This window comes from Paraburkholderia sp. CNPSo 3281 (assembly GCF_024206515.1).
Classification (GTDB): domain Bacteria; phylum Pseudomonadota; class Gammaproteobacteria; order Burkholderiales; family Burkholderiaceae; genus Paraburkholderia; species Paraburkholderia nodosa.
This window is the reverse complement of sequence record NZ_JAMBPS010000004.1, coordinates 1-112820: the sequence shown is the minus strand read 5'-3', so window position 1 is coordinate 112820 and position 112820 is coordinate 1. Positions and strand designations below refer to the sequence as shown.

General features: G+C 65.3%; 104 protein-coding genes and 8 pseudogenes (1 of these 112 running past the window's edge). 69 read left to right on the top strand and 43 right to left on the bottom strand.

Annotation, left to right across the window (positions count from 1 at the left end; translation table 11 throughout):
* The 11 genes and pseudogenes from M3I56_RS06420 to M3I56_RS06370 form a co-directional block, all read left to right on the top strand.
* Positions 1 to 83: pseudogene (locus tag M3I56_RS06420) on the top strand (5-oxoproline transporter, DUF979 family subunit) (its annotated part extends 253 nt beyond the left edge of the window); the annotation flags it as partial.
* Positions 84 to 93: 10 nt separating this feature from the next.
* Entirely contained in the window at positions 94 to 1116 is a 1023-nt protein-coding gene (locus tag M3I56_RS06415; RefSeq protein WP_254353045.1) for a DUF2891 domain-containing protein, read from the top strand.
* Positions 1117 to 1287: 171 nt separating this feature from the next.
* Positions 1288 to 1728 carry a CBS domain-containing protein gene (locus M3I56_RS06410; RefSeq protein WP_254353044.1) on the top strand — a complete coding sequence of 147 codons (441 nt, stop codon included), beginning with the start codon at positions 1288 to 1290 and terminating at the stop codon, positions 1726 to 1728.
* A gap of 240 nt (positions 1729 to 1968) precedes the next feature.
* On the top strand, positions 1969 to 3534 hold the full coding sequence (locus M3I56_RS06405) for a methyl-accepting chemotaxis protein (protein ID WP_254353043.1): 1566 nt from the start codon (positions 1969 to 1971) through the stop codon (positions 3532 to 3534).
* Between the two features lie 66 nt (positions 3535 to 3600).
* On the top strand, positions 3601 to 3999 hold the full coding sequence (locus M3I56_RS06400) for a VOC family protein (RefSeq protein ID WP_254353042.1): 399 nt from the start codon (positions 3601 to 3603) through the stop codon (positions 3997 to 3999).
* Positions 4000 to 4035: 36 nt separating this feature from the next.
* The gene (locus tag M3I56_RS06395) at positions 4036 to 4290 is read left to right on the top strand and encodes a hypothetical protein (RefSeq protein WP_254353041.1); all 255 of its coding nucleotides are present in this window, start codon (positions 4036 to 4038) and stop codon (positions 4288 to 4290) included.
* 56 nt (positions 4291 to 4346) lie between these two features.
* Entirely contained in the window at positions 4347 to 4793 is a 447-nt protein-coding gene (locus M3I56_RS06390) for a lipocalin-like domain-containing protein (RefSeq protein WP_254353040.1), read from the top strand.
* 244 nt (positions 4794 to 5037) lie between these two features.
* Positions 5038 to 6303, top strand: a complete 1266-nt coding sequence (locus M3I56_RS06385; protein ID WP_254353232.1) for an ABC transporter substrate-binding protein — start codon at positions 5038 to 5040, stop codon at positions 6301 to 6303.
* A 118-nt stretch (positions 6304 to 6421) separates the two neighbouring features.
* The gene (locus M3I56_RS06380; protein WP_028204494.1) at positions 6422 to 7297 is read left to right on the top strand and encodes a branched-chain amino acid ABC transporter permease; all 876 of its coding nucleotides are present in this window, start codon (positions 6422 to 6424) and stop codon (positions 7295 to 7297) included.
* Between the two features lie 23 nt (positions 7298 to 7320).
* Entirely contained in the window at positions 7321 to 8247 is a 927-nt protein-coding gene (locus tag M3I56_RS06375) for a branched-chain amino acid ABC transporter permease (protein ID WP_254353039.1), read from the top strand.
* Complete coding sequence (locus M3I56_RS06370) at positions 8244 to 9764, top strand: ATP-binding cassette domain-containing protein (RefSeq protein WP_254353038.1); 1521 nt, start codon at positions 8244 to 8246, stop codon at positions 9762 to 9764. Before M3I56_RS06375 ends, M3I56_RS06370 begins: the two co-directional genes overlap by 4 nt.
* Before the next feature lie 18 nt (positions 9765 to 9782).
* Here the strand turns inward: M3I56_RS06370 and M3I56_RS06365 are convergent, their stop codons facing one another.
* Together M3I56_RS06365 and M3I56_RS06360 are read right to left on the bottom strand one after the other, a co-directional pair.
* Positions 9783 to 11525, bottom strand: coding sequence for a Na/Pi cotransporter family protein (locus M3I56_RS06365; protein ID WP_254353037.1), 1743 nt, complete (start codon positions 11523 to 11525; stop codon positions 9783 to 9785).
* 39 nt (positions 11526 to 11564) lie between these two features.
* Entirely contained in the window at positions 11565 to 14339 is a 2775-nt protein-coding gene (locus M3I56_RS06360; protein WP_254353036.1) for an HAD-IC family P-type ATPase, read from the bottom strand.
* Positions 14340 to 14491: 152 nt separating this feature from the next.
* On the opposite strand from M3I56_RS06360, the pseudogene M3I56_RS06355 reads away from it, so the two are divergent.
* Both M3I56_RS06355 and M3I56_RS06345 read left to right on the top strand, forming a co-directional pair.
* Positions 14492 to 14617: pseudogene (locus M3I56_RS06355) on the top strand (LysR family transcriptional regulator); the annotation flags it as partial.
* Positions 14618 to 14639: 22 nt separating this feature from the next.
* A pseudogene (locus tag M3I56_RS06345) lies at positions 14640 to 15088 on the top strand (amidohydrolase family protein); the annotation flags it as partial.
* A gap of 108 nt (positions 15089 to 15196) precedes the next feature.
* Here M3I56_RS06345 and M3I56_RS06340 read toward each other — a convergent pair.
* The 4 genes from M3I56_RS06340 to M3I56_RS06325 form a co-directional block, all read right to left on the bottom strand.
* Entirely contained in the window at positions 15197 to 15763 is a 567-nt protein-coding gene (locus M3I56_RS06340; protein WP_254353035.1) for an XRE family transcriptional regulator, read from the bottom strand.
* Positions 15764 to 16039: 276 nt separating this feature from the next.
* Positions 16040 to 16432 (bottom strand): tautomerase family protein, encoded by a 393-nt coding sequence (locus tag M3I56_RS06335; protein ID WP_254353034.1) that lies wholly within the window; start codon positions 16430 to 16432, stop codon positions 16040 to 16042.
* Positions 16433 to 16518: 86 nt separating this feature from the next.
* The gene (locus M3I56_RS06330; protein WP_254353033.1) at positions 16519 to 16755 is read right to left on the bottom strand and encodes a hexameric tyrosine-coordinated heme protein; all 237 of its coding nucleotides are present in this window, start codon (positions 16753 to 16755) and stop codon (positions 16519 to 16521) included.
* 69 nt (positions 16756 to 16824) lie between these two features.
* Complete coding sequence (locus M3I56_RS06325; RefSeq protein ID WP_254353032.1) at positions 16825 to 17151, bottom strand: hypothetical protein; 327 nt, start codon at positions 17149 to 17151, stop codon at positions 16825 to 16827.
* 462 nt (positions 17152 to 17613) lie between these two features.
* Here M3I56_RS06325 and M3I56_RS06320 point away from each other — a divergent pair, with 462 nt between their 5' ends.
* The 12 genes and pseudogenes from M3I56_RS06320 to M3I56_RS06265 all read left to right on the top strand — a co-directional run bounded on the left by M3I56_RS06320 (position 17614) and on the right by M3I56_RS06265 (position 31821).
* Entirely contained in the window at positions 17614 to 18987 is a 1374-nt protein-coding gene (locus M3I56_RS06320) for an LLM class flavin-dependent oxidoreductase (protein ID WP_254353031.1), read from the top strand.
* A 64-nt stretch (positions 18988 to 19051) separates the two neighbouring features.
* The gene (locus tag M3I56_RS06315; protein WP_254353030.1) at positions 19052 to 19558 is read left to right on the top strand and encodes a flavin reductase; all 507 of its coding nucleotides are present in this window, start codon (positions 19052 to 19054) and stop codon (positions 19556 to 19558) included.
* A 2-nt stretch (positions 19559 to 19560) separates the two neighbouring features.
* Positions 19561 to 20841 carry an MFS transporter gene (locus M3I56_RS06310; RefSeq protein WP_254353029.1) on the top strand — a complete coding sequence of 427 codons (1281 nt, stop codon included), beginning with the start codon at positions 19561 to 19563 and terminating at the stop codon, positions 20839 to 20841.
* Positions 20842 to 21029: 188 nt separating this feature from the next.
* Positions 21030 to 21746, top strand: a pseudogene (locus tag M3I56_RS06305) (GNAT family N-acetyltransferase); the annotation flags it as partial.
* Between the two features lie 315 nt (positions 21747 to 22061).
* Positions 22062 to 23075 carry a deoxyribose-phosphate aldolase gene (deoC, locus tag M3I56_RS06300; protein ID WP_254353027.1) on the top strand — a complete coding sequence of 338 codons (1014 nt, stop codon included), beginning with the start codon at positions 22062 to 22064 and terminating at the stop codon, positions 23073 to 23075.
* A gap of 13 nt (positions 23076 to 23088) precedes the next feature.
* On the top strand, positions 23089 to 25470 hold the full coding sequence (locus tag M3I56_RS06295) for an aldehyde dehydrogenase family protein (protein WP_254353026.1): 2382 nt from the start codon (positions 23089 to 23091) through the stop codon (positions 25468 to 25470).
* 89 nt (positions 25471 to 25559) lie between these two features.
* A complete protein-coding gene (locus M3I56_RS06290) occupies positions 25560 to 26039 on the top strand; it encodes an RbsD/FucU family protein (protein WP_028204477.1) in 480 nt (159 codons plus the stop codon).
* Positions 26036 to 26977 carry a ribokinase gene (rbsK, locus tag M3I56_RS06285; protein WP_254353025.1) on the top strand — a complete coding sequence of 314 codons (942 nt, stop codon included), beginning with the start codon at positions 26036 to 26038 and terminating at the stop codon, positions 26975 to 26977. Before M3I56_RS06290 ends, rbsK begins: the two co-directional genes overlap by 4 nt.
* A 39-nt stretch (positions 26978 to 27016) precedes the next feature.
* A complete protein-coding gene (locus tag M3I56_RS06280; protein ID WP_254332832.1) occupies positions 27017 to 28054 on the top strand; it encodes an ABC transporter permease in 1038 nt (345 codons plus the stop codon).
* A gap of 95 nt (positions 28055 to 28149) precedes the next feature.
* Positions 28150 to 29154 (top strand): autoinducer 2 ABC transporter substrate-binding protein, encoded by a 1005-nt coding sequence (locus M3I56_RS06275; RefSeq protein WP_254353024.1) that lies wholly within the window; start codon positions 28150 to 28152, stop codon positions 29152 to 29154.
* Between the two features lie 73 nt (positions 29155 to 29227).
* Complete coding sequence (locus tag M3I56_RS06270; RefSeq protein WP_254353022.1) at positions 29228 to 30748, top strand: sugar ABC transporter ATP-binding protein; 1521 nt, start codon at positions 29228 to 29230, stop codon at positions 30746 to 30748.
* A 35-nt stretch (positions 30749 to 30783) separates the two neighbouring features.
* Entirely contained in the window at positions 30784 to 31821 is a 1038-nt protein-coding gene (locus M3I56_RS06265) for an ABC transporter permease (protein WP_375541684.1), read from the top strand.
* A 46-nt stretch (positions 31822 to 31867) separates the two neighbouring features.
* On the opposite strand, the gene M3I56_RS06260 is transcribed toward M3I56_RS06265, so the two are convergent.
* Positions 31868 to 32596 (bottom strand): DeoR/GlpR family DNA-binding transcription regulator, encoded by a 729-nt coding sequence (locus M3I56_RS06260; RefSeq protein ID WP_254353020.1) that lies wholly within the window; start codon positions 32594 to 32596, stop codon positions 31868 to 31870.
* A 251-nt stretch (positions 32597 to 32847) separates the two neighbouring features.
* On the opposite strand from M3I56_RS06260, the gene aldA reads away from it, so the two are divergent.
* The 4 genes from aldA to M3I56_RS06240 all read left to right on the top strand — a co-directional run bounded on the left by aldA (position 32848) and on the right by M3I56_RS06240 (position 38779).
* On the top strand, positions 32848 to 34269 hold the full coding sequence (gene aldA / locus M3I56_RS06255; RefSeq protein WP_254353019.1) for an aldehyde dehydrogenase: 1422 nt from the start codon (positions 32848 to 32850) through the stop codon (positions 34267 to 34269).
* Between the two features lie 295 nt (positions 34270 to 34564).
* Positions 34565 to 35854 carry a nitrate/nitrite transporter gene (locus tag M3I56_RS06250; RefSeq protein WP_254353231.1) on the top strand — a complete coding sequence of 430 codons (1290 nt, stop codon included), beginning with the start codon at positions 34565 to 34567 and terminating at the stop codon, positions 35852 to 35854.
* A gap of 13 nt (positions 35855 to 35867) precedes the next feature.
* The gene (locus tag M3I56_RS06245) at positions 35868 to 37085 is read left to right on the top strand and encodes a mandelate racemase/muconate lactonizing enzyme family protein (RefSeq protein ID WP_254353018.1); all 1218 of its coding nucleotides are present in this window, start codon (positions 35868 to 35870) and stop codon (positions 37083 to 37085) included.
* Between the two features lie 17 nt (positions 37086 to 37102).
* Positions 37103 to 38779, top strand: a complete 1677-nt coding sequence (locus M3I56_RS06240) for a GMC family oxidoreductase (protein ID WP_254353017.1) — start codon at positions 37103 to 37105, stop codon at positions 38777 to 38779.
* On the opposite strand, the gene M3I56_RS06235 is transcribed toward M3I56_RS06240, so the two are convergent.
* The 5 genes from M3I56_RS06235 to M3I56_RS06215 all read right to left on the bottom strand — a co-directional run bounded on the left by M3I56_RS06235 (position 38752) and on the right by M3I56_RS06215 (position 43883).
* The gene (locus M3I56_RS06235; protein ID WP_254353230.1) at positions 38752 to 39630 is read right to left on the bottom strand and encodes a LysR substrate-binding domain-containing protein; all 879 of its coding nucleotides are present in this window, start codon (positions 39628 to 39630) and stop codon (positions 38752 to 38754) included. The genes M3I56_RS06240 and M3I56_RS06235 overlap by 28 nt on opposite strands.
* 89 nt (positions 39631 to 39719) lie before the next feature.
* On the bottom strand, positions 39720 to 40895 hold the full coding sequence (locus M3I56_RS06230; protein WP_254353016.1) for an MFS transporter: 1176 nt from the start codon (positions 40893 to 40895) through the stop codon (positions 39720 to 39722).
* 10 nt (positions 40896 to 40905) lie between these two features.
* Positions 40906 to 41730, bottom strand: coding sequence for a glycine betaine/L-proline ABC transporter ATP-binding protein (locus M3I56_RS06225; RefSeq protein WP_254353015.1), 825 nt, complete (start codon positions 41728 to 41730; stop codon positions 40906 to 40908).
* Between the two features lie 89 nt (positions 41731 to 41819).
* Complete coding sequence (locus M3I56_RS06220; RefSeq protein ID WP_254353014.1) at positions 41820 to 42785, bottom strand: proline/glycine betaine ABC transporter permease; 966 nt, start codon at positions 42783 to 42785, stop codon at positions 41820 to 41822.
* A gap of 60 nt (positions 42786 to 42845) precedes the next feature.
* Positions 42846 to 43883: an ABC transporter substrate-binding protein gene (locus M3I56_RS06215; protein ID WP_254353013.1), complete on the bottom strand. Its 1038-nt coding sequence runs from the start codon at positions 43881 to 43883 to the stop codon at positions 42846 to 42848.
* A gap of 283 nt (positions 43884 to 44166) precedes the next feature.
* Here M3I56_RS06215 and fae point away from each other — a divergent pair, with 283 nt between their 5' ends.
* The 3 genes from fae to M3I56_RS06200 are packed head-to-tail and all read left to right on the top strand — an operon-like array spanning position 44167 to position 47199.
* Positions 44167 to 44688, top strand: a complete 522-nt coding sequence (fae, locus tag M3I56_RS06210) for a formaldehyde-activating enzyme (RefSeq protein WP_254353012.1) — start codon at positions 44167 to 44169, stop codon at positions 44686 to 44688.
* A 28-nt stretch (positions 44689 to 44716) separates the two neighbouring features.
* A complete protein-coding gene (locus M3I56_RS06205) occupies positions 44717 to 45736 on the top strand; it encodes an aldo/keto reductase (RefSeq protein ID WP_254353011.1) in 1020 nt (339 codons plus the stop codon).
* Positions 45733 to 47199: an NAD-dependent succinate-semialdehyde dehydrogenase gene (locus M3I56_RS06200; RefSeq protein ID WP_254353010.1), complete on the top strand. Its 1467-nt coding sequence runs from the start codon at positions 45733 to 45735 to the stop codon at positions 47197 to 47199. Before M3I56_RS06205 ends, M3I56_RS06200 begins: the two co-directional genes overlap by 4 nt.
* A 105-nt stretch (positions 47200 to 47304) precedes the next feature.
* On the opposite strand, the gene M3I56_RS06195 is transcribed toward M3I56_RS06200, so the two are convergent.
* From M3I56_RS06195 to M3I56_RS06185, 3 genes are all read right to left on the bottom strand, one after another.
* Positions 47305 to 47730: a GFA family protein gene (locus M3I56_RS06195; RefSeq protein ID WP_254353009.1), complete on the bottom strand. Its 426-nt coding sequence runs from the start codon at positions 47728 to 47730 to the stop codon at positions 47305 to 47307.
* Positions 47731 to 47780: 50 nt separating this feature from the next.
* On the bottom strand, positions 47781 to 48674 hold the full coding sequence (locus M3I56_RS06190) for an alpha/beta fold hydrolase (protein WP_254353008.1): 894 nt from the start codon (positions 48672 to 48674) through the stop codon (positions 47781 to 47783).
* 90 nt (positions 48675 to 48764) lie between these two features.
* Positions 48765 to 49610 carry a DMT family transporter gene (locus M3I56_RS06185; protein WP_254353007.1) on the bottom strand — a complete coding sequence of 282 codons (846 nt, stop codon included), beginning with the start codon at positions 49608 to 49610 and terminating at the stop codon, positions 48765 to 48767.
* 108 nt (positions 49611 to 49718) lie between these two features.
* Between M3I56_RS06185 and gcvA the strand changes: the two genes are divergently transcribed.
* Both gcvA and M3I56_RS06175 read left to right on the top strand, forming a co-directional pair.
* Positions 49719 to 50609, top strand: coding sequence for a transcriptional regulator GcvA (gene gcvA, locus M3I56_RS06180; RefSeq protein ID WP_254353006.1), 891 nt, complete (start codon positions 49719 to 49721; stop codon positions 50607 to 50609).
* 471 nt (positions 50610 to 51080) lie between these two features.
* Entirely contained in the window at positions 51081 to 51455 is a 375-nt protein-coding gene (locus M3I56_RS06175; RefSeq protein ID WP_254314854.1) for a BON domain-containing protein, read from the top strand.
* Positions 51456 to 51575: 120 nt separating this feature from the next.
* Here M3I56_RS06175 and M3I56_RS06170 read toward each other — a convergent pair whose 3' ends face one another.
* The 4 genes from M3I56_RS06170 to M3I56_RS06155 are packed head-to-tail and all read right to left on the bottom strand — an operon-like array spanning position 51576 to position 53572.
* Positions 51576 to 52292 (bottom strand): MIP/aquaporin family protein, encoded by a 717-nt coding sequence (locus M3I56_RS06170; RefSeq protein WP_254353005.1) that lies wholly within the window; start codon positions 52290 to 52292, stop codon positions 51576 to 51578.
* The gene (locus tag M3I56_RS06165; RefSeq protein ID WP_254353004.1) at positions 52289 to 52783 is read right to left on the bottom strand and encodes an arsenate reductase ArsC; all 495 of its coding nucleotides are present in this window, start codon (positions 52781 to 52783) and stop codon (positions 52289 to 52291) included. The genes M3I56_RS06170 and M3I56_RS06165 overlap by 4 nt, the downstream gene beginning before the upstream one ends.
* 28 nt (positions 52784 to 52811) lie before the next feature.
* The gene (locus M3I56_RS06160; RefSeq protein ID WP_254353003.1) at positions 52812 to 53240 is read right to left on the bottom strand and encodes an ArsI/CadI family heavy metal resistance metalloenzyme; all 429 of its coding nucleotides are present in this window, start codon (positions 53238 to 53240) and stop codon (positions 52812 to 52814) included.
* Entirely contained in the window at positions 53237 to 53572 is a 336-nt protein-coding gene (locus tag M3I56_RS06155) for a helix-turn-helix transcriptional regulator (RefSeq protein WP_254353229.1), read from the bottom strand. Before M3I56_RS06155 ends, M3I56_RS06160 begins: the two co-directional genes overlap by 4 nt.
* 584 nt (positions 53573 to 54156) lie before the next feature.
* On the opposite strand from M3I56_RS06155, the gene M3I56_RS06150 reads away from it, so the two are divergent.
* From M3I56_RS06150 to M3I56_RS06135, 4 genes are all read left to right on the top strand, one after another.
* Positions 54157 to 54447: a hypothetical protein gene (locus M3I56_RS06150; protein ID WP_254353002.1), complete on the top strand. Its 291-nt coding sequence runs from the start codon at positions 54157 to 54159 to the stop codon at positions 54445 to 54447.
* Positions 54448 to 54614: 167 nt separating this feature from the next.
* Positions 54615 to 55724 carry a GGDEF domain-containing protein gene (locus tag M3I56_RS06145; RefSeq protein ID WP_254353001.1) on the top strand — a complete coding sequence of 370 codons (1110 nt, stop codon included), beginning with the start codon at positions 54615 to 54617 and terminating at the stop codon, positions 55722 to 55724.
* Between the two features lie 157 nt (positions 55725 to 55881).
* Positions 55882 to 57714 carry an SLC13 family permease gene (locus tag M3I56_RS06140; protein ID WP_254353000.1) on the top strand — a complete coding sequence of 611 codons (1833 nt, stop codon included), beginning with the start codon at positions 55882 to 55884 and terminating at the stop codon, positions 57712 to 57714.
* Between the two features lie 104 nt (positions 57715 to 57818).
* Complete coding sequence (locus M3I56_RS06135) at positions 57819 to 59231, top strand: alpha/beta hydrolase (RefSeq protein ID WP_254352999.1); 1413 nt, start codon at positions 57819 to 57821, stop codon at positions 59229 to 59231.
* Positions 59232 to 59270: 39 nt separating this feature from the next.
* Here M3I56_RS06135 and M3I56_RS06130 read toward each other — a convergent pair whose 3' ends face one another.
* Positions 59271 to 60356 carry a S1C family serine protease gene (locus tag M3I56_RS06130; RefSeq protein WP_254352998.1) on the bottom strand — a complete coding sequence of 362 codons (1086 nt, stop codon included), beginning with the start codon at positions 60354 to 60356 and terminating at the stop codon, positions 59271 to 59273.
* Between the two features lie 310 nt (positions 60357 to 60666).
* On the opposite strand from M3I56_RS06130, the gene M3I56_RS06125 reads away from it, so the two are divergent.
* From M3I56_RS06125 to M3I56_RS06115, 3 genes are all read left to right on the top strand, one after another.
* Positions 60667 to 61716, top strand: a complete 1050-nt coding sequence (locus M3I56_RS06125) for an AI-2E family transporter (protein WP_254352997.1) — start codon at positions 60667 to 60669, stop codon at positions 61714 to 61716.
* Positions 61717 to 61744: 28 nt separating this feature from the next.
* Complete coding sequence (locus tag M3I56_RS06120; RefSeq protein WP_254352996.1) at positions 61745 to 63214, top strand: amidohydrolase family protein; 1470 nt, start codon at positions 61745 to 61747, stop codon at positions 63212 to 63214.
* A 556-nt stretch (positions 63215 to 63770) separates the two neighbouring features.
* Complete coding sequence (locus tag M3I56_RS06115; protein WP_254352995.1) at positions 63771 to 64868, top strand: hypothetical protein; 1098 nt, start codon at positions 63771 to 63773, stop codon at positions 64866 to 64868.
* 50 nt (positions 64869 to 64918) lie between these two features.
* Here M3I56_RS06115 and M3I56_RS06110 read toward each other — a convergent pair whose 3' ends face one another.
* The 4 genes from M3I56_RS06110 to M3I56_RS06095 all read right to left on the bottom strand — a co-directional run bounded on the left by M3I56_RS06110 (position 64919) and on the right by M3I56_RS06095 (position 69393).
* Positions 64919 to 65839, bottom strand: a complete 921-nt coding sequence (locus M3I56_RS06110; RefSeq protein WP_254352994.1) for a LysR substrate-binding domain-containing protein — start codon at positions 65837 to 65839, stop codon at positions 64919 to 64921.
* Positions 65840 to 65921: 82 nt separating this feature from the next.
* Entirely contained in the window at positions 65922 to 67058 is a 1137-nt protein-coding gene (locus M3I56_RS06105; RefSeq protein ID WP_254352993.1) for a porin, read from the bottom strand.
* Between the two features lie 81 nt (positions 67059 to 67139).
* Positions 67140 to 68180, bottom strand: a complete 1041-nt coding sequence (locus M3I56_RS06100) for an ABC transporter substrate-binding protein (RefSeq protein ID WP_254352992.1) — start codon at positions 68178 to 68180, stop codon at positions 67140 to 67142.
* Positions 68181 to 68262: 82 nt separating this feature from the next.
* Positions 68263 to 69393 (bottom strand): mandelate racemase/muconate lactonizing enzyme family protein, encoded by a 1131-nt coding sequence (locus tag M3I56_RS06095; protein ID WP_254352991.1) that lies wholly within the window; start codon positions 69391 to 69393, stop codon positions 68263 to 68265.
* Positions 69394 to 69644: 251 nt separating this feature from the next.
* On the opposite strand from M3I56_RS06095, the gene M3I56_RS06090 reads away from it, so the two are divergent.
* Positions 69645 to 71093 (top strand): PLP-dependent aminotransferase family protein, encoded by a 1449-nt coding sequence (locus M3I56_RS06090; protein ID WP_254352990.1) that lies wholly within the window; start codon positions 69645 to 69647, stop codon positions 71091 to 71093.
* 12 nt (positions 71094 to 71105) lie between these two features.
* Here the strand turns inward: M3I56_RS06090 and M3I56_RS06085 are convergent, their stop codons facing one another.
* On the bottom strand, positions 71106 to 72032 hold the full coding sequence (locus tag M3I56_RS06085) for a carbon-nitrogen hydrolase family protein (RefSeq protein WP_254352989.1): 927 nt from the start codon (positions 72030 to 72032) through the stop codon (positions 71106 to 71108).
* An 82-nt stretch (positions 72033 to 72114) separates the two neighbouring features.
* Here M3I56_RS06085 and M3I56_RS06080 point away from each other — a divergent pair, with 82 nt between their 5' ends.
* Together M3I56_RS06080 and M3I56_RS06075 are read left to right on the top strand one after the other, a co-directional pair.
* On the top strand, positions 72115 to 73026 hold the full coding sequence (locus M3I56_RS06080) for a LysR family transcriptional regulator (RefSeq protein ID WP_254352988.1): 912 nt from the start codon (positions 72115 to 72117) through the stop codon (positions 73024 to 73026).
* A gap of 117 nt (positions 73027 to 73143) precedes the next feature.
* Complete coding sequence (locus tag M3I56_RS06075; RefSeq protein ID WP_254352987.1) at positions 73144 to 74253, top strand: aromatic ring-hydroxylating dioxygenase subunit alpha; 1110 nt, start codon at positions 73144 to 73146, stop codon at positions 74251 to 74253.
* A gap of 23 nt (positions 74254 to 74276) precedes the next feature.
* Here M3I56_RS06075 and M3I56_RS06070 read toward each other — a convergent pair whose 3' ends face one another.
* The 6 genes from M3I56_RS06070 to M3I56_RS06045 form a co-directional block, all read right to left on the bottom strand.
* On the bottom strand, positions 74277 to 74696 hold the full coding sequence (locus M3I56_RS06070) for a DUF1801 domain-containing protein (RefSeq protein ID WP_254352986.1): 420 nt from the start codon (positions 74694 to 74696) through the stop codon (positions 74277 to 74279).
* Positions 74697 to 74761: 65 nt separating this feature from the next.
* Positions 74762 to 75502 carry an LrgB family protein gene (locus M3I56_RS06065; RefSeq protein WP_254352985.1) on the bottom strand — a complete coding sequence of 247 codons (741 nt, stop codon included), beginning with the start codon at positions 75500 to 75502 and terminating at the stop codon, positions 74762 to 74764.
* 54 nt (positions 75503 to 75556) lie between these two features.
* Entirely contained in the window at positions 75557 to 75985 is a 429-nt protein-coding gene (locus M3I56_RS06060) for a CidA/LrgA family protein (protein ID WP_254352984.1), read from the bottom strand.
* A 113-nt stretch (positions 75986 to 76098) separates the two neighbouring features.
* Positions 76099 to 77481: a CHASE2 domain-containing protein gene (locus tag M3I56_RS06055; protein ID WP_254352983.1), complete on the bottom strand. Its 1383-nt coding sequence runs from the start codon at positions 77479 to 77481 to the stop codon at positions 76099 to 76101.
* A gap of 120 nt (positions 77482 to 77601) precedes the next feature.
* Positions 77602 to 78198 (bottom strand): OmpA family protein, encoded by a 597-nt coding sequence (locus M3I56_RS06050; RefSeq protein ID WP_254352982.1) that lies wholly within the window; start codon positions 78196 to 78198, stop codon positions 77602 to 77604.
* Positions 78195 to 78635: a FecR domain-containing protein gene (locus M3I56_RS06045; RefSeq protein ID WP_254352981.1), complete on the bottom strand. Its 441-nt coding sequence runs from the start codon at positions 78633 to 78635 to the stop codon at positions 78195 to 78197. Before M3I56_RS06045 ends, M3I56_RS06050 begins: the two co-directional genes overlap by 4 nt.
* Positions 78636 to 78885: 250 nt before the next feature.
* Between M3I56_RS06045 and M3I56_RS06040 the strand changes: the two genes are divergently transcribed.
* On the top strand, positions 78886 to 80106 hold the full coding sequence (locus tag M3I56_RS06040) for an MFS transporter (protein WP_254352980.1): 1221 nt from the start codon (positions 78886 to 78888) through the stop codon (positions 80104 to 80106).
* Between the two features lie 324 nt (positions 80107 to 80430).
* On the opposite strand, the pseudogene M3I56_RS06035 reads toward M3I56_RS06040, so the two are convergent.
* Positions 80431 to 81512: pseudogene (locus tag M3I56_RS06035) on the bottom strand (tartrate dehydrogenase).
* 110 nt (positions 81513 to 81622) lie between these two features.
* Here M3I56_RS06035 and M3I56_RS06030 point away from each other — a divergent pair.
* Positions 81623 to 82561 carry a LysR family transcriptional regulator gene (locus M3I56_RS06030; protein ID WP_254353228.1) on the top strand — a complete coding sequence of 313 codons (939 nt, stop codon included), beginning with the start codon at positions 81623 to 81625 and terminating at the stop codon, positions 82559 to 82561.
* A gap of 7 nt (positions 82562 to 82568) precedes the next feature.
* Here the strand turns inward: M3I56_RS06030 and M3I56_RS06025 are convergent, their stop codons facing one another.
* A complete protein-coding gene (locus M3I56_RS06025) occupies positions 82569 to 84056 on the bottom strand; it encodes a PLP-dependent aminotransferase family protein (RefSeq protein WP_254352979.1) in 1488 nt (495 codons plus the stop codon).
* A gap of 122 nt (positions 84057 to 84178) precedes the next feature.
* Between M3I56_RS06025 and M3I56_RS06020 the strand changes: the two genes are divergently transcribed.
* The 6 genes from M3I56_RS06020 (at position 84179) to M3I56_RS05995 (ending at position 90343) form a co-directional block, all read left to right on the top strand.
* Complete coding sequence (locus M3I56_RS06020) at positions 84179 to 84817, top strand: FMN-binding negative transcriptional regulator (RefSeq protein ID WP_254352978.1); 639 nt, start codon at positions 84179 to 84181, stop codon at positions 84815 to 84817.
* A 30-nt stretch (positions 84818 to 84847) separates the two neighbouring features.
* A complete protein-coding gene (locus M3I56_RS06015) occupies positions 84848 to 85201 on the top strand; it encodes a cupin domain-containing protein (protein WP_254352977.1) in 354 nt (117 codons plus the stop codon).
* 163 nt (positions 85202 to 85364) lie between these two features.
* Positions 85365 to 86285 carry an SMP-30/gluconolactonase/LRE family protein gene (locus tag M3I56_RS06010; RefSeq protein ID WP_254352976.1) on the top strand — a complete coding sequence of 307 codons (921 nt, stop codon included), beginning with the start codon at positions 85365 to 85367 and terminating at the stop codon, positions 86283 to 86285.
* Positions 86282 to 87829, top strand: a complete 1548-nt coding sequence (locus M3I56_RS06005; protein ID WP_028204425.1) for a UxaA family hydrolase — start codon at positions 86282 to 86284, stop codon at positions 87827 to 87829. The genes M3I56_RS06010 and M3I56_RS06005 overlap by 4 nt, the downstream gene beginning before the upstream one ends.
* A gap of 71 nt (positions 87830 to 87900) precedes the next feature.
* On the top strand, positions 87901 to 89175 hold the full coding sequence (locus M3I56_RS06000) for an MFS transporter (RefSeq protein ID WP_254352975.1): 1275 nt from the start codon (positions 87901 to 87903) through the stop codon (positions 89173 to 89175).
* 49 nt (positions 89176 to 89224) lie between these two features.
* On the top strand, positions 89225 to 90343 hold the full coding sequence (locus M3I56_RS05995) for a malate/lactate/ureidoglycolate dehydrogenase (protein WP_254352974.1): 1119 nt from the start codon (positions 89225 to 89227) through the stop codon (positions 90341 to 90343).
* A 23-nt stretch (positions 90344 to 90366) separates the two neighbouring features.
* Here M3I56_RS05995 and M3I56_RS05990 read toward each other — a convergent pair whose 3' ends face one another.
* Positions 90367 to 90780, bottom strand: coding sequence for a hypothetical protein (locus M3I56_RS05990; protein WP_254352973.1), 414 nt, complete (start codon positions 90778 to 90780; stop codon positions 90367 to 90369).
* 143 nt (positions 90781 to 90923) lie between these two features.
* Between M3I56_RS05990 and M3I56_RS05985 the strand changes: the two are divergent.
* Positions 90924 to 91112, top strand: a pseudogene (locus M3I56_RS05985) (cysteine desulfurase); the annotation flags it as partial.
* A gap of 283 nt (positions 91113 to 91395) precedes the next feature.
* Here the strand turns inward: M3I56_RS05985 and M3I56_RS05980 are convergent.
* Both M3I56_RS05980 and M3I56_RS05975 read right to left on the bottom strand, forming a co-directional pair.
* On the bottom strand, positions 91396 to 91863 hold the full coding sequence (locus M3I56_RS05980) for a CBS domain-containing protein (protein ID WP_254352972.1): 468 nt from the start codon (positions 91861 to 91863) through the stop codon (positions 91396 to 91398).
* A gap of 277 nt (positions 91864 to 92140) precedes the next feature.
* Positions 92141 to 93037, bottom strand: coding sequence for a LysR family transcriptional regulator (locus M3I56_RS05975; RefSeq protein ID WP_254352971.1), 897 nt, complete (start codon positions 93035 to 93037; stop codon positions 92141 to 92143).
* 101 nt (positions 93038 to 93138) lie between these two features.
* Here M3I56_RS05975 and M3I56_RS05970 point away from each other — a divergent pair, with 101 nt between their 5' ends.
* Positions 93139 to 94740, top strand: a complete 1602-nt coding sequence (locus M3I56_RS05970; RefSeq protein ID WP_254352970.1) for an MFS transporter — start codon at positions 93139 to 93141, stop codon at positions 94738 to 94740.
* Positions 94741 to 94744: 4 nt separating this feature from the next.
* On the opposite strand, the gene M3I56_RS05965 is transcribed toward M3I56_RS05970, so the two are convergent.
* Positions 94745 to 95149, bottom strand: coding sequence for a DUF934 domain-containing protein (locus tag M3I56_RS05965; protein ID WP_254352969.1), 405 nt, complete (start codon positions 95147 to 95149; stop codon positions 94745 to 94747).
* Positions 95146 to 96936 carry a nitrite/sulfite reductase gene (locus M3I56_RS05960; RefSeq protein ID WP_254352968.1) on the bottom strand — a complete coding sequence of 597 codons (1791 nt, stop codon included), beginning with the start codon at positions 96934 to 96936 and terminating at the stop codon, positions 95146 to 95148. Before M3I56_RS05960 ends, M3I56_RS05965 begins: the two co-directional genes overlap by 4 nt.
* Before the next feature lie 352 nt (positions 96937 to 97288).
* Here M3I56_RS05960 and M3I56_RS05955 point away from each other — a divergent pair, with 352 nt between their 5' ends.
* From M3I56_RS05955 to M3I56_RS05940, 4 genes are all read left to right on the top strand, one after another.
* Positions 97289 to 98215: a LysR family transcriptional regulator gene (locus tag M3I56_RS05955; protein WP_254352967.1), complete on the top strand. Its 927-nt coding sequence runs from the start codon at positions 97289 to 97291 to the stop codon at positions 98213 to 98215.
* 133 nt (positions 98216 to 98348) lie between these two features.
* Positions 98349 to 99557, top strand: a complete 1209-nt coding sequence (locus tag M3I56_RS05950) for a YbfB/YjiJ family MFS transporter (protein WP_254352966.1) — start codon at positions 98349 to 98351, stop codon at positions 99555 to 99557.
* Entirely contained in the window at positions 99554 to 100834 is a 1281-nt protein-coding gene (locus M3I56_RS05945; RefSeq protein ID WP_254352965.1) for an MFS transporter, read from the top strand. Before M3I56_RS05950 ends, M3I56_RS05945 begins: the two co-directional genes overlap by 4 nt.
* A 29-nt stretch (positions 100835 to 100863) precedes the next feature.
* Complete coding sequence (locus tag M3I56_RS05940; RefSeq protein ID WP_254352964.1) at positions 100864 to 101964, top strand: nitronate monooxygenase family protein; 1101 nt, start codon at positions 100864 to 100866, stop codon at positions 101962 to 101964.
* An 87-nt stretch (positions 101965 to 102051) separates the two neighbouring features.
* Here M3I56_RS05940 and M3I56_RS05935 read toward each other — a convergent pair.
* Positions 102052 to 102156, bottom strand: a pseudogene (locus M3I56_RS05935) (RidA family protein); the annotation flags it as partial.
* 165 nt (positions 102157 to 102321) lie between these two features.
* Between M3I56_RS05935 and M3I56_RS05930 the strand changes: the two are divergent.
* Positions 102322 to 103278 (top strand): LysR family transcriptional regulator, encoded by a 957-nt coding sequence (locus M3I56_RS05930; protein ID WP_254352963.1) that lies wholly within the window; start codon positions 102322 to 102324, stop codon positions 103276 to 103278.
* A 132-nt stretch (positions 103279 to 103410) separates the two neighbouring features.
* The gene (locus tag M3I56_RS05925) at positions 103411 to 104550 is read left to right on the top strand and encodes a hypothetical protein (RefSeq protein ID WP_254352962.1); all 1140 of its coding nucleotides are present in this window, start codon (positions 103411 to 103413) and stop codon (positions 104548 to 104550) included.
* 90 nt (positions 104551 to 104640) lie between these two features.
* Here M3I56_RS05925 and M3I56_RS05920 read toward each other — a convergent pair whose 3' ends face one another.
* Positions 104641 to 105000, bottom strand: coding sequence for a hypothetical protein (locus M3I56_RS05920; protein WP_254332926.1), 360 nt, complete (start codon positions 104998 to 105000; stop codon positions 104641 to 104643).
* 194 nt (positions 105001 to 105194) lie between these two features.
* Between M3I56_RS05920 and M3I56_RS05915 the strand changes: the two genes are divergently transcribed.
* From M3I56_RS05915 to M3I56_RS05905, 3 genes are all read left to right on the top strand, one after another.
* Complete coding sequence (locus M3I56_RS05915; protein WP_254352961.1) at positions 105195 to 106265, top strand: MBL fold metallo-hydrolase; 1071 nt, start codon at positions 105195 to 105197, stop codon at positions 106263 to 106265.
* Positions 106266 to 106287: 22 nt separating this feature from the next.
* The gene (locus M3I56_RS05910; protein WP_254352960.1) at positions 106288 to 106551 is read left to right on the top strand and encodes a hypothetical protein; all 264 of its coding nucleotides are present in this window, start codon (positions 106288 to 106290) and stop codon (positions 106549 to 106551) included.
* Positions 106552 to 106663: 112 nt separating this feature from the next.
* Complete coding sequence (locus tag M3I56_RS05905) at positions 106664 to 107512, top strand: AraC family transcriptional regulator (protein WP_254352959.1); 849 nt, start codon at positions 106664 to 106666, stop codon at positions 107510 to 107512.
* Positions 107513 to 107528: 16 nt separating this feature from the next.
* Here the strand turns inward: M3I56_RS05905 and M3I56_RS05900 are convergent, their stop codons facing one another.
* The gene (locus M3I56_RS05900) at positions 107529 to 107708 is read right to left on the bottom strand and encodes a hypothetical protein (RefSeq protein ID WP_254352958.1); all 180 of its coding nucleotides are present in this window, start codon (positions 107706 to 107708) and stop codon (positions 107529 to 107531) included.
* A 26-nt stretch (positions 107709 to 107734) separates the two neighbouring features.
* Positions 107735 to 108487, bottom strand: a complete 753-nt coding sequence (locus M3I56_RS05895) for a hypothetical protein (protein ID WP_254352957.1) — start codon at positions 108485 to 108487, stop codon at positions 107735 to 107737.
* Positions 108488 to 108649: 162 nt separating this feature from the next.
* On the opposite strand from M3I56_RS05895, the gene M3I56_RS05890 reads away from it, so the two are divergent.
* From M3I56_RS05890 to M3I56_RS05880, 4 genes are all read left to right on the top strand, one after another.
* Positions 108650 to 108931 (top strand): hypothetical protein, encoded by a 282-nt coding sequence (locus M3I56_RS05890; protein ID WP_254352956.1) that lies wholly within the window; start codon positions 108650 to 108652, stop codon positions 108929 to 108931.
* 79 nt (positions 108932 to 109010) lie between these two features.
* Positions 109011 to 110594 (top strand): methyl-accepting chemotaxis protein, encoded by a 1584-nt coding sequence (locus M3I56_RS05885; protein WP_254352955.1) that lies wholly within the window; start codon positions 109011 to 109013, stop codon positions 110592 to 110594.
* Between the two features lie 188 nt (positions 110595 to 110782).
* Positions 110783 to 110911: a hypothetical protein gene (locus M3I56_RS40995; protein ID WP_266232436.1), complete on the top strand. Its 129-nt coding sequence runs from the start codon at positions 110783 to 110785 to the stop codon at positions 110909 to 110911.
* A 77-nt stretch (positions 110912 to 110988) separates the two neighbouring features.
* Entirely contained in the window at positions 110989 to 112086 is a 1098-nt protein-coding gene (locus tag M3I56_RS05880) for a glycosyltransferase family 9 protein (protein WP_254352954.1), read from the top strand.
* Positions 112087 to 112221: 135 nt separating this feature from the next.
* Here M3I56_RS05880 and M3I56_RS40990 read toward each other — a convergent pair whose 3' ends face one another.
* The gene (locus M3I56_RS40990) at positions 112222 to 112353 is read right to left on the bottom strand and encodes a hypothetical protein (protein ID WP_302056677.1); all 132 of its coding nucleotides are present in this window, start codon (positions 112351 to 112353) and stop codon (positions 112222 to 112224) included.
* 33 nt (positions 112354 to 112386) lie between these two features.
* Here M3I56_RS40990 and M3I56_RS05875 point away from each other — a divergent pair.
* Positions 112387 to 112569, top strand: a pseudogene (locus M3I56_RS05875) (ABC transporter substrate-binding protein); the annotation flags it as partial.
* Positions 112570 to 112652: 83 nt separating this feature from the next.
* A partial coding sequence (locus tag M3I56_RS05870; RefSeq protein ID WP_254353227.1) for a helix-turn-helix domain-containing protein occupies positions 112653 to 112820 on the top strand: 168 nt, incomplete at its 3' end.

Below are 112820 nucleotides of genomic sequence, written 5' to 3'. Positions count from 1 at the left end.
TGATCAAGGCGCAATGGCCGACCGCCGTGCTGCTGCTCGTCGTCAACACGCTGCTGATGTACGCCTTCGTTTTCCGGTTCTGATGAGCTCACGATGACCACACACCTCACCGCTGCCCATGCCTCGAAGTTCGCCTCGCTCGCGCTTGCCCACCTCACGCGCGAGTACCCGAACAAGCTGACTCACTCCCTCGACGGCCCGCAGGACGTGCAGGGCCCGCGCGCGCTGCACCCGGTCTTTTATGGCAGCTACGACTGGCATTCGTGCGTGCACGGTTACTGGCTCGTGCTGCATCTGCTGGAGCGCTTTCCCGACTTGCCCGAGGGGCCGCAGATCGTCGCCGTGGTCGACGAGCACTTCACGCCCAAGAAGATGGCCGGTGAGATGGCCTACCTCACGCTCGCGCACAACCGCGGTTTCGAGCGCCCTTATGGCTGGGCGTGGCTGCTCGCGCTCGCGGCGCAGGTCGAGGCGCTGGTTGCGTCGATGAAACTGCCGCAGGCCGCGCGCTGGCAGGCGGCGCTGGCGCCGCTCACCGACTGGTTCGTCGAGCGCTTCGAGGAATTCCTGCCGAAGGCGACCTATCCGTTGCGTGTGGGCACTCACTTCAATACGGCGTTCGCGCTCACGCTCGCGTACGACTTCGCGAAAGCCACCTCGCGTCCGGCGCTGGCGACGCTGATCGAAGACACCGCCACGCGCTGGCACGCGAACGACGCGAGCTGCCAGGCGTGGGAGCCGGGCGGTGACGAATTCCTCTCGCCCGCGTTGAGCGTGGCCTTGCTGATGAGCCGCGTCCTGCGCGCGCAGGATTTCGAGCCGTGGTTCACGCGCTTTTTGCCCAACCTCGCGGTGCAAGAGCCGGTCACGCTCTTTACGCCGGCCACCGTCACCGACCGCAGCGACGGCAAGATCGCCCACCTCGACGGGCTCAACCTGAGCCGCGCGTGGTGTCAGCGCTCACTTGCACGCGCATTGCCCGAGGGCGACGCACGCGCGGCCGTCCTCAACGAGGCCGCGCAATTGCATCTGGCCAACGCGCTCGATCACGTGGCCGGGGACTATATGGGCGAGCACTGGCTCGCCACCTTTGCGACACTCGCGCTCGAAGCATGACAAAAGCATGAAACAGGTGGGGCGCGCCGTGTGCGCGTGCTCCACGCCGCTTTCCAGACTGAAGATTTACGCGCCCGCGGTCGATATAACGGGCTGAAGCCCCGAGCCGCCGCCGGAATCTGCTGCGCATCGGCCGGCTCGGGACGTCGAACCCATTCAGGTCTGGAAGGTATGCAAGTAGAGAAATTCATGACGAGCCGTGTCGTCACCATCGGTTTCGACGACACGCTCGCGACCGTGCGCGAGATCTTCGCCGAGGCGAGCTTTCACCATCTGCTCGTGGTCGAAGAGGGCAAGCTGCAAGGCGTCGTCTCCGATCGCGACCTGCTGCGCGCGATCAGCCCGTTCATCGACAGCGTGGTCGAATCCGCGCGCGACCTCGGCACGCTCAACAAGCGCGTGCACCAGATCATGAGCCGCAAGCCGCTCACGCTGCGGCCCGAGTCGAGCCTCTCCGACGCCGTGGCCCTCTTTCTCTCCAACAAGATTTCGTGCATCCCCATCGTGGATGCCGAATTTCGCCCCGTGGGCATCGTGAGCTGGCGCGACGTGCTGCGCTATCTCGTGCCGATGGACGAGGGCGAGGCGGGTGCAGCGCAAGCCAGCGCGTGATGCGGATTGACTCGCACACATCCCACATATTGGTCTGTATGACGAAGTGTGGCTAACGGTCGTACTTCTTTGCTGCGAACCATAAAGTTCGCAACCTCTCCTGCCGTTGTTATGTACTGGGCGCTTAAACAGCCTGGACGCCTGGGCTGCACTGGGTAAGCGCACCGGAACATTCGATAAAAAACGACTGGGACACGCGCGGCCTCCAGAGCCGCGCGCCCCACGTGAGAGAGACCAGGAATGCTTCACAAGCTGTCGATACGCGCAAGCCTGACCCTGATGATCGCCTTCTTCGGCATCGTCCTGATCGTCGGCGCCGCCACAGGACTCCTGTCGATGCGAGCGGGCAACGAGTCGCTGCGCACCATGTACACCGTCAATACGCCCGCAGTCGCCGACCTCGAAGGCAGCGCCGGCCAGTTGCTGCGTCTGCGCCTCGCGCTCGCCACCAACGCATCGCTTTCCGATCTCGGCGACCACGATGCCGCGGACGCGGTGCTCAAGCGCTACGACCAGTACCTGAAGAACTCGAACGAGCGTCTGGACCACTATCTGTCGATTGCGAGCGGAGAAGGTGAGGCGCAGGATCTCATCGCCGACATGCAGGCCAGGCGCAACAGCTTCCTGCACGATGGCGTCGAGCCGGCGCTGGCGGCGCTCAAGGCCGGCGACAAGACCGCGTTCCAGGAACTGCAGGGCCACAAGCTGCCGTCGCTCTACAGCAGCTACGAGAAGGCGATGCTCGTGCTCGAGAAGCGCCAGATCGACCTCGGCGCGCAGCGCTACCAGGAAGCGCAGGACCGCTTCAATGCGGTGAGCATCGCGGTGGGCGTAGGCATGGTGCTCTCACTGCTGTTCGCGTGGATTGGCCGCGCGGCGCTCATGCGCGCGATCGTGCATCCCGTGGACGCGGCCATCGCGCAGTTCCAGCGCATCGCCGCCGGCGACCTGAGCGGCAGGGTGCAGACGACGAGCAACAACGAAATGGGCCGCCTGCAGGCCGCGCTGCGGCAAATGCAGGATGCACTCATCAAGACCGTCAGCAGCGTGCGCGAAGGCGCGCTGTCGATCGACAAGGGCGTGAGCGAAATTGCCGCGGGCAATACGGATCTTTCGCAGCGCACCGAGGAGCAGGCTGCCTCGCTCGAGGAAACGGCAGCGAGCATCGAAGAGCTGACCTCCACCGTCAAGCAGACCGCCGAAAACGCACGCCAGGCCAGCACGCTCGCCCAGGGTGCATCCGGCCTCGCCGCGCAGGGCGGCGCGCTCTCGCGCGAAGTGGTCGGCACGATGCAGGACATCGTGGGCGACTCGCGGCGCGTGGGCGAGATCGTCGGCGTGATCGAGGCCATTGCGTTCCAGACCAACATTCTCGCGCTCAACGCGGCCGTGGAAGCGGCGCGTGCGGGCGAGGAAGGGCGCGGCTTCGCGGTGGTGGCGAGCGAAGTGCGCTCGCTCGCGCAGCGCAGCGCCGCGGCAGCCAAGGAGATCAAGGAACTGATCGAGTCGTCGACCTCGCGCGTGGAGACCGGCGCGGGCCTCGTCGAGCGCTCGGGCTCGACGATGAGCGAAATCGTCGAAGCGATCGCGCGCGTCAGTGCGATCATGAACGAGATCGCATCGGCTGCTGCGGAGCAGAGCACGGGCATCGATCAGGTCAACGTCGCCGTTGGACAGATGGACCTCGTGACCCAGCAGAATGCGGCACTCGTCGAGCAGGCAACGGCCGCGGCTTCGTCGCTCGAAAACGAAGCGCACCGGCTCAACGCCGCGGTTTCGGTGTTCCGCACCGGTCGCGCGGAGTAACGCGCACGCTGCATGGTGTGTTCGCCGGTTATAGTCGTGCATTCACGACTGCGGACTTCCAGCACCATGCAGCTTCTCGATCACGTTTCGATCGGCGTGCCCGATCTCGACGCAGCGCGCCCCTTCTACGATGCGATCATGAATGCGTTGGGTGCGCTCAAGGTCTACGACCGCCCCAACGCGCTCGGCTACGGCGAGCGTTGCGACGCAGCCGAAACGCAGTCGTCGTATCTTTCCATCTATCTGGATGCCAGCGCCATCGAGCCGAACAAGCGGCACTGGTGCTTCAAGGCCGCTACACGCTCGCAGGTCGATGCGTTCCATGCAGCGGGTGTCGCGGCGGGCGGCCGCCCGGATGGCGATCCGGGCTTGCGGCCGCACTATCACGCCGACTATTACGCCGCCTTTCTCATCGACCCGGCCGGCAACCGGGTCGAGGCCGTGTGCCATACGGCATCGGCCTGAGTTTGCGCATCACGTCAGGCGTGGGAGATTGGCGAAATGACAGGCACTGGCAAATACTGGTTTCGAGCCAAACGTTATGGCTGGGGGTGGGGTCTTCCGCTCACCTGGCAGGGTTGGTTGGTGCTGGCCGTGTATGTCCTGTCGATCTGTCTGGTCGCCGTTTGCTTTGAACCGCATGGGCATCCGTTCGCATTTACGGGGCTCGTGATACTCGTCACGCTCGCGCTTTCGGTGGTCTGCTGGCTCAAGGGCGAGCCGCCTCGCTGGCGCTGGGGCAAGGAGCGCGAGTAAGCGTCTCGTTTCCAGGGGCGTAGTGTGCTGCTTAAGTTGTCCTGAAGGGGAAAGCCATGGCACGAGCAAAGCAAACCGGCAGCGCCGCGCTGCTTGGCACATGGAAGCTGCAATCGTTCACCACCGAAGATCTGGCCACCGCAGAAAAGACCGATTTGTTCGGCGCTCATCCTTGCGGCTATCTCCACTACGGCGCCGACAAGCGGATGTATGCGATTCTGCTCGAGGAGAACCGCACCGCACCAGCCGATCTCGTGCCAACCGACGCCGAGCGCATCGCGCTTTTCAATGGCTCGTGCGCATACGCGGGGACGTGGAGCATCGAGGGCGACCTGGTGAGCCACCACGTCGACGCATCGTGGAACGAATCATGGACGGGGACGATTCAGTTGCGCCGTTTCAGAATCGACGGCAAATCCCTGCACATGACGACGCTGCCCGCCCGCAACCCGGTGACGGGTAAGGAATGCATTTCCGCACTGGTGTGGGTGAAGGTCGAATAGACGGCACCGTTCAGCGATCGCGAACGTGCGCGAGGTGCTGCGCGTTGTGTCCGCAGCCGCGCGGGGAACCGCATTTTCTTGCCGCTTTGCACCATGAAATCAGCACGTGATCAGTATGTTACCTGTCATCGTTTGTACCGATTGAGCGCGCAAAGGCTGGTGATACCGTTGTGGGCACATTCTTCAAAGCCGCAATGTAGCGGGCAGATGTTCCTCAGCGATCCTGGCGAATCGGAGATGCATGATGTCCAGTAACGGCGTGTGGCGAAACCTTCATCGCGTAGCGGCGACGGGTATGGTGGCAGCAGGGCTGGGCCTCGCGGCCGGCGCGCATGCCGCGGGGGACCCGATCAAGATCGGCGTGATCAGCGAGGAGTCCGCGGTGGCGGGCGCCTCGATCAGCAAGGCGGCTCAACTCGCCGCGGACGAGATCAACGCGAGCGGCGGCGTGGATGGCCGGCCCATCCAGATCATCGCGTATGACGACCACTCGTCGGCCTCGGACGGCGTGCGCGCGTTCCAGCGCGCCGCGACCCAGGACAAGGTGGTCGCCGTGATCGGCAGCTATATCAGCAAAGTGGCGCTCGCCATGGAACCCTGGTCGGCGCGCCTGAAAATGCCCTTTATTACGCCGGGCGCTGCGAGCAACGATATTTCGAAGCACGTTCACGACGACTACGACCACTACAAGTACACGTTCCATGGCTGGATGACGTCGGCGTTCATCGCGCAGTCGATCTGCGATTTTTCACACGATATTCTCGTCGGCCAGTTCAAGATGAAGTCGACGGTCGTGATGAGCGAGGACGCGGCATGGACCAAGCCGCTCGACGAGCGCTTCATGGAATGCCTGCCCAAGGCCGGTCTCAAGGTGCTGGATCATATCCGCTTCAATCCGGATACTTCGGACTTCACACCAATTTTCAACCAGATCGAGGCGAAGCACCCCGATACGATCACCACGGGCATCAGCCACGTGGGCGTGCAGCCGACGGTGCAATGGCACGATCAGCAGGTGCCGATCCCGATGTCGGGACAAAGCTCACAGGCCACGACCACGAGCTTCTGGAAGGACACGAACGGCGCGACGGAGGGCGTGATCACGGCTTCCGCCGCGGCGCCGGGCGTGGCGATCACGCCGAAGACGGTGCCCTTCGCGGATGCGTACCAGAAGAAGTTCGGCGTATCGCCTGCGTATTGCGGCTTCTCGACCTATGACCTCGTGTACATCCTCGCGGATGCGATCAAGCGCAACAAGGGCTCGACCGATCCGGACCAGATGGTCGCCGCGCTCGAGAAGACGGATTACGTAGGCACGATCGGGCGCTGGCAGTTCTACGGCAAGGACGACCAGTTCACACACGCGCTGAAGTACGGCCCGGGCTACATCACCGGCATCAACCTGCAGTGGCAGGGCGGCAAGCAGATCGCGATCTGGCCCAAGTCCGTTGCGAACGGCAAGGTCAAGTTCCCGACCTTCATCAAGCTCCAGCAGGCTAGCGCGAACTAGGGCCCGTTCACGCTAATAACAGGCCCTGGTCGTAGTGCGTCGCGCCGTGCGGCCCTTCGTTTGACGATGGGCCGCACGGCGCATGTTGCGACAGACCAACCCACATGAAAGGCCGGACATGCTGCTCCTGCAGATCCTCATCGACGGCTTTGCCATCAGCTCGCTCTACGCGCTCGGCGCCATCGGCTTCACGCTGATTTTCGGCGTCTCCGGCATATTGAATCTCGCGCACGGCGGCGTGATGCTCGTCGCGGCGCTGATGGGCTGGATGCTCGCGGGCGAAGCGGGCCTCGGCACCTACCTCGGCACGCTGCTAGGCGTGGTCGCCGGTCTCGTCACGGCTTATGTCACCTATCTGATGGTGGTGCGGCCTATCCAGCGTTCCGCCGCGATTCCGGCCGAAGAGAAGGAAATCTTCGTGCTCACCGGCACCTTGCTGTGGGGCATCATGATCCAGCAGGGCATGGCCTGGCTGTTCACCGACAACCCCGTGACGATGCGCCCGCTCATCAGCGGCGTGGCGATGATCGGCAGCGTGCGCGTGCCGTTCAACGAGATCATGATCGCCGTGGTTTGCTGGGCAGTGATCGGCCTCCTGTGGCTGTTCGTGAATCGCACGCGCGCGGGCAAGGCGCTGCTCGCGGCCTCGATGAATCCGCGCGGCCTCACGCTGCTCGGCTTCGAACTCTCACGCATCTATCTACTCGCGTGGACCATCTACGGCGTGCTGGCGGGCATTGCAGGCGTGCTGCTGGCGTCGTTCCTCGGCGTGAGTACGAACAATGCCGGTCAACTCACGGCGAGCGCGTTCTCCATCGTCGTGCTGGGCGGCCTCGGCAGCGTTTCCGGGTCGTTGATGGCCGCGTATGTGGTCGGCTATCTGGAGACCGTCACCGCGTATCTCGTCGCGCCGACGCTGCGGCCGCTTCCGGCGTTGCTGCTGCTGGTGCTCGTCGTGTATGTGCGGCCCCAGGGCTTCCTGGGCCGTCGCTAACCGAGCGAAGGGAGCACATCGACATGTCCGGTCTTCTTCGTTCGCGTGGGGTATGGGTGGCCGTGTTGCTCGCCGTCGCGGCGGCCACCCTGCCCTGGTGGATGTCGGGCTATATCCTCGGCGTGCTCACGGTCGCGTATTACTTCGGCGTGTTCGCGATGTCGTGGGATCTGCTGTTCGGCTTCGCCGGCGAGGTGAATTTCGGCCCGACGTTCCTGATTGGCCTCGGCGCCTATTCGGCGGCGATCATCGACGCCCATTGGGGTTTGCCGATACCTGTTTGCGTGATTGCGGGCGGCCTCGTCGCGCTGGTGGGCGGCCTGCTGCTCGCGGTGCCCGCGCTGCGGCTGCGCGGCCCGTACTTCGGCCTCGTCACGCTCGTGGCGGTGCTGCTGCTGCAGAACGCCATCGTGATTTTCGCGGGCGTGACGGGCGGCGAGATCGGCATGATGGTGCCCGACGTGATGTCCGTCGACGCCAACCACAACTACTGGATCGCGCTGGCGTTTCTGGTGGTGTGCGCGATCCTGCTGTTCGGCCTCTCGCGCTCGGCAATCGGCCTCATCTTGCAGGCCAGCGGCCAGGACGCCACCGGTGCGCAGGCATTGGGCTTCAACGTCACGCGGCACAAGCTCGTGGCCTTTTGCATCAGCGCCGTGTTTTCGGGCGTGGCGGGCGCGATGCTCGTGTTCTATCAAGGCACGGCTTCTGTGAGCACGGTGGTGGACTTGAGCGTAGGGGTGCAAATCATCATCGCGGCCGTGCTCGGCGGACGCCGCACGATACTCGGCGCCGTGCTCGGATCGATCTTCCTGATCGTGGCCGGCGAGTTCCTGCGCCCGCTCGGCCAGCTCAATACGTTCGTCGTCGCGGCCGTGGCGCTCGCGGCGCTGCTGTTCTTTCCGGACGGCCTGCTCGGCAACTTGCTGCGTACGAAGGAACGCCAATGAACGAAACGCCGCTGCTCTCGGTGCGCGGGCTGACCAAGCGCTTTGGTGGTCTCGTCGCGGTGAAGGACATTGGTTTCGACATCTGGCCCGGCGAGATCCTGGGCCTGATCGGACCCAACGGGTCCGGCAAGTCGACCGTGATGAAGCTGATCATGGGCATCGAGCGGCCCAACGCGGGCTCGGTCAAGGTGAACGGCGTGGAGATGGCCGGCTGGGCGCCGCACCGCATTGCGCGCGCGGGCGTGGGCATCGTGTTCCAGCATTCGCGCCCGCTGCATCGGCAAACGGTGCTGGAGCACATCAAGCTCGCGCTGCTGCCGGACTCGCTCGTCAAGCTCGCGGCAGAGCCGCATGTGCATCAGCGCGCGCAGGAAATTGCCGCGCGCGTGGGTCTGGCCGGCGTCATGCACCGGCATCCGGCTACGCTGCCGTTCGCGGACCTGCGCCGCATGGAAATGGCGAAGGCGATTGCGCGCGACCCGCAGGTCGTGCTCATCGATGAACCCTTCGCAGGACTCACGGTTGCCGAATCGGAGGCATTCTCCGAGCTGATTCGCGGTTTTCGCGCGGAGGGCCGCGCGGTGCTGCTGGTCGATCACAACGTCAAGAGCCTTTCAGCGCTCGCCGACCGGGTGCTCGCCATGTACCTTGGCGAGCACGTTGCCGAAGGCACGGCTGAAGAAGTGATGCAAAACGAAACGGTCCGCCGCGTGTATCTGGGCGGCAAGCTGGAGCTGCGTCAGCGCTCGAGCTTTGCGGGCGAGGCGAAGCGCGACATCCTCGAGGTCTCCGACCTGCGCGTGCTGTACGGCAAGGCATGCGCGCTCGACGGCGTGAGCCTCCACGTTTGCGAGGGCGAGTTCGTTTCGGTGGTCGGCCTCAACGGCGCGGGCAAGACGACGCTGTTCAACGCTCTTTCCGGCCTGCTGCCGTACAAGGGGACGATCCGCTTCGACGGGCGCGACCTGAAGGGTATGAGCGGGGCGGCCGTGTCGCGCGCGGGCCTCGTGCAATGCCCGGAAACGCGCGAACTGTTCGGCGACATGACGGTGCGCGAGAATCTCGAACTCGGCGGCTATCATCTATCGGACGAGGTGCGCAAGAAGCAGCTCACGTGGCTCTTCGACCTCTTTCCCATCCTCAAGTCGCGCCAGCGCCAAACCGCGCGCACGCTCTCGGGCGGCGAGCAGCAAATGCTGGCCATTGCGCGGGCGCTCATGCCCCAGCCCAGGCTGCTGATACTCGACGAGCCGACGCTCGGGCTCGCACCCGTGATCCTCGAACAGCTTTCGAAGGCGCTGGATGCGCTGCAGCAGTCCACGCCCATTACCGTGCTGCTGGGCGAGCAGAACGTTCGCTTCGCCCTGCCGCACGCGGATCGCGTTTATGTGCTGGAACATGCGCGCATCGTCTGGGAGGGGAGCGCTTCGCGTTTCGAGGCGGAGATGGGGCGCGGCTTTCTCGAAGCGGTGCCCACCAGCGCTCCTCACGCGCTGACCTCGGGCGCTACGCGTTGAAGGCCACGCACCGCGTCTTCACGCCTGGGTTTCAGCCGCGGTCTCAGCCACAGCCTCTGCGCTTTGCGGTTCCAGCATTTTCACGTCGTGCAGCCACCGCGTGGCCTTGGCGATCGCGCGGGAGAGCCGCGCCACCTCGTTCAACTGCTCTATCACGTCGTTGCCGAAGCGGAAAAGGAACGCCGCGCCCTCGCTGCGCAACTGCAGCGCGGACATGATGTGCTGGCGCGCCGAGTCGGACTGGCCTTCGATTTCCGGCTTGGCGTTGACGATGCTCGTCACGACGTCGGCCTCCGGGTGCGCGATCATCTGCACGGCAAGCGTGAAACGCTCGAGGACGGACCTGGCGAATTGCACCAGCTCGGGGTTGCTCGCCAACACGGTCACGTCCGCGCTTTGCGCGGCGCGCCTCTGGCTCAGCGCGAGCATGCTCGTGGTGGCCACTTCGCGGATGGCGTCGAGGCAGGTCGCAATCCGCGCGAGATCCACCAGTTGCCGCCCTTCGTCGTCGCTTTGCACGGCGTCGGAGAGCTTGCCGATATAGGTGAGTATGGCGGTGCTGAGCGAGTCCGCCGCCTTGTCCTCGATCGTCACCGAGGAAAGCGCCTGCGTGGAGCTTTCGACAAGGAGCCTGGCGCTATGCTCGACGAGAATCTGCACGAGCTTGCCGAGCGAAGCCAGTTCCAGTTGCACGCGGGCGATCGCGAGCGCCGGCATTTCGACCAGCGTTTCATCGAGGTAGCGCGGCACGCCGGGGTCCTGCCACCCTTCGCGCCGCGCCGGGGCCAGGCGTTCGGCGAGCTTCGCAATCGGCCCGGTGAACCAGATCAGCACGAGGGTACTGAACACGCTGAACACCGTGTGTGCATTGGCGGCCTGGCGCGGCGTTTCCGCCGCGAGGCGCGCAGCGCCGGTCAGCTCGGGCGCGGAAGGCGAGATCGTGCGCACGAAATCGGCGAACTGGGGAATCACAAAGGCGAAGAACAGCACCCCGAGCACGTTGAAGATCAGGTGGACGATACCGACTTGCGCCGCCTCCGCCGATTTGCCGATCGACGCGAGCAGCGCCGTGCCACAGGTGCCCACATTGGCGCCGAGTATCAGCGCAATGCCCGATTCGAGCGGAATCAGCCCCTGGCTGCCTAGCGCGATCACGATCGCGAGCGTGGCCGCCGAGCTTTGCACGATGGCCGTGAACACCGCGCCGATCACGATGCCGATGAGCGGATTGCGCATGTTCTGCATCGCGTCGATGAACGGCTGGTAATCGCGCAGCGGACGGGTCGCGTTGCCCATCATCTCGATGCCGAGAAACAGCAGGCCGAGGCCGAGCAGCGCGCCGCCCAGCTCGCGCAGCGTTTCGCGCTTCGCGAAGCCATAGAGCAGGAAGCCGCCGCCGAGCATGAACGGCGTGAGCGCGGAGATATTGAACGCGATGATCTGCGCGGTGAGCGTCGAGCCGATATTGGCGCCCATGATCATCGGGATGGACTGCATCAGCGTCATGAGCCGCGCGGAAACGAAGCCCACCAGCAGCACCGTGGTGATGGTCGACGAATTCAGCAGCGCAGTGATGCCCGCGCCCGCCAGCACGCCGCGAAACCGGTTGGCGGTGAGCGAACCCAGCAGCGATTGCAGGCGCGCGCCGGCAATCGTTTTGAGCGCCCCCGTCATCAGATCCAGCCCGAACAGGAACAGGGCGAGCCCGCCCACCAGCAATCCGGTCACCTCGACCAGGTTCAGGTTCGCACCAGGCAGCATGGCATTGGGCCCTCGCTCTCTAGACGGGACGAAACGATTCTACGCGTCATGGTACTGCCTCGTGGCCGCGCCGCGCTGTTGCGGGCTCACGGATTTTTTCAGCGCGGGTATCGAGCGAATGACGAGCTTTTCCAGCTCCACCACGAGGAAGAAGAGGATCGCGCCCGCCACGAGCCAGAGCCAGGCCGAGAGCGGCAGGGACTCGGTATCGAATACGGCGTGAAAGGGCAGCGTATAGGTGAACAGGATCTGCAGCACGACGACAGCGCCGATCCCGTACCAGAGATACGGGTTGCCCATGTGCGCGCGCACCGATAGCGCCGAATTGATCAGCGAGCGGCTGTTGAGCAGATAGAAGACCTGTCCCAGCGTGATGGCGTTGACCGCGGCCGTGCGCGCCATCGAGTTGGGCACACCCTGCGACTTCATCCAGAAGAATGCCGCGAGCGTATAGAGCACGAGCGTGGCGCCGACAAAGAGAATGCGCCACACGCCGAATGGTGTGACGATAGGACGGTCGATCGAGCGCGGCGGGCGCTGCATCACGTCGTCCTCGTGAGGCTCGAACGAAATGACGAGGCCGAGTGCGACGGACGTCACCATGTTCACCCACAGCACCTGCGGCGCGGTGATCGGCAGCACGAAGCCGAACAGGATCGCGATGGCAATCACGGCGCCCTGGGCGATATTGGTGGGCAGCATGAAGAGCATGGCCTTTTCGATGTTGTTGTAGACCGTGCGCCCCTCCTTCACCGCCGCCGAGATCGAGGCGAAATTGTCGTCGGCGAGGATCATGCCCGCGGCTTCCTTCGTGACTTCCGTGCCCTTGATGCCCATCGCCACGCCGATGTCGGCCTTCTTGAGCGCCGGCGCATCGTTCACGCCGTCGCCCGTCATGGCGACCACCTGCCGGTTGGCCTGGATCGCCTTCACGAGCCGCAGCTTGTGCTCGGGGCTCGCGCGCGCGAACACATCCACGTCGCGCACGCATTCCTGCAGGGCGGCGTCGTTCATCGCCTCGATCTCGGTGCCGGCCACGGCCGTCCTGCCGTCGCCGATGCCGAGCATGCCCGCGATCGCGGCGGCCGTGACCTTGTGGTCGCCCGTGATCATCGTCACGCGGATGCCGCCGCCGTGGCATTCGCGCACCGCATCGATCGCCTCCTTGCGCGGCGGGTCCATGAGGCCCACTAGACCGAGCAGCACGAGTGTCTTCGGCAGGTCCTGCGGGCCGAGGTTGCCCACTTCGAGGCCGGGGTCGGGCAGCCAGGCCAGCGCCAGCACGCGTTCGCCCTGCGAGGCGAGCCGCTCGCCTTCGCGCGCAAAGCGCTCGCGGTCGAGCGGCGCGGGGCCGCTCGCCGTTTGCTGGCGGTCGCAATTTTCGATGATCACTTCCGGCGCGCCCTTCACGAGCAGCATCTCGCCTTGCGCCGATCGGTTCAGCGTGGCCATGAACTTGTGTTCGGACTCGAAGGGAATGCCGTCGATGCGTGGCGCGGCCGCGGCTTCCGCGCCGCGGTCCATGCCGAGCTTGCCGGCGAACGGGTAGAGCGCGCCCTCGGTCGGGTCGCCTTCCACTTTCCATTTGCCGTCTTCTTCGAAGAGGCCGGCGTCGTTGCAGAGGATGGATACGCGGCCCATGAGCGTGAGCACTTCCGGCGGGGCGGCGCCGAGCGCCTTGCCGCCCGCGCGGACGTCGCCTACGGGGGCGTAGCCGTCGCCGGTCACTTCATAGGGCGCATCCGCCGTCACGACCGAGGTGACCATCATCTCCATGAGCGTGAGCGTGCCGGTCTTGTCCGAGCAGATGCGCGAGACGGAACCCAGCGTCTCGACCGCGGGCAGGCGGCGGATGATGGCGTTGCGCTTCGCCATGCGCTGCACGCCAATGGCGAGCGTGATGGTGATGAGCGCCGGCAGGCCTTCCGGGATCACCGAGACCGCGATGCCCACCACGGCCTGGAACAGCTGGATGAAGGTCATGTGGCCGAGCCAGTGGCCCCATGCGAAGAGCAGCACGCTGAGGATGCCGATGGCGATGGTGATGACGTATCCAAACTTCTTGATCTGGCGTAGCAGCGGCGTTTCCAGCGAGCTGACCTCGGCGAGCATCTGGTTGATGCGGCCAAGCTCCGTCTGGCTGCCCGTCGCCACGACGATGCCGGTTGCGCGGCCCGAGAGAACCATCGTGCCGGAAAAAGCCATATTCTCGCGGTCGCCCACGGTAGCTTGCGCCGGCACCGCGCCGGTGTTCTTCTCCGCAGGCACGGATTCGCCCGTGAGCGCCGCCTCTTCCGTGCGCAGGTTCCGCGCCTCCACGAGGCGGATGTCCGCGGGGATCTTGTCGCCCGATTCCAGCAGCACGATGTCGCCGGGCACGACCTCGTCGGCGGGGACGAGGCGTACCTCGCCGGCGCGCAGCACGCGCGCTTGCGCGGAGAGCATGTTGCGAATCGAGTCGAGCGCTTTCTCGGCGCGCCCTTCCTGCAGGAAGCCCAGCAGCGAGTTGAGGATGACCACCGCGAAGATGATCGAGGCGTCGAGCCACAGGCTCAGCATCAGCTTGATGAAGCCCGCCGCGAGCAGCACGTAGATGAGCACGTTGTTGAACTGGGCAAGGAACCGCACGAAGGGGCCGCTTTTCTTGCCCTGGGGCAGTACGTTCGCCCCATGGGTGGCGAGGCGCTGCGCGGCGTCCGCCACATCGAGCCCTTGCGACGGATTCACGTTGAGCTGGCGCTCGATCTCGGCAGCGGGCATGGCGTGCCACTGCACTGCGCCCCCACCTGTTGCCGCATTCTCGGCAGAACTCATCTTCGCCCCCTTGGTTGCGCAGAGATTCAACGCAATAGTAAGTTTTTTTCGCAACAGGCACGCGCAACCTGGTGCGCGCGCAGTTTTGTTGGGGGCCGCCGCCGCGGGATGTATGGCAACATCTTCCCGCCACGACCCGCCCGAGTCATTCCATGCGCATCACGCCGCTGCCGCCGCTGCCCTGCCTCGTCGCGTTCGAAGCCGCCGTGCGTCACGCCAGCTTCACGCGTGCGGCTGCCGAACTGCACCTCACGCAAAGCGCGATCAGCCGCCAGATCCCGTTTGCTCGCCCGGCTATCTCGCGGGACGCGCGCTCGCGCCTGCCGATCTGGCGGGCGAAACGCTGCTGCTCCTCGAAGACGGCCAGCGCCAGTGGATGGCGTAGACGCGGTGCGCCTTGCGGTGCGCGAAGAGATCCAGAAGGGCGCCACGCAGATCAAGATCATGGCGTCGGGCGGTGTGGCCTCGGCCACGGACCCCATCAACAATACGCAGTACTCCGAAGATGAAATTCGCGCCATCGTGGCGGAGGTGGCTTCCGTGCAGCAGAAGGGGCGCGAATCGCTGGAGGTCTATGCTAAGGCCGGCGTGCAGATGGGGTTCGGGTCCGACCTGCTCGGCGAGATGCACGCGTTTCAGACCGGCGAATTCCGCATTCGCGCGGAAGTGCCGTTGTGGCCGGTAACGGCGAGCGGATCGAATATGTGCTGCAGCGAGGGAAGATTGTGAAGGCGCGGGTGAAGGGCTGATCGTTCCAGCTTTGATCGACGGTCTCTCATGGTGTGGCGGCGGCCCTATGCCGTCACCGCCTGAGGACTTCAGAATATAAGCAAATGCTCACCTTCGGCTACTCGCATTCAGCGACGCACGAGCGCCACGACGTAGACGCACGGGCCCTTGCCCGGATTGAAAAACGCGCAGTCGGCAGGCGGCCCGAGCTGCAGGCAGTCGCCGGCTTCGAGCGTGTGAACCTGCTCGCCTTCCTCGAATACCAGTGTGCCGCTGCGCACCCAGATCTGCTGATGCTGGAACGTGAACGCCGACGCCGGATACGCAACGCGAATCCCGCCCGGCAACGCGATCTCCACCAGGTCGAGCATGCCGCCGTTGCGCGGCGAGACGGCCCGGCGCGTGTAGCCGGTTTCGGGGTCTTGCCAGATCTGCTGATCGGCGGCGCGGCTCAAACGCTCGCCGGTTTGCTCGGCGAGCGCGAGCAGCATGGAGAGCTGCAGGCCGAAGGCGCCCGAGAGCCGGCCGAGCACGGTAGCGGTGGGGCTCGCTTCGCCGCGTTCGATCTTGCTGATCATCGCCCTGGAAACGCCCGAGCGCGCGGCCATGTCCGCGAGCGACCAGCCGCGCGATTCGCGCTCGATGCGCACGCGCGTGGAAATGGCGGAGGTGGGGTCGGTGAGCGCGCGATTCATGCCTGGAAGATTGGCGGGCTGGGCAGGGGTGAGTCGATTATACGGGCCTGCTTGTGGCGTATCGCTTTGGCGCGGAGATTTTGAACGGCTTCTCGCTGCTGCGAGACCTGGCTTCGCCAGCGGGCAGCGCAGGGCGGATGACACGGGCTATCCACGCTGGCCCGTGTCATGCGGCGCGACTGTTGCCGCAGTTTTGCGCGGCCCCGGCTTCCGGCGGTGGCCAGTGCTTACGACGAACGACCCGCCACGACCCAGGGTCGCACCGACGTCACGACGTTATGTCAGTTCCCGGGTGATGAACTGCGCGCGCCCGCGGCCAAAGGACCAGTCCGCATCGTCGTTCTCGACGATCGACACGATGACGTCGTCCGGCGAAATGCCGCATTGGGTTTGCAGCTTTTCGACGAGCAGGCGATAGAACTCGACCTTTTGCGGCTCGGTGCGCTTGCGGCTTACCGCCGTCAGTAAGATGACGTCTTTCGATCGCGTGTACCCGAGTCCAGTGTCGTCCACCACCAGCTCGCCATGACGATGCTGCGAGACGCTCTGGTAGCGATCGGTCGCGGGTACATCGAAGGCCTGCACCATGGCCTCATGGGCGGCGTCGAGGAGCGCACGCACCTGTTCGTCGGTGCGGCCCTCGATGATGTCGAATTTGAGCATTGGCATGTGAACTTCTCCTCGAGTGGGACAGCGTCAGGGTGGCACTCGGCCAGGCGGTCAGACCTGAGTGCCGGGATTCGAGTTGAAACTGGTTATTCGCGCCAGTAGTGATTGGCTGCGGCAATCGTGGCGAACTCAGCCGCCACGATGTGCCCGACCTGAAGCAGCATGCTCGCGTCGTTCGCATACACGTCACGCAGTTTTTCCCGGATAGCCTCATCCGGCTGGGTTGTCTTGATGACTAGCCGCGCCATCTTGATGGCGAGTTGCCGCCCTTCTTCCGGTGTCGCGGTGATGAGCGTATTGCCGGGAACCAGTGTGATATTCATCTTGACGGACCTATCTATTCAGGATCGCGAAATGAATCGTAGTTGAGTAGTACGCTTCGACATTCGCAATTATTGCTGGCGGCGTGCGAACGAAACCGGGTAGGCGGCGGAACGCGCATTGATCATCGGATCTTCCACTTCAATGCCGGGCGGCAAAGCGTTGGGAAGGAACAGCAGACTACGTTGGGCCGCCTCATTGTCCGCCGCCGCTTTCGTGATCGAGATCGTGCCCAGTTCCACGGTGCGATGCGCGCTCGACCACGCTACAGACGGATCGTCGAGCTTGTCGCCGGATTGAGCGATCTGCAGAACGAGACGGAACCGCGCGGGCGCACGCGATACGCGCCGGCGGATTTCCGACTGCAGGTAGAACCCCGAAGTAGGGCAGTGACCCATAGCTGCGCGGGAACGGCTTGTGGGCGGTGAGGAGTGCCTTTGCCACCGCATGGCTTCCCAGATAGGCGTCGAGCGGAGTCGGCTTCGGTGTGTTCGGGCCACTCGAGCGCTCGCAGCGTATTTTTCCGAGGCAACTGGCCGCCCGGTCAGCGAGCACTGCTTACGCGAAGGCCGGCTCATCTGCCAATATCGCATCGTCAGGAAATAACGGGACCACGCTGCCCGCGCTGCACGGATCGGAACCCGGCACGCGCCAACTGCGGTGCTTCGTTTCGGCAAACATACGCCAGCCGGTCGTCCGGGACAAATGACGATCCGTGATGGGTGGCATCACATTCAGTGAACCCCGCAAGAGACGTTTGCCTGAGCCCTTCGCGGCAATACCGGATCAATCCCAGGTTTCATTAGTATCCGTTCGTCTACTATAGTAGATGGCATCGAGCGCACCGAAAAGGAGCCGCCATGCCGCGTGAAATCCGTCTGAACGCTTTCGACATGAACTGCGTGGGCCACATTCAGCAAGGCTTGTGGACGCATCCGCGCGACCAGTCGAACCGCTATACGGAACTCCAGTACTGGACCGACTACGCGAAGAAGCTCGAACGGGGCCTCTTCGACGGCATTTTTTTCGCGGATGTCGTCGGCGTGTATGACGTCTACGGCGGCAATGCCGACGCCGCGCTGCGCGGCGCAGTGCAGGTGCCCGTGAACGACCCCGCGCTCGTCATTCCCGCCATGGCCGCGGTGACGCAGCATCTGGGCTTCGGCGTGACGGCCAATCTCACGTATGAGCAGCCGTTTCTGTTCGCGCGGCGCATGTCCACGCTCGACCATCTCACGGGCGGGCGCATCGGCTGGAACATCGTGACGGGCTATCTCGACAGCGCGGCCCGCGCCATCGGCATGGACAGCCAGAACGCTCACGACGACCGCTACGATCTGGCCGACGAATACATGGCGCTCGTGTACAAGCTCTGGGAAGGGAGCTGGGACGACGACGCAGTTATCAACGACCGCGCCGGCGGCATCTACGCCGACCCCGCGCGCGTGCGGAGGATTCATCATCGCGGGCCGCAATACAAGGTCGATGCGATGCATCTGTGCGCGCCGTCGCCGCAGCGCACGCCGGTGCTGTACCAGGCGGGGTCGTCCGCGCGTGGCAGGCGTTTTGCCGCGACGCACGCCGAGTGCGTGTTCATCAATGGTCAGAAGATGGAAGGCGTGAAGGAGATCGTCGGGGACATTCGGGCGCAGGCCGTGCAGCTCGGGCGCGCGGCCGACGACGTGAAAGTCTTTCTGGGCGCAACGCTGATCGTCGGACGCACGGATAGCGAAGCGCGCGAGAAGTTCGACGAGTACCGGCGCTACGCGAGTTCGGAAGCGGCGCTCGCGCACGCGGCGGCGTCGCTGGGCATCGACTTCGCGCGTTACGACCTCGACGAGCCCATCGAGACGGGCAAGAGCCAGGCGATCGTGTCCAACGTCGAAGCCATGACGCGCAGCGCCGGGCCGCAATGGACGCGCCGCAAGCTGCTCGAGCAGATGGTGCTTGGCAGCCGCCAGGCGCCGTGGGTGGGGTCGGCTGAGCGCATCGCGCAAACGTTGATCGAGTGGAGCGAAACGGCGGGCGTGGATGGCTTCAATCTCTCGCGCACGGTGGTGCCGGAATGCTTCGACGACGTGGTCGAACTGCTGGTGCCCGAGCTGCAAACACGTGGCGCGTATAAAAGCGCGTATCGTGAGGGCACCCTGCGCGAAAAGCTCTCCGGCGGCGCGCGCCTGCCGGCCTCGCACGCGGCAGCGCAGTATCGCGGCGCGCGCGTGAACGAGGCATGAGCGAGGCATGAAAATCGGGCACTGAATTCCCGCTACGAGGAGACCGCGGCAAGCGGGCAAGAATATGGTAGACAAATCCCTCTTTCGCGACGCCATGTCCGGTCTTGGCGCCGCCGTGAACATCGTCACCACCGATGGCGACGCCGGGCGCGCCGGCTGCACGGCGTCCGCCGTGTGCGGCGTGACGGACGAGCCGCCCACGCTGCTCGTCTGCATCAATCGCACGAGCCGCAACAACGCGATCCTGCGCGCGAACGGGCGGCTCTGCGTGAACGTGCTGGCGGCCGACCAGCGCGAGGTGGCCACGCGCTTCGCCACGAAAGACATGGACATGGCCGAACGTTTCGCGCTCGCCGAGTGGTATCGGCTCGAAACGGGCGCGCCCGCGCTGCGCGGCGCGGTAAGTTCGTTCGATTGCCATATCGCGCGCACGACCGAAGTCGGCACGCATACGGTGTTCTTCTGTGAGATCAAGGCGGCGCGCATGGTGGGCGGCCGTGACGGCCTGATCTGGTTCGGCCGCGCGTTTCATCGTGTGCTCGCGCAGGCGCATGCGGCCGCGGCGGCCTGAGCGTGGCGGGCACGCCTTCCCGAGGCGCTGCCGGTTCTCGTTCTTCTGACGAAACGGGGCCGCCAGGGCGTGGCGCAGCGCAACGCGGCAAGGCCGCATCGCTCGCGTTGCTGCTCCTCGCGCAGGTGGCGGCGATGGGCGTCTGGTTTTCGTCGAGCACCGTGGTGGCCCTCATCAAGCAGGCGCACGCCATTGCCGCCTTCGACGAAGCCTTGCTCACGAGCGCCGTGCAGTGCGGCTTCGTGGCCGGCACCATCACGTCCGCGTTGCTTTCGCTGCCCGACCGCTACGATCTGCGCCGGCTGCTCGCGGGTTCCGCGCTCGTGGCGGCCGTGGCCACAGCCTCGCTCGCGTGCCTGCCGCCGGTTGGCGGCGCGGTCGTCGCGCTGCGGTTCATCACCGGCATGTGCATGGCGGGCGTGTATCCGGTCGGCATGCGGCTCGCGGCCACCTGGGCGCAAGGCGATCTCGGTCTGCTCGTCGGCCTGCTCGTGGGCGCGCTCACGCTCGGCTCGGCAAGCCCGCATCTGCTGGCGGCCACGGGCGGGCTCGGCTGGCGCACGATCTATGGCGTCGCCGCGGCATGCGCGGCGTGCGCCGCGTTGCTGATCGGCTTTGCGGGCATCGGGCCGAATATCCGGCGCGCCACGCGCATCGACTTTGCGAAGGTCACGCAGGCGTGGCGGCGGCCCGCCTTGCGGCTCGCCAATCTCGGCTATCTGGGCCACATGTGGGAGCTTTACGCGATGTGGGCGTGGCTCGCGCTGTTCCTGCAGCAGACGTTCGTCGCGCGCGGCATGGCCAACGCCCGCACGCGCGCGGAATGGATGACTTTCAGCGTGATCGCGATCGGCGCGGCGGGCGCGTGGCTCGGCGGCGTGCTGGCGGACCGCATGGGGCGCACGGCCGTCACGGTCGGCGCGATGGCGACGAGCGCAACGTGTGCCGCGCTGATGGGCTGGCTGGCTCACGCGCCGCTCGTCGTGATGGGTGCTGTCGCGCTCGTGTGGGGCGTCTCGGTGATCGCCGATTCCGCGCAGTTTTCAGCGAGCGTGGCCGAACTGGCCGACCCGGATTCGGTCGGCACGCTGCTGACCGCGCAGACCTGCGCGGGGTTTCTGCTCACGCTCGTGAGCATTCATCTCGTGCCGTACGCGGTGGCGTGGGTGGGTTGGCGGGGCGGCTTCGGCATGCTGGCCGTGGGGCCGGCGCTCGGCTGTGTCGCGATGCTGCGGTTGCGGCGGCATCCCGATGCGGTGCGGCTTGCGGGCGGGCGTCGGTGATCCGCAGGGCCCAGGCGCGCGGGAATCGAAAAGCAGAGGAAAACTGAACAATCGGCGTGCGCGATGCGATGCGGCGCGCTGCGTGGTTCCACGCGCCCCGCCGTTCGTGGACCTTTCCACAGAACCACGACATGCGGTAACTTAACGCGGATATTGGCTACGTCCCGCGCAAGAGGAGCTTGTCACGCATGTCAGCAAGACTGAACGAATTCCAGCAGCCCATTGGCGACCCGGTCACCGGCTGGCAGCCGCGCGAGCGGCCTGCGCGCGTGACGATCGAGGGCCAGTTCTGCCGCATCGAGCCGATCGACCTCGACCGCCACGCTGCCGATCTCTTCGAAGCCTACGCCACGGCGGCCGACGGTCGCGACTGGACCTACCTGTTCGCCGAGCCGTTCACCGACTTTGCCGCGTTTCGCGAGTCCCTCGCGAAAGCCGCGGCATCGAGCGACCCGTTCCATTACGCCGTGATCGACCGCGCGAGCGGGAAGGCCGTGGGCACGTTCGCGCTCATGCGCATCGAGCCGGTGCACGGCGTGATCGAAGTGGGCAGCGTGACGTTTTCGCCGCGGCTGAAGCAAACGCCGCTTTCCACCGAGGCGCAGTACCTGCTGATGCGCTACGTGTTCGACGACCTCGGCTACCGGCGCTACGAATGGAAATGCGACAGCCTCAACGCGCCTTCGCGCAAGACGGCGCTGCGTCTGGGCTTCCAGTTCGAGGGCATTTTCCGCCAGGCGATTGTGTACAAGGGCCGCAACCGCGACACCGCGTGGTTCGCGATCATCGACCGGGACTGGCCGCTCGTGAAAGCCGCGTTCGAGCAGTGGCTCTCGAAAGAGAACTTCGACGCGCAAGGCCAGCAGCGCGCGTCGCTTGTCGGCTTGAGAGAAGCGGCAGCGTCCTGAATGTCCGCGGCGATCCTTTACTGCCACACGCGCGCGGACAACTCCGCGCGCAAGCGCTACGACGAATTCGCGCAAGCCGACGATTTCGTACGGTATCGGTTGCAGTTCTAAACCGCTGTCTGGGTGTGGCGCGCGGGTGCGCGCAAACGGGAGCCTCGGGCGGAAGCTGAATGCGCGGGCCAGCGTTCCCACGTCCCCAGCCCAATAGATAGGATTGTAACGAGCATTGTCACGATCATTTCATCGGTATAGGATGAGTGCGAATAAACCACCACGGTTTGATGTGCATTGCACAAATTCACCTCCCAGCCTATGTCAGAAGCCTCAACGAACTCGCTCGTCGTGCTGCGCGGCGCGCCCGCCCAGCATGCTGCGCATGTTGCGCGCAACGCCGGCGTGGCGTTCGACGCGGCGTGGCTCGACGCCTTACGCGTCAACCAGTCCGCCGTCGAGCGGCGCACAGCCACGCTCGGCACGCGCCGCGCGGTCAAGAAGGACGCGCAGGCCGCGTGGCTCCTGAAGGCCATCACCTGCATCGATCTCACCACGCTCAACGGCGACGACACCGAAGGCCGCGTGCGGCGCCTGTGCACGAAGGCGCGCCACCCCGTGCGCGCCGACCTGCTCGCGGCGCTCGGCTTCGCGCCCGAGGCCATCACGACGGGCGCGGTGTGCGTGTACCACCGCTTTGTCGCGGCCGCCGTGGACGCGCTGGCGGGCAGCGGTATTCCCGTCGCGGCCGTCTCCACCGGCTTCCCGGCTGGCCTCAATCCGCACGCGCTCAAGCTCAAGGAAATCGAGGCCTCCGTTAAGGATGGCGCCGAGGAAATCGACATCGTCGTCACGCGTGAGCACGTACTCACCGGCAACTGGCGCGCGCTCTACGACGAAGTGCGCGAGTTTCGCGCGGCCTGCGGCGAGGCGCATCTGAAGGCGATTCTCGCCACGGGCGACATCCGCGTGCTGTCGAACATCGCCAGGGCGTCGATGGTCTGCATGATGGCGGGCGCGGACTTCATCAAGACGTCCACGGGCAAGGAAGGGACCAACGCCACGCTCGACGTTTCGCTCGTGATGGTGCGCATGATCCGGGAATACCGGGAACGCACTGGCGCGCAAGTGGGCTTCAAGCCCGCGGGCGGCGTATCGAACGCCAAAACCGCGCTCGCGTACCAGATCCTCATGAAGGAAGAGCTGGGTCGGCCCTGGCTCGAGCCCGAGCTGTTCCGCTTCGGCGCTTCGAGCCTGCTCGCCGACATCGAGCGCCAGCTCGAACACCACGTGGGCGGCCGCTATTCCGCCTTCCACCGCCACCCCGCAGCCTGAACAGACCATACCGATGAGCGTAGCCGAGTATTTCCGAACGATGGATTACGGTCCCGCCCCCGAGGACGATCAGCCCGTGCGCGCGTGGCTCGCGCAGCACGAGGCCACGTTTGGCCATTTCATTGACGGCGCGTGGCGCGCAAGCGCCGATGGCGCGCGCTTCGAAGTGCGTGCGCCCGCCACGGGCGAGGCGCTCGCCGCCGTGTCGCAAGGCGCTGCGGCGGATGTGGCGGCGGCGGTCGCGGCGGCGCGCTCGGCGCAACCCGAGTGGTACGCCATGGGCGGCGCGGCGCGCGCGCGGCATCTCTACGCGCTCTCGCGCATGGTGCAGCGCCACAGCCGCCTCTTCGCCGTGCTCGAAGCGCTCGACAACGGCAAGCCGATTCGCGAGGCGCGCGATATCGACGTGCCGCTGGTGGCGCGCCATTTCCTCCATCACGCAGGCTGGGCGCAGCTTCAGGAGAGCGAGCTGGAAGGCTGGTCGCCGCTTGGCGTGATCGGCCAGATCGTGCCGTGGAATTTCCCGTTGCTGATGCTCGCGTGGAAAGTGGCGCCCGCCATCGCACTCGGTAACTGCGTGGTGCTCAAGCCCGCCGAATACACGCCGCTCACCGCGCTGCTGTTCGCCGAACTGGCGCATCGCGCCGGCCTGCCCAAGGGCGTGCTCAACGTGGTGACGGGCGACGGCAGCACGGGCGCGGCGCTCGTCGAGCATCCCGGCGTCGACAAGATCGCCTTCACCGGCTCGACCGAAGTGGGCCGCCTCATCCGCACCGCCACGGCCGGCACGGGCAAGTCGCTCACGCTCGAACTGGGCGGCAAGTCGCCGTTCATCGTGTTCGACGACGCCGACCTCGACGGCGCCGTGGAAGGCGTCGTGGACGCCATCTGGTTCAACCAGGGCCAGGTATGCTGCGCCGGTTCCCGGCTGCTGGTGCAAGAGGGCATCGAAGCGCGCTTTCTCGAGAAGCTCAGGCGCCGCATGGCGACGCTGCGCGTCGGGCCCTCGCTCGACAAGGGCATCGACATTGGCGCGATCGTCGATCCCGTGCAGCTCGAACGCATCGAGTCGCTCGTAGAAGCCGGGCGGCGCGAAGGCTGCAACGTGTGGCAGCCGCGCGAAGTCGAGCTGCCAGCGGGTGGCTGCTTCTATCCGCCGACGCTCGTTACGGGCATTGGCCCCGCCTCGACGCTCGCGCAGGAAGAAGTCTTCGGGCCAGTGCTCGTGGCCATGAGCTTTCGCACGCCGGAAGAGGCCGTAGCGCTCGCCAACAATTCGCGCTATGGCCTCGCCGCGAGCGTGTGGAGCGAAACCATCGGGCGCGCGCTCGACATCGCGCCGCGCCTGCAATGCGGCGTGGTCTGGATCAACGCGACGAACCTCTTCGACGCGAGCGTGGGCTTTGGCGGCTACCGCGAATCGGGCTTCGGCCGCGAGGGCGGTCGCGAAGGCGTGTTCGAATATCTGAAGCCGGCCGCATGGAGCAAGCTGCCGATGCGCGCGCAACGCGAGGCGCGCCCGCCCGCACCAGACTTTGCGCACGCGGGCACCGGTCTCGATCGCACTGCGAAGCTTTTTATCGGCGGCAAACAGGTGCGGCCCGATAGCGGCTATTCGCACGCCGTCTACGCGCCGAACGGCGAATGGGTGGGCGAAGTGGGCGAGGGCAGCCGCAAGGACGTGCGCGATGCCGTCGCCGCCGCGCGCGGCGCGAGCAAGTGGACGCAGATGAGCACGCACGCTCGCGCCCAGGTGCTGTACTACCTCGCGGAAAACTTGAGCGCGCGCGCCGAAGAATTCGCGCGGCAGCTCACGCGCCGCGCGGGGCACGACGCGCGCGCGGCCGAGCGTGAAGTGGAGATGGCGATCGACCGGCTTTTCAGCTATGCGGCGTGGGCCGACAAGTTCGATGGCGCGGTGCATACACCGCCGTTGCGCGGTGTCGCGCTCGCCATGCACGAGGCGCTGGGCGTGGTCGGCATCGCTTGCCCCGACGAAGCGCCGCTGCTCGGCTTCGTTTCGCTGATCGCACCGGCGCTCGCGATGGGCAATCGCGTCGTGGCGCTGGCGAGCGAGGCGTGCCCGCTGGCGGCAACGGACTTCTATCAGGTCGTGGAAACGTCGGACGTGCCTGCGGGCGCGCTCAACATTCTGACCGGCGAGCGCGCCGCGCTGCTGCCGGCCCTCGCGAAGCACGACGACGTGGACGCGCTCTGGTGCTTCGGCACGGCGGCCGATTCGTCCCTCGTAGAGCGCGAGTCGGTTGGCAATCTGAAGCGGACCTTCGTCGATCATGGCCGCGAGGTTGACTGGTTCGACCGGACGAGCGCAGGATTGCCGTTCCTGCGCCACGCCGTGCAGGTGAAGAACATCTGGATACCGTACGGCGACTGAGCGCTTCGAACAAGAAAGCGCCAGCCCCCAGCTTTGCATGGGGCCGCACTAAGCGCTAAAGCGCCAAGTGCGGCCGACAGGAGACAAACATGCTGAAGAATCTTGACCCGCTTCTGAACGCCGATGTCCTGCAAGCGCTGCGCGCGATGGGTCACGGCGACGAACTCGTCGTGTGCGACGCCAACTTCCCCGCCGACTCCGTTGCGCGCGCAACGGTGCTCGGCAAGCTTCTGCGCATCGACGGCGCAGACGCGCCCCGCGCCGTGCGTGCGATCCTCTCCGTGCTGCCGCTCGACACCTTCGTCGAAGCCCCGGCCATGCGCATGGAAGTGGTGGGCGAACCCAACACGATTCCCACCGTGCAGCACGAGGCGCAGGCCGAGGTCGACGCCGCGGAAGGCCGCGCCGTACCGTTCGCGCCCATCGAACGTCATGCGTTCTACGCGCGCGCCCGCAAAGCTTACTGTGTGATCGCCACGGGCGAAACGCGCGGCTACGGCTGCTTCGTGTTCACCAAAGGCGTGCTGCTCGCACCCGACGCACCGCGTGCGAAGGAGCACGGCCAATGAGCGGACGCGTCGTCATCCTCGGCATCTATGTGACCGATCTCGCGTTCCGTGCGAGCCGCATGCCGATGATCGGCGAGACCCTCGCCGGATCGGCATTCGCGATGGGGCCGGGCGGCAAGGGCTCGAATCAGGCCGTGGCCGCCGCCCGCGCGGGCGCGCAAGTGGTGTTCTGCACGCGCGTGGGCAACGACGCGTTTGGCGACATCGCGCGTGCGACGTGGGCCGCCGAAGGCATCACGGCGCGCACCCAGGCGGTGGATGGCCTCGCCACGGGCGCGGCGCACATCTTCGTGGACGACACGACCGGCATGAACGCGATCATCGTCGCGGCGGGTGCAGCGGGCACGATGGAGCCCGGCGACGCCGAAGCGATCGAAGCCGATATTGCGGCCTCCCAGGTATTCGTCACGCAGCTGGAACAGCCGCTCGCGGCAGCGCGGCGCGGCCTCGAACTCGCGCGGCGGCATGGCGTGAAGACGGTGTTCAATCCGGCGCCCGCCATGGCGCTGCCCGACGACATCTTCCCGCTTTGCGACTACCTCACGCCCAATGAGACCGAGGCGCAGGCGCTCACGGGCATCGAGATTCGCAACGCCGACGACGCGCGCCGCGCGGCCGACGTGCTGCTCGCCAAGGGCGCGGGCGCCGTCATCGTGACGCTGGGCGAAGCCGGCGCGCTGCTCCATACGCGCGATGCTTCGGTCCTGCTTCCCGCCTTCAACTGCGGCCCGGTGGTGGAAACGGCGGGCGCGGGCGACGGCTTCACGGGCGGCTTCGCGGCAGCGCTCGCGCGCGGCGACGACGCGCTCACGGCCACGCGCTTTGGCTGCGCGCTGGCGGGCATCTCCGTCACGCGTCCCGGCACCGCGCCTTCCATGCCGCGCAGAGAAGAAGTCGACGCCATGCTCGCACGCACGGCGGACGCCGGTGCGCATTGAACGTTGCCAGGTGAAAACACACCGCAAAGGATGAGGTCCATGAAGTCTGCACTCTTTGCCAAATGGTTCGGTGACCGCCAGTTGAACTTCCTGCTGGCCGTGAACCTGCTGGTCGTGCTGGTCGCGGTCTGGGTGTCGCGCGGGCAGTTCGTCGGCATCGACAACCTGCAGTCGATGGGCGCGCAACTGCCCGAAGTCGCGCTGCTCGCGCTCGGCATCATGCTCTCCATGCTGTCGGGTAACGGCGGCATCGACCTTTCCGGCGTGGGGCTCGCGAATCTTTCGGGCATGATCGCCGCGCTGGTGGTGCCGCACCTCGTGAGCGGCGACGACTCACCCGTGCTCTATACGGCGCTCTTCTGCGTGATCGTAGTGTGCATGGGACTCCTTGGCGGCCTGCTGAACGGCGTGGTGATTGCGCGCCTCGGACTCACGCCTATTCTCTGCACGCTCGGTACACAACTGCTTTTCACGGGCTTCGCGGTGGCGCTGAGCAACGGCGCCTCCGTGCACGTGGATTACGTCGAACCGCTCGCCGATATCAGCAACGGCACGTTCTTCCAGGTGCCGATCTCGTTCCTGCTATTCGTGGCCGTGGTCGTGCTGCTGGGCTGGCTGCTCAGGCGCACGCCGTTCGGGCTGCGCCTCTACCTCATGGGCACGAACCAGCGTGCGGCATTCTATGCCGGCATTCCGCGCGCGCGCATGCTGATCATGACCTACGCGATGTGCGGCGTACTCGCCTCGCTCGCGGGGCTCGTGAGCGTTTCGCACACGCTCAGCGCGAAATGGGACTACGGCAATTCCTATCTGCTGATCGCCATTCTCATTGCGGTGATGGGCGGGGTGAATCCGGCGGGCGGCTATGGACGCATCATCTGCGTGTTCTTTGCCGCGACGGTGCTGCAATTCCTTTCGAGCCTCTTCAATCTGATGGGCGTTTCGCAGTTTTTCGGCGATTGCGCCTGGGGCTTCCTGTTGTTGCTTTCGCTCGCGTTCGCGGGCGGCGAGCGGGTACGCGCGATTTTCGGTCTCGGCGCCTGGGCGTCTGCTGGCAAAGGGCGGACCTCGGGCTGACTGGCTCAACCGTGTAGCAGGCGGGCCTCGTGCCTCGGAGGTCCGCCGCCATCCATTTCGGGGCGACATACGACATAAAAACGGAGACAAGGAACATGAAGATCAAGCGACTCAGCGTGGCAATTACAGCGTGTGCACTTGCCGCTGGCATGGCGGCCGTTGCGTATGCGGCGGAAAACCCGACCATCGTCACGGTGGTAAAGGTGACCGGCATTAGCTGGTTCAATCGGATGGACGACGGCATCAAGGAATTCGGCAAGGACAATCCGAACGTTTCGGTCTACCAGACGGGGCCAGGCCGCGCGGACGCCGCGCAGCAACTGAAGATCATCGACGACCTGATCGCAAAGAAAGTGAGCGCGATTGCCGTCGTGCCGTATGACCCGCCCACGCTCGAACCGGCGCTCAAGAAGGCGATGGACCGCGGTATCAAGGTCGTCACGCACGAAGCCGACAACGAAAAGAACACGATGGTCGACGTCGAGGCGTTCGACAACTCCGCCTACGGCGCCGCGCTCAACGACCGCCTGGCCTCATGCATGCACAACGAAGGCAAGTGGGCGACGATGGTCGGCTCGCTCGGCAGCCGTTCGCAGGTGCAGTGGGCCGACGGCGGCATCGACAACGCGAAGAAGAAGTTCTCGAAGATGCAGCTCGTCGAGACCAACCTCGAAACCAACAACGACGGCGAGCACGCCTATGAAGTGGCCAAGGAAGTGCTGCGCAAGCATCCGGACATCAAGGGCTTCCAGGGCTCGTCGTCGCTCGACGTGATCGGCATTGGCCGCGCCGTCGAGGAAGCGGGCCTGCAGGGCAAGATCTGCGTGTACGGCACCGGCTTGCCGACCGAGGCCGGCAAGTACCTCGAAAGCGGTGCGATCAACGGCATTGCGTTCTGGGATCCGAAGCTGGCGGGCATGGCGATGAACAAGATCGCGATGATGCTGATCGACGGCAAGACGGTGGAGAACGGCGCGAACCTCGGCCTGCCGGGCTACGAGAAGGTCACGGTGTCGAAGGGTCCGGGCAAGGGCATCATCGTGCGCGGCCAGGGTTGGGTGAGCGTCGACAAGTCGAACTACAAGCAATACAACTTCTGATCGGGAGAAGGTGGCGCGCGCAACGGTCTTGTGGCCCGGCGCGCGCTTCGTCGCAACGTCACGAAGAGACGATATGGCTTCAGAACCGTTATTGCAGGTGCTCGGCGTGCACAAACGCTTCACGGGCGTGCACGCCTTGCGCGGCGTGACGCTCGCGTTCGAGCGCGGGCAGATCTATCACCTGCTCGGCGAGAACGGGTGCGGCAAGAGCACGCTCATCAAGATCATCTCCGGGGCGCAGCCGCCCGACGAAGGCGAACTGGTGGTCGACGGCGCGCGCCACGCGCGGCTAACGCCGCTCGAATCGCTCGCGGCGGGCGTCGAGACTGTGTATCAGGATCTTTCGCTGCTGCCCAACATGAGCGTGGTGGAAAACGTGGGGCTCACGACCGAACTCGCGGAGCATGCGGGTCGTCTCGCGCGCACGTTCGACCGCCGCGAACTTGCCCGCACGGCCGAGCGCGCCTTGAAGGCCGTGGGCCTGCCTGGCGACGCCGACTTCCAGGCGACGCTCATCGAGCAACTGCCGCTCGCCACGCGCCAGCTCGTGGCGATCGCGCGCGCCATTGCGAGCGAGGCGAAGTTCGTCATCATGGACGAGCCCACGACCTCGCTCACGCAAAAGGAAGTGACCAACCTCATCGCCGTGCTCGGCCAGTTGCGCGCGCAGGACGTGACCGTGCTGTTCGTGAGCCACAAGCTCGACGAGTGCTATGCGATCGGCGGCGAAGTGATCGTGCTGCGCGATGGCCAGAAAGTGACGCAAGGCCCGATCACGAACTACACCAAGGCGCGGTTGAGCGAACTGATGACGGGCCGCGAGCTTTCCACCGAACGCTACCGCAACGTCGCGGCTGAAGCCGACGTGCTGCTCGACGTTCGCGGCCTGGGCCGCGCGGGCCTCTTCAGTGACGTGTCGTTCACGCTGCATCGCGGCGAGATTCTCGGCGTGACGGGCCTGCTCGATTCGGGCCGCAACGAACTCGCGCGTGCGCTTGCGGGCGTCGCGCCCGCCGATGCGGGCGAGATCGTGCTCGAAGGCCGCGCGATCAAGCTTTCGACGCCCGGTGACGCGAGGCGCGCGCGCATTGGCTACGTGCCGGAAGACCGCCTGAATGAAGGCCTTTTCCTCGACAAGCCGATTCGCGACAACGTGATCACGGCGATGATCGCGAGCCTGCGCGACCGCTTCGGCCAGATCGACCGCACGCGCGCACGCGCGTTGGCCGAAAACACCGTGAAGGAACTGCAGATCGCCACGCCCGATGTGGAGAAGGCCGTGCAGTCGCTGTCGGGCGGCAACCAGCAGCGCGTGTTGATTGGCCGCTGGCTCGCCATCGACCCGCACGTGCTGATCCTGCACGGGCCGACCGTGGGCGTGGACGTCGGCTCGAAGGACATCATCTATCGCATCATGCAGCGGCTCTCGCAGCGCGGCATCGGCATTCTGCTCGTGAGCGATGACCTGCCTGAGCTGCTGCAGAACTGCGACCGCGTACTGATGATGCGTAAAGGCCGCCTCGCCGAAGAGCACCACGCCGATGGCCTGACCGAGGCCGAGCTGTACCGCGCGCTGCTTGCAGAGGCAGCCTGAATTCCGCGTAACGTTTTGCCGGATACCGCATGAGCATGAATCAGACAATGAGCACGTCGTCCAACACCGTCGAAGTCGCGCGTCAGAGCGTGCCGCTCAACTGGCGCGCGAAGCTCGCCCGCAATCCCGAGTGGTTCACGGCCACGCTGATCGTCATTACCTGCGTGATCGTCGCTTCTATCAACCCGCGCTTTTTCCAGTGGGCCACGCTGTTCGACCTGCTGCACTCGGCAACGATCACGTCGCTGTTCGCGCTCGGCACGCTCGTCGTGCTGGCATCGGGCGGCATCGACGTCTCGTTCACGGCGATTGGCGCGCTCACGATGTACTCGATCACGAAAGCCGTGTTCGCGTGGTGGCCCGATGCGCCGTTCGCGCTCATTCTGCTCACGGGCGCGTTGGGCGGCATCGTGCTCGGCGTGATCAACGGCATGCTCGTGCACCGGCTGCAGGCGCCTTCGCTGATCGTGACGATCGGCACGCAGTACCTCTATCGCGGGCTGCTGCTCACCTTCGTGGGCACGACGTTCTTCATGAACATCCCGCACAGCATGGACCACTTTGGCCGCATTCCGCTCATTGCCTACAAGACCGCCGACGGGCTCAACGCGGTGCTGCCCGTTTCCGCGATCGCACTCGTGGCAGGCGCGATTCTTACGTGGTGGCTGCTCAATCGGACGATGATGGGGCGCGGCGTCTACGCCATGGGCGGCAGCACGGCAATTGCGGAGCGGCTTGGCTTCAACCTGCGCGCGATCCGCTTGTTCGTGTTCGGCTATACGGGGTTTCTCGCCGGCGTGGCGGGTATTTTGCACGTGGCGAACAACCGGCTTGCCAATCCGTTCGACCTGGTGGGCTCGGAACTCGACGTGATCGCGGCGGTGATTCTCGGCGGGGCGCGCATTACGGGCGGCAGCGGCACGGTCGTGGGTACGCTGCTTGGCGTGGCGCTCGTCACGCTCATCAACAACGTGCTGATTCTCGTGGGCGTGCCAAGCACGTGGCAGAAGGTGATTGTCGGCGCGTTCATCCTGGTGGCCGGTACGCTGTTCGCGCTGCGCCGGCGCGGCTGAGTCGGCAGACTAGTGGAGCGACCGGCGCTGCGCGGCCGGTCAGCGCCTATGCGCTGCGCGCGCGCAGCGTCTGGCCTTTTTCGGTGATGACGGAATTGAAGTCGTCCACCTGCGAAAAGCGCCACGCCTTCACGATGCCGTACTTGCTGGCGTCCACAACGAGATGACTTTCCACGGCGCTAGCCATGGCGGCCTGCTTGAGCGCCACTTCGTGGAAGTTCCAGCACGTTACGCCGCGCGCGGCGTCCACGCCGCCTGCTGAAATAAACGCCTTGTTGATGCCCATGCGGCGCAGCGTTTCAAGGCTTTCTTCGCCGGCAAACGAATCCGACGACGGCACATACACGCCCCCCAGCAAGATCATGCGCACATTGGGCATGCGCCGCAGAATCTCGGCCACGTTGAGCGAATAGCACACCGCCGTGATCTGCATCTGCGAAGGGATGAGGCGCGCGAGTGCGGCGAGCGTCGTGCCGCAGTCGATGAACACGGTGTCGTTCTGCGCGATGAGTCGCGCCGCGTGCGCGGACGCTTGCGCCTTGGCCTGCGCGAAGTGGTCCTTTTCGTGCTCGAGCGAGTAGCCGGCGGTATTGGGCACGTCCTGCGCGCTCACGATATAGCCGCCCAGATACGTGAAACGCTCGGGATTCGCGGCGATATCGCGCCGCACGGTCATTTCGGAGACACCAAGCACGCTGGCTGCATCGCGCAGATGCATGACGTTGTGTTTTGCGAGCGCGTCGGCAAGGGCGCGCAGCCGGTCGGTTTTGGCCATGGAGTGGGTGCTGCGCCGGAGTGAGCCGCCTTCCGGCGAACGTTAGATTTGTTTCGTCTGCGTGAGCGAATTATAACAAGCATGGCGCGCGATCGCCACGCGCTTTAGCTGCTGCCGCTCCCGCGCTTCACTCGACGAGCATGCGTTTTTCGCATGCTCCGCTCGACAATTAATCGTTTGTGGCGTCCCGATGCCGCACGGATACTGCCCTTTCTCATGAAGCGGCGGCAACGCCAAACCGGCAGCAATCCATGCGATCAGACCTCAATTTCATCAATGGGCAGTTCGTCGGCGCCGAAGGGCCGCAGATTGCTGTCCATAGCCCCGCAACCGGCGACGCGGTCGGCCATGTGAGCGCCGCGAGCGCCGCCGACGCGGTTCGCGCGGTCGTGGCCGCCAAGGCCGCGCAGCGCGCCTGGCGCAAGTTGCCCGCCGCCGAACGCGGTGCAATCCTGAACCGTTTCGCGGACGCGATCGTGGCGCGCGCGCCGAAGATCGGCGCGGCGCTTGCCGCCGAGTCGGGCAAGAGCGTCGCGGACGCGACCGCCGAGGCGCAGTACGCCGCCGAAATCCTGCGCTACCACGCGCAGTGGGCGCGCCGCATTGAAGGCGAGGTGATTCCGAGCGATAGCGCGAACGAAAACCTCATTCTGATGCGCGAGCCGATCGGCGTGGCCGCGTGCCTGATTCCTTTCAACTTCCCGGTGTACACGTTGCTGCGCAAGGTCGCGCCGGCGCTCATCACGGGTAACGCGGTGGTCGTGCGGCCGAGTAACAACACGCCGTGCTCGGCGTTCGAAGTGGCGCGCGCAGCGCAGGAAGCGGAACTGCCGGCGGGCATTTTCAACGTGCTGGCCATGGACCACGACACCGCCGCCGTGCTCTGCACGCACGCGGACGTCGGCATGATTACCCTCACGGGCAGCGTGAGCGCAGGCCGCAGGGTGCTCGACTACTGCAAGGAAAATATCGCCAGGCCGTCGCTGGAACTGGGCGGCAAGACGCCCGCGATCATCGAAGACGACGCCGATCTCGAAGCAGCCGCAACGGCCATCGTGCGCTCGAAAACCACGCATTGCGGCCAGCTTTGCACGGCGATCGAACGTGTGTATGTGCATGCTTCGGTGCATGACCGCTTCGTCGCGCTGCTGCGCGAAAAGATGAGCGCCGTGCGCTTCGGCGACCGCGCCGAAGACGCCATCCGCATGGGGCCGCTCGTGAGCGCAAGCGCACGCGCAGCGATCCACGCGATGGTCGAGCGCGCGGTGGCCGCAGGCGCGAAGCTCGAAACGGGCGGTTACGTGCCCGAAGGCAAGGGTCATTTCTATCCGCCTACGTTGTTGACGCATTGCCGCCAGGACATGGAGATCGTGCAGGAGGAGATCTTCGGCCCGGTGCTGCCGGTGCTTGCGTACGAGACGCTCGACGACGCGCTGCGCATGGCCAACGATCACCAGTTCGGCCTTTCGTCGGTGCTCTTTACGGAGCGCTACCGCACGACCCTGCGCGTCGCGAACGAGATCGAAGCCGGCGAACTGTACGTGAACCGCACGCCTGCGGACCCGTATCAGGGCTATCACGCCGGCTGGAAGCGCTCGGGCCTCGGCGGCGACGACGGCAAGCACGGCATGCTCGAATTCACGCAAACACGCCTGGTCGTGATGCCGTTCTGATCGTTCGAGCTACGGATTAATCGCAGAAACGGCGCCCCTCGACCGGGCGCCGGAGATAAAGAAAAAACGCCTCGCGCGGGCAACCGCCCGCGCGCCGGCGTCAGCTTTGCATGGGACCAGAGTAAGTGCTTTGCACTAACTCTGGTCGACAGCTTTGCATGGGACCAGAGTAAGTGCTTTGCATGGGACCGGAGTAAGGGCTAAAGCCCAAACTCCGGTCGACAGCTAAAGCGCTAACTCTGGTCGACAGGAGACAATCTTGCAGAAGTCCATCGGAAAGCCCAATGCGCAGGCGATGCGGCGCGCCGAAACCGCATCGCTCACGCCCGCCGCACCGGGCTCGATGCAGCGCTACGTGCAGTTGCTGCTGCTCGTCCTTGCCGCGGGCGGTATCTATCCGCTGCTGTATCTGCGTCAGGTCTACCAGACCACGATGCTCGATGTGCTGCATATCGACAACGCCCAGCTCGGCTATCTCTACTCGGTGCTCGGCATCGTGTTCTTCGTGTGCTATCTGCCGAGCGGCTGGCTCGCCGACCGCGTCGCGCCGCGCCTGTTGATCTGCTTCTCGCTCATCGGCACCGGGGCGCTGGGCCTCTGGTACTCCACTGCGCCTTCGTTCCATGCGCTGCTCGCGATCTTCTGCCTTTGGGGCGTCACGACCGGCCTCACGTTCTGGGCCTCGGTGCTCAAACGCGTGCGCATGATCGCGGCGGCGAACGAACAAGGCCGTTTCTTCGGGTTGCTCGACGGCGGACGCGGACTCGTCGAGGCGCTGCTCGCCACCGCCGCGCTCGCGCTATTCGCCGCCGCGACCGGCTCGGGACGCGGTGAAGCGACGGGCCTGCGTCACGTGATCTATATGTATTCGTTCACGTGTATCGCACTCGGCGCGTTGATGAGCTTCTTCAAGGATCCCGCGCCCGCGCAGGCCGAAAGCAAGCCGGTCGAGGCGAATGCAAACGGTTCGCTGTGGCGCGATCTCTCGACGCTCGCCGCGATTCCCCAGCTCTGGCTCATGGCGGGCGTGGTGTTCTGCGGCTATCAGATCTTCTGGGCAACTTACAGTTTCTCCGCGTATCTCCAGCAGGGCGAGATGCATATGAGCGTCGTGGCGGCCGGCATGGTCACCACCGCGAAGCTCTGGATGCGTCCCATCGGCGGCATTGGCGGCGGCTTTCTCGGCGACCGCCTTTCGAACCTGCGCGTGCTCATCTGGGCGCTGTTCCTGGCCGTCGCGGGCCTGATCGGTCTGATCCTGCTGCCGGCGCTGCGCAACATGGCGCTGCTCGGCGCGGTGGTGCTGTTCATCGGCCTCATGACCTACGCGATTCGCGGCCTCTACTGGACGCTACTCGATTACTGCGCGATTCCCATGCGCATCACGGGCCTCGCCATCGGTCTCGTTTCGTTGATCGGCTACTCGTCGGACATCTTCCTGCCGCTCGTGAACGGCTATATCACCGAGCACTACGCCGGCATGCTCGGCTACCAGATCTATTTCGCCTATGTCGCCGCCATTGGCACGCTCGGCGGTATCGCCGCGCTCGTGCTCAAGCGCATGACCCACTCCAAACCTGCCTGATACAGCCTGAACCATGAAAGTCGTTGCAATTGAAACGAACGTCGTTGCGGTGCCTCCTCCGCACCTCGGCGGCATGTACTGGATCTTCGTTACGCTGAAAACGGATTGCGGCATCGAAGGCGTGGGCGAAATCTACGCCGCGACGTTCCATCCCGACGTGATGGTGAGCGCGATCGAAGACGTCTTCACGCGCTATCTGCTGGACCACGACCCGCATCGTGTAGAGCGCCTGTTCCGCGAGGCATACTCGAGCGGCTTCACGCAGCGCCCGGACCTCACGATGATGGGCATCGTGAGCGGCCTCGAAATGGCATGCTGGGACATCATCGGCAAGGCGGCGGACAAGCCCGTGTACGAACTGCTCGGGGGCATGGTGAACGAGCGGCTTCGTTCGTATACCTACCTGTACCCGAAGAACGCGAAGGGCGAATACGATTACGACGACCCCGATCTCGCCGCCGAATGCGCAGCCGAGAACGTGAAGCGCGGTTTCACCGCGGTCAAGTTCGACCCGGCGGGTCCGTACACGGCCTGGTCGGGGCATCAGCTCTCGCTCGAAGTGCTCGACCGCTGCGAAACGTTCTGCCGCAAGGTGCGCGAAGCGGTGGGAAGCAAGGCCGATCTGCTGTTCGGCACGCATGGCCAGATGGTGCCTTCTTCGGCCATCCGGCTCGCGAAGCGGCTCGAGAAATACGACCCGCTGTGGTTCGAGGAGCCGGTGCCGCCGGGCCAGGAAGAGGCCATCGCCAATGTCGCGAAGCACACGTCGATTCCGATCGCCACGGGCGAGCGCCTCACCACCAAATACGAATTCCACAAGCTGCTGCAGGCGGGCGGGGCGTCGATCCTGCAACTGAACGTGGCGCGCGTGGGCGGCCTGCTCGAAGCGAAGAAGATCGCGACGCTCGCCGAGGTGCATTACGCGCAGATCGCGCCGCATCTCTACAACGGGCCCATTGGCGCGGCGGCGAGCATCCAGCTCGCGGCCTGCACGCCGAACTTCCTGATTCAGGAAAGCATCGGCACGTGGGATGGTTTCCACGCGCAAGTGCTCAAGCAGCCGATTCAGTGGGAAGACGGCTACATCATTCCCTCGAAGGCGCCGGGCCTGGGCGTCGAACTCGATATGGACGTCGTGCGCGCGCACTCGCCTTATACGGGCAAGCGTCTGCATTTGCAGATGGCGAGCCAGCCCGCCGACGTGCGCGATACCTCGCCCGCACGCGGCTGATCTGCCGGAGCACTTAGATGAACTACGACTACATCATCGTCGGCGCCGGTTCGGCGGGCTGCATTCTCGCGGAACGGCTCTCCGCTTCCGGGCGACATTCGGTGCTGCTGCTCGAAGCGGGCGGACCCGACGATTCGTTCTGGTTCAAGATCCCGATCGGCTTCGCCAAGCTGTACTACAACAAGCAGTACAACTGGATGTATTACAGCGAGCCGGAGCCGGAGCTTGCCGGCCGGCAGATCTACGCGCCGCGCGGCAAGGTGCAGGGCGGCTCGGGCGCGATCAACGCCATGATCTACGTGCGCGGCGCCGCGTGCGACTACGACGACTGGGCCGCGGCGGGCAATGCGGGCTGGTCGTACCAGGAAGTGCTGCCGTACTTCCGCAAGCTGGAATCGCATCCGCTCGGCGACACGCCCTGGCACGGCGCGAACGGCCCCGTGCGCATCACGCCGATGAAGGAAGGCGCGCATCCGGTGTGCCGCACCTTTGTCGAAGGCTGCACGCAGCTCGGTTACGAGCGCAACGAGGACTTCAACGGCGCGCGGCTCGAAGGCGTGGGCATCTACGATGTGAACACGCGCGACGGCAAGCGCGATTCGAGCAGCGTGGCCTACCTGCATCGCGCCGGGCAGCGCGCGAACCTGAAGATCGAGCATCATGCGCGCGCCACGCGTGTGCTGTTCGACGAGGCTCAAAAACGCGCCATCGGCGTGGAGATCGTGCAGCAAGGCGTAAAGCGCACGTTCCAGGCGAACCGCGAGGTCATCGTCGCGGCCGGCGCGGTCGATTCGCCCAAGCTGTTGCAGCTATCGGGCGTGGGCCCGCGCGCGCTGCTCGCGAAGCACGGCATCGACGTTGTGCACGAGCTGCCTGCGGTGGGGCAGAACCTGCAGGACCATCTGTGCGTGAGCTTCTACTATCGTTCGCGCGTGAAGACGCTCAACGATTCATTCGGCAGTTGGACTGGCAAGCTGAAGTTCGGGCTGCAATACGTGTTTCAGCGCAAGGGCCCGTTCTCGATGAGCGTGAACCAGTCGGGCGGCTTCTTCCGCACGAGCCAGGACGAGGCGCACCCGAACATGCAGGTGTACTTCAATCCGCTTTCGTACCGGATTCCCAAATCGGATCGGGCGCAGCTCACGCCGGAGCCGTACTCGGGCTTTCTCGTCTGCTTCAATCCTTGCCGGCCCACGAGCCGCGGCTCCGTGGAGATCGCTTCGGCGAATGTGGAAGACGCGCCGAAGATTCGCGGCAACTATCTCTCGACGCAGAAGGACCGCGACGAGGCGATCGCGGGCAGCCGCCTCGTGCGCAAGTTGATGACGGCGCGCGCATTGCAGGGCATCACCGAAGCCGAGGTGACGCCCGCCGGCGAAGTGACCGACGACGCGAGCATGCTCAAGTTCTTTCGCGAGCAAAGCGGTTCGATCTATCACCTGTGCGGCACCTGCGCGATGGGCCCGGACCCGCGCACGGCGGTGGTGGACGCGCGCTTGCGCGTGCATGGCATCGAAGGCTTGCGCGTGGTGGATGCGTCAATCTTTCCCAACATCACATCGGGCAACACCAACGCGCCGACGATGATGGTCGCGGAAAAGGGCGCGGACCTGATTCTGGAAGACGCCGATCAGGCCATCGCCGCGCAGGCCATTGCGCAGGGCCGTCAACGCATGGCCGCAATTTCGTCCTGAAGCCATTGCCGGAAAAGCTGGAGCGGCTTCGAAGCCTTCTGTTCGGGCCGCACCACGAACCAGTATGACTGGCGGCCGTCCACGTGGATGTCACGCACGGGCGCGAGCAGGCCCCGGGCCAGCTCGTGTTCGATCATGTGGCGGTCGGCCATCGTGACGCCGAGCCCTTCGATGGCCGCGCGGATCGCGTGATCGAGCAGGTCGAATTCGTAGCCGCCCGACGTGTCCACGTCCTCGATGCGCGCCGCGTCGAGCCAGTGCCGCCAGGTGAGATAGCGCTGGTTGTCGCCCGCGAGCACGTGCAGCAAGGTGTGCTGCGCGAGGTCGATGGGCCCTTGCGCGAGCAGCGCGGGCGCGCACACCGCGATATGCGATTCATGCATCAGCAGCGAGCTGTCGAGGCCTTCCCATTCACCGTCGCCAAAGCGGATCGCGCAGTCCAGCGCCGTCGAATCGGCGAGACTGTCCTGCAGATGCGTGGTGAGGCTCAGTTCTAGCTCGGGATGGCGCGCCTGCAGACGCGTGAGGCGCGGCACGAGCCAGCGGCTCGCGAAGGTGGGCGGGGCGTTTACGCGCAGGCGGTTGAGGTCGCTCTTCTGCTGGATCGTGCGCACCGTCACTTCGATGCGGTCGAACGACTGCTGGAGCGTGCGCAGCAGCGCGCGCCCGGCTTCGGTCAGTTCGAGCCGATGGTGATGGCGCTCGAGCAGCGCCTCGCCAAGCTGTTCTTCGAGCTGGCGCACCTGGCGGCTCACCGCGCTCTGCGTCACGTTCAGCTGCTCGGCGGCGCGGGTGAAGCTGCCGCTCGTGCCTGCCGCCTCGAACGCCTTCAGGGCGTTCAGCGCCGGCATCTTTCGCTTCAAGGTCGTCTCCTCGCTCCAGGCGCCGCCCGAAACGACGCCTCCTGCAAACGACGCAGTATACCGGCCCGCGCCGCCATTCAGACGCCCCGCGCGCGCGACAGCGCGGTGAGCGCGAGCGTGACGACGAGCGCGAACACGTAGAGCCCGCCCGCCCCCAACAGACGCATGAACAGCGAAGCGACGGTGGGACCGGCCGCGCCGCCAAGCGAAAAGACGAGCAGCAGCGTTGCGCTCGTCTGCACGCGCCGCGCCTGATCGACACGGTCGTTCACGTCGGAGACGATCACGCCATAGAGCGTGAACGTGAGCGCGACGTAGAGAAAGAGGATCGTATCGACGAGAGCCGGTGCGCGCAGGATGGCGAGCGCCGCGGCCGCGCACGCGGAGATGAGCGAGATCACGCCGAGCGTGGCGCGCCGCCCGAGGCGGTCGGAGAGCCGCCCCACGGGCCATTGCGAAAGCAGTGCGCCGATCAGCACGACACCCATGGCGCGCGAAATACTGCTGGCGGGATAACCGATGCGCGCGAGATACACCGGCGTGAGCGCATAGAACGCGCTGGAAAGCAGCCCCGCGCCGATGCAGGCCGGCACGCTGCGCGGCGCGACGCGGTGCAGTTCGCGCAGGCCGTCGAGCAGCAGCGTGGGGCGCTTCGGCGTGGCGAGCGCGGAGGGTGCGGCCTTGGCGGCGGCCGCCGCAGCGAGGGTGGCATCGGCGGATTGCCAGTCACCAATCAGCGCCACGGGTATGAGCGCAGTCACGAACAACCCGTTCACGAGCGCATGCTCGAAAATGCCGCCGGGTGCGCCCACGCCCAGCAGGAATTGCCCGGCGCTCACGCCGAGATAGGTGAGCACGAGATAGAACGCGAACGCGCGCCCGCGCCGCTCGTTGGGCACGGCGCCGTTCACGCCGCTTTCGATCGAGGTGAACACGCCGACCATACTGAAGCCGGTGATGAGCCGCAGCACGGCCCAAATGTCAGGGGAATCGAAGGAGAGATAGCCGAGCGCCGCGAGTGCGGCGAGCGCGCCAAAGCCGATGAAGGCGCGCTGCGGCCCGATGCGCCCGACGAGCGGGCCGAGCCCCAGCGCGCCCACGATGAAGCCGACGTAATAGCACGATTGCACGAGGCCGACGTCGAGCGCGGTGCGCTCGCCGTGCAGCATGCGCAGCGAGATCAGCGTCGTGAGGAGGCTGTTCCCGCAAACGAGGATCGTATAGCCGCCCAGCAGGCCGATGAGCGCCCGCATGTACGGCGGCTTAGTGAGTCGTTCCGGCGCGGCGCTCGACGAAGCGCCGCACGTAGTCGTCGGCGGGGCGGTGCAGGATGTCGTCGGGCGTCCCGCACTGGATGAGGCGGCCGTCGCGCAGAATCGCGATCTGGTTGCCGATGCGCAGCGCCTCGTCGAGGTCGTGTGTGATGAACACGATGGTCTTTTTGAGCGTGGCCTGGAGTTCGAGCAGCTGGTCCTGCATTTCGGTGCGGATGAGCGGGTCGAGCGCGGAGAAGGCTTCGTCCATCAGCAGCACGTCGGTGTTCGCGGCGAGCGCGCGGGCGAGGCCCACGCGCTGGCGCATGCCGCCCGAAAGCTCGTCGGGATAGTGGTCCGCATAACCCGCGAGGCCCACCTTGCCGAGCCATTCGCGCGCGCTCGCCTGCGCCGCGGCTTTCTTTTCGCCGCGCGTGGCGAGGGCATACGCGGCATTGGTGAGCACCGTCTGGTGAGGCAGGAGTCCGAAGCTCTGGAACACCATGCTCACGCCGTAGCGCCGCAAATCGCGCAGGCCGCTGCCGGAGAGCTTGAGCACGTCCTTGCCGTCGATGAGGATCTCGCCCACGGTCGGCTCGATGAGCCGGTTGAAATGGCGCACCAGAGTGGACTTGCCCGAGCCCGAAAGGCCCATGATCACGAAGATCTGGCCCGAGCCGATCGACAGGCTCACGTCGTTGAGCCCTACGTTGCAGCGCGTCTTCTCGAGGACCTCGGCCTTGCCCGCGCCGCCGCGCAGCAGGTCGAGCGCGCGCTGACTGCTTTCGCGCGTGCCGAAGATCTTGTAGACGTTCTTGACTTCGATGCCGCTCATGATCGTTACCTCATTCCATGCTCATTGCGTATGCTGGATGCGCCGGCCGGGTTTCCGCCATTGTGCCGGCGCTTTTGCCTTCGCGTTCGTTACTTGGCCGGCTGGCTCGTCAGGTCGCTGCTGCTGGTCGAGTCGGCACTTTTGCTTTCCTGTTCGCGAACGCGGCGAAACGGAATGCGCGAGGGCTGCTTCGATTTGCGCGCGAGGCCGCGTGTGCGCCGGCCCTGCCCGTAACCCTGGCTGATGCGGTCGATCACGATCGCGAGAATCACGATGGCGACGCCCGCTTGCGTGCCCTTGCCCACGTCGAGCGTCTGAATGCCCGCGAGCACATCTTCGCCAAGACCGCGTGAGCCGATCATCGAGGCGATCACGACCATGGAAAGCGCCATCATCGTGGTCTGGTTGATACCGGCCATGATGCTCGGCCGTGCGAGCGGCAACTGCACGCCAAACAGCAATTGCATGCGCGTGGTGCCGAACGCGCGCGCAGCTTCGACGATTTCTGCATCCACGTGGCGGATGCCGAGATCGGTCAGACGAATGAGCGGCGGCAGCGCGTAGACGACCGTGGCGAGAATGGCGGGCACCTTGCCGAGGCCGAACAGCATGAGCACCGGAATCAGGTACACGAAGCTGGGCAGCGTCTGCATCACGTCGAGCACCGGCAGCAGCACGCGGCGCAGCCCGCTGCTCGAAGCGGCGAGGATGCCGAGCGGTACCCCGAGCACGACCGAGATGAGCGTGGCGACGACCATCAGCGCGAAGGTCTGCATGAGCTTGTCCCACAGCCCGAAGCAGCCGATCAGCCAGAGCAGCACGACGAACAGCAGCGCCACGCCGATGCGCCGCGAGGCATGCCAGCCGAGCAGGCCCACGGCGGCGAGCACGACGATGGGCGGCGTGGCGCGCAGCAGGCCTTCGAGCGGCACGAGCAGGTCGCGCAGCATGAGCACGCTGAAGTTGTGGAACGCGTCGCCGTAGCGCTGCACAAACGCGGCGACCTGGTCGTTGACCCAGTCGGCGATCGAGAGGTGAAGAAAGGGGGATCCCATGGTGAGCCTCATTCTGCGTGTGTCGTGTGATGCGTACCGTCGTACGGGCAGTGTCGTGGCTTACGTGCGCAGGCCGGCCTGCACGCGCGCCGCGACTTCCGGCGTGACCCATTGCTTCCAGATTTCCGGATGCTGCTCGAAGAACGTGCGCGCGACCGTGGAGGCGTCGAGCTTCTTGTCGTGCATCTGCTGGACCAGTTGTTCGTCGAGCGCGAGCGGCAAGCTCACCTTGCCGAAGAACGCGACGGCGTCCGGCTCGGCGTCGTAGAACGGCGTGGAGACCGCGACCTTCAGATGCGAGACCTTGAAGGCAGACGCGCACGGCGTGCCCTTCGGATCGGCGATGGTGTCCCAGCAGGCGTCGGAATACGGCGCGCCCTCCAGTTGCACGAAGTGGTACTTCGCCATCAGGCCGGCGGGCTGCCAGTAGTAGAAGAGAATGGGCTTGCCGCGCTCGTAGGCCGAGGCGATCGCCGCGTCGAGCGCGCCGCCGGTGCCGGGGCGGAAGTTCGTGTAGTCGTCGCCGAGCTTGTAGGCCGTGAGCAGGCGGTTGTTGAAGCGTTCGCAGTCCCAGCCTGCGGGGCAGTTGTAGAAGCGGCCCTTGCCGGGTTCTTCGTCGTCCGTGAAGAGGGATTTGTACTGCGGCAGTTGCGCGACGGAGCGCAGTTGCGGCGCCATGGGCTTGATGCCGCGCTTTGCGTCGCCGTTGATCACATAGTCGGGGACGTACCAGCCTTCCTTGTCGCCGCCGGGAATCAATTCGCCCACGAGCTTCACGCTGCCGTCCTTCAAGCCGCGCGCGACGATGGGGCTGCGGCCCGTCCAGTGCTCGGCCCACACCTGCAGGTCGTCTTTCGTGAGCGCCGTTTCGGTGGCGGCCGTGGCGCCCGGCACGACTTCGGTCTTGCAGCCGTAACCCTTCTCCAGCACCGTGCGCACCATCTCGGTCATCAGCGCGCCGCTTTCCCAGGTGATCTGCGCGAGCTTCACGGTTTTGCCCGCCTGGCACCAGCCGGGGGCTGCAAAGCTGCTCGTGGCCGCGCAGGTCAGCGCGAGGGCGGCGGCAATACGCACGCCTGCCAGCGTGATACGTCTCATGTCGTCTCCAGTGATTGGAATTGTATGCGCGGGCCAGCGTGGGGCCGCGCTTTTCGAATCAATCCGACCAGAGTCTAGCCGTGGCATTTCGGGTTGCGAAGCAACGAATAGTCATCGATGCATTACCTGATCTCATGCCACTTTCGTCACGCGAATCATGCAGGCGAGAGCGATGACTGCGCGTCATGCCCCCATGAGATTTCATAGCTTTTGGGTGCCCGCGGCGTGTGCTGGAATGCGTCTGGCCAAATTCGAACCCATGACACAGGAGACGGAGTCAAACATGAAAGACCTGCAAGTCTATATCGGCGAAGGTTTCGCTGGACCAGGCGTAAACGCTGCCCACATCAACATCATGATCGGCCCGCGCAATGGCCCCGTGGGGCAGGCGTTTACGAACAGCTTGTCGTCGCCTTCGCAAGGCCACGTACCGTTCATGGTGGTGGCCCAGCCCAACGTGCCGGTCAAGCCCGCCACGCTCTACGTGAACAAGGCCGACATTCGCGGCGACCTGCACGGCAACGCCACGTGGGGCGCGTCGCAGGCGGCCATCGCGAAGGCGGTGACGGAAGCGATGCTCGACGGCACGCTGCCGCCGCAGGCCGAGAACGAATGGTGCATCGTCACGGCGAACTGGGTGAACTGGTCGTGCGACGACCTCGACGCCGTGTACGAGAACAATTACGCGGCCTGCAAGACGGCCATCCGCGCCGCGATGAACGGCCTGCCCAGGCTCGACGACCTTGCGAAGATCAAGGATCAGATCAGCAATCCGTTCTACACGCCGAAGGCCAGGGCGGCTTGAGCCGCACCAATCGTTACAGGTGACTACGATGCAATACGTGCAACTTGGCCGCTCCGGCCTGAAGGTGTCGCGCCTGTGCCTCGGCACGATGAACATGGGCACGCCCGAGTGGAAGCCCTGGATCTACAACGAAGAGCAGAGCGAGCCCATCGTGCGCCGCGCGCTCGAAGCGGGCGTCAACTTCATCGACCTCGCGGACTTCTACTCGACGGGCGTGGGCGAGGAAGTGGTGGGGCGCATCGTGCGGCGGCTCGCGAAGCGCGACGAACTCGTGCTCACGACCAAGGTCGGTTATCCGATCGGCAATGGCGCGAACAACCAGGGCCACTCGCGCAAGCACATCATGGAAAGCATCGATGGCTCGCTGCGCCGGCTGCAGACCGACTACGTCGATATCTACATGCTGCACTATTTCGATGTGAACACACCGGTCGAAGAAACCATGGACGCGCTCAACGACATCGTGCGCGCGGGCAAGGCGCGCTATATCGGCGTTTCGACGATGTTCACGTGGCAGTTCGCCAGGATTCTGCAGGCGTGCGAGCGTTATAACTTCGCACGACCGATCAATATGCAGCTGCAGCTGAACTGCGCGTATCGCGAGGAAGAGCGCGAGATGGTTCCGTTCTGCCAGGATCAGGGCGTGGGTGTATCGGTGTTCAGTCCACTCGCGCGCGGCCTCCTTTCCGGCGACGCGAAGTCGGTGCGCAACCAGACCGACTTCTTCACCGTGCAGATGTACGACGATGAAGCCTCGCGCGATATCGCGCGTTCGGTGGCCGAAGTCGCGGCGGCGCGCGGCGTGTCGTGCGCGCAGATCGCGCAGGCCTGGGTGCTCGGGCGCGCGGGCATCTCGTCGATGCTCGTGGGCGCGGACACCGTCGCGCAGTTCGAAAGCGCGCTCGCGGCGCTCGACACGCAACTCAGCGCCGACGAGCTTTACGAACTCGAGCGCAACTACACACCGTGCGACGTGATCAACGATTACGTGAGCGCGCGCATTCCGCGCGTGCCGCGCGCGGCGCGACGCATGGAGATCGCAGCATGACGAGCCTGACCATTGACGGACTCAAGGAAGCGCGCCTGTGGCGCACATCGAGCTTTATCGACGGCGAATGGGTGGCGAGCGAAGCGACCTACCCGATCATCGATCCGGCCACTGGCGCGCCGCTCGCGCAAGTGGCCCGCGCCGGTGCGCGCGAAGCGCTGCAGGCCGTGGCGGCGGCCTCGCACGCGTTCCCTGCGTGGCGCGACGCCACGGCGGCGGAGCGCAGCGCGAAGGTGCGCCGCTGGGGCGAGCTGATGCACGCGCATCGCGAGGACCTCGCGCGCATCATGACGGCCGAGCAGGGCAAGCCGTATGCGGAATCGCTGGGCGAAGTGGCGTACGCGGCGAGCTTTCTCACGTGGTTCGCCGAGGAAGCGCGACGCGCGTATGGCGACGTGATTCCCGCGCCGAAGAAGGGCGCGCGCATTGTCGTGACGAAGGAGCCCGTGGGCGTGGTCGGCGCGATCACGCCGTGGAATTTCCCGCTCGCCATGGTCACGCGCAAGGCCGGCCCGGCGCTCGCGGCGGGTTGCACGATGGTGCTCAAGCCTTCGGAAGAGACGCCGCTTTCGGCGTTCGCGCTCGCCGAACTGGCGCTCGAGGCGGGCATTCCGCGCGGCGTGTTCAATGTCGTTTCGGGCGACGCCCCGGCGATTGGCGACACGCTCATGGCCTCGAAGGCCGTGCGCAAGATCTCGTTCACGGGTTCGACGCGCGTGGGCAAACTGCTCATGCGCGCGGCCGCCGATACGGTGAAGAAGGTGTCGCTCGAACTGGGCGGCAACGCGCCCTTCATCGTGTTCGACGACGCCGATCTCGATGCCGCCGTGGAAGGCGCGATGGCCTCGAAATTCCGCAACACGGGGCAGACCTGTGTGTGCGTGAACCGCTTCTACGTGCAGGCCGGCGTACACGACGCCTTTGTCGAGAAACTCGTGAAGGCCGTGCGCGCGTTGCGCGTGTCGGGCGGCATGGAGCCGGGCGCCACGCAAGGGCCGCTCATCAACGGCGCGGCGTTGCGCAAAGTCGAGGCGCATGTGAGCGATGCGCTCGAGAAGGGCGGCGCCATTGTGTGCGGCGGCCACGCGCATGCGCTGGGCGGCACGTTTTACGAGCCCACGGTCATCACGGGCGCGCACGGCGGCATGATGCTCGCGCACGAGGAGACGTTCGGCCCCGTTGCCGCGGTGTTCCGCTTCGAGACCGAGGAAGAAGCGATCCAGGCGGCGAACGATACCGACTTCGGCCTGTCCGCCTATTTCTACGCACGCGACATTGGCCGCGTATGGCGCGTGGCGGGCGCGCTGGAAAGCGGCATGGTCGGCATCAACGAGGGCATTATCTCGACGGAAGTCGCGCCTTTCGGCGGCGTGAAGGAGTCGGGGCTCGGGCGCGAAGGGTCGAAGTACGGGCTCGACGAGTACCTCGAAACGAAGTACCTGATGATGGGCGGGCTCGGCTGATTTTCCGCGCGGTGACCACGCTTGCCAGCTTTTGGCGAAGGCCGCCGCGCGAGAGCGCGGCGGTTTTTTTGAGCCTTCACTTGAACGAGCGAGTGGCCTCAGGCCTTAGTCAGCCGCCATGAAGCGCAGGGTGCCCGCCAGGCGCGCTGGGCCGCCGGTGTCGTTCGGATGATTGACTCCATCCACGACAGGGACCTCGGCGAAATCGAATGGGCTGACGCCGTCGAGGCAAGCCACGTTGACGCCATACAGGTTCGGGTTGGAACGCCGTTGAAGATGGGTGGCGATTCCGCAGCGAGAACAGAAGAAGTGCTGCGCCGCTCCAGTGTTGAAGCGATAGCTCGTTAGCACCGCCTCGCCCTGCAGGAACTCGATCCCGCCCATTTCGGCCGCGGCAATGACCGCGCCTCGCATGCGGCAGTAAGAACAGTTGCAGCGGCGGATCGAGTTGAGGCCGTCGCTCAGCGTCGCGACGAAACGCACCGCGCCGCAATGGCACTGGCCTGCCCGTTGGTTCGTATCGCCCACCATGTCGTTGGTTTCTCCTCTGCGGCTAAAGCGTGTTGCGCAATCATGCGGCGTCAACCGGCCCACGTGTTGATGTCGAGTACCGCTTTGGCGAACACTTCTGGCGCCTCCTGTGGAAGGTTATGGCCTGCATTCGGCACGATGCGGTTCTCATGGCGTCCGCTGAAGCGCTTCGAACGGGTCTCTCTTGCCCCGGGCGGCTGGACGCCGTCGGCGTCTCCATCGAGCGTGATCGTGGGCACGGTGATCGGCGGTGTGGCGGCGAGGCGTCGCTCGATGTCGTCGAAGCGGGGGTCGCCTTCGACCAGTCCGAAACGGTGACGGTAAGAATGGACCACCACGTCGACGAAATCGGGATTGTCGAACGACGCTGCCGAGCACGCGTAGATGTCGTCGTCGAAGCGCCAGGTCGGCGACCAGAGCGACCACAGGAGACGGCAGAACGCGCGCCGTTTTTCGGTCAATCCGGCCCGGCCGCGCTCGCCATGCAGGTAGTACTGGTACCACATGCGATGTTCCTTTTCGGGGTCGGCGGGCTGTGCGGCAGCGGCGATATCCTGGATGTTGTAGCCGTTGACGGAAACCAGCCCCCGCGCTCTCGACGGGTAGAGCGCCGCCACGATGCATGCCGCCCGGCCACCCCAGTCGTATCCGCCGAGGATGGCGCGGTCGATCCGCAGGGCATCGAGCAGCGCGAGCAGGTCCGCGCCAAGCGCCGCCTGCTGGCCCGAGCGCAGTGTCGCGGGCGAAAGAAAGCGCGTTGGGCCGTATCCCCGCAGGTAGGGGACGATGACGCGGGCGCCCTGGGATACCAGGCGTGGCGTCACCTCGTCGTATGCGCGGATATCATAGGGAAAGCCATGTAGCAGGACGACCGGCCATCCGTTCGCATCGCCCTGTTCGTCATAGGCGATGTCGAGCAGTTCGGTTTCGATATGGTCAAGCATGGGGCGCTCCTTCGCGTTCAGTTGCGTGCTCGGTTGCGTGCTCAGTTGCGTTATGACGCACGGGTAGCAAACGACGTGAGTGAAATCATCTCAGAGCCCGAGACAAACCGCACCGGCCGCGACGACCACGCAGGCGAGCCAGCGCGTTCCACTCACCGCTTCCCGTAAGAACATCCGCCCGATCAGCACCGCGAACACCACGCTGGTCTCGCGCAACGCCGATATTGCGCCCATCGCGCCCGACTGCAGCGCCCAGATCACGATGCCATACGCCCCGATCGACACGAGGCCGCCGGCCAGCGACGAGGCGATCGACAGCGGCTCGGCGCGCACCGGCGTCCATAGCGCCGCGGGCCGCCCGCGCCTCGCGACGAACAGCACGGGCATCGCCCAATAGGACAGGAACATCCATGCGGTGTAGCTGAGCGGCTGGCCGTCGGACAAGCGCACGCCGATGCCGTCGATCACGGTGTAGAGCGCGATCGTTGCACCGGTCGTCAGCGCGGCCAGCGCACCTGCGCGCGACACGTGACGCCCCTGCAGCGCGATCGCGATGATGCCGCCCGAAATCATCACGATCCCGAGACCGTGCAACGGACCGATCGCTTCATGCGCGAACAGCGCCGCGCCGAGCGTGACGAGCAGCGGCGACGAGCCTCGTGCGATCGGGTACGCCAGCGCGAGGTCGTTGCGGCGGTACGACCGCACGAGACTCACGTTGTAGAAGACATGCACGAGCCCCGACGCGACGATGTAGGGCCACGAAGCGCGGACCGGCCAGGGCATGGACAGGACGACCAGCGTCGCGACCACGCCGATGGCGATGCTCATCCACGCCATGGAGAAAAACCGGTCGCGGTTGCCGTGGAGCATCGCGTTCCAGCTCGCGTGGAGCAGCGCGGCGAACAGCACGATACCGCCGGTATAACTGAGCATGAGGGTACGGGCAGCGTTGCGTGAATGGTCTAACAAGAAGGATATCTATCTTGTGACGGGGCAACAAACCAGATAAATTGGGCGTTCGCATTAGTTAAGCTCTCTCGAATGAAACCGGTATTGCCCCCACTCAATGCCCTGCGAGCCTTCGAGGCTGCGGGCCGGCTCGGCAGCTTCAAGGACGCCGCCGCGGAACTGCACGTGACGCCAGGTGCAGTGAGCCAGCACGTGCGCTTGCTGGAGGAGTGGCTTGGCGCGTCGCTCTTCGAGCGGCACAACCGCCGCGTGGAGCTGAGGCCGGCGGCGAAAAGCTATCTGGCAGAAGTCGGCCCGTTGTTCGAACAGATCTCGCAGGCAACCGCGAGATACGGCGTGCCGCAAACGGTCTCCCGAACCCTCTGCGTGAATGCGCCCGCGACATTCACGCTGCGCTGGCTGGTGCCGAGGCTGGCGACGTTCCGCGCCGGGCATCCCGACATCGGCGTCAAGGTGGAGACGTCGAACGAGCCGCTGGAGAGTCTGAAGGACGACTATGACCTCGTTATCCGGGGTGGCCCGGACACCTTTTACGGCTATTCGATGCGGCCGTTCTTGTCCGAGGAGCGGCTTCCGGTCTGTAGTCCTACGCTTTTACAGCGCATGCCGCTTCGCTCGCCAGCCGACTTGCGAGAACACACGTTGCTGCACACCTCGAGTCTTCCGCGGCTCTGGCCCGACTGGCTGGCGAGCGCGCAGATTCCCGACCTGAGGCCGGCAGCCGCTTTGACCTTCGACCACTTCTTTCTGACCTTGCAGGCTGCCATCGACGGAATCGGCATCGCGATGGGACCCACCGCGCTGGTCGCCGACGATCTCGCCGCTGGCCGGCTCGTTGCACCGTTCGCAGGTCCACGTCTGCCGTCGCGCAGCTATTGCACCTACGTGGCGGATGAGAAGTCCGGCGATGAATGGGTCGCGTTGTTGCGTTCATGGCTCGAGCGCGAGGGCGCGGGTTCATGAACGCAGCTGAGCCGCGCGATGCAAGAGGAAGCCGGCTGTCGCGCTGATCCCACGGCAGAATCGGCGTCGCAATAATGCGACGCCTGGCAGATTTTTTCCGCGTATGCGCGACTGGATTTGCGCTCTATTTCTCTCCCAACCGCGAAAAAGCGCGTCGAAGCCACTCGATCGTTGACGGACCCAGTTGGCGGCGCGGGCGATGTGACCATGAGTCCATGGTCATGAACGGTCCTCCTACTTCATGATGGCATCGATATCAAGCTAATGATTCAGCCGCATTTTCCCCGCCCTGTACCGCACCTTTCATTCTTATAATTTGCCGCGCGCTCGCGCGAATGGATGCGATGTCGCCGAAAAATGCGGCATCGCGTCGAGCGCCGTTGCTGGCGCGCGAATGCTTAGTCGTGGATGGTGTAGTGCACTGGCCCGTTCGTGGGCCCACAACAAGACTGTGACAACAGGAGAAATTCCATGAAGGCTATTCAGGTATTCAAGCTGGCCGCGGCGACGGCTCTCGTGGCCGCGTCTTTGCACGCCTATGCGCAGGGCGACGCGGCTAGCGGTGCGACTGCCGCAGCCGAGCAACAGGCAGCCCCGTCGAAGGCGCAATCGAAGCAGGCCAAGGCCGCTAATCGCGCGCTCAGCCGTAAGGTCCGCACCGCTCTCGCCAAGGACAAGAAGATCGATGTTGCCAGGATCACCGTGCGCGCGCGTGACGGCGCCATCGTCCTGCAGGGCTCGGTGCCGGAGCAGTCGCAGATCGAACACGCCACCGAAGTCGCCACGGGCGTGCAAGGCGTAACGTCGGTCAAGAATGCGCTGACGCTGCGTCCGAACGAGTCCTGATCATCCTCCCACTACGGCCTTGCGCCCAGCCGGGCGCATGCGCGAAAGCCCGGAGACAGGTCTCCGGGATCATCTTGAATGCGTCATCTCGCGAAGCGCCGGCTGAGCAGCATGCGCGCACTAGCGAACGTCGCCGTGTTCGCCAGACGACTCGACCAGGTTCGGGTGGCCAACGCGTTGCTTGCGCGGTTCGAAGGCCATATGCAGGGCGAGGCCTGTCGCTGCGCCTATCAGTTGGGCAATGACGAAGGCGGGTACGCTGGATGGCGCAATGCCCGCAAAAGTGTCGCTGAACATGCGTCCGAACGCTGCGGCCGGGTTCGCAAACGATGTCGATGACGTGAACCAGTATGCGGCGCCAATGTACGCCGCCACCATGATCGAGGCGCGTTCGCCCGGCGCGCGCAGGATCACGAAGAGCAAACCGGCAGTCGCCACGGCCTCGGCAATCCATTGTCCGGTGCCTGTGCGCACCTTGCTCGAAAGCTCGACGATGGGCAGATCGAACATGGCGTGCGCGAGCCATGCACCCAGCAGCGCACCGACGAGTTGTGCGGCGATGTACGGCAGCAATTCCTGAGCATGCAGTTCGCCGCGCAGCACCATGACGGCGCTGACGGCGGGATTGAAATGCGCACCGCTCAAGGGCCCAAACACCTCGATCAGCACATACAGTCCGCCCACGGTTGCCAGCGTGTTGGCGAGCAGCGCGATCGCCACATTGCCGCCGGCAAGCCGCTGCGCCATGATGCCGGAGCCAATGACGACTGCGAGCAGCAAGGCCGTGCCGATCAACTCGGCCAGGACCTTGCGCCCAAGACCCGTGACCGCGGTCATGATTCGGAGATCGCGGTGAGTGCCTGCTGAAGCTCCTCGTCGCTCATCGAGTCGAGCGGCAGCGCAAGGAGTTGCAGCATGCGATAACCGATCGCCTGACGGGTGAGTTCGAACGCCACGCGCTTGCCTTCATCGCCACCGGGCGCAACAGAAGGATCCGGGTAGCCCCAGTGGACCTTGACAGGACTGCCCGGCCAATACGGACACGCTTCGGCGGCGGCGCTGTCGCAGACGGTGATGACAATGCGCATGACAGGCGCATGGCTGGCGGCAAATTCATCCCAGCTTTTGCTGCGGTAGCCGCTCACGTCGATACCCGCGCGCGTGAGCGACTCGACGGCGAAGGGGTTCAGGCGTGCGCCCGGCGCGCTGCCCGCGCTGAACGCCCGCACGTCCTTGCCGGCCTTCGAAGCGAGGTGATTCAACATGGCTTCGCCCAGCACGCTGCGAGCGGAGTTGTGCGTGCACAGGATCAATACATTGGTCGTCATGGCTTTTCCGCCGGATCGTGCGCGGCGCTCAGCAGCACGCGGAAACGTCGGGGGCCGGTGCGCTCGTCGGCGTATTGCGCGACTCGCCGAACACCGGAATTTCATTGAGCGTGTGATACGACTCCCATGCAATGCCCTGCGGATCGACGCTCCAGTATTTGTTCGACTTCGCGTAGCAGCATGCGGTCTCCATCTGCGTGTCCACTGGTAATGCTGCGCTTTCCAGCCGCGCATGCATTTCGGCCAGCTCCGCTTCGTTCTCGACCTGCACGCCCAGGTGATCCAGGCCGGGTGCGGCGCCGCGTTGCGAGATCGCGAAATTGACGCGCGGGTCCTCGAGCATCCACTTCGCGTAGTCGCTTTTCGCGACGGTCGGTTCGGCGGCAAACAACGCCGAGTAGAAACGGATGCTCGATGCGAGATCGGCAACGGCGACGTGAATGTGAAAGCGCTTCATGACTGCTTCTCCGTGGAGGGTGAACACATTGATATCGGCGAACAGGGATTGCCGCCACAACAGTTCTCGGTGAGGTAGGCCAGCAGGCCGCTCATGGTCGCGAAGTTCGCGCAGTAGAAAACGAACCGGCCTTCCTGACGGCTCGTGACGAGTTGCGCGTGAGACAGCTCCTTCAGATGGAAGGAGAGCGACGACGGGGGCACGTCGAGCAGGGTGGCAATCTGGCCAGCGGGCATGCCTTCGGGGCCTGCCTGAACGAGGGCGCGAAAGATCGCGAGCCTGGACTCGTGCGCGAGCGCCGCCAGGGCGGCGATGGTCTGGTTCGTTTCCATGCTTCGATAATAGTCGAAATATGGAAGGATAGGCAAGGGGATCGCGTGCTGGACGTGAAAATTTTCGGCAGCCGCGCCGCGCCAAGCCCCTTGCTGGGTCAACGCGGAGGTGAACCCACCTCGATGCGCATGCAACGAAAATAGGCGTATGGCGATTATGTATGCCGCGATGAAGGCGATCGATTTTCCGAAATAGGGACGCGAAACGTAGTCTCGCGAAATGCGGTGTAAATCGTTGAGCTGGATTTCAATCAGGGCGCCAAAATAAGCTTTTCGCAAATGCCAGGTCAAATCGCCGAACCGCGTATCGAACCGCGCAGCGCCCGGATTCGAGGCCGAGAAATCCATTACGCCATTACGGGTAATTGCCAAAAAACGAAATAAATCGTTGCGCACAATGCGCTTAATTATTCGCGATCACTTTCCTAAACTTGTTATCAACTGGCAGGGGTTTGCTTTATTTGCACCACTGCGAACAGTTACGCGATTTTGATCGCCGCGAGCCGCGCATAACGACCACCCAATGAGAAATATCGCGGGTGGTTTATGCCGGAATTCCAGTCCAATCAAAGGAGGAGCGAATCATGAACAAGTCAATCAGCACATTGATCGCGGCCGTCGCCGCACTCATGCTGTCTGGCGGTGCGTATGCACAGAGCAACAATACGCTGGCAACCCCGGGCGTTGCGTCGCCCGCCGCTGCCAATAACAATGCAACGAGCGGCTACGGCACGCCAGCCGCCACCAGCTCGGACAGCGGCATGAGCGCCGCGTCGCCGAACTCGAGCGCGAACAATAGCGCAACGTCGGTCACCCCCGCGTATGGTGGCAACAACACGCTGGCGACCCCGAGTACGGCGTCTCCGGCCAAATAACAGCAGGCTGTTTCCGTAAGCAAGACCGCTGCCCTCACGGACCGCGGTCTTTTCTTTTGCCCTGACCCCGCTGGAACAGGCCGCCGGTGCGCGGGTGTCGCCGTTCGACGCTCAAGTCTGTCCCCAAGCTGCCGTAATAGCAGGCTTCGGAATATTCTCGATGCATCGTGACACATCCCGGGACTCAGCCTTCACTGGATCTTGCTGCGCTAATCGAAACCGTCCAGCGGAACGAGCGCGCATCGAAGTCGTTCCAGGACGTGGAACTGCGCCTGATCGGCGCGCACGACTGGTGCGCCTTTCTCGAAGGGATATTCGTCTATCTGCCCGAGGTGTTCCGGCTGGCTTCCGCCGGCCTCTGGCTCGACGTGCGCACGCCGCTGCTGCGCGACCTGCTCGAATCCGACTGCGGGCGCGCCGACCTCGAAGCGAACCTGCGATCCGGGCTCCAGGGCGGCCTCGCGCTGGCGCGCCTGTGCGCGGGAAACCAGCCGTGGCTTGGCCGTGTGAGCGAACTGAGCGATCTCGAGCCCGCGGTGAGCGAGACCTTCTTCGACGCGCGGACCGCTATCGGCAGCGCGATCGTGTTGCCGCTCCTGAACCGCACCCAGCTGCTCGGCTATCTGTGCCTCGCGAGCGATGACGCCACGCGCTTCGACGCCAGCATGGGCACCGATCTGCTCGCGCGCTTCAGCCGCGTTGCGGCGGCGAGTCTCGATAACGTCGCTCACCGCGAGCATCTGCGCAAGACCGGCGTGACCGACCCGCTCACGGGCCTGTCGAACCGCCGCTATTTCGACGAGCGCCTGCATCACGAGATCCGGCGCGCGAGTTCGCACGCGGCGCCCATGTCGTGCCTCTTCATCGACATCGATCATTTCAAGCAGATCAACGACACACACGGCCACGCAACCGGCGACCTCGCGCTGGGCGCCATCGGCACCTGCCTGAAACAGCAGGTGCGCGTGGGGGACACGGTGTCGCGCTACGGCGGCGAAGAGTTCGTCGCGCTGCTGATGTGCGAGCTGCCCGACGCGCTGGCCGTTGCGGAGCGCATCCGGATTGCGGTCGAGGCGCTCGAGGTGCTCGACGACGAGGGCAAGCGCATTGCGCTCAGCGTGTCGATCGGCGTGGCGGCGTATCGGCTGAACAGCGAGACGAACACCGGCGCCGCGAGTCCCGAAGCGCTGGCGCGTTCGCTGCTCGACCAGGCCGATCAGGCCATGTACCGGGCCAAGCACCAGGGGCGCAACCGCGTTTCACTGCTGGAGGCGTGAGGGCATCGACGTTCACAAACGTTGCAGTCAAACGGCGTGCCGCGGGCATGACGCGTGAGTTTGACCCAAGGCCGCGCTGAAACGTAAGTTTGCAAAATCCGGCACTATTTGCGGTAGCAGTGGTTTCCCAGGCCCGTTGAGCAGGCAAAGCGAAATCGTGTCTACCGACCTCTTGATGACCGTTGCCTGTCTGGCCTGCGCGATCGCAATGTTCCTGATCGGCCGCCCCCGCTCGGACGCGGTGGCGCTCATCATGATCGTCGCGCTGTCGCTCTCGGGCATCGTCACGGTCAACGAGGCGCTGGCCGGCTTCTCGGACCCGAACATCGTTCTCATCGCGGCCCTCTTCGTGCTCGGCGACGGACTCGCGCGCACGGGCATCGCCCAGCACGTGGGCGACTACCTGATCGAGCGCGGCGGCTCCAACGAGCGCCGCCTCGTCGTGCTGATCATGGCCATCGTCGGCGTCATGGGCTCGGTCATGAGCTCGACGGCCGTCGTCGCGATCTTCATTCCCATCGTCATTCGCATCGCACGCCAGTCGGCTGTGTCGCGCGCACGCATGCTCATGCCGGTCAGCATGGCCGCGCTCACGAGCGGCATGCTCACGCTCGTCGCCACGACGCCGAATCTCGTCATTAACAGCGCGCTCGTCTATCGCGGCTACCGGCCCTTCAGTTTCTTCGCCATCACGCCGCTGGGCGTGCCGATTCTCGCCGCGAGCATCGGCTGGATGCTGTTCGCCAGGCGCTTTCTGAACGGCTCGGGTGGCGCGGAGGCGACCACGCGTCCGTCGCTGAACGACTGGGTCGCGCGCTATTCGCTCGAAGGGCGCGCCTTTCGCCTGGAGGTCGGCGCGGATTCGCCGCTCGTGGGGCAGACGCTCGGTCACACCGGGCTCGACGACGACCCCGTGGCGCACGTCGTCGCGATCGAGCGGCGCGCGCGCATGGGCGCGACGGTGCTGCCCGCGACCGCGGACAGCAGCATCGCGCCCGGCGACGTGCTGCTGCTCGACGTGGAGTCCACACGTTTCGACGTGCAGGCGTTTTGCGCACGCTATGCGCTCGCGATGCGCCGCATGTCGGGCGCGTACTTCACCGACCAGACCCACGACGTGGGCATGGCCGAAGTCATCGTGCCGCCGGACTCGTCGCTCGTGGGCAACGTCGCGCGCAGTTCCGCGGCGCTGCGCCGGCACGGCGTGACGGTCGTGGGCCTGCGCCGCGCCGACGCCGCGCTCGAGCAGGATCTGCAGGCCACGCAGCTCAAAGTGGGCGACACGCTGCTGGTGGTGGGGCCGTGGATCGACATCTTCTCGATGCAGTCGGTGGAGCGCGACATCGTGTGTCTCGCCATGCCGGTCGAAAGCGACGCCTACGTGCCAGTGCCGCACAAGGCGCCGCACGCCCTCGCCATCATGGCGCTCGTCATCGCAATGATGCTCACACCGCGCGTGCCGAACGTGCTCGCGGGCCTGATCGGGTGTCTGCTCATGGGCGCGTTCGGTTGCGTGAGCCTCGACAGCGCTTATCGCGCGATTCACTGGCGCAGCCTCGTGCTGATCGTGGGCATGCTGCCGTTTTCCATCGCGCTGCAGCGCACGGGCGGCATCGACATTGCCGCCGACGCCGTGCTGCAAGTGGCCGGCAACTGGGGGGCGCATGGTTTGCTGGGCGCCGTTTTCCTGCTGACGCTCGTGATCGGCACCGTGATTTCCGGCACGGCGACGGCGGTGCTGATGGCGCCCGTGGTACTCGCGATGGCGGCGCACCTGCATGCGTTGCCGTATCCATTCGCGATGACGACGGCGGTTGCCGCGTCGGCGGCCTATATGTCGCCGATCTCGACGCCCGTGAATGCGCTCGTCAGCACGGCCGGCGGCTATCGGTTCCGGGAATTTTTCATGGTGGGCTCGCCGGCTGCCCTTGGGGCGCTCGTGATCACCGTAATGCTGGTACCGCTCATCTGGCCGGTTTTCCCGCGTTAGCGCGAGGAAAGACCGGCCACCCGTTCGCGAGGTATTGACCGGACATGGCGAATTTCTTGACGAGAGCGTGGGTCCTTCGCTGGATCAAGCGGATTTCCCTTTTCGTGCTGATCGCATTCGTGTGCATTGCCGGCGTGCGGTTCTACGACGCGCAGCGCAAGGCGCCGTTGAGCCTGTGGCACACCTATGTGCCGGAAGACATGCACGCGCACGAAATCGATCAGGCGACGTGGGAGGAATACGTCGCGAACGAGAACCGCCTGTTCGACTCAGTGAAGAAAAACGTGACCGACAAGCTGCCGGCAGACGAACGCATTCCCGCCAATCGCTATTTCTCGGGCAGCCCGATTTATCCCGGACACTTTCGGACCGACTGGAACCGCTCGTACACGCTCATGCCCGAGGGCGCGCCGCGCGGCGTGGCCGTGATGCTGCATGGGTTGACCGATTCTCCCTATAGCCTGAGGCACATCGCGCAGCGCTATCAGCAGGATGGCTTCGCCGTGGTGGCGGTGCGCTTGCCGGGGCACGGCACCGTGCCCTCGGGGCTGACCGAAGTGACGGCGGAAGACTGGGAGGCGGCCACGCGCCTCGCCGTGCGCGAAGCGCGGCGCCTCGTGCCGGCGCCTGCGCCGCTGCATATCGTGGGTTTTTCGAACGGCGGCGCGCTCGCACTTCAATATTCGCTCGAGGCGCTGGACGACCCGAGCCTGCCGAAAGCGGACCGCCTGATCCTGCTTTCGCCGATGATCGGCATTACGCGCTTCGCGCGCTTTGCGGGGCTCGCGGCGCTGCCTGCGATCCTGCCGGCGTTTGCGAAAGCCGCGTGGCTCGACATCGTGCCGGAATTCAATCCGTTCAAGTACAACTCGTTTCCGGTGAACGGCGCACGCCAGTCGTGGCGGGTCACGCGCAAGATCCAGCAGGAAGTGGCGGACGCGGCGCGCAACGGCAAACTGGCGGCGCTGCCGCCCACGCTCACGTTCCAGTCCGTGCTCGACTTCACGGTGAGCACGAGCGCGATCGTCAGTTCGCTGTATGCGCAACTGCCTGCCAACGGCAGCGAGCTCGTGCTGTTCGACATCAACCGCACGGCGCAATGGAGCCCGTTGCTGCGCGCTTCGATGCGTGACGCGCTGCGCCGTCTCTCGCCCGTGCCGCCGCTGCGTTACCGCCTGACGGTGCTCACCAACGCCTCCGCCACCTCGCCGCACGTGGTCGAAGAGAGTACGGCGCCGAACGAGACAACGGCCAAAGTCGAACCCACAGGGCTCGACTATCCGCTCGATGTCTATTCGCTTTCACACGTGGCCTTGCCGTTTCCGGTGACCGATTCGCTGTACGGCCGCAACCCCGATCCCAACGACGACCTGGGCATCCATCTGGGCGCCCAGTCCGTACGCGGCGAAACCGGGGCGCTGATCGTGGGGGCGGGGCTCCTCACGCGGCTCTCGTGGAACCCCTTCTACGACTACATCGTCGAGCGTATCGACTACCTGGCGAGCCATGGGCCGTGAGCGCGATGAGCGCGCGCGAGGCCCTGACCCGGCCAGGCGTTATGCGCGCGGCGCGAGCTCGACCTGCGCGGTCATTTGCTCGCCGTCGCGGGCCACGACGATCGACACGTTGCTGCGTGCCCGCGCGATCATGCTTTGCAGCTGCTCGACGTTGTCCACCTCGATGCCGTTGACCGCGATGATCACGTCGCCCGCGCTGATGCCAGCCGCCTTTGCCGGACCGCCCGCTTTCACGACGAGCACGCCGCCGTCCACGCCGATTTGCTGCGCTTCGTCGCCGGAGAGCGCGCGCACGGCCACGCCGAGACGCGGGTGCGCATTGCGGGCCAGCGTGGTGCCATTGCCGTGGCCGCCGCCCTGCACGATCTGATCCTTCATGTGCATGGCTTCGTCGATCGGAATCGCGAACGAGAGGCCCTGGAAGCCGCCCGTGCGCGAATAGATCATCGAATTGATGCCGATGACTTCGCCGTTCAGGTTAAAGAGCGGCCCGCCCGAATTCCCCGGGTTGACGGGCACGTCGGTCTGGATGAGGTGCGTCGGGCTATCTTCCGAGAGCTGGCGCGACTTCGCGCTGATGATGCCCGAGGTCACGGTGTTGTCGAGACCATAGGGCGAGCCGATCGCGACGACCCAGTCGCCCACCTTGCTGTTCGCCGGATTGCCGATCTTCACCGTGGGGAAACCCGTACCGGCGATTTTCAGCACGGCCACGTCGCCCGCCTTGTCGGTGCCGATCACGCGCGCGGGGAACTTGCGGCCGTCGGTGAGTTTGACCGTCACGTCGTCCGCGCCTTCGACGACGTGATTGTTCGTGAGGATGTAGCCATCCTGGCTCACGATGAAGCCCGATCCCAGGGCGCCCGAGTGGCCGTCTTCGGAGTCCGGGTTTTCCTTGACGACCTCGACATGGACCACAGCCGGGCCGTACTGCGCGACGATCGCCGAGAAGTTCGGCGCCGTGCCCTTGACGTCGTCTGTCTTCGGCACGGGTGCCGACAACGTCGTTTTCGTGATGCCGCTTTCGTCCGCGCTGGCGTGCTCGTGGCTGACGACCCAGGCGCCGGCAAGCGCCACCGCTACACCGGCGATCAGGCCCCGGCGCCGATATTTGATGGTACTCATTGCTATGGTCTTCGAAGAGGTTGGTGAAGGTGCGCGTAAGGTACTTTTTGCTGCTTAAACGTGACTTAAACGCAGGCGAGATCTTTTGACCGCTCGAAGAGTCGATGTGCGCACAACGAAAATCTGGGGCGCGGTTGTTCGGATTCCTCGCCAGCCAGCGCGCACGTCTTCGTCAAAGCGGCTAGTCTTGCGAAGTGGCACCGATCGCGCCCCGAAGACGTTTTATTGAGGGCCGGATAAACGCGGCGGGACGTTGATGGCTTGCAAACGTCTCACCACCGCAACGTGGTTCGTCATCCAAAGCAAATCCATGAAACAGGATCTCGTCACGTTCACCTGTGTGGTCGTCATCGCTGTCATCACGGGATGGGTGCTGTATATCGGGCGCCCGGTGCTGGTGCCGATCGCATTCGCGATCATTACGTCGTATGTGATCTACGGGCTCGCCGAAATCCTGCGCCGCGTGCCCCACGTGGGCAAGCGCATTCGCGCGGGCGTGCGCTACTGGAGCGCTGCCGCGCTCATACTCGTGGCCGCGTGGCTCGCGACCGAATTGCTGCTAACCGACACTGACCGCATGCTCGCCATGGCGCCGAAGTACGAGGCCACGCTGCTCGCACTGCTCTCGAAAATCACCGCGCTGTTTCATCTGGAAACCGAGGCTTCGTGGACGGCCTTCCGCCGCGAACTGCTCGCGACCGTCAACGTACAGTCGCTGCTCACCTCGCTCCTCGGCTCGCTCTCTTCGCTCATGGCCACGACGCTCGTCGTGCTGCTGTACACAGCGTTCTTCATGGTCGAGATGGGGCGGTTCCGCCGCAAGCTCTCTGCGGTCATGCGCGGCAAGGCCGACATGGAACCTGTGATCGACGCCATCAATGCGAAGATCGGCACGTATCTGGCGTTGAAAGCGCTGCTCGGCGTGGTGCTCGGCATTCTCAGCTGGATCTGCATGCATCTGGTCGGGCTGGAGTTCGCGCCGCTCCTCGCCGTGCTCATCGTGCTGCTCAACTTCGTGCCGTATGCGGGGTCGCTCATTTCCGTGGCGCTTCCCGCCTTGCTCGCCGCGCTGCAATTCGGCCAGTGGAACGAGCCGGTCACGTTGCTCATTGCGCTTTCGGCGATCAACTTCGTGATGGGCAACGTACTCGACCCATGGCTGATGGCGGGGTCGCTGAACCTGAGCCCCGCGGTCATCCTCATGAGCCTCGCCACATGGACAGCGATCTGGGGCATACCCGGCGCTTTTCTCGCCGTGCCGGGAACCGTGGCGCTCACGATCATCTTCTCTGCGTTCAGTTCCACACGGCCGCTGGCGCTGCTGTTGACGAAGGACGATGTAGTCAGGCATGCGGAATAAATGCGCGACTTACTTGCACAGGTGATCTATGGCTTCCAGAATCAACCGCCGCGGCAACGCAATCGGCCCAGTCTCCGCGTGCCTGGGCGACAAGGCGCTTGCGGAGTTCGCCAGTCGCCGCATCAGCGCCGATCTAGCCCGGCGCGGCTTCATGATCGGCATGGGCGCATCCCTGTTGAGCGCGGTGCTGCCCGAGTTCAGCAGTGCGCAGCAGCCCGGCGCGGCCGCTCCCGCCCAGCCCACGACGTTCACGAACTTCCGCCTGTTCGACGGCAAGTCCGCGGCGCTGCAGGACGGCATGTACCTCGTCGTCGACGGTAGCCGCATCTCGCAGCTGCGTCGGGGCTCGCCTGACGCGCAGAACGCGTCGGGCGGGCGCGTGATCGACTGCGGCGGCAAGGTGATGATGCCTGGCCTCATCGACATGCACTGGCATTCGCTTCTCGCTGCGGTCCCGATCGCGACCATCCTCCAGTCCGACCTGAGTTTCGTCTACCTGGCCGCGGGCGCGGAGGCCCAGCGCACGCTCTTGCGCGGATTCACGACCATTCGCGACGTGGGCGGTCCCGCTTTCGCCCTGAAGCAGGCCATCGACGCCGGCATGCTGAGCGGCCCGCGCATTTACCCCTGCGGCGCGATGATCACCACGACGGGCGGCCACGGGGACTTTCGTCTGCTGACCGACGTGCCGCGCACGAGCAGCCAGATCAGCGAGATCGAACGAACCGGCGCCGCCGCCATTGCCGACTCGGCCGACGAAGTGCGCCTGCGTGTGCGCGAGCAGTTCATGCTCGGCGCCACGCAGATCAAGATCGTGGGTTGCGGCGGCGTCTCCACGCCGCGCAGTCCGATCGACATGCTCACGTTCACCGAGCCGCAAATAAAAGCCGCGGTGGAAACGGCGTCCGACTGGGGCACTTATGTGGCCGTGCACGCCTACACGCCGGAATCGGTGAAGCGCTCGGTTGCTGCCGGCGCGCAATGCGTCGAGCACGGGCACCTCATCGACGACCGGACTGCCGAAGCTCTCGCGAAGAACGGCACATGGTTGAGCACGCAACCGTTTACCAGTGAAGAGGATGTTGCGCCGTTGGCGCCGTCGAGCCGCGAGAAGTTTCTCGAGGTGACAGCCGGGACCGACAACATGTACAAGCTCGCGCGCAAGCATGGGCTCAAGGTGGCGTTCGGCACGGACCTGATCTTTTCGCAGGTGCTGGCCACGCGCCAAGGCACGATGCTCGGGCACATGACGCGCTGGTACTCGAATGCCGAGGCGTTGCGCATGGCCACTGCCACGAACGGGCAGTTGCTCGCGCTGGCGGGCGAGCGCAATCCGTATCCGCACAAGCTTGGCGTGCTGGAAGAGGGCGCGTACGCGGACCTGCTGATTGTGGCGGGCGACCCGCTCCAGGACATGACGCTGCTGGCCAACCCGGATCAGAACCTGAGCCTGATCATGAAGGATGGCCGTGTTTACAAGGACGCGTTGAAGGCGTGACGCTGCGGGGCGCGGTGTCACCAAAGCCCTTAAAAAATAAAGGCGTCGCGGTCGCGATTTGGCACGCAAATCGAGGGCCAAATAGCCCGCGCAGGCGTTCCGAACGCTGCGCTCATGGCGTATCAGCCACAGTCAGCCACACGATTTCTGTATCAAGATGTCACGGCGCGGGGACGCATCAACCGGGCCCATTTGCCTGCGCGGCGCAGCCATCATGGCACGCCCGGAGAACCCCCAGCGGGGGTCGAAATCCCGCCTGTCCCTATCCGCCATCTGGCCGATTATGCCGGTTGAACTTCGCGGCGAAGTAGCCCATATTCAAAACGACTATTTGTTACAACCGTCCAACGATCCGCGAAATACAGTAGGGATTACAGCGAATACTTCGAATCCGAGCCACCTGGTTGCCACCGCTGCGACGCGCACCAGCCGCCGGTAGCAAACCCGAAACCATCCTGTCAAAGCTTCCATGCCTGCAATGTTCAACGAACCTGGCCGAGCAAAGTCTGGTCCGTGGGGATGTCCATACTGCGGGACCGGTTTTAATGCGCCACTGATGATCTGCCCTCAGTGCGGCGCGAAGCAGCCTTCCTCTGGCCCGCGCATGTCGCCGGCAAGCGAGTCCGCCGCGCCCGAATGGCACGATGGCTTCGCGCGCCATGCACGCAGGGAGTGGAACCCTTCCGCACCTTCTGCATTCAGTTTCAGTGGTGGCGCACCGCGCGACAGCGATTACGAACTGCGCGATGAAGCGCCTGCGGCGCAACGCTCGTGGTTGCCTTTCTATGCCATTGGCAGCGTGGTGTCGATCGCGTTCCTGCTGACCGCGTACATGATTTCGCACCGGACCGAGCGGGAGCCGACCCTGGGCGCGCAGATCGTGGAGGGTGCGATCCTCGGACCCAAGGCCTCATCGACCGCGCACGACACGAAGCCGCACACGGTGCGCAGCGCGCCGCCCGTAGCCGTCGCGCAGTTGCCGCCTCCGGTTGCCAACGCGCCGCCGCCTCCGGTCGCCAGCGTGAAGCCGCCTCCTGTTAATACAGCGCCGCCGCCCGTGGTGGCCCATATCGCACCGCCCCAGCCGACGCCCGCTCAAGCGCAGCCGCCGAGCGTTGCCGCGCGAAAGAGCGCTGCCGAAGAGCGCGCGCTAGCGGCAGCGAAGGTCAAGGCGGAGAGGGCCAACGCGGACAAGGTCGCCACCGCGAAGGCCAACGCAGAGAAGGTAGCCGCAGTGAAGGCCGCCGCCGATTCGCGCGCCGACGTCTCGAGAAAACTGGCGAGCGCGCGCGCGAGTCTCGACAAGAACAGCCTTGGGCCCGCGCGCAGCGCCATCAATTCCGCGCTCGCGGAACAGCCTGGCAACGGCTCCGCGCTGCAAATGCAGGCCGAATTGACGTCGCGCGAAGATCAGCGCGATTCGTTGCTCGGCTATGCGCGGCTTTGCGCACGCGATGGGCGGTGGGTGTGCGCCTGGCATAACGCGGGGCATGCACTGACCGTCGATTCGTCGAGCGGCGAAGCACGGGAGATCCTCTCGCGCTCCATCGCGGCACAGGGCGCGCGCAACATGGCACAGGGCGCGGGTCCCCCTGCGGCCACGATGAGGCAGGTGGACTCGGGTCCGCCGGGTCCGCCGATCGATCCCAACTGACGATGTCCAGCGCGCAGACGCGGGTGCGTGACGCCAGTCATGCACCCGCGCTAGCGTTGCTGGGTGCCCTGTTCACTGTGGTGCCCGACCAGCCAGTTGCTGAAGTTGCGCACGCGTAGTGTCTCTTGCACTTCGGGCCGCACGTCGAGCCAGTATCCCGAAGGTCCCACCACTTCCACCTCGCTCAGCTGCACGAGTGTGCCGTTCTCGAGTTCGGGCGCGATCATGTGCCGGTCGGCAACGGCAATGCCCAGACCGGCCACTGCCGCGTGGATCACCTGATCGAGCGTGCTGAACTCCAGTTCTCCACGCGGCGCCATCTGCACGTCGAGCGCCGCGGCTTCGAGCCACGCCTCCCAGACCAGCAGGCGCCGGTCGATATCGAGGATATAGAGCCACGGGTGCTGCGCGAGGATCTCGCGCAGCGCGTCTTGATCGGCGGCCGGTTGGCTGAACTCGCGCGCCGAGCCGACCAGCACGTGGCGCTCGCGCATGAGCAGCGTGCTCTGGCCGCCCGGCAGCGGTTCCATGCCGAAGCGGATCTGGCAATCTTCGTTGCGCTCCGTGCCGTGCAGCGGCCCGTATTCGTTGGTGATGGAGATGCGCAAGTCGGGGTGGCGCACCTGGAAATCGCGCAGGCGCGGCGTGAGCCAGCGCGTGGCGAGCGTGGGCGCGGCGTTCAGGCTGAGCAGGCTGTTCGACGGATCGGCGCGGATCGTGTCGAGCGTATGGGCGATGCTGTCGAACGCGGCCTGCAGCGTTGGCAGCAGACGCTTGCCCGCGGCCGTGATTTCGAGCCGGTGATGATGCCGCATGAAGAGCGGCGTGCCGAGATAGTCTTCGAGCAGGCGAATCTGGCGGCTGATCGCCCCCTGGGTCACGTGCAGGTTCTGCGCTGCCCTGGTGAAGCTGAGCGTGCGGCTCGCCTCCTCGAATGAACGCAGTGCCGATAAAGAGGGTAGGCGGCGCATGCAAGCCTCGCGATGCAGGAGCGCCGGCGCATTTTCATTCGCGCCGGCGCGTTTTCAGTAATAAGGACTGCGTGAAAAAACGTCAGAACGCGTGCGTGATACCCACGCGGGCGACGGCCTGGTTGTCGGTGCCCGAGGGGTTGAAGCCCGTGATCTGCGCGTTTTCCGCCGAGCCCGCCGCGTGCTGGTACACGCCCATTGCATAGAGCGACGTGCGCCTGGACAGCGCGTACTGGCCGATCAGGTTGACCTGGTGGTACTTCGGCGAGTTGTCGGTGGCGTGATCCTGCCCCACCGTGTAGGTGTAGCCCGCGCCCACGGTGAAGGCGGGCGTCACGGCATAGGTGCCGGCCACTTCGAAGTTCTGGAAGTGCAGGTCGCCGCTGCCGGTGGCCGAGGCGAAGTCCACGTTCGAGTAGTTCGTCATCAGCTTGAGGCTGCCGATCACATACGACGCGCCGGCGGAGAGGATGCCCTGGTAGCGCGCGTTGGCGAGCGCGTCGCCGAAGATAGCGTTCACGAAGCTGCCGCCGCTGCCATAACCGGCCACCGCGGTGATTGGATCGTTCACGCGCAAGTAGCCGACGCCCGCGCTGAACGAGCCGAGCGTGTAGGCCGCCGCCGCGCTGTACGAGGCGTTGTTCGAGAACTGGCCCGCCTGGCCGCCGAACGAATAGTGGCCTTCGAACTGGAAGCCGGCGAGCACCGGGCTCACGTATTTCACGGCGTTGTTGACCGGGAACCCGTTGTCGAGGTTGTCCATGTCGTTCGGGTGTGCGAAATACCAGCCGCCGTAGTTGCCGTTCAGCGAATACGGCTCGATCAGATCGACGGTGGCGTCCCATTGTTTGCCGAAGGTAACCTGGCCGTATTGGTCCGACTTGAAGCCGACATAGGCGTTGCGCGAAAACGCGAGACCGCCGCCCAAACCGCCCGTCGCCGCGTTGAAGCCGCTTTCGAGCCGGAAGATCGCGGCGTAGCCGCCCCCCAGGTCTTCGGTGCCGCGCAGGCCCCAGCGGCTGCCGGCGGGCACGCCGCTTTGCATCTGCACGAGCTTGCTGCCGGTGCCCGGCACGAGTTGGCCGTTCGCGCCGTTCGCCACATTGCTGGCGTAGTCCACGCCGAGGTCGATAAGGCCATACAGCGTCACGCTGCTTTGCGCGTGCGCGCCCGCTGCGGCGAGCGCCAGTGGCAGCGCCGCAAGAATCTTCTTCTTCATTTAAGTCTCCTTATCATGGAGCCGCGTTGCGCGGCTCGTCTTTTCTCGTTGGAATCGTTTATCTCACGCGGCGCATCGCGCTTACGCGCCGAGCGACTTCTGCACCTTCTGCGCGACATCTGCGGGCACCCAGGTCTTCCACATTTCGGGGTGCTGCTTGAGGAACTTGAGCGCTTCGTCCTGGGCGTCGACCTTATGCTCGGTCATGTCGAGAATCGTCGTGTTCAGGAACTCGATAGGGAAGCTCACCTTCGAGAAGAACGCCATCACGTCGGGCTCGGCCTGATAGAACGGTGTCGAAACGCCGATCTTCAGTTGCGAGACCAGATACGACGAGGCGCATGGCTGTGCGCTGTTGGCATCGCGCAGCGTCTTCCAGCACGCTTCGTTGAACGGCGGCATCTTGAGCTGAACGAACTTGTACTTCGCCATCAGCGCGGCCGGCTCCCAGTAGTAGGTGAGAATCGGCTTGCCGCGCGCGTAGGCCGAGGAGATGGCTGCGTCGAGCGCCGCACCCGTACCGGGGCGGAAGTTCGTGTAGGTATCGTCGAGCTTGAGCAGCTTGAGCAAGCGCGTATTCACGCGTTCGCAGTCCCAGCCCGAGGGGCAGTTGAGGAAGCGGCCGCGATCCGGTTCCTCGTCGTCCACGAACAGGCCCTTGTACTTCGGCAGATCGCTCACGGACTGCAGGTCGGGCGCGCTGGCCTTGATGCCGCGCTTCGCGTCGCCGTGCACCACGTAGTCGGGCACGTACCAGCCTTCCTTCGTGCCGCCCGGCAGCGTGTCGCCCACGAGCTTGACTGAACCCGCCTTGACAGCGCCTGCGATGATCTCCGAGCGGCCCGTCCATTGCTCGGACCAGACCTGCAGGTCGTTGCGCGAGAGCGCCGTTTCGGTGGCCGCCGTGCTGCCGGGTACGGTGTCGGTCTGGCAGCTATAGCCGTTCTTGAGGATGTAGCGCAGCACTTCGCTCGTGAAGTTGCCGCTTTCCCATGTGACGCCCGCGAAGCGCACGGGCTTGCCTGCGCTGCACCAGGTGCTGGCGGCGTGCGCCGGCAACGCGGCGAGGGCGAGCGGCGCTGCCAGGCAGGCTGCGCGCAGGAGGGTGGTCAGACGGTTCATAGTGTGTCTCCGTTTTATTGAAATGTTTCGGAATGCTTTAGATGGGGCTGGCATCTCGTGCGTGCTGCGGCCCAACGAGGATTTAGTCGTAACGGCTGTCGTGTGCGCGTGTCGCAGCGAGCATGGCTTCGTCGAGTTCGATGCCAAGGCCGGGCGCATCGCTTAGCTCGATCCAGCCATTCGCGTCGATGTCGATCACGTGCTTGATCGGGAAGTCGCGCCGCGCCGGCGTCCATTCGGGCGGGTCATAGGGAAACTCGACGAACGGCGCGTGCGCAGCGCCTGCCACGACATGCAGGTTGGCCGCGAGGCCAATGCCGTTGCCCCACGTATGCGGCGTGAACACCTTGCCGTGGGCCTCGACTTGCGCCACGAGCCGCCGCGCGCCCTCCATGCCGAGCGTGCAGACGACGTCGGGTTGGTAGACGTCGAGGCAGTCATGCGCGAGGAGCGCCGCGAATTCGTGCGCGTCGCGCGTCATCTCGCCGCCCGCGATCCGCACTTGCGTTTGCTTGCGCAACTGCGCGTGGCCCGCGTAGTCGCCGCGATGCAGCGGCTCCTCGATCCAGTACACGCGATGCTTTTCGATCTGGCGAATCACGGCGAGCGCTTCGTCGGCGCGCCACGGCGCCTGGGTGTCCCACGGCATGCGCCAGCCCTGGTTGCAATCGACCATCAGTTCGATGTTCTCGCCCGCGGCTTCGCGTACGGCTGCGAGCGCGGCGAGATCGTCGGCGAGGGTCGGGCGGCCGAAGCGCACCTTGAGCGCCGGGAAGCCGCGCGCGACGGCATGCTCGGCCCACTGCGCCATGCCTTCGAGCGTGCGATGCACGCCCGAGGACGCATAGGCCCGCACGCGCTTCGCACGGCCGCCGGCCATTTGCCAGCACGGCTCGCCGCGAATTTTCCCGGCGAGGTCCCAGAGCGCGACGTCGAGCGGCCAGAGCCGGCCCGCGTGGAAGCTGAGGTTTTCGAGCACTGCCGAGTGCCGCGGCAGGTCGAGCGGGTCGGCGCCGATGAAGAGATCGCGGTAGTCGTCGAAGCCGTACATCGCGTCGCCGGAGCCGAAGCCCACGCGGCCTTCGTCGTCTTGCACGCGCACGATCGTCGCCGGGAAGGCGCGCCGCGGACGACTGTCCCACGAGGCGGGGAACGGTGGGTCGAGCGGCAGCTGGTGCCGGCTCATGGTGATGCGTGCGATGCGGTTCGTCATGGCGCGTGGGGCGCCGCCTTGGGGTGCGCAGCATTGCGTGACTTACGTCTGAAGATACGCATGCCGCGCGCCGTGGGGCGGGCGATTGTCTCCTTGGCCTTGTCAGGCGTTACGGCATCCTAGAGGGTCAATTTCGTGCACTCAATGAAGTCAATTGAAGTAAATGACAGCCTTCATTTCCGCGAATTGGGCGCGATAATGACGCAGCCGTCGCGCCGTGCCGCGGCGTGCTTGTCTCCTTCGGGAAAACCATGAATGGCTGGATGCCCACGCTCTCGCGCAGCAGCGAACCCAAGTACCGGGCGATCGCCCAGGCCTATTCGCAGGCCATTCACGGCGGGCAGATGCTGCCCGGAGAAAAGCTGCCCGCGCACCGGCTGCTGGCGAAGAAGCTCAACGTCACGACCGGCACGGTGAGCCGCGCCTATGCGGAGCTGGAGCGCGGCGGCCTCGTGGTGGCGCGCGTGGGCGACGGCACCTATGTGGCCGAGCCCGACGCCGACGGGGCGCGCATCCAGGACCGTACGCGCCCCGCGCCCGAGTCCAGCGAGCGGGCTGCGACGATCACGCCGGGGGCGCCGGGCGTCCATGCGCCGGGACGCCTGATCGATCTCGGCCAGAACGTGCCGATGCCGACCGACGAAGCCTTCCTGTTGACCCAGACCTTGCGCGAACTCGCCGCCGACGAGCGCCTCGCGGGCGAACTGCTGCTTTATCAGCCCGAAGGCGGGCGCCGCTCGCACCGCGAAGCGGGGGCGCGCTGGCTCGCGCGCATGGGCTGCACGGTGGCCGCCGAGCGTGTGCTGGTGACCCAGGGGGCACAGCACGGGCTTGCCTGTGTGTTGCGCGCGGTGCTGCGGCCAGGCGACACGATCTTCGCCGAGGCGTTGAGCTATCCAGGCATCGTCGCGCTCGCGCGGCAGTTGCGGCTGAATCTCGTCGGCATCGAGATCGACGAGGAAGGCATCGTGCCCGCCGCGCTCGAGCGCGCGTGCGGGCTCCTCGCGCCGCGCGCGCTCTTTTGCGTGCCGACGCTGCACAACCCGACCACGGCGACGCTCTCCGAAGCGCGCCGCGCGAAGATCGCCGAGATCGCCGTGCGCCATCACCTCGTCGTGATCGAGGACCTCGTGCCCGCCGCGTTGCTCGATGCGCCGCCCACGCCGCTCGCCGCGCGGCTGCCCGAGCACGGCATCGTCATCAGCAGCCTTTCGAAGGCGGTCGCGCCGGGCCTGCGCGTGGGCTATGTGCAGGCGCCGCAGGACTGGGTCGGCAAGATCCTCGCGGTGATACGCAGCGACTGCTGGATGACGTCGCCGCTCGCCGCGGAGATCGCGGCGCGCTGGATCGTCGATGGCGAGGTCGATCGGCTCGTCGCGCAGCAGCGTGCGCAGGTGGACGCGCGCCATGCGATCGCCGCCGAGGTGCTCGCGGACTGGACGTATCGTACGGATCCGGCAAGCCCGCATCTCTGGCTGCCGCTCGCCGAACCCTGGCGCGCCGCCGAATTTTCCGCGGCGCTGCGTCAGGCCGGCGTGCTCGCGAAAACGGCGGACAGCTTCGTGATCGGCCGCGGGTCGGCGCCGCACGCGGTGCGCTTGAGCCTCGGCGGCGCGCGCAGCCACGAGGCGCTGCGAGAAGGGCTCGAGCTGCTGGCGCGCACGCTGCGCAACGGGCCGGAAGGGCTCTATTCGGCGTGACGGCGGCCGGCGCTACTCCGCGATGAACGAGACCGTGCGCTTGCGCCGTTCATCGACCGAGAGCGCGAACACATCGGGCCGCGCGTAGTGGCCCACCACGTCGAAATCGTAGCGGGCGCGCGTGAGTTCGCCGGTGTCGATCTCCGCCACGATGAGTCCGGCTTCACCGCGCAGCGGGCCGGCCAGCACGTCGCCGAGCGGTCCGACGATCAGGCTGCCGCCATTGATGAGCGGCCGGTTCTCGTCCCAGCCCGGCACCTCGACGCCGAGCGCCGCGGGCGAAGGCTGCACCTGGCACGCGCTGATCACGAAGCAGCGTCCTTCGTGCGCGATGTGGCGCATGGAGCACTGCCAGATGTCGCGCTCGTCCACGGTGGGCGCGCACCAGATCTGAACGCCCTTCGCGTACATCGCCGTGCGCAACAGCGGCATGTGGTTTTCCCAGCAGATTGCTGCGCCCGCAACGCCGGATTGCGTGCGCACGGCGGGCAGCGTCGAGCCGTCGCCCTGCCCCCAGATGAGCCGTTCCGTACCGGTTGGCATGAGCTTGCGATGCTTCGCCACGAGCCCCTCGCCCGGATTGAAGAACAGCGCGGTGCAAAAGAGCGTGCTGCCGTCGCGCTCGATCACGCCGATCACGAGCGACGCGCCGCAACGCGTCGCAAGCTCCGCGAGCGCTTCGGTTTCCGCGCCGGGTACGTCGACCGCGTTCTCGTAGTAGCGCGCGAACGCCTCGCGGCCTTCGGGCAGGCGGTAGCCGAGGCGCGTGCCGAATATTTCTCCCTTCGGGTAACCGCCGAGCAACGCCTCGGGCATGACGACGAGCTGCGCGCCCGAGGCGCGGATCTGCGCTTCGAACGAGAGAATCTGTTCCAGCGTTTGCGCTTTGCCGGCGGCGGACGAACCGATCTGCAGCGCGGCGACTTTCGACTTGGCCATGATGGCGTGCTCTCAAAGGTTGGACAGCTCACATCTTTTCACGGCGATAAAATCGCGAGAACGTATATCGATACTATGTGATATGAACCAGTTTGATATCGCCCGCGTGGACCTGAATCTGCTGAAAATATTCGAGGCGCTGTTCGAAGAGGGCGGGGCGAGCCGCGCCGCGATTCGCCTCGACATGACTCAGTCGGCCGTGAGCGCGGCGCTCAGGCGTCTGCGCGCGCTCTATGCCGACACGCTGTTCGTGCGCACCGGACGCGGGCTCGCGCCGACCTCGCGCGCGCAGGAACTCAAGCCCGTGATCAGCGAAGCGCTCGACCGCTGCCGCCATAGCCTCGCGATCGCCTCGCCCGATGCCACCACGTTTCATGGGCGCGCGGTGTCGATCGGGCTTTCCGACGACTTCGAGGTGGCCATTGGCCGGCGCATCATCGAAACGCTGGAAACCAGCGCCCCGGGCCTGCGCATCATCTTTCGCCAGACGCACAGCCAGATCGTCGCCGATGCGCTCGCGAATCAGGACATGGACCTTGCCGTCGCGGCGGGCGGCTTCGCTTCGCGCGGCCTGAGCCACCGGGTGCTCGGCGAGGGCAGCTATGCGTGCCTCGTGGACGACGCTGCGCGCCCGCCGCGGCGCTTGACGCTCGGCGACTACGTATCGAGAGGGCACATTTTGGTGTCGTCGGGCGGCGTGGTCGGGATCGTCGACGAAGGGCTCGCCGCGCGCGGCCTGAAGCGCAATGTGGTGGCGTCTACGACGCATTTTGCCGCGTTGCCCTTTCTGCTCAAGGGCACGCGCAGCGTCGCCACGATTCCGCGCCACGCGGCCGAGGCGATCGCGCGCGTGGCGGGCCTGAAACTGCTCGCGTGTCCGATCGATCTGCCGCGCTATCCCGTGGAACTCGGGTGGCGCAACAGCTCGCTGCGCGACGCCGCCATCGTCAAGGTCCAGGCCGCCATCATCGCGTGCTTTCCGGCAAAACACTGATCGACACCCATGCCGCAATCGCGTTGAATGATCGGGCATGAGATTTGCGTCCAACCATTGATTTTCCAGAACGACGATAACGACGATATCGACGGACTCGACAAGGAGATTCTCCGCATGCGCGCAATGCCTTTCCCCGACGGCTATACGATCGAGTCACATTTGCAAGAACCGCGCGACCTGCGCCGAGTGCCCATTCATCCCGATCACTGGTATCCGCTCGCCTGGTCGCGCGAACTCAAGCCCGGCAAGACGCTGGGCACGCATTTCGCCGGCGAGCCCATCGTGCTCTTTCGCACCGAGTCAGGCGCGGTGCACGCGCTCGAAGACCGCTGCGCCCACCGCCAGGTGCCGCTGCATGCGGGCGTGGTGGACGGCGAGTCGCTTCGCTGCGGCTACCACGGCTGGACCTATGATTGTTCGGGCCAATGCGTGGACGTGCCGTACCTTGGCAGGGAGCGTTTGCCCAACGGCGTGCGCGCCTATCCGTGCCGCGAGGCGCACGGCATGATCTTCGTCTTTCCCGGCAACGCCACGCTTGCCGAAGAGACTGCGCTGCCCGTGCTGGATACGGTCACGGACAAGGCATACAAGACGCGCCGTTTCGGGCGCGAGGTGAAGTGTCACTACTCGTTCATGCACGAGAACCTGATGGACATGAATCACCAGTTCTTGCACCGCCGCCAGATGGGCCAGATGCGGGCGCGCTCGCTAGGCCGGCGGCGCGGCGAAAGCTCCATCGAAGTGGACTACACGTTCGTGCGCATGGCGGGCAAGCAGCCCGCGGGCGAGGCGCTCGTATTTGGCGCGAGCAAGAACCGCGCGGACCCGAGCAACCAGAGCGTGATGACGATCCGCACGGAATATCCGTATCAAACGCTGAAAATACGCTCGAGCGACGACTCGCTCCTCATGGACCTGTGGATCGTCTATGTGCCGCTCGACGCGCGTCAGCGCACGAACCGGACATTCGGTCTCCTTTCGGTCCGCAGGCCCGCCATTCCGTTCCTGCTCGACGCGGCGTGGCCGCTGCTGGTCTGGTTCACGGAGCGCATCTTCAAGGAAGACCGCACCATCGTGGAACTCGAACAGGCCGCGCACGACAACCAGGGCGCCGACTGGAATCACGAGGTCTTTCCCGTCATCAACGAATTGCGCGACCTGCTGCGCGATTGCGGCGAGCGCACCGTGATTCCCATTCGCGAGGTGAGCGAAGCCGATGCCTGAGGCGAAGGCGCCTTGCGCTCGCGTCAGGCCGTTTTACGGGCGCGCGTGCTGCCGCGCGATTTGGCAGGCGCCTTTTTCTTCGCTTTGCCCTGGTTGAATTCGATCGCTGCGCGAATGAGCGCCGTCAGCGCGCGCTTGTCGACCTTGTCGCCCTCGAGATAGTCGATGGCGCGTCGCGCGTTGCCGTCGAGCCCGGCGTTGAACAGCTGCTTCGGATCGGGCAGGCTCGCGCCGTCCAGGAACGTGAGCTTCACCTTGCCCTTGTGCGCATTGCCCACGGCGATCATGCCGTCCCGATACCATACGGGGCTGCCCATGTATTTCCATTCCTCGACGATCGCCGGGTCGGCTGCGAGAATGGCCTCGCGCATTGCGGCGAAGGTTTCGCGGCGCCAGTCGGTGAGTCCCGCGATTAGCTGGTCAATCCGTTCCGATGGGGTCATTCGCGCTCCGTGCCTTGCATGACTTCCTGTTGTCGGGCAATCAGGATCGTAATGTAGCACTGAGGTCACCCGGTGACGTGGGCAATGACCATGGGGAGCACGAAGGGCAGGACGAGTGCGGAAATCGTGCCGTTCATCGCCATACCGAGCCCGGCAAATGCGCCCGCCTCCTCGCTGATCTGGAACGCCCGGGCCGTGCCGATGCCATGCGAGGCCACGCCGATGGCGAAGCCGCGTGCGTCGTCGCGCTGTATGCCGAGCACGCCCAGGATGAAGGTCCCCATGACGGCGCCCGAAATGCCGGTGGCGATCACGATGGCGGCCGTCAACGCAGGCATGCCGCCCACTTTGGCGGAGATCAGCATGCCAATGGCCGCGGTAACCGACTTTGGCGCGAGCGAGGCGACCGTTGCGGGCTGGCAGCCGAACATCACGGCAATCGCCACGGCCGAAACGACGGCCACGCAGCTGCCGGCGAGCAGGCCGCACACCAGCGGAACGAAAGCGTTGCGCAGTTTGTGCAGTTGACGATGGAGCGGCACCGCAAGCGCCACGATCGCCGGCCCGAGCAGAAAATGAATGAAGCGCGCGTGCTCGAAATAGGCCTGGTAAGGAATGCCGCCTGACTTCAGCAGACCGGTGAGCAGCAGGACCGCGATCGCGACAGGGTTTGCCAAAGGATTGCGGCCGCAACGCTGGTGTATCCAGCAGGCGAGCAGATAGACGCCGATCGTCGCGGCGATGGCGGGTACATCCGAACTCGTGAGCCACGCGCCGATGAAGGCAGGCGCCGCGTGTTCAGGCATGGTGGGTCTCCTCGCGCATGCCGGCGCATACCGGCGCAAATGCGCCGCAGCCGCTCATGGTTCGATCTTCGCGGACGGCATCGATTGTTTCGTCTTTCTTTCGAGCAGCGCGCAAGTCACGAGTCCGCCGGCGGCAATCGAAAGGGCGGTGCTCACTACGATGGCGACCGCAATGGCGAATAGTTGACCCTTCAACACGCCGGCAAGCGCGAACACGCCTGCGCCAGCGGGGATGAACAAGAGCGAAAGATGATTGAGCAACCCGAGCGCCGGACCTTCCACGTCGCGCTCGACCCGGGGCGCCGCTGAAAGCAGACAGAGCAGCAGCACGAGGCCGATGACCGGGCCGGGAACAGGCACGCGCGCGATCCACGCGATCCATTCTCCGGCGCCCTGTAGCGCGACGAGCAGCGCGAATGTGCGCACCAACGCCAGGTCCGCCTTGACTGGCGCCGGGGCATGCATTGGGGCGGGGTGGTGCATCGGCAAGCTCCGAAGGAACGCAACGGACGCAACGAACGCAACGAACGCAACGACACGCCGGCAGTATCCGCCCACCGCACGAGCGAAAACATGGACGGCAACTGAAGAAATCGTTAAGTGTTGAGCGACGCGCCTGTTCCGGGCGCCTTGGCGGAGCTGGATGCGTTTTGCGCTTCCGGCTCCATGAGGGAGATGGTGAAGAAGCTGCCCATGACCGCGGAAAGAATGATGAAGATCGATGCGGCATCGACAAGGAAGCCGAAATAACGGAACACGAGGAAGCAAATCGAAAGCGTCAACAAGTTAAGCGTAAGGCCGATGATGGCGGAGGCCTTCGGTACGGCGCGCATGAAGACGGCAAGGCGCGAATCGTTGCGCGGCACATACCAGATGAAGAACAGGCCGAGCGCGAGGATGAAAGCCGTCTCGCACCAGATCAGCCAGTCGGGGCGCTGCAGGAAGCGGCCCTCGAAAATCGTTTCGATCACCTGCGCCTGAATCTCGATGCCGGGCACCAGTTCGCCTAACGCCGTCGTGCGCATGTCGGTCAGGCCCGTGCCGGTGAGGCCGACGAGAATCAGCTTGTTGCGGATGCGGCTCGCATCGACGTTGCCTTGCAAAACGTCGCGTGCGGAAACATAACGCTGCTGCGTGCGCGCAATCGAGGCGAAATGCAGCCAGATATCGCCGTCGGGTTGCGTGGGTACACGCACGTCCGCCACGCCGACGGCTCGCACGCCGGATGGGCCCGCGAACACCTCGATGGCAGGCGAGCCGGTGGCCACGCGCAGCATTTCGATGGGCAGGCTCGGCACGAGCTTGTCGCCAAGGCCCAGCACGAGCGGAATGCGCCGCACCGTGCCCTGTTCCTGTGCGACGTTGAGCATCGCCTGGCCGTGGGCTGCGCCCTGCAGCTCGGGGAGGCTTGCGAGCACGTAATGGAAGCGGTGAACGTTTGCGAAGGCGTCCGGGCCGTGCACGAGCACGGGGGCGCTCAGGATGTCGGTGCGCGTCGTGGAGGTCGCGTAATCGAAGGCCGCGGCGCCGAGGATCGACGGCGATGCGCGCAACGCGGTCGCGAGAATGCGCTCGTGGCTGGGCAGCGCGCGCAGTTGCGTGGCGAGCGCGGCCTCCGAGGCGGGCAGGTTGTCGGCCACGTTGCCAGGCGACGTCTGGTCGGGCTCGGGCATGTAGATGTCGAGGCCGATCGCCAGCGGTCTGCTCGCCTCGATCGCATCGACCAGCCCGGCGAGGCGGTTGCGCGGCCAGGGCCATTGGCCGAAGGATTCGAGCGTCGGGTCGTCGATCTCGACGATGGTCACCGGCTGCGTGCTCGGCACGCGCGGAAAGCGGCGCTGGTAGTGATCGAAAAGAAGCTGGCGCGCCGAGCCGAAGGTGTCGGGCAACACGGTGTCGAGCGTGTCGAGCAAGGCCGGCCGCGCAATATCGCCGGGCCATTCGCTGCACAGGTTGATGAACAGAAGCGTCAAGAGCACTGCGAGCGCCCAGGGGCGCCCTTTGCGCGCCCGCATCATGCGCCTGACGAAGGCGATGCATGAGTTGCGGTAGCGTTTCATAGTCGCATGGGATAGGTGAAGAGCGCGTATCGATACGGATTACTGAACGGTGATGACTGCGCGCCGGTTTGCCTGGTTGGGCATGCCGTCCGCGGTACGGATGAGCGGCTCGCGCTTGCCTCTGCCTGCAACTTCGATCTGCTGCGCGGGTATGCCGGACTTGACCAGAAACGACGCCACGCTTTGCGCCCGACGCATGGAAAGCCGGTCATTGAACGCCTGGGAGCCCGCCATATCGGTGTGGCCGACCACCGTGAGGTGAGGTGCGGGCCAGCTCGCCAATACCTTTTTCAACTCGGCAACGGTGGCCGCGGACTCGGGCGCAAGCTGCGTGGCGGAGTCGAAAACGAAGTTGATCGTGAACGTTCGGGGCCTGGGCGGCTCAGCGGCCAGCAGGTCGCCGTACTGGGCCTCCACGGCGGCCTTGTTGCCGGCGGTCTGCTCGATCGCGCCGCCTCTCGAAACATCGGCGCGCGTGTAGGCCTTGTCGATGACTTGCGTCTTGCTGCCGTTATGCACGATCACGTTGCCGACGCTGCCGTCCGGATTGGGCAGCAGCGTGATCTTGTCGGGCGTGCTGCACGCGCAGAGGCACACACACAGCGTGAGCGCCATGTATCCGTTCGTTGTCTTCAATGATCGTTCTCCGCGCTTCCTCCCACCTCGATGATGAACTCCGTGCCGCGCACGCCGAGCGTGGTGGTGGGCGTGCTGTAGCGCACGGCTTCCGGATTGGCCTTTGCGAGCTTGCCGTCGACCACGGCGAGCGAGCCGCGCGTGATGCTCACGTCGAGCGCGCCGTCGTAGGTGGTGGTGTTGAATGCGAACTTGTTGAGATCGAGAACGGAGTTGGCGCCCTCAGTCAGCAGCGTGTTGTCGCGCAGGGTGATGCCAACGGACGACACGGGGCCGGTCAGGACGCGGTCGCTCGCCAACACCTCGCTGCCGACAGCGACGCTGACCGGCTGATTCGCACGCTCGATATGCACCGAGCCCTTGATCGTCTTGACTATGCCAATTGCATCGGCTGCGTGTGCGTCGAAGACTGGCGGGCACCCGCAGGCGAGAAGCAAGGCATATTGGATGGCTTGGCAACGCACTGGCGATACCGTTTGGCGAAACGAACGTGAGGGCTCGCGCCGGGTCTTTCGGGCACCCGGCGAGCATAGTGAGTCCGCGCGGTGTGCTCCGTGCGCTAGCGCACATAGTGCAAGCGCACTGAAGGTGCGCCAGAATCGGCAAAACGCGCCCGGTTCGCGTCTGCCGGGCGGCGTGCCCGAGATTGCCCGGGTTTTGCCGGGGTTTGCCAACACATTCCCATTCATGCCGACACCGACCCACGCGAGACCGCACGGAGCGCACGCCACAGCGCGGACATGGGCGCTGGCGGCGGCCCAACTCGTTTCGTGGGGGACGATCTACTACGCGTTCTCGCTCTTCGTCGTGCCCATGGAGAGCGCGATGGGTTGGAGCCGCACGGTTACTAATGCCGCTGTTTCAACCGGTTTGCTGGTCTCGGGGCTCGCGGCCTACCCGGTCGGCACGCTGATCGATCGCGGCTACGGACGGCGCGTCATGGTGGGCGGTACGCTGCTCGCTTCGGCGATGCTCGTGCTGTGGGCCCAGGCGCGCATTCTGCCGACGCTCTTCGCGGTGTGGTGCGGCCTTGGCGTGGCGATTGCGGCGACGCTCTACGACCCCGTGTTCGCGATCGTGACGCGAGCGTTTCCGCGCACCTACGCGACGAAAATCACGCTCATCACGCTCGTGGCGGGTTTCGCGAGCACCGTGTTCATTCCGCTCACGCAAGGCTTGATCGGCGAGTTCGGCTGGCGGGGCGCGTTGCTCGCGCTTGCGCTCGTCAACCTGCTCGTGTGCTTGCCGGTGCACGGATTGGCGATTCATCGCGGCGAGCCGGGCGAGGACGTCGCGAGGCGAAAAAGCGCGCGGGAGGTCAGCCGTGCATCGGCGCGCAATGCCTTGCGCTCGCCCGTGTTCTGGGCGTTGGCCGTTTGCTTCACGGCGTACTACTCCACGTTCGTGGTGCTGACGTTCCATCTGATCCCGTTGATGCGCGAGCGTGCCGTTGCGGGCGCCACGGTTATCGTCACCATGGCGGCGATCGGGCCGGCGCAGGTGCTCGCACGCGTCGTGTGGTTTGCCGTCGGCAGTCGCGCTCGACCGGGGCTCGTCGCCATCGTGGTGACGACGGCCTTCCCGTGCTCCGTCGTGATCCTGATGTGTGCGGGGAGGTCGGCTGCGTGGTTGATGCTGTTCGCCATCGTCTACGGCGGCGTCAACGGCATGATGACGATCCTGCGCGGGACGATCGTGCAGGCGCTGCTGTGGAGCGAAGGCTATGGCGCGGTGAGCGGCCTGCTCTCGACGCCCGCGAACATCGCCAAAGGCATCGCGCCGATAGCGGGCGCGGCGATCTGGGCCCTACGCGAAAGCTACGTGCCGGTGGAATGGACCGTGCTGATGGTCTCGTTGATCTCGCTGGCGGCGTGCGTGGTGGCGGTGCGGTTGGGGCGCAAGGTCTGACGCACGCCGCCGGCGTTCGCTGGCCGCCCGCGCGACGACGACGCAGCCGCCGCCGCGCGAGAGCCTGCCCCTTCAGTGATCGTGCCTCACTTGCGCCATTACCGGCTGGCTCGCCTTGCGGCTCAGCATCAGCGTAACGACCGCGGAAAGCGCGAGCGTCGCACCAACGACATACACGGGATGATGCGCCACATGAGCTTGTGCGTAACGATTGCTTCGGTATCCGAATTCACGCGTCTCCTCCTTAGAGGGTTTTGGCGGGGGGGTGCGGGTATTTTTTGTGTCACGCCCCCGTTGTCGGATTTTTTTACGGCACGCTAGCGTTCAGGCAGCGACGGCCGCCTTCCCGACGAGTTCGCACACCGCGGCCGTGACCTGCGCGGTGGTCGCCTTGCCGCCCAGGTCGCCCGTGTGCAGCGCGGGGTTGGCGGTCACGGTCTCGATGGCCTGCATCACATGAGCGGCGGCTTCGGTCTCGCCGAGGTGATCGAGCAGCATCACCACCGACCAGAACGTGCCGATCGGATTGGCGAGCCCCTTGCCCATGATGTCGAAGGCCGAACCGTGGATCGGCTCGAACATCGACGGATAACGCCGCTCGGGGTCGATGTTGCCGGTCGGCGCAATGCCCAGGCTGCCCGCGAGCGCGGCGGCGAGGTCGCTGAGAATATCCGCGTGCAGGTTGGTCGCGACGATCGTATCGAGCGAAGCCGGGCGGTTGACCATGCGCGCCGTGGCGGCGTCCACCAGCTCCTTGTCCCACTTCACGTCCGGGAACTCCTGCGAAATCTGCTGCGCGATCTCGTCCCACATCACCATGGCGTGGCGTTGCGCGTTGCTTTTGGTGATGACCGTGAGCAGCTTGCGGGGGCGCGACTGCGCAAGGCGGAACGCAAAGCGCAGGATGCGCTCGACACCGGCGCGCGTGAGGATCGACACATCGGTTGCGGCTTCGAGCGGATGACCCTGGTGGACGCGGCCGCCCACGCCCGAATACTCGCCTTCTGAGTTCTCGCGCACGATCACCCAGTTCAGGTCTTCGGGCTTGCAGCGCTTCAAAGGCGCGTCGATGCCGGGCAGGATGCGCGTGGGCCGCACGTTCGCGTACTGATCGAGGCCCTGGCAGATCTTCAGGCGCAGGCCCCAGAGCGTGATGTGGTCGGGCACGTCGGGGTCGCCCGCGGAGCCGAACAGAATGGCGTCCTTGTTGCGGATGGCGTCGAGCCCGTCGGCCGGCATCATCACGCCGTGCTGGCGGTAGTAGTCGGCGCCCCAGTCGAAGTTTTCGAATTCGAACGCGAAGCGCTGGGTGGTTTTCGCAGCGCTTCCAGCACCTCCTTGCCCGCGGGCACGACTTCCTTGCCGATGCCGTCGCCGGGAATGGTTGCGATGCGATAGGTCTTCATGTCTCGTTCCTGTGAAGTGTGGCCAGTGTGGGTTCACTTTATCGAACTCCCGGTTCAAAAACCGGTGCTAGACTCAAAGCATCCTTAACTTGAATTCACAAGTGGCGACCGTGACCGACACCGTTCAGCCCGCCGATCTGGGCTTTTTCTCGACGCTCGCGTCCTCGGGCAGCCTGAGCGCCGCCGCGCGCGAGCTGGGCCTCACGCCCGCTGCCGTGAGCAAGCGGCTCGCGCAAATGGAGGAGCGCGCCGGGGTGCCGCTCGTGAACCGCACGACCCGCCGCATGATGCTGACGCCCGAAGGCGAGGTGTACCTGGAGCACGCGCGCCGCATTCTCGACGAGATCGACGAGCTGGGCGAACTGCTGGGCGGCTCGAAGAAGCATCCCAAGGGGTTGTTGCGCGTGAACGCGACGCTCGGCTTTGGACGCAGTCATATCGGGCCGGCGCTTTCGCGTTTCGTCGTGCAGTATCCGCAGGTTTCCGTGCAGCTTCAGCTCTCGGTCATGCCGCCGCCGCTCACGGAAGATTCATACGATGTCTGCATCCGCTTCGGCGAGCCGCCCGATACGCGCGTGATCGCGCGGCGTCTCGCGGCGAACCGGCGTTTGCTCTGCGCTTCGCCGGCCTATCTCGCGAGCCGGGGCACGCCCGCCACGCCGCACGACCTCGCGAAGCACAACTGCATCAGCATTCGCCAGGGCGACGAAGCCTATGGCGTATGGCGGCTGTCGAACGAGCGCGGCAGCGCGCGCAAATCGGAAGCAGTCCGCATCAATGGCAATCTCACGACCAACGACGGCGAGATTGCCGTGAAGTGGGCACTGGACGGGCACGGCATTTTGATGCGCGCAGAATGGGACATCAACGAATATCTGGCGGACGGGCGGCTCGTGGTCGTGCTGCCCGAGTATGAAACGCCGGGCGCGGACATCTACGCCGTGTATGCGCAGCGGCACCAGCTTTCCACGCGCATTCGGGCGTTTGTCGACTTCCTCGCTATCGAACTGAGCAAGTCGCAGCGATATCCAGTAGCCCGAAGCGCTTAGCCTCGCTTCATTTCGCCGCCGCGGCGATCACGGCGGCGAGGCGCTGCGCGGCCGCTTTCATTTGCGCGCTGCTAAAGCCGCCAAAGCCGAGGATGAGCCCTGGGCGCGCGGTGCCCTTGGCGAACATGGGCGACGCTGCCCGCACTGCGATCCCCTCGTTCGCCGCGAGCCGCACGATCTGGTGATCGTCCAGCCTCGCGGCGAGCCAGAGCACGAGATGCATGCCCTGATCACCGGGCTCGATCCAGGCCAGCTCACGGGGCAAGAGCGCTTCGAGCGTTTCGATCAGGCTGAGCCGCTGCTCGGCGTAGACGTTGCGAACCTTGCGGACGTGTCGCTCGAGGTGCCCCTCGGTCATGAAGGCGGCGAGCACGTGTTGGTCGGCCGTCGGCGGATGGCGGTCCATGAGCACGCGCGCGCCGCAGAACGCATCCACGAGATGGGGCGGCACGATTACATAGCCAAGCCGCAATGAGGGAAACAGGATCTTGCTGAAGGTGCCGAGATACACCACGCGATCGGGCGCGAGGCCCTGCAGCGCCGGAAACGGATAGCCCTCGTAGCGCAGTTCGCTGTCGTAGTCGTCTTCGACGACCCAGCCATGCGCCGAGCGCGCCCACGCGAGCAACGCCGCGCGCCGCGCCATGCTCAGCGGCATGCCGAGCGGATATTGATGCGAGGGCGTGACGAATGCCACGCGCGCCTTCGGCGCCATGCGAATGCCGGCCTCGACGTCGAGACCCTCGGCGTCCACGCTCACGCGCACCATGGCGTCGCGGTACGGCAGGCTTTCGAGGATGGCGGTGACGCCACGGTAGGCCGGGTTCTCGACCCATGCCTGGTCGCGCGGCCCCAGCAGCACCTGGCTTGCGAGAAAGAGCCCCTGCTGGGTGCCGCTCGTCACGATGACCTGATCCGCTTCGCAGCGCACCGAGCGGGACTTGCGCACATAATCGGCAATCGCTTCGCGCAGCGCCAGGGCGCCTTGCGGGTCGGCGTAGCCGGTCGGCGAGGCCGGGCCCCGCGCGCGCAAACGGTTGCCGAGCCGGCGCCAGATGTCGCCGGGCGCGGTCATACCCGTTGGCACCGAAATGGCAAACGGCACCGGAGGAAGCGGCTTGAACTCGCGTCCGATCCTGGCGAACGCTTCGGCGCGTTCCGGCAGCCCGGCTTGGGCCACCTGCGATGAAGCGACGCGGGGCTCGCGCGCGGGCGGCGGCTCGGCCAGCGCGAGCGCCACGCGGGTACCGGCTCCGGCTTTCGATTCAAGAAAGCCCTCGGCTATCAGCTGCTCGTAGGCCTCGACCACCGTGCCGCGCGCCACCTGGAGCGAAGCGGCGAGCGCGCGCGTGGAAGGCAGCGCATCGGCGGGCCGCAGATCGCCTTTGCGCACCGCTTCGCGCAGCCCCTCGGCCACCTGGCGGCTGAGGTTGCCGGCCTCCCGGTCCAGCGTGCCGAACGATGGCATCTCTGCGGCCTGCGCGGTTCTCGGCATGATTCTGGTTCACTGGAGTTTGAATAAACTGGATCTATAGAATAAACCACTTTTGAGGCAGACTCCGGTCTGTGGCGGCATCGGCCGCGCTAACCCATCACCTTACGAGCAGGGTCAAACGCATGTACGTACCAGCCCATTTCGCCGAAAACCGCAAGGACGTCCTGCACGACTGCATCGCCCAACATCCGTTCGGCACCTTGGTCACGCAGGGCAAAAGCGGGCTCGATGCCAATCACATTCCCTTTGAACTCGCGGCGGGTGAAGGCGAGTTGGGCGTCCTGCGCGCGCACGTCGCGCGGGCCAACCCGGTTTGGCAGGACGTGGCGAACGGCGACGAAGTGCTCGTGATCTTCCGCGCGGGCGACGCGTATATTTCGCCGAACTGGTATCCGAGCAAGCACGAGGCGCACAAGCAGGTGCCGACCTGGAATTACGTCGTGGTCCATGCTCACGGGCGCATCAGGATTCTCGACGACGAGCGCTACGTGCGCGGCGTGATTGGCCGCCTGACGCGCACGCACGAAGCCACGCAGCCCAAGCCCTGGAAGATGGCCGACGCGCCGAAGGACTACACGGATACGCTCGTCAAGGCGATAGTCGGCGTGGAGATCGAGATCACGCGTCTGGTCGGCAAGAGCAAGCTCAGTCAGAACAAGGAAGAGCGCGATATTCGCGGCGCGGGCGAAGCGCTCAAATCGAGCGGCGAGTCTCGCATTGCCGACGCCATGCTTGCCGCTGCCGACCAGAAGGCGCAATAGCGCGCAACAGCGCACACAAGGGGCCCCGTCATGGCAAACGACCCGTCGCTCGCGTCGGGCTTTTCATGCATCGATTCAGCGAGCCTGCCATGGGTGTCCTCCCGCTACGCACCCGGCGTCGAGGTCAAGAACCTCGGCAAGGCAGACGGCCGCGCGATGCAACTGGTCCGGTTCGCTGCAGGGGCAACGTTCCCTGATCACCGCCATACGGGCCCCGAGTTCATCTACATGCTCGAAGGCGAGGCCGTGCAAAACGGCCGACGGCTCGCGGCGGGATACGTTGGCGTCGCCGGGCAGGGCACTGTCGACGCAGGATTTCATAGCGACACGGGCTGCGTGTTCCTGCTCGTCTACGACCTGGACCAGGTGTTCGACAAGACCTGATTGCCATGCAGGCTCGCGGGTAAACACGGGTAATCCACATTCCAGGCGCTTGAAGAAAATCTTCACAGGCCTATTCAACTAGTATTTAATAAACCGGCGCGGCAGTGAGCGATCGGTCACGCGCGTCGCCGTGACCTGACCCTGACGGTACGAGGCCGGAACGATGAATCCCCACGAATACGAAATCCACGATGCGCGCTTTCGCATGCTGCTGCAGCCCAACGCACAGTTCGAGAAGCTCGCGGGCGGCTGCATGTGGGCGGAAGGACCGGTATGGTTTCCCGCCGGCGACTTTCTTGTCTGGAGCGACATTCCCAACAACCGGATGATGCGCTGGGTGCCCGGCATCGGCACGGGCGTGTTCCGCGCGAACTCGAATTTCAGCAACGGCAACACACTCGACCGCGAATGCCGGCTCGTGACCTGCGAGCACGGCACGCGCCGCGTCACGCGCACGGAGCACGACGGGCGCATCACCGTCATTGCCGACCGCTACGAAGGGCATCGGCTGAATTCGCCCAACGACGTGATCGTGCATTCGGACGGCTCGATCTGGTTCACCGACCCCGACTACGGCATTCTCGGCGACTATGAGGGCTTTCGTGCGCCGAGCGAAATCGGCGCATGCCACGTGTATCGCGTGGCGCCCGCTACCGGCGCGGTGCAGCGCGTGGCCGACGACTTCATGAAGCCCAACGGGCTCGCATTCTCGCCCGATGAATTGCGGCTCTATGTGGCCGACTCGGGCGCGTCGCATATCGAGAGCGGCCCGCACCACATCCGCGTATTCGACGTGGACGCGCAAGGCGGGTTGCACAACGGCCGGGTCTTCGCCGAGGTGTCGCCTGGCGTGCCCGACGGCATGCGCGTGGACGAGCACGGTAACGTCTGGACGAGCGCGGGCGACGGCATCCACTGCTATGCGCCCGACGGCACGCGGCTCGGCAAGATCCTCGTGCCGGAGACGGTCGCGAATCTCGTGTTCGGCGGCCCGAATCGCAATCGCCTTTTCATTGCAGCCAGCACGTCGCTGTACTCGCTTTATGTTGGCGTGCGCGGCGCTTCCCACGGAGACCGGCAATGACGCTTCTCGACCCCGCCTCGCTTTCGGCCGCGCTCATTCTCCTCGACCGGCGCGACGACGTTGCCATCGCGCGCGGACAGTTGATGCCCGGCTCGACACTCTATGGCGACCATACGGTCGCGGGCATGATTCCGCCTGGCCACAAAGTCGCGCTGCGCGATATCGAGCCAGGCGAACCGGTGCGCCGCTACGGGCAGATCATCGGCTTTGCGAGCCGGCCGATCCGTCGCGGCGAACACGTGCATACCCAGAATCTCTCGATGGGCGATTTCGAGCGCGACTACGCATTCGGCGTGGACGCGCACGACACGGCGGCCGCTGCGCAACCTGCCACATTCCTCGGCATTCGGCGCGCGGACGGCCGCGTCGCGACGCGTAACTACATAGGCATCCTGACGTCTGTGAACTGCTCGGCCACGGTCGCCCGCGCGATAGCCGATCACTTCCGTCGCGACATCCACCCCGAAGCGCTGGAAGCCTTCCCCAACGTGGATGGCGTGGTGGCGCTCACCCACGGCGAAGGCTGTGCGCTCGCGGCCGAGGGCGAGCCGATCACGGTGTTGCGCCGCACGCTCGCGGGTTATGCACGGCACGCCAATTTTTATGCGGTGCTGATCGTCGGACTCGGCTGCGAGACGAACCAGATCGACGGTCTCGTGGAAGCCGAGCAGCTCGAGCGCGGCGCGCGCCTTTCGACCATGACGATCCAGCAGACGGGCGGCACCGCGCGCACGGTGGCAGCGGGCATCGAACAGGTGCGCGCGCTGCTGGCCGATGCGAACCGCGTGACGCGCGAGCCTGTCGATGCGCGTCATCTCATGGTCGGCTTGCAATGCGGCGGCTCGGACGGCTACTCCGGCATTTCCGCGAACCCGGCGCTCGGCGCGGCCGTGGACCGGCTCGTCACGCACGGCGGCACGGCGATCCTCTCTGAAACGCCCGAAATCTACGGGGCCGAGCATCTGCTCACCCGGCGCGCGGTGTCGCGCGAAGTGGGCGAAAAGCTGGTGGCGCGCATCCGCTGGTGGGAAGCGTATTGCGCGCGCATGGAAGCCAACATGAACAACAACCCTTCTGCCGGCAACAAGGCAGGCGGTCTCACGACCATTCTCGAAAAGTCGCTCGGCGCGGTGGCGAAAGGCGGCACGACGCGGCTCGTCGAAACCTACGAGTATGCGCAGCCCGTGCGCGCGCAGGGGCTCGTGTTCATGGATACGCCCGGCTACGACCCGGTGTCCGCCACCGGCCAGGTGGCGGGCGGCGCCAACCTGATCTGCTTCACGACGGGCCGCGGCTCGGCCTACGGCTGCGCGCCTTCGCCGTCGCTCAAGCTCGGCACGAACAGCGCGCTGTGGCGACGCCAGGAAGAAGACATCGACCTGAACTGCGGCCGCATCCTGGACGGCGAGCAAAGCGTGGACGAGGCCGGCGCCGCGATCTTCGAACTGATGCTCGCGACGGCCTCCGGGCAGCGCACGAAGAGCGAGCTGCACGGCTACGGCCAGAATGAATTCGTGCCCTGGCATCTGGGGGCGGTCATGTAGCGCGGGAGCGATTCGGACAGGCGCCGCCACTCACTGGAGAGACGACACCACATTCAGAAGGAGTGCTTTCCATGAAGGAAAAATCGCGCTGGCTGGTCATTTTCTTCTGCTTTCTGGCGATTGCGGTCAACTACATCGACCGCGCCAATCTTGCGGTGGCGGCGCCGCACATCATGAAGGACCTCGGCATTGGTCCCGCCGCCATGGGGCTGCTGCTCAGCGGCTTCTTCTGGACTTACGCCGTGATGCAGCTGCCGTATGGCTGGTTCGTCGACCGGGCCGGCGCGCGCATCGCGTTGCCGTTCGCCGTGGGCTGGTGGTCGGTGTTCACCGCGGCCACCGCAGTGGCGGGCAGCTTCGCGGCGATGTTCGGCTGCCGGCTCATGCTCGGCGCGGGCGAGGCGGGGGCATATCCATCGTGCGCGAAGCTCGTGAGCCAGTGGTTCTCGCGCGACGAACGCGCGCTCGCCACGAGTATCTTCGACAGCGGCTCGCGGGTGGGCTCCGCACTCTCGCTGCCGCTCGTCGCCGCGATCATGACCGCGTGGGGCTGGAAGGCGTCGTTTGTGATTACCGGCGCGCTTGGGCTCGTGTGGATCGTGGGCTGGGTCGTGATGTATCGGGAACCCGAGGCGCGGGCCGCACTCGATCAGCCGCGCGCCCCCGCGCCGGCCGCCGCTTCGATACGCTGGAGCGCGTTGTTCCGCTACCGCACCGTGTGGGGCATGATGCTCGGCTTCTTCTGCCTGAACTTCGTCATTTACTTCTTTATTACGTGGTTCCCGAGCTATCTCGTCGAGGCGCGCGGTTTCTCGCTCAAGTCGCTCGGTACGCTCGGCACCTTGCCCGCCATTGCCTCGATACCCGGCGGCTGGCTAGGCGGCTGGCTTTCCGATACGCTCGTGAAGCGCGGCTGGAGCCTGACTGCCGCACGCAAGACTTGCATTGTCGGCGGCATGCTGCTTTCGTCCGTGATCACGCTCACTGGCGTTGTGCAGGATATCTATGTAATGCTCGCACTCTTCGCGATTGCTTATGGGAGCCTCGCGGCCGCGGCAGCCAGCATCTGGTCGCTGCCTGCCGACGTCGCGCCCACGCCGCGGCACGTCGCCTCGCTGGCGGGCATCCAGAACTTCGCGTCGAATCTCGCAGGCATCGCGCTGACGACGTTTACCGGCGTGATGCTGCAGCTCACGCGTGGCTCTTTCACGATTCCGCTCGTTGTCGCTGGCGGATTTTGCGTGCTCGGCGCGGTGAGCTATCTTTTGATTGTCGGTCGCGTCGAGCCGCTCCAGGCGCCCGAGGCCAGCGGCGTCGACCAACCGGCTTACGCGACGCGCACGTAAGCAAGAAAGCGCCGCCTCTTACTCCGCTGCCATACACAGGGTCATGGACATGTCGAATGCCACTGCTGCAAAGGGTTCAGAAGTCGTTATCGAGGCTCGCGCGCTGCATGCCTTCGTCGTTGCCATCTGGCGCGCGGCGGGCAGCGAGCCGCGCGAGGCGACGCTGGTTGCCGATCATCTCGTCGAAGCCAACCTCGCCGGGCACGACTCGCACGGCGTGGGCATGATTCCGCGCTATATGCTGTCGTGCCGCGAAGGCGAGCTCAAACTGAACGCGCACGCGCAGGTCGTGCGCGACGCGGGTGCGGTGCTCACGATCGAAGCCGGGCGCGGCTTCGGGCAAGTCACGGCGTTCGAGGCGATGGAGCACGGCATCGAGCGCGCGAAGTCGCTCGGCGTGTGTGCGCTCGGCCTGCGCAATGCGCATCACATCGGACGTATCGGGCACTGGGCGGAGCAATGTGCGCGCGCCGGGCTCGTGTCGTTCCACTTCGTCAACGTCGCGGGTGATCCGCTCGTCGCGCCGTTCGGCGGCATCGACCGGCGCTTCGGCACCAATCCGTTTTGCGCGGCGTTTCCGCTCGAGGGGCGCTCGCCGCTGGTGCTCGACTTCGCCACGAGCGCGATTGCGGCGGGGAAGGTGCGCGTGGCCTACAACAAGGGCGTGGATGTGCCCGCCGATGCGCTGATCGACAGCGACGGCCGCCCCACGCGCGATCCGGGCGCGCTGTTCAGCGATACCCAGCACGGCGCGCTGCGCGCATTCGGCGGCGCAGTGGCGGGCCACAAGGGTTCGGGGCTCGCCGCGATGTGCGAGATTCTGGCGGGCGCGCTCTCAGGCGGCTTCACGACGCGCGAGCAAACCATCGTCTCCACGCACGCGATCGTCAATTGCATGACGTCGGTGATCGTCGATCCGGCGGCGTTCGACGCGCCCTCGCGCGAGCAGGAAGCGCTCGCGTTCGTCGAATGGCTAAAGGCCACGCGGCGCGCAGCGGGAGTCGATGAGATCCTGCTGCCCGGCGAGCGCGAGGACGCGACGCGGCGCGCGCGCGAGGCAGACGGCATTCCCGTGGATGCGACGAGCTGGTCGCAGATCGTCGATGCCGCGCGCATGGCGGGCGTGACTGAGGCGGATATCGCGGCGTGCGAGCGTAGCTCGCGCTAACGCCCTGGCTAACTACGTGCCGCTCACTCGTCGCACTTCACCTCGTTTTTGGGCGCGACGATGATCACCGGGTAGGTGCCGCGATCGAGTTCGACGCGCACGACGATGGCGGTGGTGGCAGGGTCGCTATCGTCGTACACGCTCACCTTCTCGTTCTTCAATAGCGTGACGCCGGTGCAGCCGGAGGCGTGGCTGTCGTCGTCGGCGATCTTGCATTGAATCTCGTTGTCCTTCAGGTAGCGAATGCGGTCGCGCTCCGGCGTGGCCAGATAGTCGCGCACGCTTGGCGCCGAGCCTGCAACGCCCGTCACATAACCGATTGCGCAGTCGCGCTTCGAATTCGAAGCGCCCGACGACGTCTGGGCAAGGGCGGGCGTGGCGGCCAGCGCCATGGCAGCGAGGGCAGTGAGGACCGGCGAGAGGGTGAGGCACTTCATGAGTGATCTTTTGCCGCAAAAGGGGAAGCGCAGATTTTAACGCTTTCGCGTAGTCCACAGCGATAGCCGAGTTGAAAAGCATTCGATCGAAGTCGATCACGGCTTGGGATTCAAATGGATCCGTGCGAAGCTCTCCACGACTGTACGAGCACGACCTGTTTGCGTATGCAACGAGCGTGCTCGCGCCGGTGGCGGGCGCGCGCCTCACCGGTACGGCGCACGACAAGGCTAGCGTGCTCTCGTTCGTGCTGAAGGGCTATACGACCGAAGAGGTCGGGCAGGCGTTGAGCCGGGAAGGCAAGTGCGCTCGACCCATCTTCCTGGGTTACGGGGGACTCAGACGCTAAATCCCGCAACTCGCATCAACTGGCGCGACACTGCGCTGCCTGTGCCTTCCGCCTCGAATTGCGCGCGAAGGCTCATTTGCTGGAAACCGTCACAGATATGGGTTGATAAGACGAATCAGTCCCCGTTCCTGGCCGTCGCCGCTGCGGTTCAGGCGCATGGCATCGCGCCGAGTTTGCTGTGCCGCGCTTGCGGGAGGGACACCCTGCAAAGGAGCCGTCGCGCCTGGTTGCGTGTTCTCAGCTATACCTCGCGTGATCTGGGCGCGGTCTAATAGGCGCCGCCAGTATCGATCGTCAGATAGAGCATGTCATGCTCGAGGAGCGTGATGAAATGCTCGTCCTCCTGAAAAAGTTCTTCCAGGAGGTCGCTGCTGGAAAGCACGCCGATGACGCGCCCGGACTCGATGACCGGCAGGTGCCGGATCCGCCTGGTATGCATCGACGCGAGGCACTGATCGCAAGTGTGGTCGGGTGTCACGTAAAACACCTCGGTGGTCATGATCTCGCCAACGCTGGTGTTGGCGGCGTCGCGGCCGAGCAGTTCGACCTTGCGGGCGTAGTCGCGCTGGGACAGGATACCGGCAAGCTTGCTGCCCTGCAGCACCAGCACGGTCGTCACATCCTTATCCGCCATTAAATGCAGCGCCGCGAGCACCGTGTCATCGGGGCTGACCGAAACAACCTCACGGGAGATCACGGACAGAATCTGCCGTGCAGTCTTCCTCTCCTTTTTCATGGCCACCTCCAGACAGAAGGACAGCACGCACCGACTCCGCATGATCAAGGCAAACGGGATACGATCAGTCCGCAACGGCTGGCCGATCTATTCGGTTGTGCTGAATTGCAGTGTAGATCGTTTGACTTACAAGACCAGGTCGTTGGCTGTTGCTCCTGTTCCTTCTCCTGGTACGGGTTACGAGCGCCACGCCGGGTGCGATAGTGCATGCGAGACACACCGCGATGCTTGCTGTTGCGCCCGCGTTATTCCCCGCTTTGCAGAGCGGGCTCGACGGTCACTGACCGATCTCTATGCGCGCGGCTTCAGTGCGTGCGTATTGCAGGAATGCGCGCACTGCACGGGAGCGCTCGTGCCGGCGGTAAAGCAGGGCGATTTCCGAAGGAATGGGCTTGCCGCCCAGTGGCCGGTAGACGACGCCCGGCAGCGTGACGCATGTGCATAGCGAGCCGGGAACGATTGCCACCGTATTACCGAGCGACACGCTCGCAACGACTGCGACCAGCGGGCCCGGCCGCAACTCGACCTGAGGCGAAAAGCGTCCACGCCGCGCCACTTCAAGTGTGCCGAATTCCTGCTCGGGCACCGCGAACCGCGCGTTGCGCAACTGCTGCGGCGCAATGGCTTTCTGTGCAGCCAGCGGGGAGTCTTCCGGCAGTGCGACGACGAATTCGTCCTGATGCACGCGGCTGGCTTGCAACGCTTCGGGCCAGGACATCGGGGGTCTGACGTAGGCAACGTCGAGTTGCCGGCCGACGAGTCGCGCCGGGATATCGTCCATTGGGATTTCCGAAAGCTGTACGTCGATCCGGGGATGCAGGTCGCGAAATTGCGTCAAGGTCCTGCGCATGATGCCTGCAAATACCGCCGAGGCGACGTAGCCGATCTGGATGCGCCCTACCTGTCCGCGCTCGGCCAGCAGCCCGTGCTCGTGCGCCTCGTCGAGCTGCGCAAGCGCGGCGGTGGCGCGAGGAATATAAGCCTCTCCTGCAGTGGTCAGCGACACGGAACGGCGGGTGCGGTGGAACAGCCGGAACTGAAGCAGGCGCTCGGCGTCCTGAATCTGCTTGGTGAGCGAAGGCGGCGCAATCCCCAACTCTTCGGCCGCGCGTGCGAAATGCAGATGCCGGGCGACCGCGAGTATGCAGCGCAGGTGACGGAGTTCCAGTGTCATCGTATTCATCCACGAATGAATAAACGTGATTTTATCTGCTATCGATAGACAACACAGCGCGCGCTAGCATCAGGTCTGCAAAATTCGCTTGAGGAGCGCGCATGGGGAACGAACGGAGTATTGAAGCGGTTGGGGAAGCGGTTGTCGAAGATCCAGGACTCGATATCGAGCCGCGGTCTGCGGGCTTCCTGCTTGCCACGGCATCTGCGACCTGCGCGCTGATCTCGCTGGACACGAACATCGTCGCGGTCTCGCTGCCGTCGATCGCGCGTTCGTTCCACGCGGGATTCGCCGACGTCGAATGGGTCGTGAGCGCATACATGGTGTCGTTCGCATCGTGTCTGCTGCCAATGGGCGGACTCGCGGACCGCTATGGGCGCAAGAAGATGCTGGTGCTTGGCCTGCTGGTCTTCGCGCTTGCATCGCTTGGCTGCGGGCTGGCGCCCAGCGTGACGTCGTTGAATGTCTTCCGCGCGGTGAAGGGCGTGGGCGCTGCGATGCTGTTGACGGCGGCGCTCGCAGTGATCGCCAACGCGTTCCACGGCCCGCGCGAGCGCGCCCGGGCATGGGCGATCTGGGGCATGACGATGGGCATCTCGACCACCGTCGCGCCGCTCGTCGGCGGTGTAATCACGCAATGGGTCGGCTGGCGGTGGATTTTCCTGCTCAATCTGCCCGTATGCGCCGTCCTGGTCTTCTGCGCGCAGCGTGAGGTAACGGAGTCCCGCAATCCGCACGCACAACGCGTCGATTTTGCGGGAAGCCTGCTGTTCGGCATCGGGCTCGCGAGCGGAATCTGGGCGTTGATCGGCGCGCAGGACAACGGTTGGTACAGCGTGGCCACCGGTTCGCGCTTTGGCGCATGCGTGCTGTTGATCGGGTGCTTCATCGCGGTCGAAAAGCGGCTCGCGCATGCGGTCATCGATTTGTCGCTGTTCTCGCAGGCCCGTTTCGTCGCTGCGGTGCTCGGCATGTTTGGCTACGCAGCCTGTGCCCAGGTGATGATGACGTTCCTGCCGCTGTATCTGCAAAACGCGTTCGAATGGACGCCTGTGCGCGCCGGCATCGGGATGCTCCCATTCGCGCTCTCCATGATCGTTGGCCCGTATCTGGGCGCACGCATCGGGCGGCGCCTCGACGGCGCCACGTCGACGCTCCAGGCTGGCCTCTGTCTCGTCGGCGCCGGCAATCTGCTTACCGCCGCTGTCGCGCCTTCAGGCGAGTACGGCAGGGTCGCGCTCGGCATGATCGTGACGGGCCTCGGGGCAGGCGTGCTGAATGGCGACACGCAGAAAGCCATCATGGCGTGCGTGCCCTCGCATCGCACCGGCATGGCGTCGGGCATCAGCACGACGACGCGCTTCACGGCAATCGTCACGTCGGTCGGCGTGCTGGGCGCTGTGCTCGCCACGCGCACGCGCGCAGCGATCGATGCTGCAATCGCAAGTCACGGATCGGCGAGCGCGAGTATTGATCCGCTGTTCATGTCGAATCTGCTCGCGGGCGACCTGGGCCACGCGCTTGCGCGTGTCGCCCCCGATATCCGTCTGGAGATCGCATCGATCGCTCCGGCCGGCTTCAGCACAGGGTTCGCCGCGGCGCTGGACGTCGCCGGTTGCCTCGCGCTGGCGGTCGCCGCGCTGATCTGGCTGCTCGCGGGACGCAACAGGGCGTCCGCGCGCTCAAACGCCATACGACTGTAGGCGGTCAGTCCAACGCCTTCCCGCGCCACGGCGCCTCGCGCAGGGCATCACCCTGATAAAACGCGGGGAAGCGGTCAAGCTGGCGAAGCGCGTCCGTCATGGAGACTTCGGCGCCTAACACGGCGCTCGAAAATCCCATGCGCTCCATCTGCAGCAACTGGTCGACGAGCACCTCGCCCGTCGCGCGCAGGTCGCCTTCGAAGCCGAGCCGCCGCCTGATCAGGTAGGCCTGGCTATAGGCGCGCCCATCGGTGAACGACGGGAATTGAAGCTCCACGCGCGACGCAGCTGCGATTTCGATGGCGTAGGCAAGCGGATCGGCATCGTTCGGGAGGATCAAGGTGGATGCCGAAACATTGCCGGCATGATCTTGAGCGTCCAGAAGACGTATGCGTGAGGCGGTTTTCATGCCGTGCCCTCCGTCGTGGCTCGAACCACATCGGCGGCCGCCTTGAACGGTTCGAGCCCAACGCGGCGCACCGTTTCGATGAACGTCTCGTTGCATGCGCCGCGCGGTTCGCGCAGCGCGACGTAAGCACCGATCAAGGCGTCGATGACCTCGGGCACTTCCTGCGCCGAGAAAGACGGGCCGATCACTTTGCCAGGACGCGCATCGCCGCTGCGCACCGCCCCGTCCGAGCCGCCGAGCGTCACCTGGTACCACTCCGCGCCGTCCTTGTCGACACCGAGTATGCCGATGTGCCCGCTATGGTGGTGGCCGCACGAGTTGATGCAGCCGCTGATATGCAGGTCGATCTCGCCGATATCGTTTAGTTCATCGAGGTCCTGGTAGCGTTCCATGATGCTTTGCGCGACCGGCAGCGACCGTGCATTGGCGAGCGCGCAGAAGTCTCCGCCGGGGCAGGCGATCATGTCGGTGAGCAGGTGCACGTTCGCGCTTGCGAGGCCAGTCGCGGATGCCGCCTGCCACAGGGCGAGCAGATCGTCGGCGTGAACCCACGGCAACACGATGTTCTGCGTGTGCGTGACACGCGCCTCGCCCGCGGAGAAGCGATCGACGAGATCCGCCACGCGTTCGAGCTGATCGGCGGATGCATCACCGGGCGCCTGCAGCACGCGCTTGAACGAGAGCGTGACGATGCGCAGAGACGGGTCCCTGTGCGCCGCGACGTTGCGTTCGAGCCAGCGCCGGAGTGGCGGCGTGCTCGCGGCCGTGGCCTCGAGCATGGCGCTGGCATGCGTATCGGCGGTGCGTGCCGTGTCGAGCTTCGGCGGTTCGATAAAGCAACGGCTGACCCGCTCGAACTCGGCCTGCTCGATCGTGTGCGGCCCGCCGTCGATGTCGACGATCTGCCGGAACTCTTCCTCGACTTCGTCGACGAAGCGCTGGCCCTCGGCCTTCACGAGGATCTTGATGCGCGCCTTGTACTTGTTGTCGCGGCGGCCGTACTGGTTGTACACACGTACCACGGCCTCGATGTAGTTCATGATGTGCCGCCACGGCAGGAACTCACGCATCAGCGTGCCGATCATAGGCGTTCGACCCATGCCGCCGCCCACGGTCACGCGAAACCCCAACTTACCCTGTTCGTCGCGCACGAGGCGCAGGCCGACGTCATGCCAGCCCGTCGCCGCACGGTCGTCGGTCGCGCCGGTGATCGCGATTTTGAATTTGCGTGGCAGGAAGGCGAACTCCGGGTGCAGCGTGGTCCACTGGCGCATGATTTCGGCGAACGGGCGCGGGTCTGCGATCTCGTCGGGCGCGACACCCGCGCGCTCGTCGCACGAAATGTTGCGGATGCAGTTGCCGCTCGTCTGGATGCCGTGCATGTCGACCGTCGCAAGCAGGTCCATCACGTCTGCCGCCTTCGAAAGCGGTATCCAGTTGAACTGAACGTTGGTGCGTGTCGTAAAGTGGGCGTGGTGCGTGGGCAGGCGCCCGGTGCCGAGCTTGCGCTGCGCCTCGAGCGCGCGGCGGTACACCTCGGCCTCGGGCTCGTCGTACTCGCGGGCCACGCGAGCGAGCACGCGAAGCTGCTCGCTCGACAGTTCGCCATAAGGGACCGCCACGCGCAGCATGGGCGCGTGCCGCTGCACGTACCAGCCGTTCTGCAGGCGCAGTGGACGAAATGCGTCCTCGCTCAGCTTGCCTTGCTGCCAGCGCTCGATCTGATTGCGGAACTGCGCCGCGCGGCTCGCCACGAAGGCCTTGTCGAATTCGTTGTAGCGATACATGGTGACTGCGGAAATGCCGTGAAACGGCGGACAGGGAACGGGCGACGTTATCGCGTCCGCCTCGGTGTCTCAAGAAGCAGATGCCGCAGAAATGAACGCAGCAGTAGCGTGCGCGATGGTCAGCATGGCTTCGATCGCGGAGTTCAATGATGCGCTCGTGTGCGCGGTCGGTCCTGAGCGGTCTCCCGCGTCTTATCACGAGAATTGTGGCGAGTCGCGGGCTGCTTGAACGCGTGAACCCACGCGTGCGGGTTCGTGATACAAAGTCTGGCAGACGCGAAAGTGCCGGCTATCACTCCGAAGAGCGACGCGGAATTCACAAAGCGAAGCGACCACCAGCAAAAAACGCCCAATGGACCGAATCGACGCCATGAAGGTTTTCGTCGCCACGCTCGACGAGGGGAGTCTCGCGGGCGCGGGCCGCCGGCTGGGCCGCTCGCCCGCGGCGGTGAGCCGGGCCATTGCGTTCCTCGAGGCGCACACCGGCACGCCGCTCCTGTACCGCACGACACGCACGATCCGCCTGAGCGAGGCGGGCGAGCGCTATGCGCTGGCGTGCCGGCGCATTCTCGCCGACCTCGAAGAAGCCGACCTGCTCGCCGCCGACGAGCGTTCCGCGCCGCGCGGGCTGCTGGGCGTAACGGCGGCGGTGGCTGTGGGCGAGGAGGTGCTACGCCCGATGATCGAGGAGTTCATCGAGCGCAACCCCGAGGTGTCGATCCGCCTGCATCTGCTCGACCGCCCCGCGAGCCTCATCGACGAGGGCATCGACGTGGCGTTGCGCATCGCGCATCTGCAGGATTCGACGCTAGTCGCCATTCCGGTGGGCGAGGTGCGGCGCGTGGTGGTGGCCTCGCCCGGCTATCTCGCCACGCATCCGGCCATCGAGACGCCCGCCGATCTCGCGAGTCACCCGATCATTTCGATGACCCATTTCGGACTCGACTCGTGGAGCTTCCCGGCGGCGCGCCAGACCGCGCTGCCCCAGGTGGTGCAGTTCTCGCCGCGCTTCATCGTGAATACGATACGCGCGGCGCGGGCTTCGGCCGTGGCCGGGCATGGCGTCACGCGGCTCTTTTCCTATCACGTGGCCGAAGAGGTCGAAGCGGGCCGGCTCAGGATCGTGCTGCGCGACAGCGAGCATGGGCCGCTACCCGCCAACCTGGTTACGCCGCACGGGCGCCTTTCGGTGCCCAAGGTGCGCAGTTTCGTCGATTTCGCCGCGCCCCGGCTGCGTGCGTACTTCGAGCAGGCCCGGCGCATTACCGACGCCGATTGAGCGACATTCGCCATCCGTTCGAGGCACGGAAGAATGACTTCCATGTCGCGGCGATTCTCTCGCCGCGCGATCTAACCTAGACTGGCTCCCATGTTCAGCGGGTGCTTCATAGCATCCGCTCCCGGGAGTCGCCATGCATCAAGCCGTCTCGAATCCGTCCGCGCCTGCGACCTACAACGTCTGGCGGGGCACGCTCGCCGGGGCCAGCGCGAGCCTCATCGGCATTGGTCTCGCGCGTTTCGCCTATACGCCGCTGTTGCCCGCCATCATCGGCGCACACTGGTTCCCCGCCTCGACGGCCGCTTACCTCGGCGCCGCCAACCTGGGCGGCTATCTGGCCGGTGCGCTGCTCGCGGGCGCGATGGTTCGCGCCGCCAAGCCCGCCACCGTGCTGCGCGCGATGATGCTGCTCGCCACCCTCGCCTTCGTCGCCTGCGCGGTGCCCGTTTCGTTCCTCTGGTTCTTCGTCTGGCGCTTCGCCTCGGGCCTCTCGGGCGGCGCGCTGATGGTGCTCGCCGCCCCCACGATCCTCGCGCACGTGCCGGCGGCGCGCCGCGGCTTTGCGAGCGGCGGCATCTTCACGGGCATCGGGCTCGGCATTGCCGCCTCGGGCACGATCGTGCCGATTCTGCTGCGCCAGGGCCTGACGACCACGTGGCTAGGACTTGCCGTCGTCTCGCTGCTGCTCACGGCCGTCGCGTGGAACGGCTGGCCCGAGCACGGCGCGCCGGCGCACGCTCACGCGCCCTCGCGCTTTGAACATGCCAAGGCATACCCCCGCGCGAAGCTGCGCGCGCTCTACGCAGAATATGGGTTGAATGCCGTGGGGCTCGTGCCGCACATGATCTTCCTCGTCGACTATGTGGCGCGCGGGTTGGGCCGCGGCGTGGATGCGGGCGCCGAGTTCTGGGTGCTGTACGGCATCGGCGCGATCGTCGGTCCGCTCGCGGCGGGGCACCTCGCCGACCGCGCGGGCTTCGGTCCGGCGCTGCGCGCCGCGTATCTGGTGCAGGCCGTGGCGGTCGCGATTCCGGCGCTCGGCCTGTTCGGCCCGGCGGGGCTCATGGTCTCCGCCGTGCTGGTGGGCGCCTTCACGCCCGGCATCGTGCCGCTGGTGCTCGGCCGCGTGAACGAGCTGCTCGCGCATCATCCGTCCGCCGTGAAGGGCGCGTGGAGCCGCGCCACGACGAGCTTCGCCGTGATGCAGGCGGTTGCCGCCTACGGCCTGTCGTTCGTGTTCTCGTCGAGCGGCGGCAACTACCTCGTGCTCTTCGCGATCGGCGCCGCGGCGCTCGTGCTCGCGCTCTTCGTCGATCTCTTCTCTGCGTTGGGGGCCAAGTGAATACCACCGTTTCTTCTCCCGCGGCAGCGCTGCGACAGACAAAGCCGCAGCCGCGCGGCTATTCGGAGCGCAACGCGCAGTACTGGCAGCGCAATCTGGTCGTGTGCGTGATCGGCTCGTTCACCACGCTCGTGAGCCTCAGCATGCTGCTGCCGTTTCTGCCGCTGTACGTGCGGCAGCTCGGCGTGACCTCGCAGTCCGCCGTGATCCAGTGGTCGGGCGTGGCGTTCGGCGCGACCTTCCTCGGCACGGCGCTCACCGCGCCGATCTGGGGGCGTCTCGCCGACCGCTATGGCCGCAAGCCCATGCTGGTGCGCGCGGCCATCGGCATGGCCGTGGTGATGTCGTTGATCGGCGTGGCGCACAATGTGTACGAGCTCGTCGCGCTGCGTCTGATCGCCGGCCTCGTAGGTGGCTATGCGTCGGCTTCCACGGTGATGGTCGGCACCCAGGCGCCGCGCGAGCGGGCGGGCTGGGCGCTCGGCATTCTTTCCACCGGCGCGCTCGCGGGCAATCTCATCGGGCCGCTGGTGGGCGGCGTGCTGCCTGGCTGGATCGGCATTCGCGGCACCTTTTTCGCCGGCGGCGCGATGATCGCCGTGGCGGCGCTCTTGACCATCTTCGTGGTGAAGGAAGAGTTTCATCCAGAAAGCGACGCGAAATCCCACGCACGCAACGCGGCGGCGGGTTCGGGCAGCGCCGCGCGCCGCCCCGACTATGCGGTGGTGGCCGCGCTGCTCGTGACCGCGATGATGGTGCTGCTCGCCAACATGTCGATCGAACCCGTCATCACCGTGTATATCGGCAGTCTGGGCGTGGGCGCGGCGCATCTCGCGCGCGTGGCGGGCGTGGTCATGGCATGCTCGGCGCTTGGCAGCATGCTCACGGCGGCGCGCCTGGGCGCACTGGCCGACCGCTTCGGGAGCTGGCACGTGATCGTCGTTTGCCTCGTGCTCACGGGGCTCGCGATGGTGCCGCAAGCGTTCGTCACACACTGGTGGCAGCTCGCGGGCCTGCGCGTGGTGATGGGCATGACGCTCGCGGGACTCTTGCCTTCCATCGGCAAGCTCGCGCGGCAATCGGTAGACGAAAGCAAAACGGGTCGCATGCTCGGCTATCTGCAATCGGCGCAATTCAGCGGCCAGGTGGTGGGCCCGGTGATCGGCGGCGTGATCGGCGTTCACTTCGGCCTGCACGCCGTGTTCTTCGCGACCGGCGCGCTGCTGGTCGCATGCGGTGGACTCGCGCACTGGGCGCAGCGCCGCGCTCACGCTTGAAACTGGAACGCATCCGGAGGGAACGCAACATGAGCACTCAAGTGGACGAACGGGCGTTGCTGCGCTCGCTTGGCATTCAGAAGCCGATCATTCAGGCGCCCATGGCGGGCACCACCACGCCGGCGCTGGCCGCCGCCGTGTCGAATGCGGGCGCGCTGGGCTCGCTGGGCGTGGCCGCGATGAACGCGGAGAACGCGCGCCGCGCGATCCACCAGACGCGCGAGCTGACGGCCAGGCCGTTCAACATCAACGTGTTCTGCCATCGCCCGGCCACGCCCGACGCGGCCGTGGAGCGCGCGTGGCTCGACTGGCTCGCGCCGGTGTTCGAGCAATACGGCGCGAAGCCGCCTGCGTCGCTTTCGGAGATCTACACGAGCTTTGTCGTGGACAGGGCCATGCAGACCATGCTGCTGGAAGAGAAGCCGGCGGTGGTGAGCTTCCATTTCGGCCTGCCGCCCGATGCGGTGATCGCCGAACTCAAGCACGCGGGCATCCATTTGTTTGCGAGCGCAACGAATCTCGATGAAGCGGCCGCGGCGGTCGAGGCGGGCGTGGATGCGATCGTCGCGCAGGGTGTGGAGGCGGGCGGCCATCGCGGCGTGTTCGATCAGAATGCCCGCGACGACGGCCTCGGCACGTTCGCGCTCACGCGCCTGCTGGTCAGCGAATTCGACGTGCCCGTGATCGCGGCGGGCGGCATCATGGACGGCGCGGGCATTGCGGCCGCGCTCGCGCTGGGCGCGCAGGCGGCGCAACTGGGCACGGCGTTCGTGGCCTGTCCCGAGAGCGCCGCGGACGAAGGCTATCGCGCCGCCTTGCTCGGCGACGCCGCGCGCCACACCACGTTCACTTCGGCGATCTCGGGGCGCCTTGCGCGCAGCATCGTCAACCGCTTTACCGCGCTTGGCGAGGACCCCAAGGCGCCGCGCGTTCCGTCGTATCCGATCACGTACGACGCGGGCAAGGCGCTGATCGCCGCTGCGAAGGCCAAGGGCGAATCCGGCTACGGCGCGCAGTGGGCGGGCCAGGCGGCGCCGCTCGCGCGCGCATTGCCGGCGGCGGAACTGGTGGCGCAACTGGAGCGCGAGACGCGCGAGAGCATCGCACGGTTGCAGTCGGTGTGGGCTTGAGCGGCATTTGATCGACGCAAACGGGAACATCGGCACGCGCGATGGCTGCGCGTGCCGATGTGCCTTTACGTGGCGGGAAAGGCGGCTTCAGGCAGGCAGAATCTGCGCGATCACCACGAGTTCGACGGGCAAATCGAGGGGCAGTCGCGGGTGCGAAAACGCGGAGCGCGCGTGCCCGGCCTTTTCGCCGAGCGGTTGCGGTGAGTCGGGCAGCGCGAGACCGAGATCGGCAAGTTTTTGTTGTTCGACGGACACGATGTTCTCCTCCAGTGGTGATGAGCATTCGCCTCATGTGGGACGCTTCAGGATAGAACCAAAGCACCGGGCGCGAACAGGAGCAATCAGGAGAAAACGGGCATGCAACGCAAATTCGACGATCTGCTGCTGGGCAGCATTGAACTGTTCTGCCAGGCGGCGGAGCTGGGCAGCTTCACGCTGGCGGCCAATGCGGCGAGCGTCACGCCCGCCGCGGTGAGCCGATCCGTGGCGCGGCTCGAAGAGCGGCTCGGCGTGCGCCTGTTCGTGCGCACGACGCGCCAGATCCGCCTGACCGATGCGGGGCGGCGCTACTTCGAACAGTGCCGCCAGGCGCTCTCGCAACTCGTGGACGCCGAACGCGAAGTCACGGGCGAGCAGACCACGCCGGCTGGCGTGCTGCGCATCAGCATGCCCACGCCCTACGGGCACTATCGCGTGCTGCCGCTCTTGCCGGCGTTTCGCGAGCGCTATCCGGAGGTGCAGGTCGACACGCATCTGAGCAACCGCAACATCGACTTCGCGGACGAAGGCTTCGATCTGGCGATTCGCGGCCGCGCGCCGGCCGATTCCAACCTGGTGGCGCGCAAGCTGGAAGACGCGGAGATGGTGGTGGTGGCCACGCCCGCCTATCTGAAGCGCGCCGGCGTACCCAAGTCTGTGGCGGATCTACAGTCGCACGAATGCATACAGTTCGAACTGCCAAGTAGTGGGCGCCATCTTGCGTGGACATTCGACGGCAATGCCAATGAAGATGGCGATGTGATCACGAGCGGAAGTTACGGAACGTCGGGCGACGCGCTCGCCGGCGTGACGCTCGCGCGCGCGGGGGCGGGGCTGTTCCAGACGTATCGCTTCGTGGTGGCGGACGACCTGCGCGAGGGCAGGCTCGTGGAAGTGCTGCGCGAGGAAGGCGGGCGTACCCGGCCGTTCATTCTGCTGTATCCGCATGCACGTTATTTGACGTCGCGGGTGCGGGCGTTCGTGGACTTTCTGGTGGAGCAGTTGGCGGCGCCTGTGGTTGCACCGAAAGCGCAAACCGGAACGGCGAAACGTTGAAGCGCGCGCAGCGGAATAGCCTCGCTGCTGGATCGTTTACGCAGGACGCGGGGCGCGCGAAGCATGGTGCGTTCACTGGCCGCGCGAGTCGTCCTGGCGTTCCGGACCGTCCCCGCGAGAAGGAGGTGTCAGATGAAAGCTTCTCGCTCGTTGTCTGCATGTCGTTCCTACTTCGGCAGGAACCGGGCCGCGCTCGGGCCGCGGCTGCGTCACGTGGCGTTGGGCGCCGGGCTCTTCGCCCTTTCGCTGGGAACGGTCCGCGCCGACGACCTGCAGGCGATCCTGCCGCCGGCGTTCGCGACTTCGTCGACCGTGCCGTCCAATGGCGACGTCAATCCGTACGGCATTGCATTCGTACCGTTCGGCGTGCCCTCATGGAGCACGCTCAAACCCGGCGACGTAGTGGTGTCCAACTTCAATGCGCAATCGAATCTGCAGGGCACCGGCACGACGATCGTGAAGCTCGTTCCGAATGGCCAGCCGGTGACGTTCTTCCAGGGAGCGCACCTCGGTCTCACGACGGCGCTCGCCGTGTTGAGAAGCGGCTTCGTGCTGGTGGGCAACGTGCCGACCACCGACGGCAAGAACGTCATCGCGCCGGGCTCGCTTCTCGTCATCAATCCGCAGGGCCGGCTCGTCAAGGAACTGAAAGATGCGCGGCTGCTCGACGGCCCCTGGGACCTCACCGTGATCGACGGCGGCCAGGTCGTGAAGGTCTTCGCCTCGGACGTGCTCAACGGCACCGTCGCGCGGATCGACCTTGCGATCGGCGAGAACGGCGTGACGGAGTTGCCGTCCTCGACGATCGTCGCTTCGGGCTATCTGCATCGCACCGATCCGGCTGCTCTGGTCGTTGGCCCGACGGGGCTCGCCTATGACGGCCAACACGACGTGCTGTACGTCGCCTCGACGGGCGACAACGCGGTGTTCGCCGTCTACGGCGCGGCGGGTGCGAATCATAGCGGCGGAGTGGGGAGGCTGATCTATCAGGACAATACCCACCTGCACGGACCGCTTGCCCTTGCGCTCGCCCCCAACGGGCATCTCGTCACGGCCAACGGCGACGCCGTGAACGCCGATCCGCAACAGCCCAGCGAAATTGTCGAATTCACCGTGGAAGGCCAATTCGTCGCGCAGATGTCGGTCGATCCCACGGCGGGTTCCGCGTTCGGGCTCGCATTTGGCATGAACAGCGCGCACCACTCGCAGTTTGCCGCCGTAGACGACAACACCAATTCGGCAACGGTCTGGACGTTGCGCACGGGTGACTGATCGACAGCAACGCAACGTCACGACCCACGGCTCGCTCCGAAGCACGGGGCGGGCCGGGTCATGTCAATCGATTAGCTAACCGAAATAATGTCAGGGCTTCACGGTGTGCCACATACCTTTGAAGCCGTCGCCGTTCATCTGGCCGGCGTGCGTGTCCTTCGAGTAGCGATAGAGGGGGTGGCCCTTGTAGGTCCATTGATGCTTCGCGTCTTCGGAAGCGATGAGCCCCCAGTCGCCGCTGGCCTTGTCGTAGGGGTCGGCGAGCGCGGCCGGCCACATGGTGGCGCACGCGCCGGCGCAGGCGCTTTTCCCTTGTACCGTATCCTTGTCGAACGTATAGAGCGTCATGCCGTCATCGTCGACGACCATGCCGTTGGCCACTTTCGGCGCTTCCGCGAACACCGCAATGGGCAGAAAGCAAGCCATGGCGCACAACAAGATTCTGGTCATGATTTCAGTCCTTGTAAAAGCCCCGCCGGGATATGTGATAAACGGCTGACGGAGGGCTTTCTTCCATTTTCGATTCTTTCGTTCGTTCGTTTCCGAACAAACGCGGCTAGTTCGCGCACGTCGAGCAGCCGGGCCGAAACCGGATGCGGCATACTGCAAAGCGAACCACGCGTTTGCCAGGACAGAGAGCCGCGATGATCTTTCGCCAGCTTTTCGACCCCGTATCGTCCACCTATACCTACCTGCTCGGCGACCCCGAAAGCGGCGAGGCGCTGCTGATCGATCCCGTATACGAGCAGGTGCCGCGCGACCTCGCGCTGCTGCAGGAACTGGGCCTGCGCCTGCAGGCGACGCTCGATACCCATGTGCACGCCGATCATGTCACGGGCGCGTGGCGCTTGCGCGAGCGCAGCGGCAGCCAGATCGCGCTCGCCGAAGCGGTAGGCGCCGAGGGCGTGAACCGTCCGCTGCGGCACGGCGATCGCATCGCCTTCGGCAAGCGGTATCTGGAAGTGCGCGCCACGCCCGGCCACACCAGCGGCTGCCTGACCTACGTGCTCGACGACGCGAGCATGGCCTTTACCGGCGATAGCCTGCTGATACGCGGCTGCGGCCGCACCGATTTTCAGGGCGGGAGCGCGGAACAGCTGTTCACTTCCGTGCGCGAGCAGATCCTCTCGCTGCCCGACGACTGCCTGCTCTACCCGGCGCACGACTATCGCGGCATCACGGTCACGAGCGTGGCGGAGGAGCGCCGCTTCAATCCGCGCCTGGGCGGCGACGTCGATCTCGGCGACTTCGCGGGCTACATGCACAACCTGAATTTGCCTCACCCCAAGCAGATGGCCGTCGCGGTGCCCGCCAACCTGCGCTGCGGCAAGCCCGAAGGCGACGCGCCGATCCAGGAAACGCCCGACTGGGCGCCGCTCACGCTGCGCTTTAGCGGCGTATGGGAAATCGAGCCCATGGCGCTGCTGGAGCATGCGGCGACGCTGCAGATCGTCGACGTGCGCGAGGCGCCCGAGTTCATCGACCATCTCGGCCATCTGCCCGATGCGAAACTGGTGCCGCTTTCGCAACTGATGGCCCGCATCGACGAGCTCGATCGCGATCGGCCGGTCGTGGCGGTGTGCCGCTCCGGCGTGCGCTCCGCGCAGGCAAGCGTATTGCTGACCAAGGCGGGCTTCGGCAAGGTGGCCAATCTCGCTGGCGGCATGTTGCGCTGGAAGGCCGAGGGATTGCCCGTTGCGCCAGGCAGTCCCTGATGACGCCCTGGAGGAGACGAACATGACAGCCCACGACTTCGCGGAGTTTTCCTGGGACGAACAGGAAGACATCAAGGCTGTGCTCGCGAGCCGGGGGCTCGACCTGCGCGAGTTCCGGATCTCGGACCACGAGAAAACGGCCGTCGGCGGCGAGCGCGCGGCGATCCGGCAGGTGTCTGTCACGCGGATCGCCAACGGCAAGACGGCCACCTACGACACCGACCACTTCGCCCCGTGGATCACGGATTTCGACGAAGCGCTGCAGGCCGGCGAGTTCGACGACTGAACCCGGTCGAGCGGGCCCTGCCGACGCCGAGGCCACGCTCTGTCTTCCACGCATGGCTGGCGTACACTCGTGCCCTTGAGAAAGGAACCGGGAACGAGGAGCGAGGCTGGCCATGACGAACGCCACGGTGTCTGAGGGCCGGAACGATCACTGGCTCGTCGCGCGGCGCGATGCGCAGACGGGCATCGAAAGTTTGCGGGCGCATTTCAGCGGCCACGCCTACGACCCCCACGATCACGACGACATGTTGATCGGCTATACGGAGCAGGGGGTGCAGCGCTTTCAGTGTCACCGGTCGCTGCATACGAGCGTGCCGGGCCGGGCGATCCTGATCGAGCCGGGCGCGCTGCACGACGGCCACGCGCCCGAGCCGGGCGGCTTCACCTATGCGATGTTGTACCTGCCGCAGCCGTGGGTAGAGCGTGCGGCGCGCAGGCTCAACATCGCGGGACTGGGCGGCGTGGCGGCCGCTTTCGGCCAGACGCTCGTTGACGACCCGCGCCTGACCGAGGCGATCCGCCGTGCGTTTCTTGCGCTATATGGCGAGGAAGGCCGGCTCGCGCGCGACGAGGCGCTCGACCGCTTGCTGGAGCGCCTGGGCGGCCATCTGCTCGATACGACCGCGGCGGCGCCCTCCGCTTCGCCCGCGCTTGCCCGCGTTCGAGACCTGCTGCACGAGCACATGGGCGCGAACATCGGGCTCGACGAACTCGTCGATAGCTCGGGCATCGACCGGTTTCGTCTGACGCGCCTGTTCCAGCGCGAGTTCGGCACGTCGCCCCATGCGTACCTGGTGCGCTTGCGCCTGCGCGCCGCGCGCAGGCTGCTGGCGGCGGGCCACACGCCGGCCCGGGTCGCAGCGGAAGTGGGTTTCGCCGACCAGAGCCATCTCGGCCGCTGGTTTCGCCGCGCGTACCGCATGACGCCGGCCACCTACCGGCGCATGTGCGCGCGCATGTGATTGCGCCGCGTTCGTGTCACGGCCGGTATAACCAGCTCCCCAGTTGCGTGCCGACGAATGCGCAAGCGCCGCCGGCAAACGCGGCGGTGACTGGCGATGGGTAGCGGGCCGTGAACGGGTGCACGCAGATCAGCGCGAAAAACGAGAAGAGCCCGGTGACCATGCCGCGTTTGAACTTGACGGTGGTTTCTCGCACGGCGGCTCCTCGCGGGAAGGTTCGCGCTATCGGCTCAACGCGGCCTGAGCCCGTTGCAGCCACTCGCTATTGTGCTCGCGGGCGTGGCGCGGCCAGTGCTTCGCGTCGTGCACGATCTCGGCATAAAGCTCGCGCGAGCGCTGGCGGTCGGCGTCGCCGGGCTGCTTTGCCAGCCAGTCGGCGAAGAGGCAACGCGGGGCGGCGTCGCTCGCGCACGAGAGCGCGGCTTCGAACGCGGCGCGCGTGCCCGCTGCGCCATTCGCAGCGAGCGCCCGGGCGTACAGCAAGGAGGGATCCGGTTGCTGGCGGGCGACAGGCTGGACGGCGAACAGCTTCTCCAGCGTCTCCTGCGTGGCCGCGGCATTGCCGTTGGCGAACTGCGCGCGCGCGAGGCCCTCGAGCAAGGCGGGATCGGATGCGAACGGCCCAGTGGCCGCCGCCTGGTAGTGCTCCAGCGCTTCGGCGGCGTTGCCCGCGTCGAGCAGCGCCGCGCCCAGGCGCATGCGGTGCGCAACGGTCGGCGCGCGGTCGAAATCGTTGCGCGCTTCGCGCACGGCGCGGTTGGGGTCGACCAGTTGCGAGATGGCCCGGCCTGTCGCCCTCGCCCCGCGCGACTGGCGCAGGCTCGGCAGATAGATGACGAAGAAGTAGACGAGGCTGCCGAGGCCGGGGAAAAGAAACAGGATCAGCAGCCAGTACATGTTCTGCTGGTTGCGGATGGCATGCACTGCGAAGAGCAGCGCAATGATGACGTAAAGACTGATTCCAAAAATGCGCATTGACGAGAGGGCCCGTTGTGGTGCGTGGTTGTGTTACGTGTCGCAAGGCGTCGAATTGGCCTGAAACTGGCGGATCAATGGCGACGCCCGCGCAGTTTGCACTGCAGCGATTTCAACTGTTCAATAATACCCGCCGGCAGCTTGCGTTCGCACGCAAGTGCCGTGGATTACGACGAATGCGTCGAGTTCGAAATCCGTCTGCCGCCGCCACGCCGGGTGCGTTCCCGGCGTGCCGCGAGCGAGGCGGAGCACGCAGCGCAGCGCGTCGCGCACCTCGCGTTCTTCGTCCGTTTCGTCGGGTTTGAGTCGGCCGCGGAAACCCTTACACCTGTCGTGAAGCACGGGCGCATTGAGCGGCACTGTTTCGCATGCATCGATTTTCGCAAGAGCTTGTTGCGTCATCTGTCTCTAATGCGGACGCAGCCGGCGCCGTATACGCAGTAACTCTCGCAATGCGTGCCGGCGAAGGCGGGGTGCCGCTTGCTCAGGCACGCTCCTCAAAATATTAGAAAACGACAGACTGATGAAGCTTTCATTTGTGCAAAGGCTTTGGTTGCCGCTGATCCTGAGCCTCGTGTGTCTCGCAGGCGTATCGATTTATGACGCGTGGCAGATGCGGGCAACGCGCCTCGAAGAGCGCAAGGCGGATTTAAAGCACGCCTCGGAAATCGCGCTCGCCGTGGTGAAGTCATACGGCGAGCGCGCCAATGCCGGCACGTTGTCGCAAGAAGACGCCCAGAAGCGCGCGATGGAAGCCGTCAAGAACATGAAGTATGGCGAGGGTGGCTACTTCGGCATTATGAATTCGCAGTACGTGCTGCTGATGAATGCCGCGAGCCCGCACCTGGTCGGCAAGAACGTGGGTGACTTTCAGGATTCGAACGGCGTTTATCTGTTCAAGGAAATTGTTGCCGTCATCAAGCAGGAAGGCCAGGGCTTCGTGTCCTATTCCTTCAAGCGCGTCGGCTCGGACGACGTTGCGCCGAAAATCTCCTATAGCGTGAGCTATCAGCCGTGGGACTGGATTCTCACGACGGGTCTTTACGTCGACGATATCGACGCGGCGTTCCGCGTGACGCTCTATTGGAGCCTCGGCATTCTGGCGGTGATCGCGCTGGCGCTCTCGGCGATCGTGGCGGTGGTGAACCGGGGCATCCTGCGCTCGCTGGGCGGCGAGCCCGCCTACGCGGCGCAAATCGCCAACCGCATTGCCAACAACGACTTGACCGCCGTAGTGGAGATCGCAGCGGAAGACCGTTCGAGCCTGCTGTTTTCGATGAAGCGCATGCAGGAGCAGCTTACGCAGACCATCGACACGATCAAGCATTCGGCTGACTCCATCGCCACCGCGACCAACGAAATTGCCGCCGGCAATCAGGACCTCTCGCAGCGCACGGAAGAGCAGGCCGCGTCGCTCGCGCAAACGGCGGCGAGTATGGACCAACTGACGTCCACGGTTTCGCAGAACGCCGACAGCGCCCGCGAGGCGAATCAACTCGCCGCGCAAGCCGCCGAAGCCGCGGAGCAAGGGGGCGCCGTGGTCTCGCGCGTCGTGCAGACCATGGAGGACATCAACGCCAGTTCGGATCGCATCGCGAGCATCGTCGGCATTATCGAGAGCATCGCGTTCCAGACGAATATTCTCGCGCTCAATGCGGCCGTCGAAGCGGCGCGCGCCGGCGAGCAGGGGCGCGGCTTCGCCGTGGTGGCTTCGGAGGTGCGTTCGCTCGCGCAGCGTTCGTCGGCGGCGTCGAAGGAAATCAAGGAACTGATTCACGAATCGGTCGAACGCTCGCATGCGGGCGTGGCTCACGTGCAGGAGGCCGGCGAAAAGATGCGCGTCATCACGCAGGAAATCCGGCGCGTGACCGATGTCATCAGCGAGATCACGGCCGCGTCGGAGGAGCAAAGCAAGGGCATCGGCCAGGTCGGCCAGGCCGTCACGCAGATGGACGAGGTCACGCAGCAGAACGCGGCGCTCGTGGAGCAGGCCGCGGCGGCGGCAAGTGCGCTCGCCGCTCAGGCGAACGACCTCAAGGGCTCCGTTTCGATGTTCCGGCTGACCGGCTCGCACGATATGCCGGATCGGCGCGCCTTACACGTGTAAGCTTTCCCGCGCGGGCGGCGCAATGCCTCCGCGCGCAACCGCAGCCGCCGCCTTTTTTTCACGCGCGGACACGGCACAGGCAGAATACGAAATTCCGGCCGACTCAAATGGGGCTGGATTCCGCGGGCTAGTGGCTACAAGCGGCCGCCCGCGCAACAATCAAAAATCGAGCTTAGGGGAAGTTGAACATGATCGGACGGATTCTGGTGGTGGTATCGATGATCGGCGCACTGGCCGCTTTGGCGGGCTGCAACACGGTCGCCGGTTTCGGCCAGGACATCACAGACTCCGCCCGGGCCGTCCAGCGCGTTCTGTGACCTTCGCGCCGGGTGGCATAATAGCTGCTCGGTCAAAGGTTACGGATGGGCTGGACAGGGCTCCTGCTGAATAAACAATGAAAGTCGATACGGTCCGCGGTTTTATCAGCAAGAGTCTTCGCGTTCCCCATCCGGAAATCGTCCAGGATGAGGTCGAGAGCCTTTCTGCTTATAAAAAACTTTCGCTTCTGAAGAAGCAGTTGCATAAGTGGTCGATCCTTTCGTTGAACCGGCAGCTGGGTCTGTATACGGAATCTGCACAGTTGCGTCCGGGCGCCCGGATCCTGTTGTTCTACAGCGGCGTCAACAACCTCGGCGACGCGTTGATGGACCTGTCCGGGCGCGCGCTCCTCAGCGGCACGTCGTACAAGCTGGACGTGGTGCTCGATCCTTCTCTGGCTGAGCTTTTCCGCCACGACCGATATTTTTCGAAAGTCTATACGGATTACCGTGAAATCGATTTCGGCGAATACGATTTCATTATTCTGAACAAGCTCGGCATTCGAGTCATTAAAGAGAAAATCCGCTATGCCGGCCAAGCGAGATTTACGAGCTTGATTGGATGGTATGCGGGCCGCAATTTCAACCACATTCAGTTCAGCTACTACTCGTTTAACAAGATTCTGAATTCCGGGATCGAAGAAGCTGCGCTGTACAGAAACTCGCGGCTAATTCTCGATGTGCCGCAAAGCCAGGATTTTCCGGCGCAAGCGTGGGCCGGCAGAATTGCGATTTCGGTTGGCGGCAGGGAGTCGAACCGTATCTACGGCAAGTGGGCCGACGTTCTTGCCCGGCTCGATGACGATCCCGAGTTGTCGCGCTATCAATATGTGCTGATCGGATCGGACAACGGGCTCAAGGAAGCCAACGATCTCACTGCCTTGTCATTCAGGAACTTGAAACTCGACTCGCTGGTCGGCAAGTTGAAGATCCACGAATGCTATGCGCTCATCGGGCAGAGCAAGCTGTTCGTCGGCGCGGACGGCGGCTTGTTGCATATCGCGCACGCAGCCGGCGTGCCGACCGTCGCGTTGTTCAGCGACGATATCGACCCGAGAACCCGGTACGTGGAGAACGACTTCTTCAGGTGTTCCCCGCTCATCGGGCCGACCGACGTAACGAGCATCGAGCCCAACGATGTGGTGCGCGTCATGAAGGGCGCGCTGCCGCGCTAGGCCCGCGCGAGCCCCGGCTGGCAACTCTCCCTGGCAGATACCCGTGAACCGGGTCTCGCTGCTTTGCGCGAAATCGATCAGGAATCCTGTGGGAATCGACTGCGCTTCGGCCGTCAACCTGAATAAAAGCCATTTTCATTCAGAATGATTAAAAGCATAAATAATGCCGCCGCTCATGGAAATCCCGTATAAATCCGCGTGACCCGCGAAAGCTTCGGGAAGGGTTTGAATCTCTAAAATCCCCGAAACGATCGAGGTGGCGAGCATCGCGCCGCCGGCCCATCCTGACGGAGACAATCAATGCAATCCAGTTTTGGCGCGCTGCGTCGAGCCGCACTCGCTGGTGGCCTGCTGTTTGCCATGGCGCTTCAAGGCGCGCATGCCGCCGACGATGCCGGCGACAAGATCACCATTATGGTCGGCGGTATTACGAAGCTCATTTACCTGCCCGCGCGCCTCACCGAGCAACTGGGTTATTTCCGGGACTGTACAGACCGGAGACATGATTGACAGGTGTATGGGGACATGGTTGACACTTTTGGGCAACCCAACGCCCGAATCCATCCATGCCCTGGAATGTAAAAGACACCATGAGCCTCAGACAGGAATTCGTCAGTCTGGCAGCCGCACAGAGCCTGCCCTTCAGTGAGCTGTGCCGGCGTTTCAACATCAGCCGCCAGACCGGCTACAAATGGCTTGAACGCCATCGCGACGAAGGCCCGGCGGGTCTGGCC

Excerpts from the sequence above, each read along its gene's own strand:
- M3I56_RS06415 (WP_254353045.1), top strand. The coding sequence starts at position 94 with ATGACCACACACCTCACCGCTGCCCATGCCTCGAAGTTCGCCTCGCTC.
- M3I56_RS06410 (WP_254353044.1), top strand. The coding sequence starts at position 1,288 with ATGCAAGTAGAGAAATTCATGACGAGCCGTGTCGTCACCATCGGTTTC.
- M3I56_RS06405 (WP_254353043.1), top strand. The coding sequence starts at position 1,969 with ATGCTTCACAAGCTGTCGATACGCGCAAGCCTGACCCTGATGATCGCC.
- M3I56_RS06400 (WP_254353042.1), top strand. The coding sequence starts at position 3,601 with ATGCAGCTTCTCGATCACGTTTCGATCGGCGTGCCCGATCTCGACGCA.
- M3I56_RS06395 (WP_254353041.1), top strand. The coding sequence starts at position 4,036 with ATGACAGGCACTGGCAAATACTGGTTTCGAGCCAAACGTTATGGCTGG.
- M3I56_RS06390 (WP_254353040.1), top strand. The coding sequence starts at position 4,347 with ATGGCACGAGCAAAGCAAACCGGCAGCGCCGCGCTGCTTGGCACATGG.
- M3I56_RS06385 (WP_254353232.1), top strand. The coding sequence starts at position 5,038 with ATGTCCAGTAACGGCGTGTGGCGAAACCTTCATCGCGTAGCGGCGACG.
- M3I56_RS06380 (WP_028204494.1), top strand. The coding sequence starts at position 6,422 with ATGCTGCTCCTGCAGATCCTCATCGACGGCTTTGCCATCAGCTCGCTC.
- M3I56_RS06375 (WP_254353039.1), top strand. The coding sequence starts at position 7,321 with ATGTCCGGTCTTCTTCGTTCGCGTGGGGTATGGGTGGCCGTGTTGCTC.
- M3I56_RS06370 (WP_254353038.1), top strand. The coding sequence starts at position 8,244 with ATGAACGAAACGCCGCTGCTCTCGGTGCGCGGGCTGACCAAGCGCTTT.
- M3I56_RS06365 (WP_254353037.1), bottom strand. The coding sequence starts at position 11,525 with ATGCTGCCTGGTGCGAACCTGAACCTGGTCGAGGTGACCGGATTGCTG.
- M3I56_RS06360 (WP_254353036.1), bottom strand. The coding sequence starts at position 14,339 with ATGAGTTCTGCCGAGAATGCGGCAACAGGTGGGGGCGCAGTGCAGTGG.
- M3I56_RS06340 (WP_254353035.1), bottom strand. The coding sequence starts at position 15,763 with ATGAATCGCGCGCTCACCGACCCCACCTCCGCCATTTCCACGCGCGTG.
- M3I56_RS06335 (WP_254353034.1), bottom strand. The coding sequence starts at position 16,432 with ATGCCAATGCTCAAATTCGACATCATCGAGGGCCGCACCGACGAACAG.
- M3I56_RS06330 (WP_254353033.1), bottom strand. The coding sequence starts at position 16,755 with ATGAATATCACACTGGTTCCCGGCAATACGCTCATCACCGCGACACCG.
- M3I56_RS06325 (WP_254353032.1), bottom strand. The coding sequence starts at position 17,151 with ATGGGTCACTGCCCTACTTCGGGGTTCTACCTGCAGTCGGAAATCCGC.
- M3I56_RS06320 (WP_254353031.1), top strand. The coding sequence starts at position 17,614 with ATGCCGCGTGAAATCCGTCTGAACGCTTTCGACATGAACTGCGTGGGC.
- M3I56_RS06315 (WP_254353030.1), top strand. The coding sequence starts at position 19,052 with ATGGTAGACAAATCCCTCTTTCGCGACGCCATGTCCGGTCTTGGCGCC.
- deoC (WP_254353027.1), top strand. The coding sequence starts at position 22,062 with ATGTCAGAAGCCTCAACGAACTCGCTCGTCGTGCTGCGCGGCGCGCCC.
- M3I56_RS06295 (WP_254353026.1), top strand. The coding sequence starts at position 23,089 with ATGAGCGTAGCCGAGTATTTCCGAACGATGGATTACGGTCCCGCCCCC.
- M3I56_RS06290 (WP_028204477.1), top strand. The coding sequence starts at position 25,560 with ATGCTGAAGAATCTTGACCCGCTTCTGAACGCCGATGTCCTGCAAGCG.
- rbsK (WP_254353025.1), top strand. The coding sequence starts at position 26,036 with ATGAGCGGACGCGTCGTCATCCTCGGCATCTATGTGACCGATCTCGCG.
- M3I56_RS06280 (WP_254332832.1), top strand. The coding sequence starts at position 27,017 with ATGAAGTCTGCACTCTTTGCCAAATGGTTCGGTGACCGCCAGTTGAAC.
- M3I56_RS06275 (WP_254353024.1), top strand. The coding sequence starts at position 28,150 with ATGAAGATCAAGCGACTCAGCGTGGCAATTACAGCGTGTGCACTTGCC.
- M3I56_RS06270 (WP_254353022.1), top strand. The coding sequence starts at position 29,228 with ATGGCTTCAGAACCGTTATTGCAGGTGCTCGGCGTGCACAAACGCTTC.
- M3I56_RS06265 (WP_375541684.1), top strand. The coding sequence starts at position 30,784 with ATGAATCAGACAATGAGCACGTCGTCCAACACCGTCGAAGTCGCGCGT.
- M3I56_RS06260 (WP_254353020.1), bottom strand. The coding sequence starts at position 32,596 with ATGGCCAAAACCGACCGGCTGCGCGCCCTTGCCGACGCGCTCGCAAAA.
- aldA (WP_254353019.1), top strand. The coding sequence starts at position 32,848 with ATGCGATCAGACCTCAATTTCATCAATGGGCAGTTCGTCGGCGCCGAA.
- M3I56_RS06250 (WP_254353231.1), top strand. The coding sequence starts at position 34,565 with ATGCGGCGCGCCGAAACCGCATCGCTCACGCCCGCCGCACCGGGCTCG.
- M3I56_RS06245 (WP_254353018.1), top strand. The coding sequence starts at position 35,868 with ATGAAAGTCGTTGCAATTGAAACGAACGTCGTTGCGGTGCCTCCTCCG.
- M3I56_RS06240 (WP_254353017.1), top strand. The coding sequence starts at position 37,103 with ATGAACTACGACTACATCATCGTCGGCGCCGGTTCGGCGGGCTGCATT.
- M3I56_RS06235 (WP_254353230.1), bottom strand. The coding sequence starts at position 39,630 with ATGCCGGCGCTGAACGCCCTGAAGGCGTTCGAGGCGGCAGGCACGAGC.
- M3I56_RS06230 (WP_254353016.1), bottom strand. The coding sequence starts at position 40,895 with ATGCGGGCGCTCATCGGCCTGCTGGGCGGCTATACGATCCTCGTTTGC.
- M3I56_RS06225 (WP_254353015.1), bottom strand. The coding sequence starts at position 41,730 with ATGAGCGGCATCGAAGTCAAGAACGTCTACAAGATCTTCGGCACGCGC.
- M3I56_RS06220 (WP_254353014.1), bottom strand. The coding sequence starts at position 42,785 with ATGGGATCCCCCTTTCTTCACCTCTCGATCGCCGACTGGGTCAACGAC.
- M3I56_RS06215 (WP_254353013.1), bottom strand. The coding sequence starts at position 43,883 with ATGAGACGTATCACGCTGGCAGGCGTGCGTATTGCCGCCGCCCTCGCG.
- fae (WP_254353012.1), top strand. The coding sequence starts at position 44,167 with ATGAAAGACCTGCAAGTCTATATCGGCGAAGGTTTCGCTGGACCAGGC.
- M3I56_RS06205 (WP_254353011.1), top strand. The coding sequence starts at position 44,717 with ATGCAATACGTGCAACTTGGCCGCTCCGGCCTGAAGGTGTCGCGCCTG.
- M3I56_RS06200 (WP_254353010.1), top strand. The coding sequence starts at position 45,733 with ATGACGAGCCTGACCATTGACGGACTCAAGGAAGCGCGCCTGTGGCGC.
- M3I56_RS06195 (WP_254353009.1), bottom strand. The coding sequence starts at position 47,730 with ATGGTGGGCGATACGAACCAACGGGCAGGCCAGTGCCATTGCGGCGCG.
- M3I56_RS06190 (WP_254353008.1), bottom strand. The coding sequence starts at position 48,674 with ATGCTTGACCATATCGAAACCGAACTGCTCGACATCGCCTATGACGAA.
- M3I56_RS06185 (WP_254353007.1), bottom strand. The coding sequence starts at position 49,610 with ATGCTCAGTTATACCGGCGGTATCGTGCTGTTCGCCGCGCTGCTCCAC.
- gcvA (WP_254353006.1), top strand. The coding sequence starts at position 49,719 with ATGAAACCGGTATTGCCCCCACTCAATGCCCTGCGAGCCTTCGAGGCT.
- M3I56_RS06175 (WP_254314854.1), top strand. The coding sequence starts at position 51,081 with ATGAAGGCTATTCAGGTATTCAAGCTGGCCGCGGCGACGGCTCTCGTG.
- M3I56_RS06170 (WP_254353005.1), bottom strand. The coding sequence starts at position 52,292 with ATGACCGCGGTCACGGGTCTTGGGCGCAAGGTCCTGGCCGAGTTGATC.
- M3I56_RS06165 (WP_254353004.1), bottom strand. The coding sequence starts at position 52,783 with ATGACGACCAATGTATTGATCCTGTGCACGCACAACTCCGCTCGCAGC.
- M3I56_RS06160 (WP_254353003.1), bottom strand. The coding sequence starts at position 53,240 with ATGAAGCGCTTTCACATTCACGTCGCCGTTGCCGATCTCGCATCGAGC.
- M3I56_RS06155 (WP_254353229.1), bottom strand. The coding sequence starts at position 53,572 with ATGGAAACGAACCAGACCATCGCCGCCCTGGCGGCGCTCGCGCACGAG.
- M3I56_RS06150 (WP_254353002.1), top strand. The coding sequence starts at position 54,157 with ATGAACAAGTCAATCAGCACATTGATCGCGGCCGTCGCCGCACTCATG.
- M3I56_RS06130 (WP_254352998.1), bottom strand. The coding sequence starts at position 60,356 with ATGAGTACCATCAAATATCGGCGCCGGGGCCTGATCGCCGGTGTAGCG.
- M3I56_RS06125 (WP_254352997.1), top strand. The coding sequence starts at position 60,667 with ATGAAACAGGATCTCGTCACGTTCACCTGTGTGGTCGTCATCGCTGTC.
- M3I56_RS06120 (WP_254352996.1), top strand. The coding sequence starts at position 61,745 with ATGGCTTCCAGAATCAACCGCCGCGGCAACGCAATCGGCCCAGTCTCC.
- M3I56_RS06115 (WP_254352995.1), top strand. The coding sequence starts at position 63,771 with ATGATCTGCCCTCAGTGCGGCGCGAAGCAGCCTTCCTCTGGCCCGCGC.
- M3I56_RS06110 (WP_254352994.1), bottom strand. The coding sequence starts at position 65,839 with ATGCGCCGCCTACCCTCTTTATCGGCACTGCGTTCATTCGAGGAGGCG.
- M3I56_RS06105 (WP_254352993.1), bottom strand. The coding sequence starts at position 67,058 with ATGAAGAAGAAGATTCTTGCGGCGCTGCCACTGGCGCTCGCCGCAGCG.
- M3I56_RS06100 (WP_254352992.1), bottom strand. The coding sequence starts at position 68,180 with ATGAACCGTCTGACCACCCTCCTGCGCGCAGCCTGCCTGGCAGCGCCG.
- M3I56_RS06095 (WP_254352991.1), bottom strand. The coding sequence starts at position 69,393 with ATGACGAACCGCATCGCACGCATCACCATGAGCCGGCACCAGCTGCCG.
- M3I56_RS06090 (WP_254352990.1), top strand. The coding sequence starts at position 69,645 with ATGAATGGCTGGATGCCCACGCTCTCGCGCAGCAGCGAACCCAAGTAC.
- M3I56_RS06085 (WP_254352989.1), bottom strand. The coding sequence starts at position 72,032 with ATGGCCAAGTCGAAAGTCGCCGCGCTGCAGATCGGTTCGTCCGCCGCC.
- M3I56_RS06080 (WP_254352988.1), top strand. The coding sequence starts at position 72,115 with ATGAACCAGTTTGATATCGCCCGCGTGGACCTGAATCTGCTGAAAATA.
- M3I56_RS06075 (WP_254352987.1), top strand. The coding sequence starts at position 73,144 with ATGCGCGCAATGCCTTTCCCCGACGGCTATACGATCGAGTCACATTTG.
- M3I56_RS06070 (WP_254352986.1), bottom strand. The coding sequence starts at position 74,696 with ATGACCCCATCGGAACGGATTGACCAGCTAATCGCGGGACTCACCGAC.
- M3I56_RS06065 (WP_254352985.1), bottom strand. The coding sequence starts at position 75,502 with ATGCCTGAACACGCGGCGCCTGCCTTCATCGGCGCGTGGCTCACGAGT.
- M3I56_RS06060 (WP_254352984.1), bottom strand. The coding sequence starts at position 75,985 with ATGCACCACCCCGCCCCAATGCATGCCCCGGCGCCAGTCAAGGCGGAC.
- M3I56_RS06040 (WP_254352980.1), top strand. The coding sequence starts at position 78,886 with ATGCCGACACCGACCCACGCGAGACCGCACGGAGCGCACGCCACAGCG.
- M3I56_RS06025 (WP_254352979.1), bottom strand. The coding sequence starts at position 84,056 with ATGCCGAGAACCGCGCAGGCCGCAGAGATGCCATCGTTCGGCACGCTG.
- M3I56_RS06020 (WP_254352978.1), top strand. The coding sequence starts at position 84,179 with ATGTACGTACCAGCCCATTTCGCCGAAAACCGCAAGGACGTCCTGCAC.
- M3I56_RS06015 (WP_254352977.1), top strand. The coding sequence starts at position 84,848 with ATGGCAAACGACCCGTCGCTCGCGTCGGGCTTTTCATGCATCGATTCA.
- M3I56_RS06010 (WP_254352976.1), top strand. The coding sequence starts at position 85,365 with ATGAATCCCCACGAATACGAAATCCACGATGCGCGCTTTCGCATGCTG.
- M3I56_RS06005 (WP_028204425.1), top strand. The coding sequence starts at position 86,282 with ATGACGCTTCTCGACCCCGCCTCGCTTTCGGCCGCGCTCATTCTCCTC.
- M3I56_RS06000 (WP_254352975.1), top strand. The coding sequence starts at position 87,901 with ATGAAGGAAAAATCGCGCTGGCTGGTCATTTTCTTCTGCTTTCTGGCG.
- M3I56_RS05995 (WP_254352974.1), top strand. The coding sequence starts at position 89,225 with ATGTCGAATGCCACTGCTGCAAAGGGTTCAGAAGTCGTTATCGAGGCT.
- M3I56_RS05990 (WP_254352973.1), bottom strand. The coding sequence starts at position 90,780 with ATGAAGTGCCTCACCCTCTCGCCGGTCCTCACTGCCCTCGCTGCCATG.
- M3I56_RS05980 (WP_254352972.1), bottom strand. The coding sequence starts at position 91,863 with ATGAAAAAGGAGAGGAAGACTGCACGGCAGATTCTGTCCGTGATCTCC.
- M3I56_RS05975 (WP_254352971.1), bottom strand. The coding sequence starts at position 93,037 with ATGACACTGGAACTCCGTCACCTGCGCTGCATACTCGCGGTCGCCCGG.
- M3I56_RS05970 (WP_254352970.1), top strand. The coding sequence starts at position 93,139 with ATGGGGAACGAACGGAGTATTGAAGCGGTTGGGGAAGCGGTTGTCGAA.
- M3I56_RS05965 (WP_254352969.1), bottom strand. The coding sequence starts at position 95,149 with ATGAAAACCGCCTCACGCATACGTCTTCTGGACGCTCAAGATCATGCC.
- M3I56_RS05960 (WP_254352968.1), bottom strand. The coding sequence starts at position 96,936 with ATGTATCGCTACAACGAATTCGACAAGGCCTTCGTGGCGAGCCGCGCG.
- M3I56_RS05955 (WP_254352967.1), top strand. The coding sequence starts at position 97,289 with ATGGACCGAATCGACGCCATGAAGGTTTTCGTCGCCACGCTCGACGAG.
- M3I56_RS05950 (WP_254352966.1), top strand. The coding sequence starts at position 98,349 with ATGCATCAAGCCGTCTCGAATCCGTCCGCGCCTGCGACCTACAACGTC.
- M3I56_RS05940 (WP_254352964.1), top strand. The coding sequence starts at position 100,864 with ATGAGCACTCAAGTGGACGAACGGGCGTTGCTGCGCTCGCTTGGCATT.
- M3I56_RS05930 (WP_254352963.1), top strand. The coding sequence starts at position 102,322 with ATGCAACGCAAATTCGACGATCTGCTGCTGGGCAGCATTGAACTGTTC.
- M3I56_RS05925 (WP_254352962.1), top strand. The coding sequence starts at position 103,411 with ATGAAAGCTTCTCGCTCGTTGTCTGCATGTCGTTCCTACTTCGGCAGG.
- M3I56_RS05920 (WP_254332926.1), bottom strand. The coding sequence starts at position 105,000 with ATGACCAGAATCTTGTTGTGCGCCATGGCTTGCTTTCTGCCCATTGCG.
- M3I56_RS05915 (WP_254352961.1), top strand. The coding sequence starts at position 105,195 with ATGATCTTTCGCCAGCTTTTCGACCCCGTATCGTCCACCTATACCTAC.
- M3I56_RS05910 (WP_254352960.1), top strand. The coding sequence starts at position 106,288 with ATGACAGCCCACGACTTCGCGGAGTTTTCCTGGGACGAACAGGAAGAC.
- M3I56_RS05905 (WP_254352959.1), top strand. The coding sequence starts at position 106,664 with ATGACGAACGCCACGGTGTCTGAGGGCCGGAACGATCACTGGCTCGTC.
- M3I56_RS05895 (WP_254352957.1), bottom strand. The coding sequence starts at position 108,487 with ATGCGCATTTTTGGAATCAGTCTTTACGTCATCATTGCGCTGCTCTTC.
- M3I56_RS05885 (WP_254352955.1), top strand. The coding sequence starts at position 109,011 with ATGAAGCTTTCATTTGTGCAAAGGCTTTGGTTGCCGCTGATCCTGAGC.
- M3I56_RS40995 (WP_266232436.1), top strand. The coding sequence starts at position 110,783 with ATGATCGGACGGATTCTGGTGGTGGTATCGATGATCGGCGCACTGGCC.
- M3I56_RS05880 (WP_254352954.1), top strand. The coding sequence starts at position 110,989 with ATGAAAGTCGATACGGTCCGCGGTTTTATCAGCAAGAGTCTTCGCGTT.
- M3I56_RS40990 (WP_302056677.1), bottom strand. The coding sequence starts at position 112,353 with ATGCTCGCCACCTCGATCGTTTCGGGGATTTTAGAGATTCAAACCCTT.